Below are 115,343 nucleotides of genomic sequence, written 5' to 3' on the forward strand. Positions count from 1 at the left end.
GCTGGTTCGCGGTTCGCCGGCCCGGCGCAGTGGATCCGGTCACGGCCGCCAGGCAACCCGGTGCTCTGCCAAGTGGGCCAGCACGGCGTGATTCGCCTCCCAGCCGTCAGGAAACTTCACCAGCGTTCCCAGCTGGACCGGTTCCGTGGACGGGTAGTCGTCCAGGAGGTCGCCGACTCCTGCGCGGCAGACCACGATGCAGGCGTGGCGGTGGCGGGAGGCCAGGACGCACAGGCGGCCGGTCTCCAGGTGGAAGGCGGTGGCGTCGGGGCGGCCGGAGAGAGGGTGGAGGACGACCGTGACGTCGTACTCGCGGCCCTGGAGACGGTTGGCCGTGTCGACGGTGACGTCCGTGACGCCCAGCTCCGCGAGCGCCGAGCGGACCGCCGCCGCCTGGTCGCGGTGGGCCGTGCCGACGGCGATGCGGTCGGAGGTGAGGGGTGACGGGTCCGGGGAACGTTCCGAGACGGCGGCGCCCTCACGGTCCAGCAGGCGACGCACGACCGTCGCCACCGCCCGCACCGCCTCCGGGTCCGTGCGCGGGGTGTGCCGGGCCGGCAGCTCCAGCAGGCCCCAGCCGGATTCCGCCGCCTCGTCGATCACCCGGTCCGGGCCCGAGCCGTCGGAGGGGACGGCGAAGGCGAGGCGGCGGTCGTCGGGGCCGGTGCCGCTGCGGAACCGCGTGTAGGGGTAGAAGGCGTCCGAGACCAGCGGGGCCGCGGAGGCCGGGAGGCGCCAGGAGACCGGGAGCCGGTGCTGGGGCAGGCCCGGGTTGTGCGCCAGAAGGGTGGTGACCGCCGAGGCCGAGGGGTCGTACGACAGGCCCGCCCACTGCTCGCTGCCGACGATCGCGAACGGGTCCAGCTGGCCCGGGTCGCCCACGAACAGCGCCCGCTCGAACAGGCCGGCCACGGCCAGCAGGGAGTCCGAGCGCATCTGGTACGCCTCGTCGACGATCGCTTGCCGCCACGGCTCGTCCACCTTGACGTGCGCCCACTTCGCGGCCGTGGACAGGACGACCGGGAGGCCGGTCAGCTCGGCCGCCTTCGCCGACGTGCGGACCTGCGGCAGGTCGTCCAGTGCCTTGTCGTAGGGGTCCGTGTCGCTGCTGTGCAGCCGGCCGACCGGCAGCTCGGGGTTCTTCTCGGCGAGCCGCAGCACCAGGTCGTCCACCTGGGCGTTCGTCTGCGCGACCACCATCAACGGACGCCCGGCCTCCGCGAGTTCCAGGGCCGCGCGGACCACCAGGGTGGACTTGCCGGCGCCGGGCGGGGAGTCGACGACCACACCCCGCTCGGTGCCCCGCAGGGTGTCGTGGAGGATCGCGTCGGTGGCGCGGGCGGCAGCGGCTCCGGGGTCGAAGTCGACCGTCGTCACAGGACGTCCTCCTCGGTCACGGTGTCGGGGGCTTCCGGCACGGCCTCGCCCGGCGGGCCGCCGTGCGTCCACGGGGTCTCCTCCGGATCGGGCAGCTTCGCGCCGCCGCGCTGCTCGTGCTCGAAGAGGGTGAAGCAGACCGCGTCGCCCTTCTCCGGGACCGAACCGGGCTCGGGCTCCTTGCTCCGGCCCATCTTGTCCACGATCCGCAGGACGAGCACGCCCTCGTCCGCGGAGCCCTCGTACCCGACGAACTCCGCGGCCTGGGGCTTGCCGCCCAGCGAGCGGTAGACCTTCGCGCGCTCCGCCAGATGCGGCCGGTCGTCCGTGCGGACCGTCACCAGCGGGCGCGGGCTCGGCCGCTTGCCCTCGCTGTACGCCATGACGACATCGGTCACCTCGCCCGCGAAGGCCTCCCCGGCCAGCTGCCGCCCGGCCATCACCAGCGGGTCGTCCAGGGCCTCCTGCGCCTCCAGCCGGGCCTGCTCACGTTCGCGCGTGGCCAGCTTGTTCGCCGCCGTCACCGCGTCGTCGCGGCGTGGCTGCGGGGGCTCGCCCGCCACGACCCGGTCCCGGTGGCCGGTGAACGACCAGCGGTCCCGGGTCCACCGCTCCTCGGTATGCGCCCCCGCCGGCAGCGCCCGCAGCAGGTCCAGGCCCCGCCACACCGCGTCCCAGGTGGGTCGGGTGCGGCTCTCGACCAGGTCGCGGATCTCCCGCTCGGCCGCGGTGAGCGCGGCCAGCCGGTCGTCGGCCTCCAGGGCGTCCTCGGCGGCGGCCAGCGCACCGCGCGCGCGGTCGTAGCGCTCGATGGCCGGGGCCAGGAGCTTGTTGTCGAACGCCGGGTCGGTGGCCGGTCCGGCCGGCGGGCACAGCAGCTGGCCCTCGGCGTCGCGGGCGAGTTCGGCCCGGTGGGCGGCCTCGGCGCCGGAGCCGTCCCCGGGAGGGTCGATCCAGGCGAGCAGCGCGCCCAGGTGCTGGTCCTCCAGGCTGGACTGGCCGGTCGCCCAGTGCCGGGACAGCACGTCGGTCAGGGCCAGGAGGAGCGAGGAGCCGGGCACGCGGGCCCGCTCGCCGTAGTGGGTGAGCCAGCGGCCCAGCAGGGGGATGCGGGGCGGCGCGGGGTGGGGCGTCTCCGGGTCCTGCTCGGAGGTGCGGCGAAAGCGCATGGAGCGGCCGAGCAGCCGTACGAGGTCCAGGCCCGCGCGGCTCGGCACGATCAGCTGGGGCGCGTCCGTGCACAGCTCGACCTCGACCTTGACCCGCTTGCCGGTCTCCGGGTCGGTCTCGTTGCGCTCGGCCGCCTCGACGTCCTCCGCGTAGGAGTCGAGGTACGGCAGGACGATGTCCGCCAGCTCGGCGAGGAACGCGAAGCGCAGGTCACGGTCGCGGGGCTGGGGTACGACCAGCAGCCGGGGCGTGTCCCGGTCGGTGCCGACCAGCGCGCCGAGCGGGGCGCCGGCCTCTCCGGCGGTGGTGAGCGGCACGAACACCAGGGGGCGCTCGGACAGGTGCCGGTGGCGGACGGTCGCGGCCGGCTGGGCGCGACCGGTGCTGACGGCCTCGAGCCGGGCCAGGGTGGCGATCAGGGACACGGGGCCACCGCCCGGCCGGCCGTGGCGAGCGCCTCCGCGCGCAGGGTCGCCGCCCGGCGCAGGGCGGCCACCGCCGGGTCGTCGGGGTCGCCGCTGTCGCCGCGGGCCGCCGCGAGGACTTCCTCGACCGTGGTCAGGCCGCCCAGTTCGGCCCGCAGGGGGCGGCCGAGACGGGTCACGGCATCCGCTGCGCGGGAGCGTTCCCGGCAGTGGAAGGCCAGTTCGCAGGCCGACAGGCACTCGGGCGCGTACGTCGCCGGGACCGCCCCGACGGCCGCCGTCAGCTCCTCGGCCGGGCGGTCCGGCGCGAAGCACACGCCCTCGGGCAGGGCGTCGGCGATCTCCTCGACGCGGGTGAGCCGGGCCAGCTGGCGGGCGGTGACCGCGCGCTGCTTGCGCACGTCCACGGCGGAGGCGGTGGCCAGGTTGGAGAAGTCCTTCGGGCACACCAGCAGCACCCGGTGCCGTACCCGAGGGACCGGGACGCCTTCCTGGGTGCTGTGCCTCCGGGGTGTCTCGGTCTCCGGCTCCGCGCCGAGACGGGCCGCGACCTCCTCCAGGGCCAGCACGTACACCGCCGCCTGCCGGGCGGCCGCGCCCACCTTGGCCGGGTCGGCCGAACCGTCCAGCATGGGGAAGGACTTGATCTCCACGACGGTCCAGCTGCCGTCCGGGTGCACGACCACCGCGTCCGGCTCCAGGAACGCGAGCGAGCCCGCCACGTCCAGCGCCAGCATCGGGTGGTCGAGCAGCGTCCAGCCGCCCGCCGCCACGGCCTCGCGCAGCGCCAGCGCCGTACGGGCCGTACGCCCCTCGGGGCCGTGCGCGGACAGGTCGGGGACGGCCGCTCCGGCGGGCGGCTCGGCGCCAGGATCCAGCCGGGCGTGGACCAGCCGCAGCAGCTCGGCGCCGCCGTCCGCCTTCACCCGTGCCTCGAACGCGTTGCCCCGGGTCAGCGCGAACTGCGACTGCCCGAAGCCGGAGGGCGCGCCCAGCGCGCTCGCGAGCGCCGCCTTGTCCACTCCGGCGCCGTCCAGGATCGCCCGCCTGCGGCACCCGGGGTTCGCGGCGAGCGCCGCGAGGGCGCGCGCGTCCAGTGCCTTGGCCGGTACGTCGGGACCGCGCAGCTCAGCGAGCCGCTGCCGGAGCCTCTTCCCCTGCGTCGCGGGGGGAGCCGTCCGGTTCGGCTGCGGATGCGCGCTGCGACTCGCGCTGCCGTGGAATTCGCTCACCCGCGGAAGTCTGGCATCCGTCACTGACAATCGGGGAACCCGTGCCCGACGGGGCCGCCGGGGTACGGGGGTTGAAGCGGGCCCGCAGCAGATCCGCACCGCGCATCACGTGCGGCGCGAGCAGCAGACCCACGCCCATCACGGCCACGCCCGCGACCGCGTCCAGGAAGTAGTGGTTGGCGGTGCCCATGACGACGATCGCGGTCACCAGCGGGTAGACGACGCCGAGGACCTTGGTGAGTCGGGTTCCGCCGTACCGCCACAGCATGACCCCGCACCACAGGGCCCAGCCCACGTGCAGGCTCGGCATCGCCGCGTACTGGTTGGTCATGCCGCCCATGCCGCGCGGCGCGCTGGCCTCGCCGCCCCACCAGCCGTACGAGCTGTACTGGGCCATCGTGTCGACGAAGCCGTGGCTGTCGGCGAGCAGCCGGGGCGGGCAGGTGGGCAGCAGGGTGAAGCCGATCAGGCCTATGAACGTCGACGTCATCAGCCAGGTGCGGGCCGCCCGGTAGCGCTCGGCGCGGGTCCGGAACAGCCAGACGAGGATGACGGGCGTGACCAGGTAGTGCAGCGAGGCGTACCAGAAGTCGGCCGGTATGCCGAGCCACGCCTCGCGCGTGAACAGCCGGTTGAGCGGGTGCTCGGCGTTGAGGTACAGGGCCTTCTCGATGCGCAGGATCGCCAGGCCGTGACCGACGGCGGAGGAGACGTCCCCCCGCGCGAGGAGCCGGCCGGCCGAGTAGCAGCCGTAGACCAGCAGGATCAGGGGCAGCTCGGTCCACCACCGCAGCCGGGTTCGGGGGGCCGCCTCGGTGCCCGGTGAATCGGTCTGCGGCATCCGATGCCCTCCCCCTTCTGCTGCGCGGCGCCCGGCGGGCGACCGTGTCACTTTACGCGGTCCATATCCCGGCCATGCGGGCGCTTCAGCCCTCAAAGACGCCGGGATCTCCCGGCGGGTTGCCCCTGCCCGGGGTGAGCGATGATGGAGGGACCCCTCCCTACCTCCGGAAAGGTCTCCCATGGCACCGCGCATCCTGCTGGCCCGGCACGGACAGACGGAATGGTCGCTGTCCGGCAAGCACACCGGCAGGACCGACGTACCGCTTCTGGAGGAGGGCCGGCGCGGGGCCAAGCTGCTCGGCGAGCGGCTGCATCGCGCTCCGCTGGACGGGCTGCCGGGTGTCGAGGTGCGGACCAGTCCGCTGACACGCGCGCGCGAGACGTGCGAGCTGGCCGGGTTCGGCGAGCGGGCCGAGTCCTGGGACACGCTCATGGAGTGGGACTACGGCGCGTACGAGGGCATGACGCCCGCCGAGATCCAGGCCGTGCGGCCGGGGTGGCTGATCTGGCGGGACGGGGTCCCCGAGGGGGAGAGCATCGCCGAGGTCACCGCGCGCGCGGACGAGGTCGTTGCGTGGGCCCGATCGGCCGACCGTGACGTGCTGGTCTTCGCCCACGGGCACATCCTGCGGTCCATCGGCGCGCGGTGGCTCGGACTGCCGCTGGACTTCGCCGCGCGCATACGTCTGAACCCGACGTCGCTGTCGGTGCTGGGCTGGGCCTACGGGGAGCCGGCGATCGAGAGCTGGAACGACTTGGGGCACCTGGCGGGCTGACTGGTTGCCCGGTGCTGTTGCTGGGCGGGGGTGGGTTTCGCTCGCCCGCGCCGGCGGGGTGCCGCTGCGCCCACCCGTGCCGCCCCCAGCGGCACGACTGCCCGCAGCTGCGTGGGGACAGTCGGGCCGCTGCTGTCTGCGGCTGTGTGGCTGCGGCGCCCATGCGGTCGACGGCACAGCAACTCCCCAGGGGCGCGGGGAACTGCGCGACCGGCCCCCACCGGCCCGCGGTCGGCGACGGACCCGACAGCCCCGCCCCTACGCCCGCCCCACCCGCGGCGACGACGCATGCCGGTCCAGGAAGTCCGACACCCCCGACGCCCGCCGGTGAGGCAGCAGCACCCGCGCCGTCCCCGCCAGCATCGTCTGGATCCGGGACGACTGGACCTGGTCCAGCAGGTCGAGCACGCACATCGCCGCCTGTGCCGCCTCGTCGGGACGCCCCCCGCGGGCCAGGTCGTCGGCCAGTTCGGCGGTGTACAGGGCGATGTTGCGGGTGAAGTGGGGATCCTGGAGACCCGCCGCGCGCCGGGCATGCCGGGACGCGCGCAGCCAGTCGCCCAGCGTCGACCAACACTGCGCCTCCAGCCCCTCCAGCTCCGCCTCTCCGTAGAAGCTCATCCACTCGGGGTCGGCGTCCGAGTGGCCCCGCTCGAAGAGGGCCTGGGCCCGGGCCAGTGCCTGTTCGCAGCCGGCACGGTCGGCGAGCCCCGCCCAGCCGCCCGCCTCGCGCAGGGCGAGCAGGGACATCAGACGGGCGGAGCCCAGGGGGCGGGCGGCGCGCTGGGCCGCCTGCGCGGCGCGCACCGCCTCGCGGGGGCGGCCGGCGTCGCGGGCCAGGAACGCCGTGTTGCAGAAGGCGTGGGCCTCCAGACCGGCGTCGCCGGTCATCCGGGCGGTCGCGAGCGCCTCCGCGTAGTGCGAGCGGGCGTCGTCGAAGCGCCCGGAGTCGTGGGCCAGCCAGCCCACGGAGATGGCGAGTTCACCGGCGCCCGAGTGCAGCCGCTCGGCGGTCGTCTGCCGGGTCGCGCCGGCGTCCAGGAGTGCGTAGGCGGCGCGCAGCGGTGCTGCAGCGCGCCGGTACAGGCCGTCCGCGCCGTGCCGGTCGTCGAGCAGCCGGATGCGGCGGACGGCCTCCTCCAGGGCGGCCGCCTCGGGGATTCCGGCGCGGCGCAGCGGCCGGGCCGCCGCCACGACGTCGGTGGTGAGCCCCAACGGGCTCATGGTGGCGGCGGCGACCGTGGCGCCTCCGCCGGTCATGAATGCGCGACGCAGCACGTCGCTCTCCTCGTGGTCCAGGTGGTCGTTCTCGTACTGCTCGTTCGGGTCGTGCGGGTCCTGCGGGTCGTACCGGTCCGTCGTGTCATACGGCTCGCAGGCCCCCCGCGTCTCAGTGGTACCGAACGCCGCGGGCGCGTCCTCGGGCGTACGCGCCGCGCGTCCGCGGACGGAGGAGCGCGGCGCGAAGCCGAGGTCGGTGAGCGTGCGGCCGGGGAACATGTGCAGGAACACCCGTTCGTAGGCGTAGTTCGGGCAGCGGATCTCACCTGCCTCGACCCTGCCGACATAACGCGCGTCACAGCTCACCCGCTCGCCGATCTCGCGGGCGGCCCGCCGCACCAGTGCCGCGAACTCGGCCGGTGAGCGCCGGCCGCGCAGCTGCCGGAAGGCGGGGTTCGGCCGGGGTGGCCGTTCGGGCTGTGACGAGGTCTCGGTTGACGACGCCATGGCCGGGTCCTCTCGTGCGAACCGTCGAACCATGCCGGATCCGGGGTGGATTCGGGCTGAGTTGTCCGTGTGACATCCCGGTCCCGGCGAGCAAGAACGTACCTGCTGTGTCGGACCCGCCACGCTGTGTTTGGCTACAAATCGGATATCTCATGCACGATCTGCCATGAACTGCCATCCTTTGCGGCGCACTTGTGCCGTAGCCGTTGACGCGCTCGCGCGTTGGACTCCGTGGACTGCAAGAGGGCAGCGTGGTGGAGGCCGGCATGGAGACCAGCCAGAGCAACGAACCTTGTATGCCGGACAGACCGGTTGCGGCGCCGTCGGGGACGGCGGGCGACGCGGCATGCGACCTCGTGACGGTGCCGACCCGGCAGGGGCTGGAGGCGGTCGACATCCTGCGGCGGGGGGCCGGGGAGGCGGTGGGGCCCGTCCTGCACGACGACGGATGCGACACCCTCGGCTTCCTGGTACCGGCGGGCACCGCCGCCTGCTGGGACGTACCGGGCAGCACGTGCACCGAGACGAACGGGCAGGGGCTGCGGCTCGCCCCGCAGTCGCCGGTCGAGGGTTCGGACTGGCTGCTGCCGCCCGGCGGGGCCGACCTCGCGACCGATCCGGTGGTGCTGCGCCGTGCCCTCGGGGAGGCGGCCCGGCTGATCGAGGCGGCCGACAGCTGCCGGTGAAGCGGGCCGCCGCCGCAGCTGCGAAAATGGACCGATGGGCAGGTCCAGGAACAACCGGCGCAGGTCGGCCGCCGCCGAGGCCGTGGTGGAAACGGTCGACGGCGGGCTCGCAGAGCTCATACCCGACCCGGACCGCGCCCGCGCCTGGACGCTGCTGATCGACGGTGCGCCCCAGTCACACGTCGACCTGGACGACCCGGCGTACCTCTCCTTCGAGTACCAGCGCCGCCTCGGCCATGTCATCGACCTCGTCGCCCCGCCCGGCAGGCCGGTGCAGGCGGTGCATCTCGGCGGCGGCGCCCTGACCCTCGCCCGGTACGTCGCCGCCACCCGCCCCCGCTCCACCCAGCAGGTCGTCGAGCGGGACGCGGCCCTCGTCCAACTGGTCCGACGCGAGCTCCCGTTGGATCCGAACGCCCGGATCCGGGTCAGGTCGGCTGATGCCCGCGAGGGTCTTGCCAAGGTGCCGGACGGCTGGGCCGACCTGGTCATCGCCGATGTCTTCAGCGGTGCCCGGACCCCCGCCCACCTCACCTCCACCGAGTTCCTGGACGAGGTCCGCCGGGCCCTGAAGCCCTCCGGGGTCTACGCCGCCAACCTCGCCGACGGCCCGCCGCTCGCCCATCTGCGCGGCCAGATCGCCACCGCCGCCGCCCGCTTCCCGGAACTCGCCCTGATCGCGGACCCGGCCGTGCTGCGCGGAAAGCGCTTCGGCAACGCCATCCTGGCCGCCTCCGACCTCCCGCTCCCGCTCCCCGAACTCACCCGCCGCGCCGCCTCCGACCCGCACCCCGCCCGCGTCGAACACGGCAAGCAGCTCCTCGACTTCACCGGCGGCGCCACCCCTGTGACGGACGCGGCGGCAGTGGCCTCCCCGGCTCCGCCGCCCTCGGTGTTCCGTTAGGCGCTCAAAAGTTCAACCCTCGGGACAACAGCGGCAGATGGCGTTCGTACAGCCCCGCCAGGTCCTCCTTCCCGTCGCCCTCCACCCAGTGCCGCACCAGCGTGGTGAAGACCGCGATGATCGCGGCGGCCGCGCACCTGATCTCCAGGTCCGAGGCGTCGCGCCCGGTGCGCTCGGCGATGACCTCGGCGATGACCCGCTCGCTGCGCTCCTGTTCGGCGATGGAGCGGGCGCGGATGGCCGGGTCGGTGAAGGAGATGCGGGTGCGCAGCAGAAGGTCCTCGCGGTCCTGTCGGAGCAGCTCGCCCATGGGTCCCTTCAGGGAGTTGAGGACCGCGTCGACGATGGGCTCGTCGGCGGGGCGGTCCCTGAGGGCCTGTGCGAGGGCGGGGTCGTACTCGTCCTGGAGGACGACGTCCTCCTTGGTGGGGAAGTACCGGAAGAACGTGCTGGGCGAGACCTCCGCCGCCTCCGCGATCTGGTCGACCGTGGTGTTCTCGTACCCGTGCTCGGCGAAGAGGCGGTAGGCCTCGCGGCGGATGCGGTCGCGGGTCTGCCGCTTCTTGCGTTCGCGCAGGCCGAGGGGTGCGGCGGGGGTCTCGTGCGTCGTCATGCGACCGATTCTGCGTGCTGGGCGGCGGACCGGGCCACCGTACGGGAGCAGCGGGCCCGCTCGGGCAGGAAGAAGGCGGCCAGGACCGCGCCGAGGACGGCGATCGCCCCGCAGACGGCCAGGACGAGGGTCATGCCGTGCAGGAAGGAGGCGTGCGCGGCGACGGCGAGGCCGGTGTCGTGCAGCCTGGCTGCCACCGCGTCGGCACCGGAGACCGAGTCCCGGGCCGTGTCCGCCGCCGGCGCGGGCAGCCGCCCGGTGTGCAGCCGGGCCAGGTAGCCGTAGCTGAGCAGGCTGCCGAGGCCGGCGACGCCGAGCACCGAGCCGAGCTGCTGCACGGTCTCCAGGAGGCTGGTGCCCGTGCCGGTGTTGTCCTGCGGGAGCGCGGCCATGACCAGGCTGGTGGCGGGGACGACCGCGAGCCCGAAGCCGAGGCCGGTCAGGGCGAGCCACAGCGCGGTGAAGCCGTAGCCGTCGCCGAGGCCGGTCGTCGCGCCGAGGAACGCGCCGGCGCCGAGCACCAGCAGGCCCACGGGGATGACCGTACGGGCGCCGAGCCGCGGGACCAGCGGCTCGCTCGCGGCGGCGGCCGCCATCAGGCCGCCGATCAGGGGCAGGACGCGCAGGCCCGTACCGAAGGCGTCGTTGCCGAGGACGGACTGCAGGTACTGCGGGACGACGAACAGGATGCCCATCACCGCGAAGTTGACGAAGACGGCGATAAGCGTGCCCCACAGGAAGCGGCGGTCGGCGAACAGCTTCAGGTCGACCAGCGGGTGCGGATGCCGGCGCTCGCGGAGCACGAACCCGGTCAGCAAGGCGGCGGCGCCGATCAGCGAGGCCAGGACGGCCGGGCCGGTCCAGCCGTCCTCGGGGATGAGGATGGTGCCGTAGACGAGGGCGGTGATACCGAGGCCGCCAAGGACGGTGCCGAGGGTGTCGAAGGGCGCCCTGGCGGTGCGCTCGGCGTCACGGGGGAGCAGCCACAGGCCCGCGAGCACCGCAAGGGCGGCGACGGGCACGTTGAAGAGGAACACCGAGCCCCACCAGAAGTGGTCGAGCAGCCAGCCGCCGACGACGGGTCCGACCGGCATGCCGAGCGCGGTGGCCGCCGTCCAGACCGCGATCGCCTTGGGCAGCTCTTCCTTGGCGAAGACGCGGGGCAGGATCGCCATCGACAGCGGCATGATCGCGGCGGCGCCGAGGCCGAGGACGGACCGGGCCGCGATGACCGCCGCCGGTGCCTGGGCCAGTGTGCCGACGAGCGAGGCGAGTCCGAACAGCGAGATGCCGGACAGCAGCAGCCTCTTGTGTCCGAGACGGTCGCCGAGCAGGCCGACCGGAAGCATCGCGACGGACAGCGTGAGCAGGTATCCGCCGCCGATCCACTGCAACTGGGCGCTGTCGGCGCGCAGTTCGTTCGCGATGGTCGGCAGGGCGACATTGATGACCGTGCCGTCGAGCCCGACGATCAGCACGCTCAGGGTGAGGGCCGCGAGGACGAGCCAGCGACGGGGGGACTGGTGCAGGGACATGGGGACCTCCCATTCGGAGCAACCTGATGAGAGGCTACCGCCAAATGAGAGTTGACTGTCAATATCTAGTTGTCTTTCACTTTCGGGTCGTCAGTACGTGCCGACCTCCACATGCGGCGGCCCGTCGTGCCAGGTGCAGAACACCGACACCCGGTCCGCGCCGCTGCTGAACTCCACCCGGATCCACGTCTGCGTCTTCCACACCTGCATCGACCAGCCGGTGCCCGGGGTCGCCGAGACGAGGGTCGCGCTCGACCTGCCCAGGTCGAAGACCGCCCGGCCGCCGTCGGTGTCGTAGGCCTTGACCTGGCCGGAGGCGGTGGCGGACGGGGTCGGGGGCGCGGTGGTGCCGCCGGACGGTGTCCGGGAGGGAGTGGGGGTCGGTGATTCGGGTGGTCTGCTCTTCGACGGGGACGGCCGGGTGCTCGGCGGATCCAGCGGCTTCGAGCGCTGCGTGGTCGTGTCCGCCGCCGTGATCGGCAGGGCGCGCGGCGGGTCGTACACCGTCCCCGCCATCACCGTGTGCACGCCCCACCACGACAGCGTGACCGCCGCTCCGGTGGCGAGCAGCCACGCCAGTACGTGTACGAGTCCTCTGCGCATCGCGGGCCATACTGCCTCAGGGGTACGGCCGTGCGCACTCGTCCCGAGTTATCCACAGGCTCCGACCGGCATGGGCCGTATGGCGTACGGTGCGGCGCATGGCAAGTGTGCTCGTGGTCGAGGACGACCAGTTCGTACGCTCGGCGCTCATCCGGCATCTGACCGACGCCTCGCACACCGTGCGCAGCGTCGGTACGGCACTGGAGGCGCTGCGCGAGGTCGCCCATCTCCGTTTCGACGTGGTCATCCTGGACCTCGGACTGCCCGACCTGGACGGCTCCGAGGCCCTGAAGATGCTGCGCGGGATCACCGACGTGCCCGTCATCATCGCCACCGCGCGGGACGACGAGGCAGAGGTCGTCCGACTGCTCAACGCCGGGGCGGACGACTACCTGACCAAGCCGTTCTCGGTCGAGCACCTGTCCGCGCGGATCGCGGCCGTGCTGCGCCGGGCCCGCTCCGGCGGCGGGGAGGCCCAGCCCTCGCCCGTCATCCGGGTCGGCGGGCTGACCGTCGACCCGCTGCGCCGTCAGGCCGAACTGGACGGTGTCCGGCTCGACCTGACCCGCCGCGAGTTCGACCTGCTCGCCTTCCTCGCCGGCCGCCCCGGTGTCGTCGTGGCGCGCAAGGAGCTGCTCGCCGAGGTCTGGCAGCAGTCCTACGGCGACGACCAGACCATCGACGTCCACCTGTCCTGGCTGCGCCGGAAGTTGGGGGAGACGGCCGCCCGGCCGCGTTATCTGCACACCCTGCGGGGGGTCGGCGTGAAGCTGGAGCCGCCCGTGCTCACCGACGGGGAAGGGGAGCCGCCGCGATGAGATGGGCCCTGGTCAAGGTGTGCCTGGCGGTCACCACGATGGTCGTGGTCGCCTTCGCCGTGCCGCTCGGTCTCGTCGTCAAGGAGATGGCCCGCGACCGCGCCTTCTCCAACGCCGAGCGCGAGGCCGCCGCGGTCGCCCCCGCCCTGTCCATCACCACCGACCGGGACAAGCTGGAGCGGGTGGTGGCCTCCGCCGGAGCCGACTCCGGGGTGGCGGTGCACCTGCCCGCCGCCGACGGCCGGGCCGCGCTCGACCTCGGCCGGCAGCGCGCCGCCCACCGGGACATCGAGGCCGTACGGAAGCTGGGCCGCGCCTCCACCGCCTCGGTCACCGGCGGCTCCACGCTGCTGCAGCCGGTCGCGCTCAGCTCGACCGCGATCGCGGTCGTCGAGGTGTACGTCCCCGAGTCCGAGGTGAGCAACGGCGTCGGCACGGCCTGGGCGGTGCTCGCCGGCGTCGGCCTCGCGCTGATCGTCGGCTCGGTCGCGGTCGCCGACCGGCTCGGGGTGCGCATGGTCCGGCCCGCGCAGCGACTGGTCGAGGGGGCGCACGAGCTGGGCGAGGGCCAGCTGGGCGCCCGGGTGCCCGAGGAGGGCCCGAACGAACTGAGGCTCGCGGCCGTCGCGTTCAACTCCATGGCCGACCAGGTCGTCCAACTCCTGGCGAACGAACGCGAGCTGGCGGCCGACCTCTCGCACCGGCTGCGCACCCCGCTGACCGTGCTCCGGCTGAACGCGGCTTCCCTCGGCGGCGGTCCGGCCGCCGAGCAGACCCGGACCGCCGTCGCCCAGCTGGAGCGGGAGGTCGACGCCATCATTCGTACGGCCCGGGAGGCCAAGCCGCAGACCGCGGCGGCCGGGCCCGGCGCCGGGTGCGACGCGGCCGAAGTGGTCCGCGAGCGGATGGAGTTCTGGTCCGCGCTCGCCGAGGACGAGGGCCGCAAGTGGCGGCTGGCCGGAGTGGAGCGGCCGGTGCGCATACCCGTGGCCCGCGCCGACCTGGCGGCCGCGCTGGACGCGCTGCTCGGCAACGTCTTCCGGCACACCGCCGAGGGCACCGCCTTCGCGGTCGACGTGCACAACGGCGGGGACGCGGTGATCGTGCTGGTCTCCGACGCGGGCCCCGGCATACCCGACCCCGAGGCGGCGATGGCCCGCGGCCGCGGCTCCGGCAGCGCGGGCTCGACCGGCCTCGGCCTCGACATCGTGCGCCGGCTCGCGGAGGCCACCGGCGGCGACGTCCGTATCGGCTCCTCGGTGCTGGGCGGCACCGAGGTGCGGATCTGGTTCCAGCTGGACGGGCGCAAGCCGGGAGGCAGGGGGCACCGCGGGGCGGTGCGGAGACGCCGATCGGGCAAATTGGTCTCGACCTTTAACCGTCCCCGATCCCTTCCTTAAGCGCACCATAAGTTCCCCAACGGCCGCCCTTATCAAGCCGTTTGTCCGATTCTCGCCCGCTAGCGTGCTGCCGCACCTCACCCCCGTGAACAGCGAAGGCAGGCACGCGCATGAGCACGCACCGGCGCAGGATCAGTGGCAGGAACAAGGCGATCGGCGGCCTGGTGGCAGCGGCCGTGGTCGGTGGCGGCGCGGTCCTGCTGACCGGCACGGCGAACGCGGCCGGCGTGAACGCCGCGTACACCAAGACCAGCGACTGGTCGACGGGCTACACCGCGCAGTACGTCGTCACCAACAACAGTGGCCAGGCGGAGAAGACCTGGACGCTGGAGTTCGACCTCCCCGCGGGCGCGAAGCTCAGCTCGCTGTGGAACGGCGAGTCGAGCGTGAGCGGTCAGCACGTCACCGTGAAGCCGGCCAAGTGGGACACCGAGGGCCTCGCGCCCGGCAAGTCGGTCACCGTCGGCTTCGTGGTCAACGGCGCCGGGGATCCCACCGGTTGCCGTATCGACAACGCGAGCTGTTCCGCGGACGGCGGCGCGACCCCCGAGCCGAGCGGCCGCCCGACCCAGACCCAGTCGGCGACCCCGACCCCGACCCCCACCCAGAGCGCGACCCCGACCCAGAGCGCCACCCCCACCCAGAGTGCGACGCCCACGCCGACCGGCAGCACCGGCAGCGGCACCACCGCCTCCGCCGGTTTCGCGCCCTACGTCGACACCTCCCTCTACCCGGCCTTCGACCTGCTCGCCGCGGCCGACGCGACCGGCGTGAAGAACTTCAACCTCGCCTTCATCACCGACGGCGGCGGCTGCACCCCCAAGTGGGGCGGTGTCACGGACGTCACCAGCGACGGCGTGGCCGCGCAGATCGGCTCCCTGCGCGCCAAGGGCGGTGACGTCCGGGTCTCCTTCGGCGGCGCCTCCGGCTCGGAGCTGGCCACCACCTGCTCCTCCGCGGACGCGCTCGCCGCGGCCTACGGCAAGGTCGTCGACGCCTTCAAGCTGACCAAGGTCGACTTCGACGTCGAGGGCGGTGCGCTCCCCAACGCGGCCGCCAACACCCGCCGCGCCCAGGCCATAGCCAAGCTCCAGGCCCAGCACCCGGGCCTGGACGTCTCCTACACCCTTCCGGTGCTGCCGCAGGGCCTCACCCAGGACGGCGTGAACCTCCTGTCCGACGCCAAGTCCAACGGTGTGAAGATCGGCACCGTCAACATCATGGCGATGGACTACGGCCCCTCGTTCAGCGGCGACATGGGCGACCTGGCCGAACAGGCTGCCACCGCCACCCAGGCCCAGGTCAAGAGCGTGCTGGGGCTGTCCGACTCCGCCGCCTGGAAGGCGGTCGCGGTCACCCCGATGATCGGCGTCAACGACGTCTCCTCCGAGGTCTTCAAGGTCGACGACGCCACCCAGCTGGTGAATTTCGCCAAGTCCAAGGGCCTCGGCTGGCTCTCCATGTGGTCCGCGGCCCGCGACAAGCAGTGCGACGGCGGCGCCAAGCCCACCGCCGACGCCACGTGCAGCTCGATCACCCAGGACAAGTTCGCGTTCTCGAAGGCGTTCGGCGCCTTCAAGTGACGCGCGGGGCGCCGCGAGTTCTGCGCCAACTCGGCATGATCATGCCTATATAGTTCCGGCCCGGGTCGATCTTCGGCCCGGGCCGGCCGCCGTCCGCACAGTGACGCACGGCCCGTTCGACATGCCATCACCCGGGCCGTTGCTGCCCGGGCCGTACCACTTCGGGGGAACAATGCCGTCCATCCGCCATGCCCTGGTCGCCGCCGTCCTGGGCTGTGCCGCGCTCACCCTGACCGCCTGTCAGCCCACCGACACCACCGCCGAGGCCGACGGCACCGCGAGCCCTTCGGCCTCCGCGAGCCCCTCCGCCAAGGGCGACGCCAAGCGGGGCTGCCCGACCCTCGCCAAGGGCCACAAGTACGTCCTGGTCGAGAGCGTCTCCGGCGCCATGAACACCCTCACCACCAAGGACGCCGTGCAGCACTGCAGCTCCACCGAGGGCGCCTTCTACCAGGCGACCGGCAAGGAGCACGAGTACACCGTCGAGTCCGGAGACACCCCGATCACGGTCCTGCACGTGAAGAAGAGCGGCCCGGCGAAGATGACCGCCGCGGGCGGTGGCCTCCAGCACATCCGTGTCTGCGTCAACGGCACCGAGCAGGACACCGCCACCGCCAAGGCCGACACCAGCGACTGCTACGGCGAGAACTTCTTCGACGTGGCCGTGGGCGGCGACGGCAAGCTCACCGAGATGACCGAGCTGTTCGGCTCCTGACCGGCGAGGCGCGGCACCCCGGGGAGGGGCGCCGCGCCTCTTCCCGCTAGTGGGCCTGCACCGCCGGCAGCGCCCCCGTCCGGGCCGCCTCGCCGTACCACCGCGCACTCGACTTCGGCGTCCGCTCCAGCGTCGCGTAGTCCACGTACACCGCGCCGAACCGCTTGTCGTAGCCGTACGCCCACTCGAAGTTGTCCAGCAGGGACCACAGGTAGTAGCCGCGCACGTCCGCGCCGTCGGTCAGGGCGCGGCGGACCGCCGAGAGGTGGCCGTGCAGGTAGGCGATGCGCTCGGGGTCGTGCACCCGGCCGTCCGGGTCGGGCTTGTCGTCGTAGGCCGCGCCGTTCTCCGTCACGTACAGCGGCAGCCCCGGCGCCTCCCGCGTGTACCGCATGATCAGCTCGTGCAGGCCCGTCGGGTCGATCGTCCAGCCCATCTCGGTGCGCTCGCCCGGGGTCTGGTGGAACAGCACGTCGTCCGCGGCCGGCCAGGGGGAGTGCTCGCTGGCGCCGTGGCCGTCCGCCCGCGGGCCCCGGACCTTGTCGGGGGCCGCCGAGACCAGGGTCGGCGTGTAGTAGTTCAGGCCGAGCGCGTCCAGCGGCACGTTGATCGCGCTGACGTCGCCGTCGAGGACGTACGACCAGTCGGTGACCGAGGCGGTCGAGGAGAACAGGGTCTCGGGGTAGGCCCCGTGCAGCATCGGGCCGTGGAAGATCCCGTTGGCCAGGTCGTCGATGCGGCGGGCCGCCGCCAGGTCGGCCGGGTCCTGCGAAAGGGGCCGTACCACCGAGGAGTTGAGGCTGACGGCGATCTGGTTGCGGGCCGGCATCACCGAGCGCAGGGCCGTCGCGCCCAGGCCGTGGGCCAGGTTGAGGTGGTGGGCCGCGCGCAAGGAGGCGGCCGGATCGGTACGGCCCGGGGCGTGCACGCCGGAGCCGTAGCCCAGGAAGGCGCTGCACCAGGGCTCGTTGAGGGTGATCCAGTGCTCCACCCGGTCGCCCAGCGCCTCGCCGACCAGCTGCGCGTACTCGGCGAACCGGAGCGCGGTGTCCCGCTCCGGCCAGCCGCCCGCGTCCTCCAGCTCCTGCGGCAGGTCCCAGTGGTAGAGCGTGAGCGCCGGCTTGATCCCGGCGGCCAGCAGCTCGTCCACCAGCCGGCGGTAGAAGTCCAGGCCCACCTGGACCGCCGGCCCCCGCCCGGTCGGCTGCACCCGGGACCAGGAGACGGAGAAGCGGTACGCGTTCAGGCCCAGCTCCGCCATGAGCGCCACGTCGTCGCGGTAGCGGTGGTAGTGGTCGACGGCGATGTCACCGGTCTCGCCGCCGGCCGTCCTGCCCGGCGTATGGCTGAAGGTGTCCCAGATCGAGGGGGTGCGGCCGCCCTCCCGCACCGCCCCCTCGATCTGGTAAGCGGAGGTCGCGGCGCCCCAGAGAAAGGCGGGAGGGAAAGTCACGGACGTAACGGGTTCAGGCATGGAAGCGCTCCCATTGAGGTCGTGGAAGACCGACGAGACGAGTGGGGTGGAGAGAGGGAGGAGAGCAGGGAGGAAGAGGAAGGGGGCCGGGGCGGCGGTGGCCCGGCCCCCTCGGGGGAGGCGGGTTCAGCCCTTGATCGCGCCCTGCATGATCCCGCCCACGATCTGCTTGCCGAACAGCAGGAAGGCGATCAGCAGCGGCAGCGTGCCGAGCAGCGCACCTGCCATGATCACCGCCTGGTCCGGGACATAGCCGGTGCCGAGCGAGTTCAGGGCCACCTGCACGGTCGGGTTCTGCTGGTTCAGGGCGATGATCGGCCACAGGAAGTCGTTCCACGCGAACACGAAGGTCAGCAGGCCGAGCACGGCCATCGCGGGCCGGGCGGCCGGGAACACCACGTGCCACACGATCCGGATGCTGCTCGCCCCGTCCACCCGGGCCGCCTCGATCAGCTCCGACGGCAGCGCCTGCACCAGGTACTGCCGCATGAAGAACGTGCCGAACGCCGTCACCAGGCTCGGCAGGACCACCGTCTGCAGCTGGTTCGACCAGCCGAAGTCCGCCATCCACAGGTACAGCGGTACGACGGCCAGCTGCGGCGGGATCATCATCGTGCCGATGGTCAGCAGCAACAGCAGGCCGGAGAACCGGAACCGCAGCTTGGCGAAGGCGAAGCCGGCCAGCGTGGCGAACAGCACCGTGCTCACCGTGATCGTGCCCGCCACGATCACCGAGTTGAACATCGCCGTGCCGAGCCCCGCCTGGTCCCAGGCGGCCTGCATGTTCTTGAACAGGTTGCCGCCGAACCACAGCGGCGGCGGAGTCTGGGCGAGCCGCCGGTCGGTGCGCGAGGCCGCGATCGCCGTCCACACCAGCGGGGCCAGCGAGGCCAGCGCGAAGATCGTCAGGACGATGTACGTCACCGGGCCCGCGTGCAGCTGCTTGCCGGCGCCCATCCCCCGGCGACGCTTCATCTTCGGCGCCTTCGTCGTGGGCAGCGTCAGTTCACTGGTCGTCATTGGGACTTCCTCAGCCGTCGGGTGAGCAGCAGATTGACCGCGGCGACGATCAGCAGGATCAGGAACATCGACCAGGCGATCGCGGACGCCTTGCCGAGGTTGCCGATGATCCAGCCCTGGTCGTACATGTACAGACCGAGCGTCTGGTACTGGTGCTCGGAGCCGCCCTTGGACCCGCTGACCCCGCCGAACAGCAGGACCTCACCGAAGAGCTGGGTCGCGCCGATGGTGGAGACGACGATCGTGAACAGGATCGTGGGCCGCAGCTGCGGGATCGTCACATGCCGGAACTGCTGCCAGCGGTTGGCGCCGTCGAGCGCCGCCGACTCGTACAGATCCGTCGGGATCGCCTGCATCGCGGCCAGATAGATCAGCGCGTTGTAACCGGTCCACCGCCAGATCACGATCGTCGACACCGCGAACTGCGAACCCCAGTCGGACTCACGCCAGTTGACGGGATCGACCCCGACGAAGTGGAGGATCCAGTTGATCATGCCGCCGTCCCACGAGTACAGCAGCGTGAACACCAGGGTCGCGGCGGCCACCGAGGTGGCGTACGGGGTCAGCATCACGACCCGCCACACGGTCGAGCCGCGCAGCCTGTAGTTCAGCAGGTGGGCGAGGCCGAGCGCGGCCAGCAGCTGCGGAACCGTGGAGATCAGACCGATGGTGACCGTGTTCTTCAGGGCGTTCCAGAAGAAGTCCGAGGACAACAGGTTCTGGTAGTTGTCCAGGCCCGCCCAGGTCTGGTGGTCCAGCGTCGACAGCTGGACGTTGTGCAGCGAGTACCAGGCCGTGTAGAGCAGCGGGACCAGTGTGAAGGCCCCGAACAGGACGAAGAAGGGGGCGACGAACGCGTACGGCGACGCCTTCATGTCCCAGCGGTACAGCCGGCTGCGCCAGGAGTCGGTGCCCGCCGGCGTACCGCGACCGTGAGCGCCCCGGGCCGCGCCCGGCGGGGTGCCGGGCGCGGCCTCGGCGCTCGACGCGGGGTGCGCGAGAGCCTGCTTGGAGCTGGTCACTGGCCGAGCACGTCCTTGATCTCCTTGGACGCGGCGTCCCAGCCCTCGGCGGGGGACTTGCCCTTCTGCTCGACCTGGAGGATGCCGATGTCGCTGATCGCGTTGTCGATCGGCTTGTCCTTGGCGCCGAGGGGCTGCGCGGGGATGGTCTTCGCCGAGTCGGAGAAGATCTGGGTGATCGGCGCGCCGGAGAAGTACGCCGTGGTGTCGGCCTGCGGCTTCAGGGTCGGGTACACCGACGGGCTCGACGGGAAGCTGGCCTGCTTGGCGAAGACCTTCGCCTGCTGCTCGGGCGCGGTCAGCCACTTCGCCAGCGCGACGGCCTCCTTCTGGTGCTTGGTCGCGGTCGGCACGCCGAGGAAGGAGCCGCCCCAGTTGGAGGCCGCCGGCGCCGCCGCCACGTCCCACTTGCCCTTGCCGGAGTCACCGGACTTCTGCTCGATGTAGCCGATCATCCAGGCCGGGCAGGCGATGGAGGCGAAGGTGCCGTTGGCGAAGCCCTGGTCCCACGTCGGGTCGAACTGCTTCAGCTTCGCCGACATGTTGCTGGTCGCGACGCTCATGGCGGCGTCCCAGGACTTCTTCACGCCCTCGGACTTGTCCCAGACGGGGTTGCCGTCCTTGTCGTAGTACCGCTCGCTGGCACCGCCCACCGCCGCGTTGTAGACGGAGGAGGCCGAGTCCACGAACTTGGTGCCCTTGGGCGCCTTCTTCATGTACTGCTTGCCGACGTCGACGTACTTGCTCCAGTCGCCCTTCCACAGCTCGGCGAGCTTGGTCCGGTCGGTCGGCAGCCCCGCCTTCTGGAAGAGGTCCTTCCGGTAGCAGATGGCCATCGGCCCGATGTCGGTCCCGAGCCCGATGAGCTTGCCGTCCTTGGTGGTGGCCTGGGCGTTCTTCCAGTCCAGCCACTGCGACTTGTCGACCTCCTTGCCGAGGTCGACGAACTTGTTCCCCTGGGTCTGGACGGCCTCGGTGATGTTGCCGACCTCGATGGCCTGGATGTCGTCGGTGCCGGCGCCGGCCTGGAGGCGGGTGAGCACCTTCGGCCAGTACACGTCGGTACGGGTGGTGACGTTCTCCTTGATGTTGATGTTCGGGTGGAGCTTCATGTACTCGTCGTAGAGGCCGGCCTGCTTGTAGCCGAAGACGCCGAAGGTCCCGATGGTCAGCGTGATCTTGCCCTTGCCACTGCCGTTGCCGCCGTCCGCGTTCGACGAGCCGTCGTCCGAGTCGTTGGCGCAGCCGGCCAACAGCCCTGTGGTCAGCGCGGCGACGGCCACGAAGGCCCCCAGCCTGCGGGACCGGCGGATGCTCGTGCGCATTGCGTCCTCCTGTTGCCTGACGTGCCGACCCCCCGGCCAACTGCATGGTTGGGCCCGTTCTTACTCGCTGCGGCTCGGGCGGGGAACGTGCGGGACGTGTATGTGTCAGGTACTGTGGGAGCGCTCCCACCAGTGATGTGTTGAAGAGTCGTCGGTTCGGGGCGGGGTGTCAAGGGACCGGACGCCGAGTGATGTGTTCAGTTATCTGAGCGTTAACTGGCCTTCCCCGGAGGTCCGGTGCCGCTCGCCGCTCTGGCCAGGACTGTTAGATTCCAGCCAGCCGGATGTTGGTGCGAGGGAGGCGGAGCCCATGGCAAGCCACGGAGCGCGGGGCCGGAGCGGGGGGCGGCCCACGCTCGAGGAGGTGGCCGCCCGGGCCGGGGTCGGCCGGGGCACGGTCTCACGGGTGATCAACGGCTCGCCCCGGGTCAGTGAGGCGACCCGGGCGGCGGTCGAGGCGGCGGTCGCCGAACTCGGCTACGTGCCCAACACGGCGGCCCGCGCCCTCGCGGCCAACCGCACGGACGCCATCGCGCTGGTCGTCCCCGAGCCGGAGACCCGGTTCTTCGCGGAGCCGTACTTCTCGGACATGCTGCGCGGTGTCGGCAGCGAGCTGTCCGAGACGGAGATGCAGCTGCTGCTGATCTTCGCGGGCAGCGACCGGGAGCGGCAGCGTCTCGCGCAGTATCTGGCGGCCCACCGGGTGGACGGGGTGCTGCTGGTCTCGGTGCACGCCGACGACCCGCTGCCCGACCTGCTCGCCCAGTTGGAGATCCCGGCGGTGATCAGCGGACCGCGCTCGGCCAAGGAGACGCTCACCTCGGTGGACTCGGACAACTACGGCGGTGGCCGCTCGGCCGTGGAGCACCTGCTCTCCCGGGGCCGCCGCAGGATCGCCCACATCACCGGCCGCCTCGACGTCTACGGCGCCCAGCGTCGCGTCGACGGCTACCGCGACGCCCTGCGGGACGCGGGCCGGGAGGTGGACGAACTCCTCGTCGAGCCGGGGGACTTCACCGAGGAGGGCGGTCGGCGGGCGATGACCACGCTGCTGGAGCGCTACTCCGACCTGGACGCGGTCTTCGCCGGCTCCGACGTCATGGCGGCGGGTGCCCGCCAGGTGCTGCGCGAGGCGGGCCGCCGGATCCCGGACGACGTGGCGCTGGTCGGTTACGACGACTCGGCCATCGCCCGCCACATGGACCCGCCGCTGACCAGTGTGCGCCAGCCCATCGAGGAGATGGGCCGCGCGATGATCGACCTGCTGCTCACGGAGATAGCCGACCGTCGCCCGGCCGTGTCCCGGGGGCTGGAGCGGCGGCATGCGGTGCTGCCGACGGATCTGGTGGTGCGGGCGTCGTCGTGACGCACGTCACGGTGCGGGGCTGCCCCCCCCAGGGGGGGCAGCAGGCACCGGAAAACGAATCAGCCGGTGACCCGTCTTGCGACGGAGTCACCGGCTGATTACTCAGGGTGAGTGACGGGACTCGAACCCGCGGCATCCTGGACCACAACCAGGTGCTCTACCAGCTGAGCTACACCCACCATGACCAGTCGTTGACTTGGTGGTTTCCCCGACCGGCCGAGAAGAAGTCTACAGGGTCCGAGGGGGTGCTCGCGCACAGGTTTTCGCGGGGGCTTCCCAGACGGTCCTACTGCGCGGGCAGGACGTGCTTGGCGGCGATCGTCCTGGCGGTGTCGGAGTCCGGGCCGGGCTGCGGGACGAAGACGGCCTCGCGGTAGTAGCGCAGCTCGGCGATCGACTCGCGGATGTCGGCGAGGGCGCGGTGGTTGCCGTTCTTCTCCGGGCTGTTGAAGTACGCCCGCGGGTACCAGCGGCGGGCCAGCTCCTTGATGCTGGAGACATCCACGATCCGGTAGTGGAGGTAGTCCTCCAGGGTCGGCATGTCCCGCAGCAGGAAGCCGCGGTCGGTGCCGACGGAGTTGCCGCACAGCGGGGCCTTGCCGGGCTCCTTCACCCACTGCCGTACATACGCCAGCACCTGCTCCTCGGCGTCGGCCAGCGTCGTGCCCCCGGCCAGCTCGTCGAGGAGGCCGGACGCGGTGTGCATCTGACGCACCACCTCCGGCATCGTCTCCAGAGCCGAGTCCGGCGGACGGATGACGATGTCCACCCCCTCGCCCAGTACGTTCAGCTCGGAGTCGGTGACGAGGGCGGCCACCTCGATGAGAGCGTCGTCGGACAGCGAGAGGCCGGTCATCTCGCAGTCGATCCACACCATGCGATCGTTCATGCGACCACCCTAAAGCTGACGTCCGCTTTTGGGATGCCCCGTGTCGGTGCGGGACTCGCCGGGGGCTGCCGCCCCGGGGCCGGGACACAGCAAGACGGAGAGGGGCGGGTGTGTGCCCGCCCCCCTCTGTCTGTGTGCGCCTCGTTCAGTGGCCGGTGCGCGGCCCCGGCAGCAGGCTCACCGCGCCCGCGGTCTGGCGCCGGGTCTGCATCGGCACCGCGCTCTCCCGCTCCGGGTGCAGCACGGCGGGCGGTGCGCCCATCGGGCCGTGGCCGGGCAGGCCGACGGGTGCGCCCGTCGGGCCGGACGGGGTCATCGGCGGCTCGGTGTCACCGTGCCGCTCGCCCTGCGGCCGCCGGGCGCGGTAGGCGGCCCGGTAGGCGGCGGGGGACGAGCCGAGCTGGCGGCGGAAGTGCCCGCGCAGCGCGACCGGTGAGCGGAAGCCGCAGCGGCCCGCCACCTCGTCCACCGAGTAGTCCGACGTCTCCAACAGCCGCTGCGCCTGCAGCACCCGCTGGGTGATCAGCCACTGCAGCGGTGCGCTGCCGGTGAGCGAGCGGAACCGGCGGTCGAACGTACGGCGGCTCATGTAGGCGCGTGCCGCCAGTGTCTCCACGTCGAACTGCTCGTGGAGGTGTTCCAGCGCCCAGGCGACGACCTCGGCGAGCGGGTCGGCGCCGATCTCCTCGGGTAAAGACCTGTCGAGATAGCGCTCCTGACCGCCGCTGCGGCGCGGCGGGACCACCAGCCGGCGGGCCAGCGCGCCGGCCGCCTCGTTGCCGTGGTCGGTCCGCACGATGTGCAGACACAGGTCGATCCCCGCGGCCGTACCGGCGGAGGTCAGTACGTCTCCGTCGTCGACGAACAGTTCGCGCGGATCCACATGCACCGACGGATAGCGCTTGGCCAGCGTCGGTGCGTACATCCAGTGTGTGGTCGCCGGGCGGCCGTCCAGCAGTCCGGCCGCGGCCAGGACGAACGCCCCGGTGCACAGCCCGACGATACGGGCACCCTCCTCATGCGCACGGCGCAGCGCGTCGAGCGCTTCCTCCGGCGGCGGTGAGGTGATCGAGCGCCAGGCCGGTACGACGACCGTCCCTGCGCGTGAGATCGCCTCGAGCCCATGCGGTGCGGTGAGTTCCAGGCCCCCTGTGGTCCGCAGTGGGCCTTCCTCGCCGGCGCTCACCAGCAGTCGGTAGCGCGGCACGCCGGCGTCCTGGCGGTCGATCCCGAACACCGACAGCGGAATGGAACTCTCGAAGATGGGGCCGCCGCTGAACAGCAGCACCGCGACGATCTCCTTGCGGCGTCGCCCGGAAAGTTTCCGGGCCGCGGCTTCCGGTGCGGCAGTGGAGTCGTGGCTCATCCTGCTAAGCCCCCCTCGGTGGTCGCGGCTCCTCGGTTGTGTCGCTCCTGCACGTTTCCCCTCGGTCCTGCACGAGTCCCCCGCCGTAAGACAGTCAAGATCGAATCTACTGGCTACCGCGGTCTCACGGTGGCCGGTTAGACACGCCGCACATTGTCGACATGACAACTTGGCGTGAAGCATTCGATCACGAAGGGTTGCACTCGTGGGCCGTGCAGGGAAGTGCGCCTTGTCGCAGTGGCCAAACCGCGTAGGGTGCGCGGGTCCGCCCAGACCCTTTCCGTGCAGGTGGAACGGGGGTTGGGGGGTAGGTGGGACCCCCTCGGGGCGGTACCCAGAAGTTGGCCGAAAAGAGGCGTTCAGAGGCGCAAAAACCGGTCAGTCGACCGGTGTCTTCTGCTTGGTGTGACGTCCGCCTCTTTGCGTGGTGCAACGCTCGGACCACCGCAGCAGGACGCGGCAGGCGGCCGTGACGGCGGCGAGGCCGAGGGCGGTGCCGGCGGCGCCGGCGAGCGAGGTGCCGTACCAGAGGAGGATCACGGGTACGAGGACGCAGCTGAAGGCGGCCCAGCGGATCACGTCGCTCGTGGTGTCCGGGGCGGGGTGCGGGTCGGAGGTGGAGCGGGGTCCGGACATCTCGTACTCCCTGTGGCGGTGACTCTCCGGGTTCAACGCCTGTTCGATCGGTCGGTCACCGGCCGTCGTTCCGGGAATCCTGTGCAAACCGCCTGTACGGGGCAGCAACCATTGCGTTACGGGCGCTGCTCGTGCATGCTCCGGGGAACCCCTACGGACACCGGGGGGCTGCTTACGGAGCGTGTGCGGGATCTGGGCAGAGGAGGCGTGCCGCCGTACCCTTGGGGGTATGGGGTTGGGAAGACGAATCCCGGACACAGCTCCGCCACCCGATGTCACCCCCCACCCACAAAGGATCACAACGCCGAGACAGCCATGGCCGGTCACGAATTCTTCGAACCCGCGGACCGCAAGCGGCCCGTCGCCGATCCCACGGCGGCCGATCCCCTCGCGGCGGAAGAGTCAAGCCCTTCCTGCGACCCCGCCTTCAAGCACGGTGTGGTCGTCGGCTTCGACGGCTCGACGTCCAGCGAGCGCGCCCTCGCCTACGCCATCGGCATGGCCCACCGCTCCGGCTCGGGCCTGATCATCGTCCATGTGGCCAACCGGCTGCCCACCACGGTGTGGGCCGGCTGCGAGCCGCCCGTCTTCGTCGACGTGCCGGACCACCGCACCGAGGTGCTGGGTCTGGAACTGGCCTGCGCGGACTATCTGGCCGAGGTGCCCTGGATCCTGGTCGAGCGCGGCGGTGACATCTGCCACGAGCTCGAAGAGGTGGGGCGGGAGTACGAGGCCGACGCGATCGTGGTCGGCTCGACGCACGGCATCGTGGGCCGGATCTTCGGCTCCGTGGCCGGCCGGCTCGCCAAGCGTGCGCAGCGGCCCGTCATCGTCATTCCCTGACCTTCCGACACTCTGTCAACTCCCTTGGTACAGCGCGAAACTACTCGCGCGTAGAGGTGTTTGTGCCCTTGTGAAGGGCATATACCGGTCACCGCGCAACTGCACATGCATGAAGGGAGCCCGCCGTGGACAACGACGTCTCCGCGGGAAGCGGAAACACCACCGTGGTCGGCCGACTCGCCCTGGGTGTCACCCTGTTGGCGTTCGGGCTCGGTACCACCGGCGTGATCGACGGCGTGGGGGCATCCGACGCCGTGTCACTGGCTCATTACCTGGGCGGCGTCGCCCTCTTCCTCGTCGGTCTCCTGGCCTTCCGTGCCGGTGACAGCGCCTCCGGCACCGGCTTCGTCGCCCTCGGCGCGCTCTGGTTCACCTGGGCCGTCGCGGGTCAGATGTCGGCCAACGCGGCCGGCCTCTTCCTGCTGCTGTTCGCCCTCGTGGCGCTCACCCTGACCCTCGCGGGCGGGGACACCCTGGGTCAGGTCATGCACGGGCTGCTGTTCCTGGCGATGCTGGTGCTCGCCGTCGCGGCCTTCGCCGACAGCTCCTCTCTCGCGAAGGTCGGCGGCTGGGTGGCCGCGGTCTCCGGCGCGGTCGCCTGGTACGCGGCGACGGCAGCGCTGGCCCACTGGCCGACGGCGCTTCCCGGGCGTGCCGCCCGCCGGGGGGTGACGGCCACCGGCTGATCCGCAGCGGCACTGAAAGGACCCCCACGTGATGGGTGGCACACGTGGGGGTCCGTTCTGTTGTTCGCGCCTGTGCGGGTGAGTGGGGGTTGCTCGCGCAGTTCCCCGCGCCCCTCAGGGAGTTACTCGACCGTTACTGACTTCGCGAGGTTCCTCGGCTTGTCGATGTCTCGCCCGAGGACCTTTGCCGTGTGGTACGACAGCAGCTGGAGCGGGATGCCCATGAGGATCGGGTCCAGCTCGTCCTCGTTCTTCGGGACGACGATCGTCTCGTCGGCCTTCTCCTGGCGCTGGTGGGCCACCGCGAGGATCTTGCCGCTGCGGGCCTTGATCTCCTCCAGGGCCGCGCGGTTCTTCTCCAGGAGGTCGTCGTCGGGGACGATCGCCACCGTGGGCAGGGCGGGCTCGATGAGGGCCAGCGGGCCGTGCTTCAGCTCGGAGGCGGGGTAGGCCTCGGCGTGGATGTAGGAGACCTCCTTGAGCTTCAGGGAGGCCTCGCGGGCCACCGGGTAGCCCCGGACGCGGCCGATGAAGAGCATCGAGCGGGCGTCGGCGTACTGCTCCGCCAGCTTCCGGATCTCCTCCTCCTGCTCCAGGATCTCGGAGATCTGACCCGGCAGCCTGCGCAGGCCGTCGATGATCCGCTTGCCGTCGCGGACCGAGAGGTCACGGGTGCGGCCGAGGTGCAGGGCGAGCAGGGCGAAGGCGACCGTGGTGTTGGTGAAGCACTTCGTGGAGACCACGCAGACCTCGGGGCCGGCGTGCACGTAGATGCCGCCGTCGGCCTCGCGGGCGATCGCGGACCCGACCACGTTGACCACGCCGAGCACCCGGGCGCCCTTGCGCTTCAGCTCCTGGACGGCGGCGAGGACGTCGTACGTCTCACCGGACTGGGAGACCGCGACGTAGAGGGTGTCGGGGTCCACGACCGCGTTGCGGTAGCGGAACTCGGAAGCCGGCTCGGCGTCGGCGGGGATGCGGGCCAGCTCCTCGATCATCTGGGCGCCGATCATGCCCGCGTGGTACGAGGTGCCGCAGCCGAGGATCTTCACGCGGCGGATCTTGCGTGCCTCGCGGGCGTCCAGGTTCAGGCCGCCGAGGTGCACGGTGGAGAAGCGGTCGTCGATGCGGCCGCGCAGCACGCGGTCCACGGCCTCGGCCTGCTCGTGGATCTCCTTGTGCATGTACGTGTCGTGGCCGCCCATGTCGTAGGAGGCCGCCTCCCACTCCACGGTGGTCGGCTCGGCCGTCGTACGGGTGCCCTCGGTGGTGTAGGTGCGGAAGTCGTCGGCCTTGAGGGTGGCCATCTCGCCGTCGTCCAGCGTCACTATCTGCCGGGTGTGGGCGACCAGGGCGGCGATGTCCGATGCGACGAACATCTCCTTCTCACCGATGCCGAGGACGACCGGGGAGCCGTTGCGGGCCACCACGATGCGGTCGGAGAAGTCGGCGTGCATGACCGCGATGCCGTAGGTGCCCTCGACGACCCGGAGGGTCTCGCGGACCTTGTCCTCCAGCTTCTCGGCCTGCGAGCGGGCGATCAGGTGGACGAGCACCTCGGTGTCGGTCTCGGAGAGGAACTCGACACCGTCCGCCTCCAGCTTGCGGCGCAGGTCGGAGGCGTTGTCGATGATGCCGTTGTGCACGACGGCGACCTTCTGGTCGGCCGACATGTGCGGGTGGGCGTTGACGTCGGAGGGGGCGCCGTGGGTGGCCCAGCGGGTGTGGGCGATACCGGTGGTGCCCTTGAAACGCGCGGGGACCTTGGCCTCCAGGTCGCGCACCCGGCCCTTGGCCTTGACCATCTTCAGGCCGGCCGTCTTCGGGGAGGTGACGACGATGCCCGCGGAGTCGTAGCCGCGGTACTCCAGGCGCTGCAGGCCCTCCAGGAGCAGGGGCGCCACGTCACGCTTCCCGATGTATCCGACAATTCCGCACATATATAGGTATTCCTCAGTCCGTGGTTCCTGGCTGGTTCTCAGCCGTAGACCATGCGGCGCAGCTGCCGGAGCGTCAGCTCCGGCGGTGCGACCGCCCGGTATTTCAGGTCCGCCTCGATCCGTTCGAAGATCTCCGTGTTCTGCAGGCCCTGGACCTGCAGTTCTCGGTGGCGGCGACGGACGTAGTCCTGCGTCGTCTCGTCGAAGTAGGCGAGCACGTCCTGTATCACCCGCAGCGCCTCGCCCCGGTTCAGGGGCGTGGACCGCGTCAGATGATCGACAAGTTCCTCGTGCACCCGGTAGATCCTGGGCCACCAGCGCGAGTTTCGCAAGAATCGTGCCCGATTCCGGGCAAGCGTCTGTTGAAACTCTTATGGGGCTCTGTTCGCAAGCTGTCCATCCTGCGTCTTGTGCTGCGTCGCCCGGACCCACGAGTTTCAGACGCCATGGACATTCCTCGTATGGGAGTACCCGAGAAGCTGGCCGAGCGCATGAGCATGGCCGAGCAGCATGAGTACCTGCGCGCCAGATTCTCGCGGCGCACCATGATCAGAGGCGGTGCCGTCACTCTGGGCGCCGTCACGGGCGGCGCGTTCATACCGGGCGGCACCGCCCAGGCCGCCGTACCGACCCAGCGCACCGCCTCCGCCACCGAGGAGGTCGACGGTGCCCTCGTCGCCCCCTTCGGTCGCCACCTCGCCTTCGGTGGCGACCCGCGCACCGAGATGACCGTCTCCTGGCAGGTCCCGGTCGCCGTCAAGAACCCCTTCATCCGCATCGGCGCCAGCCCCTGGGACCTCTCCCGCAAGATCGAGGCCGAGGTCCGCAGCCTCTACACCCCGGCCGGTGTCGGCGCGAGCGGCGACCACACGCAGTACTACCTGCACGCCCAGCTCGCCCACCTGCGCCCCGGCAGGACGTACTACTACGGCGTCGGCCACGACGGCTTCGACCCGGCCGAGCGGCACCTGCTGGGCACCCTGGGCACCTTCACCACCGCCCCCGCCCGCAGCGAGCCGTTCACCTTCACCGCCTTCGGCGACCAGGGCGTCAGCTACCACGCCCTGGCCAACGACAGCCTGATCCTCGGCCAGAACCCGGCCTTCCACCTGCACGCCGGCGACATCGCCTACGGTGACCCGTCCGGCGCGGGCAAGACCACCGACACCGGGTACGACTCGCGCACCTGGGACCAGTTCCTGTACCAGACCGAGTCGGTCGCCAAGCAGATCCCGTGGATGGTCTCCTACGGAAACCACGACATGGAGGCCTGGTACTCGCCCAACGGTTACGGCGGCGAGGAAGCCCGCTGGACCCTCCCGGACAACGGCCCGGACCCGGAGAACCTCCCGGGCGTCTACTCCTTCGTCTACGGCAACACGGCGATCATCTCGCTGGACCCCAACGACATCTCCTTCGAGATCCCGGCGAACCTGGGCATTTCTGGTGGAACCCAGACCAAGTGGTTCGAGGCCCAGCTGAAGAAGTTCCGGGCCTGCGACGACATCGACTTCGTCATCGTGTTCTTCCACCACTGCGCGTACTGCACGTCCAAGGCGCACGCCTCGGAGGGGGGCGTGCGCCAGGAGTGGGTGCCGCTGTTCGACAAGTACCAGGTGGACCTGGTCATCAACGGCCACAACCACCAGTACGAGCGCACCGACGTCATCAAGGGCGGCGAGGTCACCAAGAAGCTGCCCATCGGCGGCACCGCCTACCCCGAGACCGAGGGCGTGGTCTACGTCACCGCCGGTGCGGCGGGCCGCAGCCTGTACGCCTTCACGGCCCCGGACTCCTACGAGGGGAACGAGAACGAGGTCGACTCCGTGTCCTCGTTCATCTGCCTCAAGGACGGAGCCCGGCAGCCCGAGACCGTCACCTGGTCGCGCGTCCGCTACCTGAACTACTCCTTCCTGCGCGTGGACGTCACCCCCGCGTCGAAGGGCCGCTACACCACCCTGAAGGTCCAGGGCATCGCCGAGACCGGTGACCGGATCGACCACTTCACGGTGGCGCGCCGGGCCAAGTAGGTCCACGCCCACGCCCGGAAGGCAGGGCGTGACGTCTCCGGGAGCAGGCGGTCCGCTACATGCGTCGCAGGACCGCCTGCTTGGCCAGGGCGAACTCCTCGTCCGTCAGCACTCCCGAGCGGTGCAGCTCGCCCAGCTCGCGCAGCCGCCGCAGCAGCGCGTCGTGGTCGTCCTCCGCGGGGGACGCCTTCGTGAGCCGCGGCGGCTCGGGGTGTACGTCCGTCTCGGCGGGCGGCGCCGACGGGTGCGGCAGCCGGGCCTGCACGGCGGCCGCGACCAGGGCCATCAGCGGGTCCCGCTTGAAGCCCCACAGCTCGACGGCGTTGGGGTCGTACTTCGCCGGTGCGGTGGCGGGCGCGCCGCGCACGGTGAAGCGCAGATGGCCGTTCTCCAGGCCCGCCGCAGGCTGCCACTCCACGGCCGTGATCTCGCCGAGCGGGATCGTGCGGGGCCCGGTGGCGGCCTTCGCGTCCTCCGTCTTCCAGTTCCACTCCAGCCGCACCTGCTCGCCGTCGAAGCCCGCCGTGCCGTCCCCGGCCGAGGCGGACAGCGGCACGGACGGCCCCGGCAGCAGGTACTCGGCGACCGGGTCCGGCGAAACCCCGTCCAGCAGCAGAGTGTTGCGGACCTCGTCCGCGAAGTACTCGGCGACGCCGTACCGGTCGGACTCCACGGTCAGCTGATAGGGGTCGTGCGGCTCGGCGAGCCGGCCGCCGGTGGCGTGCAGCAGCGGGTCGGCGCCGTCGCGCAGCCGCAGCCTCAGCCGCCCGGACTTCTTCCCCTGCTCGAACGAGACCCCGGCCAACGCTCCCAGCGGTACGACGAATTCACCCAGCGTGCTGCGCAGCAGACCGGTGTTCCTGTCCCGGCCCGGGGTCAGCCTGAGCGCGTCGCCGACGAAGGCCCAGGTGCCGTCCTTCTGGATGATTTCCGCCATGCGGGGATTGTTTCACCGGATCTGCGGGAGAGTGGTCTTTACCACTCGTGAAGGGAGCGCATGTGAGACCGAACCACAGCACGACTCCCCGACTCACCCGGATCCTCGGATCCCTGCTGCTTCTGGCGGCGGCAGGCGGGTTCACCGTCGGCGCGGCACCCGTCCCGAGCGCCGCCGCGGCGACCCCGCTGGACCGGGTGGTCCCCGCGCCCGCCTCGGTCAGGCCCGCCGGATCCCCGTACCGCATCACCCGCGCCACCCGGCTCCGCGTCGACGACTCGGCCGAGGTCCGCCGGATCGGCGCCTACCTCGCCGGCATCCTGCGCCCGTCCACCGGCTATCCGCTGCCGCTCACCGAACAGGGTGCCGGCGGTATCCGACTCCACCTGGCCGACGGGCCGTTCGGCGCCGAGGGCTACCGCCTCAGCAGCGGACCCCGGGGCGTCTCCCTCACCGCGCGCACCCCGGCCGGCCTCTTCCACGGGGTCCAGACCCTGCGCCAGCTGCTCCCGGCCTCGATCGAGAAGAAGACCGTCCAGTCCGGCCCCTGGCGGATCGCCGGCGGCACCATCGAGGACCGCCCGCGCTACGGCTACCGCGGCGCCATGCTGGACGTCTCCCGGCACTTCTTCACGGTCGCCCAGGTCAAGCGCTACATCGACCAGATGGCCCTCTACAAGATCAACACGCTGCATCTGCACCTCAGTGACGACCAGGGCTGGCGCATCGCCATCGACTCCTGGCCGCGCCTGGCCACCTACGGCGGCTCCACCCAGGTCGGCGGCGGCCACGGCGGCTACTTCACCAAGGCCGACTACCAGGAGATCGTCCGCTACGCCGGCTCCCGCTACCTGGAGGTCGTCCCCGAGATCGACATGCCCGGCCACACCAACGCGGCCCTCGCCTCCTACGCGCAGCTCAACTGCAACGGCACCGCACCCCCGTTGTACACCGGCACAGACGTCGGCTTCAGCTCGCTGTGCGTGCCCGAGGAGGTGACGTACACCTTCGCGGACGACGTCATCCGTGAGCTCGCCGCGCTCACCCCCGGCCGCTACCTGCACATCGGCGGCGACGAGGCGCACTCCACCAGCCATGCCGACTACGTGAAGTTCATGAACCGCGTGCAGCCGATCGTCGCCAAGTACGGCAAGACGGTCATCGGCTGGCACCAGCTGACCGGCGCCACCCCCGCCCAGGGCGCCCTCGCCCAGTACTGGGGCGTGGACGGCACCAGCGCGGCCGAGAAGGCCCAGGTGGCCAAGGCGGCCCAGAACGGCACCGGGCTGATCCTGTCCCCGGCCGACCGGCTCTACCTCGACATGAAGTACACCAGGAACACCAGGCTGGGCACGGAGTGGGCGGGCTACGTGGAGGTGAAGCGCTCCTACGACTGGAACCCGGGCGCCTACCTTCCCGGGGCACCCGCCTCGGCCGTCAAGGGCGTCGAGGCGCCGCTGTGGTCCGAGACGCTCACCAAGTCCGCCGACATCGAGTACATGGCCTTCCCGCGCCTCGCGGGAGCGGCCGAGCTGGGCTGGTCCCCGGCGGCCACCCATGACTGGGCCCGCTACCGGGTGCGCCTCGCGGCCCAGGGCCCGCGCTGGACCGCCCTCGGGATCACGTACTACAGGTCGCCCCAGGTGCCCTGGCCGGCGAGCTGAGCACAGGCCCGAGCCAAGCCCTGGGAACAGGCCGACTGGCATCCCGCAGGACCGCGCTCCGGGGTGCCCGTCGGCCCATGAGCCGTCAGAACCCGGCGATCGGGTTCCGCAGGTTCCCCACCAGCTGGAGCGCGCCCGACGGATCGGCGAGGTCCACCATCTGCCGGTTGTCGCGCAGCTGGAGCCGGTTCAGGCAGGACAGCGCGAACTCCGGCGCGAACATGTCGTACTGCGCGAACCTGTCGGCGAGTTCCGGCGCCGACTCCTGGTACTCGCGGGTGACCTCCGCGACCGTGCGCCAGAAGCCGACCTCCGCCAGGATCCCCTCGGCGGCGAGGTTCGCCGCGAGGAACCGGAAGAAGCAGTCGAAGACATCGGTGAAGATCGACAGCAGCTTCTTGTCCTCGGGCACCTCGACACGGATCCGCCGTACCTCCGGCGGCAGGATCGCGTCCGGGTCCATGACGGCGATCTCCTCGGCGATGTCCTTGTAGACCGCCCGCTCGACGACCCCGTCCCGCAGCACGAGGATCACGTTCTCGCCGTGCGGCATGAAGGCCAGGTCGTAGGCGTAGAAGCTGTGCAGCAGCGGGGTGAAGTAGGCCCGCAGGTACTGCCGCAGCCACTCGGCGGGCGCCAGGCCCGACCGTTCGATCAGCGCGCCCGCGAAGGAGGCGCCCTCGTGGTCCACGTGCAGCAGGGACGCCATGGTCGCGAGGGACTCGCCCTCCCGCAGCGACGGAACCGGGCTCTCCCGCCACAGCGCGGCCAGCATCTTGCGGTAGGGCGAGTAGCGGTCGGTGGCCTGCTCGTACTCCAGATGCCGGTAGCCGACGGCCGCCCGCTCCCGGATGATCGTGAGGCCGGTCGACTTCAGCACGCCGTCGTTCTCGACGAGCTGGGCGAGCCAGTCGTTGATCGCCGGTGTCGCCTCCATGTAGGCGGCCGAAAGCCCTCGCATGAAGCCCATGTTGAGGACGGACAGGGCCGTCTTCACATAGTGCTTGTGCGGGTCGGAGGTGTTGAAGAAGGTCCGTATGGACTGCTGGGCCAGGTACTCGTCGTCTCCCTCGCCCAGGCACACCAGGTACCGGCGGGCCACTTCGGCGGCGAAGGTGACGCTGAGCTTGTTCCACCACTGCCAGGGGTGAACGGGCATGAGCAGGTAGTCGGCGGGGTCGAGGCCCTGCTCCGTGAGCGTCCCGTGGAACCGCTCGACGGTGGCCGCCCCCAGCTCCTGCCGGACGAAGTCCTCGTACTCGATCCCGACACCCGCCGTGAAGGCCGCCCGCGAGCGGTGCGCGGCCAGCCACACCAGCCGGACGGGGCTCGCGGTCTCCGGGGCGTACGACAGGTACTCGTGGATGCCGAAGCCGAGCCGCCCATTGTTGGCGACGAAGCAGGGGTGACCCTCGGTCATCCCGGTCTCGATCGCCTGGAAGCCGCTCCGCGCCAGCTCGGCGGAGGTGACCTTCGGTTTGGTCAGCTTGTAGCAGGTCCCGGAGAGGGTGGAGGAGATCTCCTCCAGGTAGACGGGCAGGACCTCGTCGCTCAGGCCCAGTGCCTGCCGCAGCTCGACGAAGAAGTCCAGTGCTGCCAGCGGGAGTTCGGCGCCGGCGCGCCGACGGGTGATCGAGTCGGCATCGACCGCCCAGTGGTCGAGGCCGCGCCGGGTGGCCGCGAACCGGTAGGCGGTGAGCCCGTCGTCGCTGCGGACGACGTACCGGTCGCCCTCCCGCTCCGGCGTGATCAGCCGCTCATGCGCGAACTCGGCGAGCGCCTTGCGCACGAGGAGGCGGTTGGCGGTGTCCCAGCGCTCCGGGGACAGATGGGCCACGGCGTCGGGCAGGCTCATGCGGCCACCGCCTTCGCGAACTGCTCCCGTGTGCAGAAGCTCAGCAACGCCTTCTTCTCCGGCTTCCGTATCTCCCGCTCGGGCACGAACCCGACGGCCTCGTTCAGGGCGTGCACGGCCTTGTTGCGCACGTCGGGCTCGACGACGACCCGCTCCACCGCGGGGTCCTCGAAGAGGTGGGCCATGACGGCGGTGATGACGGACCGCGTGAACCCGCGCACGGGCGTGTCGGTCGCGGGCGTGAGGAAATGCATGCCGACATCGCCGGGCCGCGGCTCGTACAGGCCGACCAGCTCGCGGTGGGCGGGGTCGTACACCTCCATCAGGAAGGCGGGCACACCGTCCCGCAGACCGAGCAGGGCGTGGTGGTGCTCGTCGGCGGCGATCTCCATGTAGGTGCGCTCGACGTCCTCCAGTTTCGCGTCCTGCATCATCCAGAATGCGGCCTTGGGGTGGGTGACCCAGGAGTGCAGCAGCTCGGCGTCCTTCAGAGGGTCGAGGGGGCGGAACGTGAAGGTCATACGGCGAACTCCTGGAAGGCGATGGTCTTCTCGACCGGGTAGTACTCCGCGCCGAGCAGCTCACGGATGATGTACGAGTTCCGGTACGCGCCCATGCCCAGGTCGGGGCTGGTGACGCTGTGGGTGTGGACGCCGGCGTTCTGGAGGAAGACGCCGCGGCCCGTCACGTCGATCGCGTAGTTGCGGGCGACGTCGAAGCGGCCGTGGCCGTCGAAGCGGAGCCGGTCGCGCAGCGGGGCGAGGAAGGCCGGGGGCTCGTAGTGGTAGCCCGTGGCCAGCACCAGCCCCTCGGTGCGGATCTCGAAGTCCTTGTCCTGCTCGTCCTGGTGGAAGCCGAGGGTGTACGTTCCGTCCTCGTAACGGGCATTGGCCAGCGACGAGTTGGTGAGCAGCCGGGTGGGGACCGGGCGGTCGCCGCTTTCGACGTTCTTCCGGTAGAGCAGGTCGAAGATCGAGTCGATCAGGTCCGAGTTGATGCCCTTGAACAGGCCCTTCTGCTGCTTCTCCAGCCGGTAGCGGGTCTCCTCGGGCAGCGCGCGGAAGTAGTCGATGTAGTCCGGGGAGGTCATCTCCAGCGTCAGCTTGGTGTATTCGAGGGGGTAGAAGCGCGGGGAGCGGGTGACCCAGTTGAGGTCGTAACCGTGGACGTCGATCTCGGAGAGCAGCTCGTAGTAGATCTCCGCCGCGCTCTGGCCGCTGCCGACGACGGTGATGGACTTCTTGGCCTGGAGCTCCGCCTTGCGGTGCATGTACTGGGAGGTGTGGATGAGGTCGCCGCCCAGGCCGCGGCACGGCTGCGGAACGAAGGGGACGGTTCCCGTGCCGAGCACCAGATGCCGGGCGTGAAACGTTTCGCCGCCCTGGGTGCGGACGACGTACCGCTCGTCCTCGTACGTGACCTCGGTGACCGTGGTGCCGAAGCGGACGTTGCCGAGTCGGTTCGCCGCCCAGCGGCAGTAGTCGTCGTACTCGACGCGCAGGGGATAGAAGTTCTCGCGGATGTAGAACGGGTACAGCCTGCCCTTCTCCTTCAGGTAGTTGAGGAAGGAGTACGGCGAGGTCGGGTCGGCCAGTGTGACCAGGTCGGACATGAACGGGGTCTGCAGATGGGCACCGTCCAGGAACATGCCCGCGTGCCATTCGAAGTCGGGCTTGGAGTCCAGGAAGACTCCGTCCAGTTCGGCGATGGGGTCGGTGAGGCAGGCGAGGCCGAGGTTGAAGGGGCCGAGCCCGATCCCCACGAGGTCGTAGGTCTTGATCGGTGCTTCAGGACGCGCGGTCAAGGGACTCTCCCAGGTACTGCTCGGCGTGGCCGGCGATCAGGTCGAGGACGGCGGCGATGTCGGCCGTCGTCGTCTCGGGGTTGAGCAGGGTGAACTTCAGGTAGTGGCGGCCGCCGACCTTGGTGCCCGCGACCACGGCGTCGCCGGAGGCGAACAGGGCCTTGCGGGCGTACAGGTTGGCGCGGTCGATCTCGGCCGGGTCGGTGACGGCCGCCGGGATGTAGCGGAAGACGAGGGTGGAGAGCGAGGGCTCCACGACGACGTCGTAACGGGGGTCGGCGGCGAGCAGCCTCCAGCCCTCCTGGGCCAGCTCGCACACCTGGTCGAACAGCTCGCCGATGCCGTCGGCGCCCATCACCCGCAGCGTCATCCACAGCTTGAGGGCGTCGAAGCGGCGGGTGGTCTGCAGGGACTTGTCGACCTGGTTGGGGATGCGCTCCTGCACCATGCGGCGCGGGTTCAGGTACTCCGCGTGGTAGGTGGCGTGGCGCAGGGTGGCCGCGTCCCGGACCAGCACGGCGGAGGAACTCACCGGCTGGAAGAAGGACTTGTGGTAGTCGACGGTGACCGAGTCGGCGCGCTCGATGCCGTCGATGCGGTCCCGGTGCCGGAGCGAGGCGAGCAGACCGCAGCCGTAGGCCGCGTCCACGTGCATCCAGGCCCCGAACTGGGCGCACAGCTCCGCGATCTCCGGCAGCGGGTCGATGGAGCCGAAGTCGGTGGTGCCGGCGGTGGCGACGACGGCCATGGGGACGAGGCCGTCCTTCCTGCAGCGCTCCAGCTCGTGGGCGAGGGCGAGGGTCTGCATGCGCTTGTCGTGGTCGACGGCGACGGAGACCACGGATTCCGGGCTCAGCCCGAGCAGTTTCGCCGACTTCTGCACGCTGAAGTGGCTGACCTCGGAGGCGAAGATGCGCAGTTGGGCGAGGGAGTTGCTCTTCGCCTCCTCCCGGGCCAGCAGCAGCGCCTGGAGGTTGGACTGGGAGCCGCCGGAGGTGAACACGCCGTCGGCGGCCGGGCCGAGGCCGATGCGCCCGGCCGTCCAGTCGATCAGCTTCCGCTCGATGAGGGTGCCGCCGGCGGACTGGTCCCAGGTGTCGAGGGAGGAGTTGACGGCGGAGAGCACGGCCTCGCCGAGCACCGCCGGGATGACGACCGGGCAGTTGAGGTGGGCGAGGTAGCGGGGGTGGTGGAAGTAGACCGCGTCCCGGAGGTAGAGGTCCTCCAGCTCGTCCAGGACCGCGGCGGACTCGCCCAGTGGCCGGTCGAGGTCGATCGCGTCGATGCGGGGGGCGAGGGCGTCCACGGTGACGCCGGTGAACGGACGGTCGGTGGTGGCGAGTTTGGCCGCCACCCGCTCGACTCCTTCGGTCACGGAGCGTCGGTAGTGCTCCGCGGTGAGGCCATTGAGCAGGTGCGAGCGCATGTGGGGGTCCTCCGAGGGGACTGTCCGTGCGGGGAAGATGAACTTAGGTTAGCCTAACCTAAGTTTCACGGATCGAGGCGTGCCTGTGCCGTGACTGCCGACCCTTCAAAGGGAGTTACTCGGCGGTGCGGAGCTGTTCCTCCGTCATGCCCTGGCGCCAGTAGCCGACGAAGGTGACGTGCCGCCGGTCGAACCCGCGCTCACCGACGAAGTGCCGGCGCAGCTCCTTCACCCGCCCGGACTCGCCGGCGATCCATGCGTACGGCCGTTCGGCGGAGGGGAGTCGAGCGGCTCGTACGGCGTCGACGGCCATGGGGGAGTCGGCGTGCCGTACGAGCCACGTGATCTCCGCGTCCGCCTCGGTCGCCACGTCCTGGATGTCGCCGGCATGCGGCACCTCCAGCCAGGCGCGGGCGCGGGTGCCTGCCGGCAGGGACTCGAGGATGGCGGTGGCGGCGGGCACGGCGCTCTCGTCGCCCCAGAGGACGACGAGATCGGAGTCGGCCGGCGGCCGGAACCGGATCGCCCGGTTGTCCGCGATCGCCGGCCCGAGCAGCAGCACCCGGTCACCGGCGGCGGCCCGCGAGGCCCAGTGGGAGGCGGGCCCGGCGGGCGCGTGCAGGACGAAGTCGATGTCGATCTCGTCGGGGTCCCGGCGCAGCGCCCGCAGCGTGTACGAGCGCATCACCGCCCTTACGTCGTCGGGCAGTTCACGCCATCCCTGCCACCATCCGTCCCCCAACTCCAGCGGTACCACGGGTTCGGCCTGCCCCGGATGCGGCAGGAAGAGCGACAGGGACTGGTCACGCCCGCCGGAGTGGAAGGCGTGCAGATCGGCACCGGCGAAGGTGACCCGGACCAGAGACGGCCCGAGCCGCCTCGTCCGCACAACCTGAAGGGAGAAGAACCGGAACGGGGCGGCTACGGCCGTAGTCATGGGGGCTCCTGAGTCGACGTCAGTTTTCGGGTGTGGGGGCGTCCGACCTACCCAGGGGCGCGGGGAACTGGGCGACCAGCCACATACGGCCCGCAGTCGCCCACGATGCAACCCGCCCCCTCTCGGTGAAGCGTCTAGCTGACCTTCTCGGCCTTTTCCAGGGCCTCCGCCAGGCTCGTCAGCAGCGGTACGCACTTGTCGTACGACAGGATCGGCTCGGGCGAGCGTGCGATGACCTGACCCGCCTTCACCGCAGGCAGCTTCTTCCAGGTGGGCTTGGTGATGTCGGCCGGCTGGATCGCCGAGGAGCGGTCGTCCATCATGATGATGTCGGCCTGGTACTTGTCGACGTTCTCCCAGCTCAGCGACTCGTACCAGCCGCCGCCCTGCTTCTTGGCGCTCGCCGGGGGCTCGACGAAGTTCACGCCGAGGGCCTTGAAGTACTCCAGGTCGACGGAGAGGTCGGTGCCGGAGACGTAGAAGAGCTGGTCGCTCGCGGAACCGGCCATCACCTTGATGCCGGGCTTGGCCTTGGCCGCGGCGCGCAGCCGGGCGGCGGCGGCCTCGAACCGCTTCTTCGCGTCGATGACGGCGGCGGCCTTCATATCGGCGCCGAGCGACTCGGCCAGCTCCCACATGCGCTGCAGCGGCTGGGTGAGCCGGCGGTCGTAGACGGAGATGCCGACGCTCGGCGCCAGTTGGGCGATCTTCTTCTTGGACTCGTCCGGGACGTACCAGAGGGTGCCGGCGTCGTCGAACATCGTCGTGATGAGCACGTCGGGCGCGAGGGCCGCGTACTTCTCGATGTTGAACTGGCCCCAGGTGTTGCCGAGGACCGTCAGCTTGCTGACGTCCATGTCGCCGGCCTGGACATCGGCCTTGCCGGCGGTGGTCTTCGTCGGGCCGAAGACGCCCTTGACCCGGATGCCGTAGTCGTACAGGGCGGCGCCGACGCCGGTGAACGCGACGATGTTCGCGGGGACCTTGTCCAGCTTCACGGTCGTGCCGCGGTCGTCCTTGAAGCTCCAGGGGCCGGACTTGCCGCTCCTGGCCGCCTTCCCGGAGTCCGCGTCCTTCCCCTTGTCGTCCCCGCAGGCGGCGAGTGCCGCGCCGAGTCCGAGGGCGCCGCCCGCGACGAGCAGTCCGCGGCGAGTGAAGTGGGTGGCACGGGCATGGGACATGGGTGCGACTGCTTTCGAACGGGGCGAGGCGCCCGCCGGACAGGTTCGAAGATAGGTTAGCCTAACCTCAGTACCTGTCCAGTGGGTGGGGCGCCTCGCGCCCGGACCTGTGCGCGGCCTGTCGGCCGCCCGGAGCTGTCTCAGCCCACCAGCCCCAACTCCCGTGCGATCAGCATCCGCTGGACCTCGCTGGTGCCCTCGCCGATCTCCAGGATCTTGGAGTCGCGCCACATACGGGCCACCGGATACTCGTTCATGAAGCCGTAGCCGCCGTGGATCTGGGTGGCCTCGCGGGCGTTGTCCACGGCGACCGTGGAGGAGTACAGCTTGGCCAGGGCCGCCTCCTTCTTGAAGGGGTCGCCCGCCACCAGGCGGCTGGCCGCGTCGCGCCAGGCGAGGCGGGCCGTGTGGGCCTTCATCTCCATGTCCGCGATCTTGAACTGGATGGCCTGGTTGGCACCGATGGGCCGGCCGAACGCGTGGCGCTCCTTGGCGTACTTGACCGACTCGTCGACACAGCCCTGGGCCAGACCCGTCGCCAGGGCCGCGATGGCGATCCGGCCCTCGTCGAGGATGCGCAGGAACTGGGCGTAGCCCCGGCCCTCCTCACCGAGCAGGTTGGCGGCGGGCACCCGGACGTCCTGGAAGGACAGTTCGCGGGTGTCGGAGGCGTTCCAGCCGACCTTCGAGTAGGGGGCGGCGACCGTGAAGCCGGGGGTGCCCGACGGGACGATGATCGCCGAGATCTGCGGCTTGCCGTCCGGCTTGCGGCCGGTGACCGCCGTGACCGTCACCAACCCCGTGATGTCCGTGCCCGAGTTGGTGATGAAGCACTTCGTGCCGTTGATGACCCATTCGTTCGTGTCCGGGTCCAGGCGGGCCGTGGTGCGGGTGGCCCCGGCGTCCGAGCCGCCGTCCGGCTCCGTCAGGCCGAAAGCGCCCAGGATCTCGCCCGCGCACAGACGGGGGAGCCACTCGCGCTTCTGCTCCTCGGTGCCGAACAGGTGCAGCGGCATGGCGCCCAGCGAGACACCGGCCTCCAGGGTGATGGCCACGGACGAGTCGACCCGGGCCAGTTCCTCCAGGGCGATGCCGAGGGCCAGGTAGTCGCCGCCCATGCCGCCGTACTCCTCCGGGAACGGCAGCCCGAACAGGCCCATGCGGCCCATCTCGCGGACGATCTCGTACGGGAACTCGTGCCGCTCGTAGAAGTCGCCGATCTTCGGCGCCACGACATCGTGTGCGAACTCCTCCACCGTACGGCGGAGTTCCTCGAGCTCGGGGGAGAGGCGGTGGTCCACAGTGATCACTGCTCCTTGTGGGACAGGGCTCGGACGGTGCGGGACGGGCTGGGTCGGCCCAGGTGGGCGGCCATCCAGACGCTGGTGGCGACGAGGCGGCCGAGGTCGACTCCGGTGTCGATGCCGAGGCCCTGCAGCATCCACACGAGGTCTTCGGTGGCGAGGTTGCCGGTCGCGGACTTGGCGTAGGGGCAGCCGCCGAGACCCCCGGCGGAGGCGTCGATCGTCGTGACCCCGTGTTCCAGTGCCGCGTAGGTATTGGCCAGTGCCTGGCCGTAGGTGTCGTGGAAGTGCACGCCGATGACGTTGGTCGGCACGCCCTCCTCGTTGAGCAGGGAGAGGAGTTCGAGGACGTGGCCCGGGGTCGCGACCCCGATGGTGTCCCCGAGGCTCAGCTCGTCGCAGCCCATGTCCATCAGCGCCTTGCAGACGCGGGCCACCTGGTGGAGCGGGACCGCACCCTCCCAGGGGTCGCCGAAGCACATGGACACATAGCCGCGCACATGCACGCCGGCGTCCTTCGCCTGCCGCACCACCGGGTCGAAGACGGCCAGCGACTCGTCCACGGTCCGGTTGAGGTTGGCCTTCGCGAAGGACTCCGTGGCACTGGCGAACACCGCGATCCGGCGGGCGCCGAGCGCCAGCGCCCGGTCCAGGCCGCGCTGGTTGGGCACCAGCACGGGGAGTTCGGCACCGAGGTCGCCGACCAGCGGGTACAGCTGCTCGGCGTCGGCGAGTTGGGGCACCCACTTGGGGTGCACGAAGCTCGTCGCCTCGATGGTGGTCAGACCCGCGTCGGCGAGCCGGCGGATGAACTCCGCCTTGATCTCCGTCGGCACGGTCATCTTCTCGTTCTGCAGCCCGTCCCGCGCGCCGACCTCGTGGATCCGCACCCGCTGGGGCAGGTCCTGGGCCGGTACGACCATGGGCAGTCCGTCGGCGCTCATTCCGCCACCGCGCCTTCCTCGTCGTGTGGTGCGATCACGGCGAGCACCTGGTCCATGGCGACCGTCGCTCCCGGGGTCACGTCCAGCTCGGCGACCGTGCCGGCGTGCGGGGCGGAGACGACGTGCTCCATCTTCATCGCCTCGACCACCAACAGGCTCTGGCCCGCGGCCACTTCGTCGCCGACGGCGACCTTCACCACGGTCACCGTGCCGGGCATGGGCGCGGTCAGCGAGTCGGCGCCCGCATGCGCGGCCCCGGAGAGGGAGGCGGCCACCGGGTCGTGGTCGCGCACCTGCCAGGCGTCGCCGTCCCGGCCGATCCAGTCACCGGCCCGGTGGAAGGAGTGCCGGACGCCGTCGAGGGTGACGGCCACCCGGCCCTCGGTGACGGCGTGCGCGCCTCGCGGGGCGTACGTGACCGGGTCGGTCACGCGCAGGTCGAAGGCGGGCCGCTTCGGGGTGCCGCCGAGGCGCCAGCCGGTCGGCACCGAGAAGGGGTCGGTCCAGCCTTCGGAGCGAGGCCGCAGCTCCTCCAGCCGTACGGCCGCCGCCGCCTCGTACACCTCCTCCGGCACATCCGTGGTGACCAGCTCGTCCACCACCCGCTCGACCAGACCGGTGTCCAGCTCGCCCGACACCACGGCCGGATGGGCCAGCAGCCGCCGCAGGAAGCCCGCGTTGGTCTGCACGCCCAGCGTGACGGTCTCGGCGAGGGCGGCCCTGAGCTTGCGCAGCGCCGTCTCCCGGTCGGGGCCGTACGCGATGACCTTGGACAGCATCGGGTCGTACAGGCTGCCCACCTCGGTGCCCTCGCTGAGCCCGGAGTCGGTGCGCAGGCCGTCGCCCTGCGGCTCGTTCAGCAGCAGCACCGTGCCGCCGGACGGGAGGAACCCGCGCGCGGGGTCCTCGGCGCAGATCCGGGCCTCGACCGCGTGCCCGGTCAGCCGGACGTCCTCCTGCGCGAAGCCCAGCCGCTCCCCGGCCGCCACCCGCAGCTGCCACTCGACCAGGTCGAGCCCCGTGATCAGTTCCGTGACCGGGTGCTCCACCTGGAGGCGGGTGTTCATCTCCATGAAGTAGTACGAGGACGGGTCGCCGCCCGGGACGATGAACTCCACCGTGCCCGCGCCCCGGTACCCGCACGAGCGCGCCGCCTGCACGGCCGCCTCGCCCATCGCGGCCCGGGTCTCCTCGTCGAGGAGCACGCTCGGCGCCTCCTCGATGATCTTCTGGTGCCGGCGCTGCAGCGAGCACTCGCGCTCGCCGAGGTGGACCACGTTCCCGTGGCCGTCCGCCAGCACCTGGATCTCGATGTGCCGGGGGCGGTCGACCCACCGCTCCACCAGGAGCGTGTCGTCCCCGAAGGAGGCGCGGGCCTCGCGGCGGGCGGCCGCGATCTCCTCCTCCAGCCCGGTCACGTCCCGCACCAGGCGCATGCCCTTGCCGCCGCCGCCCGCCGAGGGCTTGAGCAGCACGGGGGTCCCGATCTCCCGGGCCGCGTCGGCCAGCTGGGCGTCGGAGAGCCCGCTGCCGCTGGAACCCGGCACGACCGGCACCCCGGCCGCCTTCACCGTCTCCTTGGCCCGGATCTTGTCGCCCATCAGGGCGATCGCGTCCGCGGGCGGGCCGATGAAGACCAGCCCCGCCTCCTCGCACGCCCGCGCGAAGCCCGCGTTCTCGGCGAGGAACCCGTACCCGGGGTGGACGGCCTGGGCGCCGGTGCGGGCGGCGGCCTCCAGCAGCCGCTCCACCGACAGATAGCTCTCGGCCGCGGGGGCCGGACCGATCCGTACCGCCGTGTCGGCCTCCCGTACGTGCCGCGCGTCCGCGTCGGCGTCGGAGAAGACCGCCACCGAGCGCACGCCCAGCGAGCGGAGCGTACGGATGACGCGTACGGCGATCTCGCCCCGGTTGGCCACCAGCACTGTGTCGAACACGGTTCCCCTCCTCACATCCGGAAGACGCCGAACTGGGGGTCACCCAGGGGCGCGTTGGCACAGGCCGTCAGGGCGAGTCCCAGCACCTGACGGGTCTCCAGCGGGTCGATCACGCCGTCGTCCCAGAGGCGGGCGGTGGCGTAGTAGGCGTTGCCCTGGTGCTCGTACTGCCGGCGGATCGGCGCCTTGAAGGCCTCTTCGTCCTCGGCCGGCCAGTCCTCGCCGCGCGCCTCCAGCTGGTCGCGCTTGACGGTGGCGAGGACGGAGGCGGCCTGCTCGCCGCCCATCACGGAGATCTTGGCGTTGGGCCACATCCACAGGAAGCGCGGGGAGTAGGCCCGGCCGCACATCGAGTAGTTGCCCGCGCCGTACGAGCCGCCGACCACGACGGTCAGCTTGGGGACCCTGGTGCACGCCACGGCGGTCACCATCTTGGCGCCGTGCTTGGCGATGCCACCCGCCTCGTAGTCCCTGCCGACCATGAAGCCGGAGATGTTCTGCAGGAACACCAGCGGGATGCCGCGCTGGTCGCACAGCTCGATGAAGTGCGCGCCCTTCTGGGCGGACTCGGAGAAGAGGATGCCGTTGTTGGCGACGATCCCGACCGGGTGGCCGTGGATCCGGGCGAAGCCGGTGACCAGCGTCTGCCCGAACTCGGCCTTGAACTCCGCGAAGCGGGAGCCGTCCACCACGCGCGCGATGATCTCGCGCACGTCGTAGGGGGTGCGGGAGTCCACCGGGACCGCGCCGTAGAGCCCGTACGGGTCCGCCTTGGGCTCAGCGACCGGCGTGACCTCCCAGGGGAGGGACTGCCGGGCGGGCAGGGTGGCGACGATGTTGCGCACGATGCGCAGGGCGTGCGCGTCGTCCTCGGCGAGGTGGTCGGTGACGCCGGAGATCCGGGAGTGGACCTCGCCGCCACCCAGCTCCTCCGCGGTGACGACCTCGCCCGTGGCCGCCTTCACCAGGGGAGGGCCGCCCAGGAAGATCGTGCCCTGGTTGCGGACGATCACGGCCTCGTCGCTCATGGCCGGGACGTACGCGCCGCCGGCCGTGCACGACCCGAGGACCGCCGCGATCTGCGGGATCCCGGCGCCGGACATCCGCGCCTGGTTGTAGAAGATCCGCCCGAAGTGCTCCCGGTCGGGGAAGACCTCGTCCTGCATGGGCAGGAAGGCACCCCCGGAGTCGACCAGGTAGAGGCAGGGAAGCCGGTTCTCCAGGGCGACCTCCTGCGCCCGCAGATGCTTCTTCACCGTCATCGGGTAGTACGTGCCGCCCTTGACGGTGGCGTCGTTGGCGACGATCACGCACTCGCGCCCGCTGACCCGCCCGATCCCGGCGATCACGCCGGCGGCCGGTGCCTGCCCGTCGTACATCCCGTCGGCCGCCAGGGGGGCCAGCTCCAGGAAGGGCGACCCGGGGTCGAGCAGTGTGTCCACCCGGTCCCTCGGCAGCAGCTTGCCGCGCGCGGTGTGCCGGGCGCGGGCCTTCTCGCCGCCGCCGAGGGCCGCGGCGCCCAGCTTGGCGCGCAGTTCGTCGACGAGTGCGAGATGGCCTTGTTCATTGGCCCGCCAGGCCTCCGACGCGGGATCTGCCGCGCTCGTCAGCTCCGGTGCCTCCTGCATCCTGCGGTCCCCTCACCCAGTGGTCGTACTGTTAATGAGCGTTAACCATTTCCTCCAGGTTAACGACCGCTAACCTCGCTGTCTAGAATTGCTTGCATGGTCACCAGAACCGACGCGCCCACCCGTCGCGAGCAGATCCTCAAGGAGGCGGCCCGGCTCTTCGCCGAGCGCGGCTTCCACGGCGTCGGCGTCGACGAGATAGGCGCCGCGGTCGGTATCAGCGGCCCCGGTCTGTACCGGCACTTCCCGGGCAAGGACGCGATGCTCGCGGAGCTGCTGGTCGGCATCAGCGGCCAGCTGCTGACCGGGGCGAAGCGGCGCCTGGCGGAGTCCGACGGCCGCACCGGCCCCGGCGCCGTCCTGGACTCGCTGATCGAGGGCCACATCGACTTCGCCCTCGACGACCGTCCGCTGATCACCCTGCACGACCGTGAGCTGGACCGCCTGCGCGACAGCGACCGCAAGCTGGTGCGGCAGCTGCAGCGGCAGTACGTGGAGCTGTGGGTCGAGGTGGTCCGCGAGGTCTACCCCGCCCTGACCGAGCCCACGGCCCGCTCGGCGGTCCACTCGGTCTTCGGCCTGCTGAACTCGACCCCCCACCTCGGCCGCGCCGGCACCCTGCCCGGCCGCGGGGCCACCGCGGAGCTGCTGCACCGGATGGCGCGGGGCGCGTTCGCGGCGGCGGGAAGCGACTGAGCCGGGTTCGACCCGCCCGCCCGGCCGCCCGCAGGCGAGCGTGACGAGCGTTACCCCCGTTCAACCCTGGACCACTCCGCCTACTCGCCGGTACGGTTATATCTGAGCAAGCGCTTAGACATGCCGAAGTACGTGGAGGTGGCGGCGTGCGCCGTACGGTGTTCAACGAGGATCACGAGGCGTTCCGGGAGACCATCCGCGCCTTCATCGAGGCCGAGGTCGTGCCCGTCTACGACGAGTGGTTCGCCGCCGGCCAGGCCCCGCGCGAGTTCTACTACAAGCTCGCCGAGCTGGGCGTCTTCGGTATCCGGGTCGACGAGGAGTACGGCGGCGCGGGCATCGACTCGTACAAGTTCGAGGCCGTCATCTACGAGGAGACCGCCCGCGCGGGTATCTCCTTCGGCGGCTCCGGCGTGCACGTGCTGCTCGGCCTGCCCTACATCAAGCTGCTCGCCACCGACGAGCAGAAGAAGCGCTACCTGCCCAAGTTCGTCTCCGGCGAGGAGATGTGGGCGATCGCGATGACCGAGCCGGGCACCGGCTCCGACCTTGCGGGCATGAAGACCACCGCCAAGCTCTCCGAGGACGGCACCCACTACGTCCTCAACGGCGCCAAGACCTTCATCACCGGTGGCGTGCACGCCGACCGCATGATCGTCTGCGCCCGCACCGCCGCGCCCACCGCCGAGGACCGCCGCCACGGCATCTCCCTCTTCGTCGTGGACACCAAGGCCGAGGGCTACTCGGTCGGCCGCAAGCTCGACAAGCTGGGCCTGAAGACCTCCGACACCGCCGAGCTGGCGTTCGTCGACGTCAAGATCCCCGTCGAGGACCTCCTCGGCGAGGAGAACAAGGGCTTCTACTACCTCGGCCACAACCTCGCCTCCGAGCGCTGGGGCATCGCCTTCGGTGCCTACGCGCAGGCCAAGGCCGCCGTCCGGTTCGCCAAGCAGTACGTCCAGGACCGCGTCGTCTTCGGCCAGCCCGTCGCCGCCTTCCAGAACACCAAGTTCGAGCTGGCCGCCTGTCAGGCCGAGGTGGACGCCGCCGAGGCCGTCGCCGACCGCGCCACGGAGGCCCTGGACGCCGGTGAGCTGACCCCTGCCGAGGCCGCCTCCGCGAAGCTCTTCTGCACCGAGGTCGCCCACCGCGTGATCGACCGCTGCCTCCAGCTGCACGGCGGCTACGGCTTCATGAACGAGTACCCGATCGCCCGCCTGTACGCGGACAACCGCGTCAACCGCATCTACGGCGGCACCAGCGAGATCATGAAGACGATCATCGCCAAGGACATGGGTCTGTAAGGTCACCGCAATCACTGGCCGGTACAACTAACGCCATGAGCCAGGCACTCCAGAACCTCCTCGAGCTGCTCGACCTGGAGCAGCTCGAGGAGGACATCTTCCGCGGCCAGTCCCGCTCCGCCGTCGTCCCGCGCGTCTTCGGCGGGCAGGTCGCGGCGCAGGCGCTGGTCGCCGCCGGGCGGACGGTCCCCGCGGACCGGCTCGCCCACTCCCTGCATGCGTATTTCCTGCGCCCGGGAGACCCCGGCGCGCCGATCGTCTACAGCGTCGACCGCATCCGCGACGGCCGGTCGTTCACGACCCGCCGCGTGGTAGCCGTCCAGCACGGCAAGCCGATCTTCCACCTCTCGGCGTCCTTCCAGACGCACGAGGAGGGCCTCGACCACCAGGCCCCCATGCCGCCCGCCCCGGACCCGGAGTCCCTGCCCACCTCCCATGAGCGGCTGCGCGGCTACGACCACCTGGACCCGGCGGTCGTGGAGAAGTTCATCGAGGCCCGCGAGGCGATCGACCTGCGCTACGTGGACGAGCCGCCGTACGGGAAGTTCGGCGTACCGCGCGAGCCGCACAGTCAGGTGTGGTTCCGGGCCAACGGCAAGCTCGACGACGACCCCCTGCTCCATGTCGTCCTCGCCACCTACGTCTCCGACATGACCCTCCTCGACGCGGTGCTGCTCGCACACGGGCGCGGCGGCTGGGCCGTCGGGGACGTCGTCGGGGCGTCCCTGGACCACGCGATGTGGTTCCACCGGCCCTTCCGCGCCGACGAATGGCTTCTGTACGACCAGGAATCGCCGTCCGCTCACGGCGGCCGGGGCCTCGGCCAGGCCCGCATCTACACTCAGGCCGGGCAGCTCGCCATCTCTGTCATCCAGGAGGGCGTGGTCCGCGTCCCACGGTGACTCGCGCAGCTGTTGAACGGGCGAACACATGCGGTGCGTAACCGAGTTGACGACCCGGACAGGGGCCGCGTTCCAGGCCGCGGGGCGGGTGCGGCCAGGGTCCGCTCCGCGGCCCGGACAGGCCATGGTCGCTCGAAGTGACGAGTGACGCATGGGGTACTAGGCTTTTCGAGTGAAAGCCGCAGCGCACGGTATGCCCGGTTGACGAGGCCCCATACCCGACGGACCTCAGCCGCGGAGCCCGATGGCGCGACCACGTACGGGTGGCCGCAGGTGTCGACATCGTTGGCATGCACCGTGCCGCTCAACACACTGCGGTGGCATCTGAAGACCGCGCCGCATCTTCCCCCCTGGTCGCGGCGTCGGCCATCACCTCGCGCCCCCTCTCCGGGAGCCGCGAGAGACGATGGAGATGGAAGGTATATCTCATGCGATCACAGCGCACGAGGCGTCTTGTCGCGATGTCCGCAGCCGGGGTGCTGCTGGCCGGCGGAGCCGCCATCGGCACGGCGGGCACCGCCTTCGCGGGCTCGTCCCACGACGACCACGGCTCCTACAGCAGCAACTGCGACGACCACGGCTGGTGGAACGACGACGGCTGCGACAACGGAGACCATGGCGGCTATGGCGGCGACCACGGCGGCTACGGCGACAACGGCGACCACGGCGGCTATGGCGACAATGGCGACCACGGCGACAATGGCGACCACGGCGGCTATGGCGACAACGGCGACCACGGTGGCAACGGTGGCGACCACGGTGGTGGTGACCACGGTGGCAACGGTGGCGACCACGGTGGAGGAGGCCACGGAGGTTACTGACCCGACGAACTGAGGGTGATGTGCGGTCCTGCCGACAGGGCCGCACATCATGCGCGGGGCGCCTGCGGGCGCCTTAGGCCAGGCCCGCCTCCGCCAGCAGATACGCCGTCATCGGGTCGTAGTGGCGCGGGCTCACCACATGGTCGTCGAGCGGCACCGCCACCTGGACGGTGCCCTCGGACTCGGCGAGGAACAGTGCGGGGTCGTTGCAGTCGGCGTACCCCACGGAGTCGACGCCGTGCTGTCCGGCGTACCCGGCCCAGCCGTGGTCGGCGACCACCAGGTCCGGCAGCGGACGCCCCTCGCGCTCGAGTCCGGTCAGGACGGCCCGCATCGGTTCACCGGAGTGCGTGTGCCACAGTGTCGCGCCGTGCTCCAGGACGGCCACGTCCGCGAACTGCATGACGTACCCCTCCTCCGTCTGCAGCCCGTCCGGGATCACCGCGATCTCGCATCCGGCGGCACGCAGCGCTGCGGCCGTGGCCCGGTGCACGTCCAGCAGGCCGCCCGGGTGGCCGGTCGCGAACAGCACCCGCTGCTGCCCGTCGGCCGCCTTGCGCAGCCGGAGCGCGAGGCGCTCCAGGGCGTCCAGGGTCAGCTCGGGGTCGATGGTGTCCTGCCCGTACCGGTATTCGGGCTCGTCGTTGACGCCCACCCGTTCGGCCATGACCGCGAGCACGTCCTGCTCGTCCGACCAGCGGTCGCCCAGCTCCAGACCGAACCAGTAGTGGCGGTCGCCGTTGGCCAGCTTGCGGTAGTGGGAGAGGTTGTTCTCGCGGGGTGTGGCGACGTCCCCCGCGATACGGGTCCTCACCAGGTGGTCGACGAGCTGGGCGCGGCTGGGTGTCCCGGATATCGGCATGCCTCCCATTGTGGGGGCAGCGGACCTGGCGCGTCCTCGTCATATCGCAGCCTGGGACGTGGCTCACTCACGCCTGGCGCAGCGCGAACCACAGCTCCATCCGTACGTCCGGGTCGTCCAGATCGACCTCGAGCAGGGCCGCGCACCGGGTGATCCGCTGTCGCACGGTGTTGCGGTGCACGTCCAGCGCCACCGCCGTACGGTCCCAACTGCCGTGCAGGGACAGCCAGGAGCGCAGGGTCTCGGAGAGCGCGGGCTGTCCGGCGAGCGGGGCGAGCAGGGCCTTGGCGTGGGCCTCGGCGTCCGCCCGGGGCACCAGGTCCTCCAGGCCGGGCCGGGCGCCGTGCCGGACCAGCGGGCTGCGGGTGGCGCGGGCTCGGGCCAGCGCGTGGGCCGCCTGGGTGTCGGCGGCCGGCCACTCCCGCGGGCCGACGGCCGCGCTGGCCCCGAGGGTCCAGCCCGGCTGCGGGACCGGCTCGCGCTCGGCGGGCACCAACACCCGTACGACGTCCGGGGCGAGGTCGACCAGCGGCGAGCCGAGCGCGGCCCCGAGCGCGGAGGCGGCCACGGCATCGGGCGCCTGGGCCTCCGGCCGGGCATGCACGACGACCCACCGCCCTTCTCCCACGAGCGGCGCCACCTCCTCCGGCGCCGAGCCGAGCAACAGCCGTACGAGCGCGGAGGACCGGGCGGCACCGGCACCGCTGTGGTGCTCGCCGGTGAGCAGGGAGAGCAGCACGGAGGCGACGGAGGCGATGGTGTGGTCCCCGGGCTCCCGGCGCGAGGTGGCCACACCGAGCACGAACCCTTCCCCGGCGCCGAGCGCGTAGGCGGCGAGGTGGGTGTCGCCGTGGGTGTCGGTGGCGGAGGTGGGGATCGGGCGGGTGGTGGTGGCCGTGGCCGGTCGGGCCGTTGCCGGGTCGGTGGCGGAGGGCGAGGGGGTGGTGCGGTCGACGGGGCGCCGGCTCGCCGATGGGCGGGAGCCCATGGGTGCGTCGGCCTCCGCCCCGCCACGCGGACGGCGGCCGGCCGGCCTGTCGGCGCCGCCGCCCGCCGGGCCGGTCGTGCCTTCGGCGGCCGGGCCATCGGTGCCGGTGCCCGCCGAACCCGTGGCCGCGCCAGGGGGCTGCACCGGCTCGCGGGCCCTCGGCGGGCGTACGACCCCGGCCAGTGCCGCCAGTGCCGCGCGGGCTCCCTGTGCCGGCTCCCGGCCCGCTGCCGCGATCTCGGTGCCGTCGGGGCCGTAGAGGATCGCGTGACCGCTCAGGCGGCCGGCCAGTTGGCGCAGGACCGAGGGGACCGGGTCGGTGCGGGAGGCGGCGGCCGCGAGGCTCTGCTGGGCCTCCGTGACCCGGCGCAGCTCGGCCAGGCGGGCCTGTGCCATCAGCTGCCAGACCGCGCGGGCCACACCCGAGAAGGTCGTCTGCGGAGGGACCTCCAGGAGCGGGAGGTCGTACGCGTCGCAGGCGGCGACCAGCGCACGCGGGACCGTGTCGTGCACGGGCGCCAGGCCGAAGCCGAGGGCGGCTCCGCCCGCGGCCACGATCCGGGACACGTAGTCGTCGAAGTAACCCCTCAAGCTCTCGACTTCGCCCGAGCAGGGGGGACCCCCGTCCGAGCCCGCCGCCTCCGGGACGTGCACCCCGGCCGTGAGCAGCAGCTCGCCGCCGAGCAGGTACGGGTAGGGGTCGGCCATCTCCGAGGTGTGCGCCCAGTGGATCACGATGTCCGGATCGGCGGGCCCCGCGATCTGGCGCAGCGCGAGATCCTCGCGGGCCAGCAGGGCCGAGAGCGGTACCGGTGGGGTCGGTGGGACGGCTGGGGTGATCGTCTCCGGCATGGTGTGCACTTCCTCCATCCCGCCCCGTTCGTATGGATGAAACGTACACTTCGCAGTCGCTTTCCGGCCACCTAGTGTCAAGTCAGCACGGCAGCCGCGGGTACGGGCGGATGTCCCCGCGATCCGCTGCCTGCACCTCCACCCCCCATGTATCTGCACGACACGCCACCGACAGTGCGCGAAGGAGGGCCTCACATGGCCGTTGACTACACAGTGATCGTCCTCTACTTGGCCGGCATGCTGGCCATGGGCTGGTGGGGCATGCGCCGCGCCAAGTCCAAGAGCGAGTTCCTGGTGGCCGGGCGCCGCCTCGGCCCCGCCATGTACTCCGGCACCATGGCCGCGATCGTCCTCGGCGGCGCCTCCACCATCGGCGGCGTCGGCCTCGGCTACCAGTACGGCCTCTCCGGCGCCTGGATGGTCTTCACCATCGGCCTCGGCCTGCTGGCCCTGTCGGTCTTCTTCTCCGCCCGCATCGCCCGCCTGAAGGTCTACACCGTCTCCGAGATGCTGGACCTGCGCTACGGCGGCCGCGCGGGCGTCATCTCCGGTGTGGTCATGTGGGCGTACACGCTGATGCTCGCCGTCACCTCGACCATCGCCTACGCCACGATCTTCGACGTGCTCTTCGACATGAACCGCACGGTCGCGATCATTCTCGGCGGCTCGATCGTCGTCGCGTACTCCACGCTCGGCGGCATGTGGTCCATCACGCTGACCGACATGGTGCAGTTCGTCGTCAAGACCATCGGTGTGCTGCTCCTGCTCCTGCCCATCGCGGTGGTCAAGGCCGGCGGCTTCTCCGAGATGAAGGCCAAGCTGCCCACGTCGTACTTCGACCCGCTGGGCATCGGCGGCGAGACGATCTTCACGTACGTGCTGATCTACACCTTCGGCATGCTGATCGGCCAGGACATCTGGCAGCGCGTGTTCACCGCCCGCAGCGACAGGACGGCGAAGTGGGGCGGCACGGTGGCCGGAACCTACTGTCTGGCCTACGCCCTCGCCGGAGCCGTCATCGGTACGGCCGCCAAGGTCCTCTACCCCAAGCTCGGCAGCCCCGACGACGCCTTCGCGACCATCGTCAAGGACGAGCTGCCCGTCGGTGTACGTGGCCTGGTGCTGGCCGCCGCCCTCGCCGCCGTGATGTCCACGTCCTCCGGTGCCCTGATCGCCTGCGCCACGGTCGCCAACAACGACATCTGGTCCCGGCTGCGCGGCGCGGTGCGCCGCGACGACGACGCGCACGACGAGGTCAAGGGCAACCGCGCCTTCATCCTGATCATGGGCGTCGCGGTGATCGGCACCGCGATCGCGCTCAACAACGTCGTCGAGGCCCTGACGGTCGCCTACAACCTCCTGGTCGGCGGCCTGCTCGTCCCGATCCTCGGCGGCCTGCTGTGGAAGCGCGGCACCGTGCAGGGGGCGCTGGCCTCCGTGATCGTCGGCGGCCTCGCCGTGATCGGCCTGATGGCGGGCTACGGCATCCTCGCCAACGAGCCCGTCTACTACGGCCTGCTCGCCTCCCTCGCCGCCTACGTCGCCGTCTCCCTGGCGACCAGGCCCACCGACGAGGCCGTCCTCACCGCCTGGCGCGAGCGCCTCGCGGGACGGTCCCCCGAACTCGTGCCCGAACCGGTCCCGGCTCACCAGTAGAGTCATATGAAAAGCAGTGCATGCGTGACAAGGCGCAAGAAAGAAGGCATTTCACCATGAGCAGCAACGAGACGCCCCGCGGCCCCGTCGACTCCTCCCGCATCCCGCGGTACGCCGGACCCGCGACCTTCGCCCGGCTGCCCCGCCTCGACGAGGTCGGCACCGCCGACGTCGCCGTCGTGGGCGTGCCGTTCGACTCCGGCGTCTCGTACCGGCCGGGCGCCCGCTTCGGCGGCAACGCCATCCGCGAGGCGTCCCGGCTCCTGCGCCCCTACAACCCGGCGCAGGACGCGTCCCCGTTCGCGCTGGCGCAGGTGGCCGACGGCGGCGACATCGCCGTCAACCCGTTCAACATCAACGAGGCCGTCGAGACCATCGAGGCCGCCGCGGACGAGCTGCTCGGCACCGGCGCCCGCCTGATGACCCTGGGTGGCGACCACACCATCGCCCTGCCCCTGCTCCGCTCGGTCGCGAAGAAGCACGGCCCGGTGGCCCTGCTCCACTTCGACGCGCACCTCGACACCTGGGACACCTACTTCGGCGCCGAGTACACCCACGGCACCCCGTTCCGCCGCGCCGTCGAGGAGGGCATCCTCGACACCTCCGCCCTCTCCCACGTCGGCACCCGCGGCCCGCTCTACGGCAAGCAGGACCTCACCGACGACGAGAAGATGGGCTTCGGCATCGTCACCTCCGCGGACATCTACCGCCGCGGCGCCGACGAGGTCGCCGACCAGCTGCGCCAGCGCATCGGCGACCGCCCGCTGTACATCTCCATCGACATCGACTGCCTGGACCCGGCCCACGCGCCCGGCACCGGCACCCCGGAGGCGGGCGGCATGACCTCCCGCGAGCTGCTGGAGATCCTGCGCGGCCTGGCGTCCTGCAACCTGGTTTCGGCGGACGTCGTCGAGGTGGCCCCCGCGTACGACCACGCGGAGATCACGTCGGTGGCGGCCTCCCACACGGCGTACGAACTGACCACCATCATGAGCCGCCAGATCGCGGCGGCCCGGAAGGACGCGTAAGCGCAGTGACTCACGACCACGACCTGGTACTCCGCCCGACGGCGGCACAGATCTCGACCGCTCTGAACCCGCCCCCCGGGCGCAATGGCGGAGACCTGGTCGTGGAAACGCTGGCCGGGCTCGGCGCGACAACGGTCTTCGGGCTGCCCGGCCAGCACGCGCTGGGCATGTTCGACGCCCTGCGCCGCTCGGCCCTGCGTTATGTGGGCCTGCGGGTGGAGAACAACGCCGGCTTCGCGGCGGACGCTTACGGCCGCATCACCGGCGAGGCGGCCCCGCTGCTGCTCTCGACCGGCCCGGGCGCGCTGACCTCACTGGCCGCGCTGCAGGAAGCCGCCGCCGCCTCCGCCCCCGTCCTGGCGATCAGCAGCCAGATCCCGACGCCGGGCCTGGGCGGCGGCCGCCACGGCTACCTGCACGAACTCCCGGACCAGGCGGCCTCGTTCCGGGGTGTGGTGAAGTCGGTCCACACGGTCCGCACCCAGTCCCAGATCCCCTCGGCCATCGCGGCGGCCTGGCAGTCGGCGCTGACGGCCCCGCACGGACCGGTGTGGGTGGAGATCCCGCAGGACGTGCTGCTCGCCGAGACCTCCCTGCCGGTGGTGACGGCGATGGACGCGACCCCGGACGACCTGGTCCCGCGCCCCGAACTGACGGCGGTGGCAGCGGACCTGCTGTCCCGTGCCGCCCGCCCGGCGATCATCGCGGGCGGCGGAGTCGTACGCTCGGACGCCTCGGGGAAGCTGAAGGCGCTGGCGGAGAAGCTGGACGCCCCTGTGGTCACCACGTTCGGCGGCAAGGGCGCCTTCCCCTGGAACCACCCCCTCTCCCTCCAGTCCTGGCTGGAGGACCGCCACACGACGGACTTCCTGGAGGACGCGGACGTCCTCCTGGTGGTCGGCTCGGGCCTCGGCGAACTCTCCTCGAACTACCACACGTTCAAGCCCCGGGGCCGGGTCGTCCAGATCGAGGCGGACCTCGGCAAGCTGGAGTCCAACCACCCGGCCCTCGGCATCCACGCGGACGCCCGCCTGGCCCTCCAGGCCCTGCTGGAGACGGTGGAGGAGCGCACGGACGAGTCGGCGCCGCAGCGCGTACGAGAGGTGCTCTCCCAGGTCACGGCCCGCATCGCGGCCCAGGAACTGACCCTGGAACAGAACGTGCTGGCGTCGGTCCGCCGCGCCCTTCCCGCCGACTCCCCGTCCTGCTGGGACATGACGATCCTGGCCTACTGGGCATGGTCGGCCTTCGACGCGCAGGGCCCGAACACCATGCACTCCGCACAGGGAGCGGGCGGCCTCGGGTATGGCTTCCCGGCGGCGCTCGGCGCGGCCGCCGCGGACCCCGGCCGCCCGGTCCTGGCGGTCTCGGGCGACGGCGGAGCCCTGTACTCGATCGCCGAGCTGGCCACGGCGAGGCAGTACAACCTCCCCGTGACCTGGCTGATCGTCGACGACGGCGGCTACGGCATCCTCCGCGAGTACATGACGGACGCCTTCGGCGAGGCAACGGCCACGGAACTGACCCGCCCCGACTACGTCGCCCTCGCCGAGTCCTTCGGCGTCCCCGGGGTCCGCACGACCCCGGAGACCCTGGAGGAGGACCTGACGAAGGCACTCGCGTCCCCCGGCCCCTCGGTCGTCGTACTCCCCGCCGTACTGCGGATGTTCGCACCGACACACCTGGGCTAGGACGCCTGCGCCTCACTCCGCGTAGATCTCTCCGGTGCCGGCGTCGAGGACCGTGTTCAGCGGGTCGCAGCCGTCGCCGTCCTTGTCGGGCTTGCAGTGGGTGTCGTCGACGGTCACGGACCACACCACGCGCCAGGGGCCCTGCCAGCCCTTGGCGCGTTCGGTCGTCAGCTCGGCGGCGTGGATCTTCAGCTTGCTGAGATCGGCACCGCTCTTCTTCCTCTCCTTGCCGACGATCTCCTCGGCCTGCTTCGCCGGGATCAGCCGGGCCGGAAGGTCCACGTGCTTGGGGCCGAAGTCGACCAGCAGCCGGGAGACGCGGCCGAAGCGGTTGATCTGCACGTCGAGGCTGCGCGGCATCGCCACCCCGCGCTCCTTGAACCGCCATGACGTGCGCCACCCGAACTCGGCTTTCCGGCCCACGGGTTGCGTCTCGTGGAAGGAGGCCGCATCGGCCCAGGGGTAGTGGGCCTTCATGTAGGAGCGGGCGATGCGGTACGCGTCCTGGGCGTCGTGTGGCGTGCCCGCGCCGGGGACCGGGAAGCTCGCCGGTGTCGGGGGCTCGGAGTCCTCGAAGCTCACGTTCAGCCGGCGTCCGCCGGGCCACATCAACTCCGCGGGGAAGGCGCCGGCGATCTGTATGGACATCCAGCCGTTGTAGCCGTCGATGCCGGGGCTGACGCGCACGTCGCCGACGTGGTACCGATCGCCGAAGGCCTCACGGACGACTCGCTCGGCGGCCTCCCGCTCGTCGCCGTGTGCGTCACGCACGCTGGAGCCGTCCACGTGGGTCGCGGTGATCGCGGTCTGGAAGACGACCGGCCCGGCCACGGCGCACACCATGGCCACGATCAACGTGGGCTTGGCCCACGAACGCCACGCGACCCGGCCTCGCACCAGCACCAGCCCGGCGGCCACGCCCAGGACGCCCCCACCGGCGTTCATCTCCACGTCGGCGCTGTCGCAGATTCCGCTCACGAACGGGGCGAGGGCCTGGGCGAGTTCGATGAGACAGGGCAGCGCGAGGACGCCGACCAGCACGGGAAGCGGACGCCGCAGCGCCAGGACACCGAACAGGCCCAGCGGGACGAACATCGCCAGGTTCCACAGACCCTGCGTGGTGTACAGCGGCTCGGTGATCTCATGGTTGATCACACACTCGGCCCGTCCCGCCTCGCCACCACGCAGCGCGAGGGTGACACCGAGGACACCGGTCAGACAGAACGCCAGTGGCAGCCACCACACTGCGTGATCCACTTCGCGACGACGGGCCACGGCCCACACGGCCAGCCCCACGACAGCGGCGACGACGGTGAGTCCGGCCAGGAACCCCATGTCGTCGCCGAAGACAGCTTCGAACAACTTGTTCTTCCCCCGTGAAGCGCCGCCGGTCTCCCCGGTGGCGCGCGCTCCGACGACCTGGTCAGGGTCTCGGGCGTCAAACTGAGCAAACTTTCGAAATCGACCCTACCTTGCGGAAGTTGACGCCGGCGCACCTGGCGGAGGGGCGGGGGGAGCGGCCGGGGGGGGGGATCTACGGCCGCGTTCCTCGGGCGACGACCGGGCGGCCACCGTCGTGCGGCAGGACGACGGTGAACCGCCAGGGGCCGTCGTCGACCTGGGCCAGGCCGACCGGCTCGGCAGCGCCGGGCGCCCGGGCGGCGACCTCCGCGCCCTCGCGCAGCGCGTCGATCTCCACGTAGTGCCGCGCAGGCTCGCGGCCGGACCGTTGATCCACAGCACGACCTTCGCGCCGGTGCGCAGCACGGAGAGCAGGTCGTCACGGGTGCTTCCCGGGGTGGCGGCCAGGACCCGGTCGTGCAGGCGTTCCTGCGCGGAAGGCTGTGAAGGACCAACGGCCGTCCGGGACATCAGCCATACGGGTCAGCGTGCCATGCCGGCCCGCGGGGGCTCGGGATCAGCAGGCGCCCGCGCCCACCCCGTCGATGCGGCCGCCGAAGTCTCCGTAGTACTGCGAGCGCCAGTCGCCGTTGAAGACGTCCCGCTTCTCGGTCGGGTCCCAGTTGATGAAGCAGGCGCGGGTGGAGGCGACGAAGGAGCCCACGTTGTCGTGGAGGTTGGGCGGCATGTCGCGGTAGCCGCTGCGGGCCGTCCACTCCCAGTAGTCCCCGCCGAAGCCCTCCCCGCTCCAGAAGCACACCGAGCCGTCGGGACAGGAGGGTGCGGCGGCCTGGGCCGCGGCGGTCTGGGTGGGCAGGAGGAGGGCGGTCAGGGCGAGAGCGGCGGCCAGGGACCAGGAGCGAAACTTCACGAGCCTCTCCAGGAAAGGGAGTTGGGACACTTCGGCGGTAGTGCCGAGCTGCCGCCATGCTCCTGTCCCGGGACCGGGACACGCCCGGGCCCAAGATCGACATCACTGGTGTGGGCGAACAAATAGAACTATTGGCACTGTACGTTTTCCGGCTCGGCCGAACGGCGGCCCCTGACCGGGGGATGGTCAGGGGCCGCCGTTCGGCTGTGGAGCCGTGCTGCTCGTGTCAGCCGACGTCCGACGGGTCCAGGCGGTAGAGCGTCGACTGGTTGCTCTGCGAGGAGGAGTTCGAGGACGCGGAGCCGGAGGACGCGGAGTTGGAGGACGACGCCTTCGATGCCGTGCTCTTGCTGTACGCGCTCTCCTTCACCGCCGTACCGTGCTTCTTCACCCACGACGTCACCTCGGAGCTGAGGCTGCTGCCCCCGCCGAACCCGCCGCCCATGCCACCGCCGCCGACCTGGACGTAGTGCAGCTCGCCCTTCTTCACCAGCTCCTTGAGCCTGGCGACGGTCATCGCGTTGTCGGTGCCGGTGAAGCCCCACATCGAGATGACCGGCACGTTGCTGCTCAGCTCGATCTGCGCGGCGCTCTGCGAGTTGGACACCGCGAGCAGCCACTTGGCTCCGTCCTGGTGCTTCTTCAGGTACGAGATCAGCTCGCTGTCGGCCCCGCCCATGCCGCCGCCGGGCCCGCCGCCCATGCCGCCGCCCGGGAAGCCGCCGCTCCCGCCGGGCGGTTCGCCCTGCCCGGTGCCGCCCTCGGCCGTGCCGCCGTTCGTGCCGGTGCCGCCCGGCGGGGTGCCGCCCGTCTGGCCGTTGCCGCCAGGAGCCTGGCCGCTCTGGCCGTTCTGCCCGCTCGGGGCGCCGGGCAGCTCACCGTTCCCGCCGCCGGGCATCATCTCGCCGCCGCCCGGGAAGCCGCCGCTCGCCCGGCCGTTCCGGCCGCTCTGCTGGGCTCCGCCCGGCAGCTCGCCGTTGCCGGGGCCGCCGTTGCCGCCCGGCCCACCGCCGAAGCCGCTCCCCGTCGACGGCCCCGCCGTCGGGTTCGTACCGCCCATGCGGCCACCGCCCGACCCCGTCGGCACCGACCAGGCGTACGCCGCCGGACCGGCCACCGCCGCGACGACCGCCGCGGCGACGGAAGCCGCGAGCAGCCGCGCCCGGTTGCCGCTCCGGAAGAGGAACAGGCCCACGATCGCCGCCGCCATGACCACACCGATCACCGGCCACAGCCAGGTGTTCCAGCCGGAGGCCCGGCGCAGCAGCACGATCGCCCAGACGGCCGTGACGCCGAGCGCGACCGGGAGCACCCACGCCCACCGCCTGTCGTCCCGGAACGCGCGCAGCAGCATCACGCCGCCGCCCCCGCACAGCGCCGCGATGCCGGGCGCGAGCGCGGTCGTGTAGTACGGGTGCATGGTGCCCTCGGCCATGCTGAAGGTCAGGAAGTGCAGCACGGTCCAGCCGCCCCACAGCACCAGCGCGGCGCGGGTGAGGTCGGTGCGCGGGGCACGGCCGCACAGGATCAGGCCGGCGACGAGTGCGACCGCCGAGAAGGGCAGCAGCCAGGAGATCTGCCCGCCGAGGATGTCGTTGAACATCCGGCCCAGGCCCGCGGAGCCGGAGAAGCCGCCGCCTCCGCCGCCCCCGCCGTTGCCCTCGCCGCCGAGGACCCGGCCGAGGCCGTTGTAGCCCATGATCAGGTTCCAGGCCGTGCCGTCCGTCGAGCCGCCGATGTAGGGGCGCTCGGAGGCCGGGACGAGGGAGACCGCCGCCGCCCACCAGAAGCTGGACACCGCCAGGGCCACACTCGCGAGCAGCAGGTTGACGATCCGCTTCACCAACGGGAGCCGGGTCGCGTACAGGTACACCGCGAAGACCGCCGGCAGCGCGATGTAGCCCTGCAGCATCTTGGTGTTGAAGGCGAGCCCGAAGCAGACCGCCGAGCCGAGCAGCGGCAGCAGGCGGCCGCCCGTCACCGCGCGCAGGGCCAGGGCCGCGCCGCCGACCATCAGCAGGACCAGCAGCGTGTCGGGGTTGTTGTCCCGGTTGATGGCCACGGTGATGGGCGTCAACGCCAGCACCAGCGCGGCCAGTGCGGCCGCCCCGTGCCCCCACACCCGCTTCACGGACGTGTGCAGGATCCAGATCGTCGCCAGCGCGGCCACGATCATCGGCGCCATCATCTGCCAGGTGCCGAAGCCGAAGAGGCGACAGGACAGCCCCATGACCATGAGGGCGAGCGGCGGTTTGTCGACGGTGAGGAAGCTGCCCGCGTCCAGCGAGCCGAAGAACCACGCCTTCCAGCTCTGCGTACCGCTGAGCACGGCCGCGCTGTAGAAGCTGTTGAGGCTGGAGCCGGAGAGGTTCCAGGAGTAGAGCACCGCCGCCAGGATCATGATCGCGATCAGGGCGGGCAGCGACCAGCGGGGCGCGGCGGCCGGAGCCGCGGCCGCGGGCGGCGGTTCGGCGGTCACGGTCGGCGGGTGGGCGAGGGGATCGGTGGCTGAGGTCACGGCCGCATCGTGCCGAGCGGGGGTGGGTGAGCGCTGTGCCCCGCCTTGCTCCCCCCTGTGAATAGGCAAAGGGCGGGTCAACCCCGAACACGTGTGCAACTATCGGTCGCCTCTGTGTGTCAACACGGGTATGAATCCCCGCACATTCAGTCGCGCCGGCGCGCTCGCAGCCGCTCTCGGCGCCGTGGTGCTCATACCGGCCGTCACCGCCGCCACCCCGGCCGCGGCGACGTCTCCCGCCGTCAGCTGCACGTCCGGCAAGGCGGGCCTCGCCACCAAGCTGCAGAAGGACATCACGACGGCACTCGCGAACCGCAAGGGCACCGTCGCGGTCGGCCTGTACGACCGCTCCACCAAGACGACCTGCACCCTGCGTGCGACCAGCGCCTACGACTCGGCCAGCACGGTCAAGGTCACCGTCCTCGCCACGCTGCTGTGGGACGCGAAGAAGCACAACCGGTACCTGACGGACACCGAGCAGTCGCTCGCCACGGCCATGATCACCCAGTCGGACAACGACGCGACCAGCAAGCTGTGGAAGCAGCTGGGTCTGACGAAGATCAAGGGCTTCCTGTCCGCCGCCGGCATGACGAAGACCACGCCCGGCACGGACGGCTACTGGGGTCTGACCCAGGAGAACGTCACCGACGAGCAGAAGCTGCTCAAGCTCGTCACCGCCAAGAACACCGTGCTGAGCGACAACTCCCGTGCCTACATCCTGAAGTTGATGGGCAAGGTCATCTCCTCGCAGCGCTGGGGCACGCCCGCCGGTGCGCCGTCCACCGTGTCCGTGCACGTCAAGAACGGCTGGCTGCAGCGCTCCACGCACGGCTGGCGGGTGCACAGCCTGGGCACCTTCAACGGCGCCGGCCACGACTACATGATCAGCGTGCTGACGCAGGACAACAGCACCATGGACTACGGCGTCACCACCATCCAGAACGTCGCCAAGGCCATCCACAAGGACCTGGTGCCGACGACGTCCAGCACCGCCCGTTACACCCCGACCAGCACGCCGAGTGAGGCGTTCGTGGCGGCGCCCCCGCAGGGCTGACGCTTCACGAGACGGTCTCCCGCCGGTCACCGGACCGTCCTACGGTGGCGCCCATGCGCCTGAGAACCGTACTCGCGACCCTCACCGCCGGCCTGGCGGCGGCCACCTGTCTGACCGCCGCCGGGCCCGCCGGTGCCGCCAACTCCACGGACGGCAACGCCTGTTCGCCGACCGTCTCCATCGACCGTTTCTCCGACGCCCTCGACAAGACGACGTACCAGGGCACTTTCGTCGGCAACTTCTCCGCGCTCGCGGTGGACCGGGACGGCTCCCTCGCCGCGCTGGAGGACCGCTCCTCCCTCTTCGGCCTGGACCCCAAGACCCTGCAGCCGACCTCGGCCGTCCACCTCGCCGACGAGAAGGGCGCCGACCTCGACTCGGAGGGGCTCGTCATCGACCGGGACGGCACCCGGCTGATCTCCTCGGAGACCGAGCCGTCCGTCCGCCGTTACTCCCGTGACGGGAAGATCCTCGACCGCCTCCCGGTCCCTCCCTCCCTCCTGGTCGCCCCGGCCGGCCGCGCCACCGCCAACCAGACCTTCGAGGGCCTGACGATGCTGCCCGGCGGCCGCACCCTGCTGGCCTCCATGGAGTACTCGATCTCGGGCGACACCACCGGCATCGTCCGCTTCCAGACCTGGACCCGCCACCACGGCGGCTTCCGGCTCGCCGCCCAGTACGCCTACCGCACCGACGCCGGCCTCGGCGTCCCGGAGGTCCAGGCCACCCCCGACGGCCGCCTCCTCGTCCTGGAGCGCGGCTTCACCCCGGGCGTCGGCAACACCGTCCGCCTCTACGAGGCCGACCTCCGCCACGCCACGGACACCAGCACCGTCGAGATCCTTACCGGCCGGCCGGACGTACAACTGATAAGGAAGACCCTCCTCGCGGACATCGCCACCTGCCCGACCCTCGGCGCCACGGCCAAGCAGCCCCAGCCGAACCCCCTCCTCGACAACATCGAGGGTATGACGATCACGGGGCGTGACCACACCGGCCGCCTGAAGGTCCTGCTGGTCAGCGACGACAACCAGAATCAGGCCCAGACGACCCGGTTCTACTGCCTGCGGGTACGTGTCTGACGTCCGCTTTCGTTTGTTGCAGAGGGATGAAATCCGTCCCTGGTGACGTTGGAGCCTTCCGGAAGAGCAGATCTCGACGGGAGGCACCGGCGTGGCAGCGCATCGGGGATGGGCACGACGGCTGGCGGGCTACGCCTGGCGGTATCCGAAGGACGTCGTCCTCGCCCTCGGATCCTCCCTGGCCGGCATGGCCGTGCTGGCCGTGGTCCCGCTGATCACCAAGGTGATCATCGACGACGTCATCGGCGACCACAGCCGCTCCATGGCCCCGTGGGCCGGCGCGCTGCTCGGCGCGGCCGTCCTCGTCTACGCCCTCACCTACATACGTCGCTACTACGGCGGCCGGCTCGCCCTCGACGTCCAGCACGACCTGCGGACCGAGATGTACGACACGATCACCCGCCTCGACGGCCGCCGCCAGGACGAGCTGTCCACGGGGCAGGTGGTCGGCCGGGCCACCAGCGACCTCCAGCTGATCCAGGGCCTGCTCTTCATGCTCCCGATGACCATCGGGAACGTCCTGCTCTTCCTGATCTCCCTGGCGATCATGGCCTGGCTGTCGCTGCCGCTGACCCTGGTCGCCCTGGCCGTGGCCCCGGCCCTCGGCTGGATCGCCCGGCGCAGCCGCAGCAAGCTCCATCCCGCCACCTGGTACGCCCAGGCCCAGGCCGCCGCCGTGGCCGGTGTGGTCGACGGCGCCGTGAGCGGCGTACGCGTGGTGAAGGGCTTCGGGCAGGAGGACCAGGAGACCGGGAAGCTGCGCGAAGTCGGCCGCCGCCTCTTCGCCGGACGCCTGCGGACCATACGCCTGAACAGCAAGTTCACCCCCGCGCTCCAGGCCGTCCCGGCCCTCGGCCAGGTGGCCATGCTGGCCCTCGGCGGCTGGCTCGCGGTCCGCGGGCACATCACCCTCGGCACCTTCGTCGCCTTCTCCACCTACCTCGCCCAGCTGGTCGGCCCGGTCCGCATGCTCGCCATGGTGCTCACCGTCGGCCAGCAGGCCCGCGCCGGCACCGAGCGCGTCCTGGAGTTGATCGACACCGAGCCGACCCTGAAGGACGGCACGAAGACCCTCCCGGCCGACGCGCCCGCCACCGTCGAGTTCGACGACGTGTCGTTCGGGTATGCGCGCGCCCCCGGCAAAACCAGCCCGGTGCTCGAAGGGCTCAGCTTCGAGATCCGGCCGGGGGAGACCCTGGCCGTCGTCGGCTCCTCCGGCTCCGGCAAGTCCACCCTCTCCCTGCTCCTGCCGCGCTTCTACGACGTCACCCACGGCGCCGTCCTGATCGGCGGGCACGACGTGCGCGAGCTGACCCTGGACTCGCTCCGCGCGGCGATCGGACTGGTCCCCGAGGATTCGTTCCTCTTCTCCGACACCGTCGGCAACAACATCGCCTACGGCCGCCCGGACGCCACTCAGGAGGAGATCGAGGCCGCTGCCCGCGCCGCCCAGGCGGACCGTTTCATCGCCGAGCTGCCCGAGGGCTACGACACCAAGGTCGGCGAGCAGGGCCTGACCCTCTCCGGCGGCCAGCGCCAGCGCGTCGCGCTCGCCCGCGCCCTGCTCACCGACCCGCGCCTGTTGGTCCTGGACGACGCGACCTCGGCCGTGGACGCCCGCGTGGAGCACGAGATCCACGAGGCGCTCAAGCACGTCATGGAGGGCCGCACCACCCTCCTCATCGCCCACCGCCGCTCCACCCTGGGCCTCGCCGACCGCATCGCCGTCCTGGACGGCGGTCGGCTCGCCGACCTCGGCACGCACGACGAACTCCAGGAGCGCTCCGCCCTCTACCGCCGTCTGCTGACCGACCCGGACGAGCTGGGCGGGGTCTCCCCGGGCCACGCCCGCCCGGCCCTGCCGCAGGAGGACATGTCCGTCCGCGAGGAGCTGGACGCCGAGTTCGACGCCGAGCGCGGGGTCACCCCGCGGCTGTGGACCGGCGACCGCGAGCCCAAGGATCCGGCGCTCTCCGGCACCCCGGCCACCCCCGAACTCCTCACCCAGGTCGAGGCGCTGCCCGCGGCCACCGACACCCCCGACATCGACGAGGCGCGCGCGGTACGCCCCGAGGAGTCGTACGGCCTGCGCCGTCTGCTCCACGGCTTCGGCGCCCCCCTTCTCGTCAGCCTGCTGCTGGTCGCCGTGGACGCGGGCGCCGGCCTGCTGCTGCCGGTGCTGATCCGGCACGGCATCGACCAGGGCGTCACGAAGGCGGCCCTCGGCGCGGTGTGGGCGGCCTCCCTGCTGGGCCTGTTCACCGTGCTGGTGCAGTGGGCCGCGCAGATCGGCGAGACCCGGATGACCGGCCGTACCGGCGAACGCGTCCTGTACTCGCTGCGCCTGAAGATCTTCGCCCAGCTCCAGCGGCTCGGCCTCGAGTACTACGAGCGCGAGCTGACCGGCCGGATCATGACGCGGATGACGACGGACGTCGACGCCCTCTCGACCTTCCTGCAGACCGGCCTGGTCACGGCGTTCGTGTCGGTCGTCACCTTCTTCGGCATCATGGGCGTCCTGCTGGTGCTCGACGTCCAGCTCGCCCTGGTCGTCTTCGCCACCCTGCCCCCGCTGATCGTCGCCACCTACTTCTTCCGCCGGGCGAGCGTGAAGGCGTACGAACTCGCCCGTGAGCGGGTGTCGTTGGTCAACGCAGACCTCCAGGAGTCGGTGGCCGGGCTCCGGATCGTGCAGGCCTTCCGGCGCGAGCGGGACGGCGGGCGGCGGTTCGCCGAGCGCAGCGACAGCTATCGCCAGGCCCGTATCCGGGGCCAGTGGCTGATATCCGTCTACTTCCCGTTCGTGCAGCTGCTGTCCTCGGTGGCCGCGGCGAGCGTCCTGATCGCGGGCGCGGGCCGCATCGAGGCGGCCACGCTCACCACCGGCGCCCTGGTCGCCTACCTCCTCTACATCGACCTGTTCTTCGCCCCGGTCCAGCAGCTCTCCCAGGTCTTCGACGGCTACCAGCAGGCCACGGTCTCTCTGGGCCGCATCCAGGAGCTGCTGCGCGAGCCGGCCTCCACGAAGTCCGCCGACGAACCCCTCGAAGTCCTCTCCCTGCGCGGCGACATCGCCTTCGAGGACGTGCACTTCGCGTACGGCGCCGCCGACGAGGCCGAGGAGGCCCTGACCGGCATCGACCTGACGATCCCGGCCGGTCAGACCGTGGCCTTCGTCGGCGAGACGGGCGCCGGCAAGTCGACGCTGGTCAAGCTGGTGGCCCGGTTCTACGACCCCACCTCCGGCCGGGTCACGGCCGACGGCACGGACCTGCGCACCCTGGACCTGACCTCGTACCGGCACCGCCTCGGTGTGGTCCCGCAGGAGGCGTACCTCTTCCCGGGCACCATCCGCGACGCCATCGCCTACGGCCGCCCGGACGCCACCGACGCCGAGGTCGAGGCGGCGGCACGGGCGGTCGGCGCGCACGAGATGATCGCCACGCTCGACGGCGGCTACCTCCACGAGGTCGCCGAGCGCGGCCGCAACCTCTCGGCGGGCCAGCGGCAGCTGATCGCGCTCGCCCGTGCCGAACTGGTCGACCCCGACGTCCTCCTCCTCGACGAGGCCACGGCCGCCCTGGACCTGGCCACCGAGGCCCAGGTCAACCAGGCCACCGACCGCCTGGCGGGCCGCCGTACGACGCTGGTGGTCGCCCACCGGCTGACCACGGCCGCCCGCGCGGACCGGGTGGTGGTCATGGACCACGGCCGGGTGGCGGAGGACGGCACCCACGACGAACTCCTCGCCCTCGGCGGTCGGTACGCCGACCTGTGGCGGACGTTCGTGGGCGAGTCCGAACCCGAGGAGCCGGTGGGAGTGACCCGCTGAGGCAGGCTGCCGGTCGACAGTTCTCCTGACGGCCGTGCAACCATCCGACACATGTCATGCGTCCGTACATCAGTACGGTCATCGGCCATGCATGACGGCGGTACGGGGAGGACAACAGTGGACAGTGGTGCGATACGCCGACGCCTGGCGATGGGCGCGGCCGTCCTGGCCGGATCCCTAGGGCTCGCGCTCGCGGTGCCAGGCACCGCCAGTGCGGCGGTGGACCGCTCCTGCGCCGGGCGCGAGGTGAGAGCCCTGCCCTTCAGCACCGGCACTGTGCACGTCTTCAAGCGCAACGGCTACGTCTGCGCCGTCACCATCGCCCGGAACCCCGGCGCCACGCGCGTGATGTCGGTCAGCGTGCAGGCCCGCGGCAACCGCCCGGTCGTGGACAAGGGCCTGTACAAGCACCGCGCGGGCCCGGTGACGGTCCACGCGGGCCAGCGCTGCGTGTGGGTGAAGGGCACGGTGGGCCGGGATTCGGTCAGCTCCGGCTGGATCCTCTGCTGACGGCCTACCGAATCCCGCACCGCTCGGCGTGCTGATTCCTGTGCTGATCGCGAACATCACCCAATCCCCCCTGGTGTGACGGCAGTTGCTCCGATAGCTTCCGGCGCACATCTGTCTCACAGGGGAGAGTGCGCATGCGCAAGGTGCTCAGATGGCTGCTGGCGCTCATGGTGTTCATAGGCACGTTGAGCACAGCGGGCGCGGCCACCGCCGCACAGTCCGAGCCCACCGACATCAAGGACCGGCTCCTGTCGATACCCGGCATGAGCCTGATCCAGGAGAAGCCGTATCCCGGCTACCGCTACTTCGTTCTGAACTACACGCAGCCGGTCGATCACCGGCACCCGGACCGCGGAACCTTCCAGCAGCGCATCACCGTGCTGCACAAGGACGTCAGCCGCCCCACGGTCTTCTACACCAGCGGCTACAACGTCTCCACGAACCCGTCCCGCCGCGAGCCCACCCAGATCGTGGACGGCAACCAGGTCTCCCTGGAGTACCGCTTCTTCACACCCTCCCGCCCCGACCCGGCCGACTGGTCCAAGCTGGACATCTGGCAGGCGGCGAGCGACCAGCACCGTGTCTACGAGGCGCTGAAGCCGATCTACTCCGCCAACTGGCTGGCCACCGGCGGCTCCAAGGGCGGCATGACGGCCACCTACTACGAGCGCTTCTACCCCCGCGACATGGACGGCGTGGTGGCCTACGTCGCCCCCAACGACGTCGTCAACAACGAGGACTCGGCCTACGACCGCTTCTTCGCCGGCGTCGGCACCAAGGAGTGCCGGGACCGGCTGAACGCGGTCCAGCGTGAGGCGCTGGTCCGCCGAGAGCCGCTGGAGGCGAAGTACGCCCAGTACGCCGCCGACAACCACTACACCTTCGACACCATCGGCGGCCTGGACAAGGCCTACGAGGCGGTCGTCCTCGACTACGTCTGGGGCTTCTGGCAGTACAGCCTGCTGAAGGACTGCGACTCCGTCCCCGCGAACGCGGCGACCGCGACGGACGACGCGATCTGGGACTCGGTCGACACCATCTCGGGCTTCTCGGCCTACACCGACCAGGGCCTCGAGCAGTACACCCCGTACTACTACCAGGCGGGCACCCAGCTGGGCGCTCCGACGATCCACTTCCCGCACGTCGAGAAGGGCCTGATCCGGTACGGCTACCAGCCGCCGCGCAACTTCGTGCCGCGCTCGATCCCGATGCGCTTCCAGCCGTTCGCGATGCGGGACGTGGACACGTGGGTCCGGCACCGCGCCCGGCACATGCTGTTCGTCTACGGCCAGAACGACCCGTGGGGGTCGGAGCGCTTCCGGCTCGGCGCGGGGGCCCGTGACTCGTACGTCTTCACGGCACCCGGGCTGAACCACGGGGCGAATGTCGCCGGGTTGGTGTCCGAGGAGAAGGCACTGGCGACGGCACGGATTCTGCAGTGGGCGGGCGTTGCGTCACCCACGGTCGAGAAGAACCCGTCGGCTGCGAAGCCGCTGGCTCGGTTTGACTCCAAGCTGGATGTGCGGGGCGTGGAGAGGGAGCCGGCGTTGCGTCCGTGACGCGCCGGTTCGACAGCTGATGACGGCGGGGTCGGCGTGGCCGACTCCGCCGTCGTGGCCAGGAGCGGGTAAGCAGATCGCGGCCCGAGCATGCCTTCTCGGAGTGCTCCGCGCTCGAAGCACTCGGTGCGATGAGATCGACCTGACGAACACACGCGGCCGGCACAGCCGGCTTCCGGCACCCCTGGCGTATGCCACAGCTCGAACTGGGCCGTACGAAGGAGGCGTCACACCGGCCGGGCGCACCCCACCGGCCGCCGCCCGCCCAGCTCGACGTAGAGCACCGTCGACGCAGGGCACGCGGACCGCTCGGTGACCGCCTTCGTGACCTCGTACTGCGGTGTCCGCCGCCCCGACCCGTCGCACGCCGTCTCCCGCACCTGACCGCCGCCCGAGTCGTACACGCAGTCGCCGGGGATCGTGCGGGGGCCGCCGCCGGCGCCCGGGTCGCCGGGGTGCGGGGGTTCGAGGTTGCGCATGCAGGCGTAGCCCCGGGGGATCGCGCCGTCGCCGTCCTCGTCGTCCTGCGGTCGCTGTTCGCTGATGTGCAGCACGAAGTCGGTGGTCGGCGGGCACAGTGGGCCGTCGGTGGTCGTGCCGTCGTAGCGGGCGGCGACCCTGGCGGCGGCCCGCTCGCTGGTGCAGGGGACCTCGGTGAAGCTGGTGGTGCCGAAGGAGCTGCACTCGCCGACCGCGAGGAACTGGGCGCCGTAGCCGGAGGGGAGGGCGGTGGCGGGCCGGGCGTTGCCCACCGGGGTGTCCGCATGGCCCTGGCAGCCGCTGAGCAGGGCGGCAAACGCGGCCGCCAGGGCGGCGAGGGCAGGGGTGGGTGGCAGGAGGCGGTACGCCACCCTTGCGGCACCCTTCCCGCGCATTGCCAACCCCCCAAGAAACCCCTGTTCAGGTATTGCCAATCCCCCAGACACCCCCCGCCCAGCGTGGCCCCGGTGCTGGGGCCACGTCAGGCGAACAGTGGGGTTTCATCCCTTTGGGTGTGTTGTGCCCGGTGTGTGACGTACGTCTAGTACGTCAGTCCGTGGCCGAGGGGGTACAGCACCTGCGTCGGATCGTCCGCCCGCTGCACCGGCACCGGGAGCCTGCCTCGTGGCTTCACCCGTCCGGCGATCACCCGTGCGGCGGCGCGCAGTTCGACATCGGTCCAGGAGTAGGTCGCCAAGTGGGCCTTGGCGGAGGGGAGCTGGGCCACGTCGTAGGGGTTGCGGATGGCGACGGCCACCACCGGGGTGCCGGTGGCGAGCAGTTGTTCGACCAGGGTCCGCTGGGTGCTGCCCGCCGTCACGTTGTACGTCCCGACGACCACCGCGTCCGCGTCCTGCGCCGCCGCCACCGCCTTGGCGATGGCCGTCGTGGAGGGCGCGGTCCCGGTGGACAGGGCGGTGGCGGTGAAGCCCAGTTCGGTGAGGGCGGTGGCCAGGACCGAGGTGGGCGGGCCGGTGGTGCCGGACGGGGAGGCAGGGTCGGCGCCGACGACCAGGATCCTGGGCTCGGTGCGGGGGTCCAGGGGGAGGGTCTCGTCCTCGTTGACCAGCAGGGTTGTGGTTCGTTCGGCGATCCGGTCCGCTGTGGCCAGGTGGGATTCCGTGCCCACCGCGCGGTCGACGCCGGACCGGGGGACGTATGCGCTGTCGAGCAGTCCGAGGCGCGCCTTCAGGCGAAGGATGCGCAGGATCGATTCGTCCAGGCGGGTCTCGGTCAGCTCGCCGTTCCGGACCGCGTTCAGCACCGCGTGCCAGGCCACGTCGATCGAGGGCGGGTTGAGCAGCTGGTCGACGCCGGCCTTCAGGGCCAGCACCGGCACCCGGTCGTCGCCGTACTTGGTGCGCACGCCCTCCATGCCGAGGGAGTCGGTGACCACGACCCCGTCGTAGCCGAGTTCGCCGCGCAGGATGCCGGTGAGGATCGGGTGGGACAGGGTGGCCGGGTCGCCGGAGTCGTCGAGGGCCGGGAACTGGATGTGGGCCGTCATGATCGAGTCGATGTCCGCGGCGATCGCCGCCCGGAAGGGGACGGCGTCCAGCTTCTCCCACAGGTCGCGGCTGTGTGTGATGACCGGGAAGCCGGTGTGGCTGTCGACGGCGGTGTCGCCGTGCCCCGGGAAGTGCTTGGCGGTCGCCGCGACCCGGGAGGTCTGATAGCCCCTCACCTCGGCCGCCACCAGGGCCGCCACCGCGTCCGGGTCGGCCCCGAAGGACCGTACGCCGATGACCGGGTTGGCCGGGTTGACGTTCACGTCGGCGTCGGGGGAGTAGTCCTGGTTGATGCCCATGGCCCGGAGTTCCGCGCCGGAGATGCGGCCGAGGGTGCGGGCGTCGGACCGGGAGCCGGCCGCGCCGATCGCCATCGCGCCCGGGAACAGCGTGGCCGGCTTGCCCACCCTGCACACGATGCCGTGCTCCTGGTCGGTGGCGATGAGCAGCGGCAGGCCGCGGGGCAGCTCCAGGGAGGCCTGCTGGATGCCGTTGGACAGGTCGGCGATCTGGTGGGGGTCGCGGGTGTTGTGGGCCCAGGTGAAGTAGATGATCCCGCCGACCCGGTACTTCTCGATCAGCTCGGCGGCCGTGCGGACGCCGATCTCCTTGAGGTTGGCGTCGATGTCGGCCTGGTCGGGGGCGGTGGCGGAGTGGCCGTAGACCCGCATCACGAAGAGCTGGCCGACCTTCTCCTCCAGGCTCATACGGGAGACGAGGGCGCGGAGTGCGCGGTCGTGCGAGGCGGCGGCGTGGGCGACGCCGGCCGGTGCGGTCAGCGCGGCGGTGAGGCCCGCGGTCGCGGCGAGGACGGTCCGTCTGGACGGTCGTGCGGTGTTTCCCGTGCTTCCCGTGCTGGTGTCGTGCACGTGCGCTCCTTCCAGAGGAGAACCGCTGAAGGAAACTTCCGAGGAGTCACCAATATCCGGGAAGTTTCTTTCCGTCAAGAGACTGCACAGTAAGCCAGGATGAGGCCGCCATCGGCGCTTGGGAGGGGGGCGCGCCGATGGCGGTGGGCTGTCGGGTGTGATGCGGCGGAGAGGGTGCGTCGGCGTTCGCGGCCTGCGGCGAGGGCCGACACCGCATCACGGACTCGTCCGGCAGCTTGCGGGTTGGACGGGTGGACGGGCCGGCGGGTTCCCGTGGCGGGCGGTCAGCGCAGTCCGTGCCGGTCGGCCCAGGCGGAGACGGCCGCCGCGATCTCGGCCGGCCGGTCCTCCGTGGCGTGGTGGCCGGCCGGGCCGCAGTGGACCGCCTCCAGGCCCGCCAGGTGGGCGGCGCACCACTCGGCCGTCTCCGGGCCGATCAGCAGGGTCGGCGAGCCCTCGAAGGTCAGCAGTAGCTTGGGCACGTCGGGGCTCTTGCCCAGCCAGGCGTCATAGGCCTCGATACGGGCCACGAGCTCGGCGGGTTCGCCGCCCAGCGGCAGCTGGCGCGCCCAGGAGAGCAGGGGGCGGCGGCTGTCGCGGGTGGGGTAGGGCGCGAGGTAGGTCTCCACCTCGGCGTCGGGCAGGGGGGTGAGGACACCGCCGGAGTAGGCCTGTCGGACGAAGAGGTTCTCGTCCAGCATCCGCTCGCCCTCGGCCGAGCGGATCGTCTCGGAGCGCTTGCGGGCCTGCGGGCTCAGCTCCTCCCATGCCATCGGCTTGACGATGGTCTCGAAGAAGGCGATGCCGCGCACCCGCTCCGGGTGCCGCGCGGCCCAGTCGAAGGCGAGCGCGCCGCCCCAGTCGTGGCCCACCAGGACCACGTCGTCCAGGCCGAGCGCGTCGAACCAGGCGTCCAGGTAGCGGGCGTGGTCGTCGAAGCGGTAGGTGAGGTCCGGCTTGCCCGAGCGGCCCATGCCGATCAGGTCGGGGGCGAGCAGACGGCCGGCGCCGATGCGGGGCAGCACGTTGCGCCAGGTGTGCGAGGAGGCGGGGTTGCCGTGCAGGAAGACGAAGGGAGTACCGCTTCCGGACTCCTCGTGGTGGATGGCCGAGTCGAGGACTGGAGTCGTGGGCATGCGAATACTGTACATAGCTATTATATCCATGGCTACTATTTGGGCTGGGCCGTCCGCGACGCGCGCAGGTCCAGCCCCTGGACATTCCGCCCATCCGCCCGTGCGACGGACCATCATGACGGCCATGCCCGCAGTCGACATCCCCGGTTCCAAGTCCATCACCGCCCGCGCGCTCTTCCTCGCGGCCGCCGCCGACGGCGTCAGCACCCTCGTACGGCCCCTGCGCTCCGACGACACCGAGGGCTTCGCCGAGGGCCTGGTCCGGCTCGGCTACCGGGTGGGCCGCACCCCGGACGCCTGGCAGGTGGACGGCCGCCCGCAGGGCCCGGCGCTCGCCGAGGCCGACGTGTACTGCCGCGACGGCGCCACCACCGCCCGCTTCCTGCCCACCCTCGCGGCCGCGGGCCACGGCACCTACCGCTTCGACGCCTCCCCGCAGATGCGCCGGCGCCCCCTCGGCCCGCTCACCCGGGCCCTGCGCGACCTGGGCGTCGACCTGCGGCACGAGGAGGCCGAGGGCCACCACCCGCTGACCGTCCGGGCGGCCGGGGTCGAGGGCGGCGAGGTCGTGCTGGACGCCGGTCAGTCCTCCCAGTACCTCACCGCGCTGCTCCTGCTCGGCCCGCTGACCCGGGGCGGCCTGCGGATCCGGGTGACCGACCTGGTCTCGGTGCCGTACGTGGAGATCACGCTGGCCATGATGCGGGCGTTCGGCGTCGAGGTGGTCCGGGACGGCCAGGTCTTCGAGGTCCCGGCCGGCGGCTACCGGGCCACCACCTACGCGATCGAGCCGGACGCCTCGACCGCGAGCTACTTCTTCGCCGCTGCGGCCGTCACCCCGGGCCGCGAGGTGACCGTGCCGGGCCTCGGCTCCGCCGCCCTCCAGGGCGACCTGCGGTTCGTCGAGGTGCTGCGGCGGATGGGCGCGGAGGTGGACGTCGCCGCGGACCGGACGACCGTACGCGGCACGGGAGTTCTGCGCGGCCTGACCGTCAACATGCGGGACATCTCCGACACCATGCCGACCCTCGCCGCGATCGCACCCTTCGCCTCCGGCCCGGTCCGCATCGAGGACGTGGCCAACACGCGGGTCAAGGAGTGCGACCGGCTGGAGGCCTGCGCGGAGAACCTGCGCCGGCTCGGCGTGGACGTGGCGACCGGTCCCGACTGGATCGAGATCCGGCCCGGCACACCCCTGCCGGACGTCGGGATCAAGTCCTACGGCGACCACCGCATCGTGATGTCCTTCGCGGTGACCGCACTGCGCACGCCCGGGCTGACGTACGACGATCCCGGCTGCGTACGGAAGACGTTCCCGGGCTTCCACGAGGCGTTCGCGGCACTGGGCGCGACCACCTGACGGGACGGTGGCCGTCCCCGCTGGACCGGAGGGGAGGGCTCGGAAATCATCGAACGCATGACCACGCGCTCGTATCTCGTCCTGCACGGCTGGCAGAACCGACGGCCCGAGGACCACTGGCAGCACTGGCTCGCCGACCGGCTCACCGCCCTGGGGCACCGGGTCACCTACCCGCAGCTGCCCGACCCGGACGACCCGGACCTCGAGGTGTGGCTCGGTGAACTGGCCCGGCACCTGGCGGAGCTGGACGACTCGGGCGAGCGGGTCGTCGTCGCGCACAGCCTTTCCGCCGTGCTGTGGCTGCACGCCGCGGCCCGGGGCATGAAGGAACAGCGGTACGCGGACCGGGTGCTGCTCGTCGCACCGCCGTCCGGGTCCGTTCTCGCCCGGTACCCGGAGGTGGCGGCCTTCGCGCCTCCCGCCCTCGACTTCGTCCTGCCCGGCCGGACCCGGCTCGTCGCGGGCGACGGCGACCCGTACTGCCCCGAGGGCGCCGGCCCCGTCTTCGGCGAGCCGCTCGGCATTCCCACCGACATCGTTCCGGGCGCCGCCCACCTCGACCTGGACGCCGGTTACGGCTCCTGGCCGGCCGTGCTCGACTGGTGCCTGGTCGGCTCGGCACCGCTCACGGCGCGTCCGGAGCAGTAGTACCGTCCGCCGACTCGGCTCCCCCGGAGCGCAGTTCCGGAGTCGTGGCCGCGACCGCCCCCACCGCCAGGACGCACATCAGGCCGCCGGTGACCAGGGCGGTCGCCCCGGAGCTCCAGCCGGCGACCAGGCCGCCCCGGACGTTGCCGAGGCTGGGGCCCGCCTGGCCGACGATCGCCTCGGCCGCCGTGACCCGGCCGAGCAGCGCGTCCGGGGTGAGCGTCTGCACGATCGTGGACCGGGAGACGACCGACGTGGCGTCCGCCGCCCCGGCCACGACGAGCAGGGCGAGGCCGATCCAGGGGTTGGCCGACAGACCGAAGGCCACCAGGGCCGCACCCCAGGTGCCGGAGGCGCACAGCATCACCGTGCCCGGCCGGCCGAGCCGGGTCAGCGAGCCGGACAGCGCCGTGGCCGCGACGCCGCCCACCGCGAGGGCCGACAGGAGCAGGCCGAGGGTGCGCGGACCGTTCCCGAACCGCTCGGCGTTGACCAGCGGGAACAGGCTCACCGGGAAGGACAGCACGGTGGCGGCGAGGTCGGTGATCAGCGCGCCCCGCACCACCCGGTGCCCGCCCAGGAACCGCAGCCCGTCCAGCACCCCGTGCAGCCCCGCCCGCGACGGCTCGCCCTCCGGTGGCAGCGCGGGCAGCCCGAAGGCGCCGTAGAAGGCGACACCGAAGCTGAGCGCGTCCAGCAGATAGCAGGCGCCGATGCCCAGCCAGCCCAGCAGCACACCGGCCAGGGCGGGGCCGAGCAGGAACATCGTCTGGCCGGTGATCTGGTTCAGGGCGAGACCGGCGGCCACCTGGTCCTTGGGCAGCAGCCGCGGCACGAAGACACCGGCCGCCGGGGCACCGAGCGCACCGAAGCCCGACTGGACGGCGACCAGCGCGAGCACCGCCGCCACCGGGACGTGCCCGGTGAAGCCCTGCACCGCCAGCAGCAGCGAGCAGACGGACTGGCCCACGGTGGCCGTCAGGAAGATCCGACGCCGGTCGGCGCGGTCCACCCGGGCCCCCGCGAACAGCCCGAACACCACCAGCGGCAACGCCTGAGCCAGCCCCACCGCACCGGTCCACGCCGTGCTGCGGGTCATGTCCCACACCTGGTACATGACCGTCACCAGGGTCATGGCCCCGCCGAGCAGCGACACGGTCCGCCCCGCCAGCAGCCGCCGGAAGACGGGCGACGTACGCAGCGGCCGCACGTCGATGAGCGAGCGGGCGAGGCTCATGAGAGGAGACGGGGGCAGGCGAGGGTGCGGGGTGCGGGCTGCGGAATCACCGGGGGAGGGTATGCGGGGGCCCTACGGCCCGGCCAGCGAATTATCCGGGCCCGGGGGCCGGCAGCACACCGCTGCCCGAAGCCGGTCCGATCCGCCGGACGGGCTAGGCAGCCTCTCCCAGCAGCCGTACGAGGTGATCCCGGCCCGCGCTCAGCAGGCCCGGAAGCGGGGCCGCCGACTCGTACCACCGCTTCTCGTACTCCCAGCACAGCCAGCCGTCCCAGCCGTGGCGGCAGAGGACGTCCACACACTCGGTGAGCGGGAGGACGCCCGCGCCGAGCGGCAGCGGGGTGGTGTCCTCGGCCGAAGCGATGTCCTTGACCTGGACGTAGCCGAGGTGCGGGGCGAGGGCCGCGTAGCTGTCCGAGGGCTGCTCGCCGCCCAGCCAGGTGTGCATCACGTCCCACAGCGCGCCCACCTGCCGGTGGCCGACCGGGCCGAGGACACGGATCGCGTCGGCGCCGGTGCGGTGCGAGTCGTGGGTCTCCAGCAGGATCCGCACACCGAGCGCGGAGGCGTCCTCGGCGGCGGAGCCCAGCCGCCGGGCGGCGACGGCGTCGGACTCCTCGCGGGGCCGGTCCGGGTCGGCGCCGGGGAAGACCCGGACGAACGGGGCGCCCAGGTCGTGCGCCAGCTGGAGGAGTTGACGGATCTCGTCCAGGACGGGGGTGTCGTCGCCGGGCGCGGCGACGCGCGCGTACCCGGCGAGGCCCAGCACCTCGACCCCGGCCCCCTTGAACAGCGCGGCCGTCTCGGCCCGCTCGGCGGCGGCGAGGCCCGGGTGCACCGGCTCCTCCGGATGGGCGCGCAGTTCGACGCCGTGATACCCGTGCGCGGTCGCGAGCGCCAGGACCTCAGGGACGGGCAGGCCGGGGACACCGAGAGTGGAGAACGCCAGCTTCATGCTCGGACCCTACTCGTCACACGCCCGATCCGTGCAGATCCAACCGCCAGTCCTGCCCCACCAGATCCTTGCCGAAGGAGCGGTGCGGCCGCTCGGCGACGAGTACGAAGCCGTGCCGCTGGTAGAGGTGCCGGGCGCTGCTGAGCACGTCGTTGGTCCACAGCACCAGGTCGCGGTAGCCGACCCCGCGCGCGAAGCCGACCACGGCCCGCACCAGCCGGTCGCCGATACCGTGCCCGCGCGCGTCGGGCTCCACCAGGAGCAGCCGCAGCCGCGCGGTGGCCGGCACGTCGTCCCGCACGCACATCACACACCCCACCGGCCGCCCGTCCAGCTCCGCGATCCACACCCGCTCCAGATGCGGGTCGTGGTCCTGGGCGAAGTCGGCGACGATCTTCGCCACCAGCCCCTCGTAGTCGGCGTTCCAGCCGTACTCGGCCGCGTACAGGGCGGCGTTGCGCTGCACGATCCAGCCGAGGTCACCGGGCAGCGGCTCCCGCAGGACGACCTCACCCGGCGTCCCCTTCTCGCCCCCGAGAATGCCCCGGATGGTCCCCATCGCCTCCGCCAGCCGTGGCCGGTCCTCCGGGGCCACGGTGTCCAGCAGCGCCCCCACCGTCTCCCGCGCCCGCTCGTCCAGCAGCGCGGCGGCCTCCTGCCCGGCCGTGGTGAGCGTGACGCTCCTGCGGCGCGGATCCGCCGCGGACGGCCCGCGCTCGATCAGACCCGCTTCCTCGAACTTGTTGAGGATGCGGCTCAGATAGCCGGCGTCCAGCGCGAGCCGGGTGCGCAGGTCGGCCGCGTCCAGATGCCGGTCGTGCGCGAGTTCGTACAGGACCCGGGACTCGGTGAGGGTGTACGGCGCGTACAGGTGACGGCCGTAGTCGAGGGCGCCGATGACGCCGGTGTAGAAGCGGTTGAAGGCGCGGACGTCCTGGACGGTCATGATCGCCCCCGGATGCTTGACTCAGTCAGAGATGCCGTTCCTCCGAGGCTAAGCCCGCGGCACCGCGCCGTCCACCGTCCACGACCGGGCATTGAGGGCCGCCGAGGGCGGGGTCGGCCGCACCCCTTCTCTTGCCGATCGGCTCAACTCGCAGCGGAAGCAGTCGTGTCCGACACGCCCGGGGACGACGAGCTGACCTGGGAGAACTCCGTGCGCGTGCCGGTCGCGGAGGCGGTGCTGATGAGCGTCGCGGCCGATGAACTGGGCCACGACGAGACGCGTGTCGATACTCCCTGGCCGGCGGTCTTGTGGTTCACGGCGGCGAAGACCGCCCCTGCCGCGGAAGCTCATCGGCGCGCACGCGCCGGACTCGGAACGGTGTCTCCCGTACCGCGACAGCGTCGACCCCCGCGGCCCGCAGCTTCCGCGCGAGCAACTCCGTCTCCGGAAGCGTCCCGCCGTACTCCCCGGCCACCACCTGCTCCACAAGGGCACGGATCTCCGTCAGCCCGACGCCGAGCCGCTCCCGAAGCACGCGCATGACGGCCGGCCTCCGCGCCGAGGCCCCCAGCCGCAAAACGGTCCGCCCGTGCTCCGTGAGCATCCGCTCCCGCATCCCGGTCGGCAGGTCCCTCCCGCACACGGTCGTCCCGCTCCCGCAGGCCGGGCACGCCGTCTCGGTGTCCCACCGCAGCGAGTCGTCGTCCAGCAGCACCTGTACGCCGTGCCACTGCGCGGTGGCACGGCAGGACGGGCAGGGCACCGGGCCCTGGAGGGACTCGACGATCACCGGCACCCTCTTCGCTCAGCCGCGCGGCACCCCGGTGGACCCCCGCACCATCAACTCCCCGCGCACCGAGGCGATCCCGCCCGGCGGCGGCTCCTCGCGGCCCATCGCGATCCGTCCCGCCCGGGCCCCCGCCTCGGACAGCGGCAGCCGCACCGTCGTGAGAGACGGCACCGCGTCGATGCTGAACGGGAGGTCGTCGAAGCCGGCCACGGACACGTCCTCGGGGATCCGCAGCCCCGAGTCGCGCAGCGCGGCACACGCGCCCAGTGCGACGGAGTCGTTCGCGGCCACGATCGCCGTCAGGGAGGGGTCCCGGCGCAGCAGCTCCAGCGTGGCCTCGTAACCGGACCGGCGGTCGTAGCGGCCGTGGACCGTCCAGCGAGGGTCGTCCGCCATGCCCGCCGCCGCCAGCGCGGCCCGGTGGCCCTCCAGGCGGTGCCGGGTGGTGGTCCGCTCCTCGGGGCCGGCGATGTAGCCGAGCCGGCGGTGGCCGAGGCCGATGAGGTGGTCGGTGAGTGCGCGGGCGCCCCCGCGGTTGTCGAAGGTCAGCGCTATGGCCTCGGTGTCCGGCGCCGGCGGCCGCCCGCACAGCACCACCCGTGTCCCGGCCTCCGCCAGCTTCCGCAGCTTCGCCGCCACCGCCGCCGCGTGCGGCGCGTTCTCCACGGCCCCGCCGGTCAGCACCACGGCCGCGGCCCGCTGCCGCTGCAGCAGGGTCAGGTAGGTCAGCTCGCGTTCGGGCGAACCGCCCGTGTTGCAGACGACCGCGAGGCGTTCGCCGCCCGCCCGGCCGCCCGGGCCCCCGATCTCGCCCTGGATCGCACTCGCCATGATCCCGAAGAAGGGGTCCGCGATGTCGTTCACGAGGATGCCGACGAGGTCGGAAGTAGCCGCGGCGAGTGCACTGGCAGGGCCGTTGAGGACGTAGTCCAGCTCGTCCACGGCCCGCAGCACCCGCTCCCGCGTGGAGGCGGCCACCGGGTAGTTCCCGTTCAGCACGCGCGACACCGTCGCGGGGGAGACCTGCGCGCGGGCCGCCACATCCGCCAAGGTCACCGTCATCTGTCGTCCTCCGGTCGCGCATCTGATCGCGCATTGGTGCTCATACGTCCACGTAGACAGGCCGCGCCCGGCCACGGTTCCGTGCGGTGTCGAGCAGACCTTAAGGCCAAGCACCCGAGTTGTTCGCCCCCTCGAACAACTCGAAGAGGACACGGTCTTGTACAGACCACAGTTCAGAGGCTAGCTTCTCTGGATAGAAAGCGCTTGCTGCACTGCGCTGGACGCTGACGACGCTGCTGATGCCGACCGGGGCGCCCGGCGCCCACGAAGGGGACTGACGTGACACGCAAGACGGTGCGTATCGCCATGAACGGCGTGACCGGGCGCATGGGCTACCGCCAGCACCTCGTCCGGTCGATCCTCGCCCTGCGCGAACAGGGCGGCCTCGACCTCGGCGACGGCACCGTGCTGTGGCCCGAGCCGATCCTGCTCGGTCGCCGCGAGCACGCCCTCAGGGAGATCGCCGACCGGCACGGCCTGGAGCACGTCTCCACCGACGTGGACGCCGTCCTCGCCGACCCGACCGTCGACATCTACTTCGACTCCCAGGTCACCTCGGCCCGCGAGGAGTCGATCAGGAAGGCGATCGCGGCCGGCAAGCACATCTACACCGAGAAGCCCACCGCCACGGGACTGGAGGGCGCCCTGGAGCTGGCCCGCCTGGCCGACGAGAAGGGCATCAGGCACGGCGTCGTCCAGGACAAGATCTTCCTCCCCGGCCTCCTCAAGCTGAAGCGCCTGATCGACGGCGGCTTCTTCGGGCGGATCCTGTCCGTGCGGGGCGAGTTCGGCTACTGGGTCTTCGAGGGCGACTGGCAGCCCGCCCAGCGCCCCTCGTGGAACTACCGTGCCGAGGACGGCGGTGGCATCGTCGTCGACATGTTCCCGCACTGGGAATACGTGCTGCACGAGCTGTTCGGCCGGGTGACCTCGGTCCAGGCCCTCGCCACCACCCACATCCCGCAGCGCTGGGACGAACACGGCAAGCCCTACGACGCGACCGCCGACGACGCCGCCTACGGCATCTTCGAGCTGGAGGGCGGCGCGATCGCCCAGATCAACTCCTCCTGGGCGGTCCGCGTCAACCGCGACGAGCTGGTGGAGTTCCAGGTGGACGGCACCGAGGGCTCGGCGGTCGCCGGCCTGCGCAACTGCCGTGCCCAGCACCGCGGTGCGACCCCCAAGCCGGTCTGGAACCCGGACATCCCCGCCACCGAGGTCTTCCGCGACCAGTGGCAGGAGGTGCCGGACAACGCCGAGTTCGACAACGGCTTCAAGGCCCAGTGGGAGCTGTTCCTGAAGCACGTCTACGCCGACGCCCCGTACCACTGGGACCTGCTGGCCGGCGCCCGCGGCGTCCAGCTCGCCGAGCTGGGCCTGAAGTCCTCGGCCGAGGGCCGCCGCATCGACGTACCGGAGATCGCGCGGTGACCATCCGACTCCCCGGCCCCGCCGGTGCCCTGCGGACGTACGAGCCCCGGACCGAACCGCTCGCGCCGACACCCGGCACCCCCTTCACCTCCCGCACGGTCTTCTCGGCGGCACACGTCGTGGCCGACCCGTTCGCGGACACCACCCCCGACTCACCCGCCGCCGTCGACTGGGACGCCACCCTCGCCTTCCGCCGCCACCTGTGGTCCCACGGGCTCGGTGTCGCCGAGGCGATGGACACCGCCCAGCGCGGGATGGGCCTGGACTGGGCGGGCGCGGCCGAGCTGATCCGCCGGTCCGCGGCGGAGGCGCACGGCGTGGGCGGCCGGATCGCCTGCGGCGTCGGCACCGACCAGATCGCCGGCGGGACCCTGGCCGAGATCCGCGCCGCCTACGAGGAGCAGCTGGCGGTCGTGGAGGAGGCGGGCGCCCAGGCCGTCCTGATGGCGTCCAGGGCACTCGCGGCCGCCGCCCGCGGCCCCGAGGACTACCTGGAGGTCTACGGCCATCTGCTCCGCCAGGCCGCCGAGCCGGTGATCCTGCACTGGCTGGGCCCGATGTTCGACCCCGCCCTGGAGGGCTACTGGGGCTCACCGGACCTCGACGCGGCCACCGAGACCTTCCTGGAGGTCATCGCCGGGCACCCGGACAAGGTCGACGGCATCAAGGTCTCGCTGCTGGACGCCCAGCGCGAGATCGACCTGCGCCGCCGCCTCCCGCGGGGCGTGTGCTGCTACACCGGTGACGACTTCAACTACCCCGAGCTGATCGCGGGCGACGAGCAGGGCTTCAGCCACGCCCTGCTCGGTGTCTTCGACCCGCTGGGCCCGCTGGCGGCCGAGGCGGTACGGGTCCTGGACACGGGGGACACGGACGGTTTCCGCGCGCTGCTCGATCCCACGGTCGACCTGTCCCGCCACCTCTTCCAGGCCCCGACCCGCTTCTACAAGACCGGCGTCGTGTTCCTGGCCTGGCTGGCGGGCCACCAGTCCCACTTCACGATGGTCGGCGGCCTCCAGTCGGCCCGCTCCCTGCCCCACTTCGCCCGCGCCTACGAACTCGCCGACGGTCTCGGCCTGTTCCCGGACCCGAAACTGGCCGAGGAACGCATGAAGAACCTGCTGTCGCTGTACGGGGTGAACCAGTGAGCACCGGACTCGAACGCCTCTCCATCAACCAGATGACGGTCAAGCAGCTGTCTCTTCCCGAACTCGTGGACGCCTGCGTGCAGTCGGGCGTGCCGGGAGTGGGGCTGTGGCGCGAGCCGGTCCGGTCGTACGGTGTGGAGGCGACCGCCAAGCTGGTCCGTGACGCGGGCCTGACGGTGACGACCCTGTGCCGGGGCGGCTTCTTCACGGCGATCGACCCGGCCGAGCGGGAGCAGGCCCTGGCCGACAACCGCCGGGCGATCGACGAGGCGGCCGCGCTCGGCACGGACACCCTCGTCCTGGTCTCGGGAGGCCTCCCCGCCGGCTCTCGCGACCTGCACGGCGCCCGCGAACGCATCGCCGACGCGCTGGCGGAGCTGGGCCCCTACGCCGAATCCCACGGCGTACGCCTCGCCATCGAACCCCTGCACCCCATGTACGCGTCGGACCGCTGCGTGGTCTCCACCCTCGCCCAGGCCCTGGACCTCGCCGAGCGCTTCCCCGCGCACCAGGTGGGCGTGACCGTGGACACGTACCACATCTGGTGGGACGACCGGGCCCCCGCCCAGATCGCCAGGGCGGGCGCGGCCGGCCGCATCCACACCTTCCAGCTCGCCGACTGGACCACCCCCCTGCCCGAGGGCGTCCTCAACGGCCGCGGCCAGATCGGCGACGGCTCGATCGACATGCGGGAGTGGAAGGGGTACGTGGAGGCGGCCGGTTACACCGGGCCGATCGAGGTCGAGCTGTTCAACGAGCGGTTGTGGACCCGGGACGGGCGGGAGGTGCTGGCGGAGACGGCGGAGCGGTTCGTGACGCATGTCGCCGGTTGAGCGCCGAGGGGCCCCCGCCCGCGTGGCAGGGGCCCGGCACGGCGATGCTCAGCTCTCGTTGTGGCAGTTGTACGGGTTGGGATCGTCGAAGTCGTGCCCGGCGAAGCAGCTCTTGAAGTCGTAGCCGTTGGGCTTGAACAGGAACGCCATGTCCTGGGTGTTGTTCCAGATGTAGTTGCCGCTGCCCCAGTACAGGTGGCCGGCGGTGTTGGTGCCCCGGCCGGTGTGCAGCTTGACCGTCTTGCCCGCGCCGATCTTGTACGACGGCAGCACATAGCGGTGCCCGGCCGTGTCCTCGACCGACCAGCCCTTCAGCTGCACCGCGGCGGAGGTGCCGTTGTGGATGTTGATCCACTCGTTGTTCAGGCTCGTGTTCGAGCGGGTGTCACTGCCCGGGCTGTCGTACTGCCAGCCGCCGAAGTGAACGGTCTTCGGATCGGTGGCGGCGTTGGCCGGAGTGGTGGCAAGGGCGCCGGCGGCCACGACGGCAGCGGCGATCAACACGGGGTACTTCTTCACGACGGTCCCTCCCTGAGCATGCAGAAACCCCTGCTCAGCGCTGCGATGCGCCAGAGCTGAGGGCGGCTGACATGGTGACACATCGCACGTGTGATCCCATGTGTCACTCCGTGCCGAACCACGCCTGCGCGAGCGAGGGCAGCGTCTCCTCGGCAGGTACGGGCAGTTCCTTCAGGTACCAGGGGAGATCGCTGTACACGTGCAGCAGCGTGTACGCGAGCAGTTGGGACGGGTCGAAGGTGTGGCCGTACGCCCCGGTCAGCCGGGCCAGCAGGGCCGGATCGGCGCGGGTGACGAACAGGCCGACGCCCACGAAGTCGTACGCACGGTCACCGATCATGGCCGGCTCGAAGTCGAAGAGCCCGGTCAGGCGCCAGCCGTCGGGATCGACGAGGAAGTGCTGCCGCATGACCTCGGTGTGCAGCAGGGAACGACGCGGGGCGCGCGGCAGGGAGACCGAGGCGAGGAAGTCCGGGATCTGCTCCAGCCAGGCGTCCGGCAGTCGTTCGGCGCGCTGCTGCGCCACGGCACCGGCGGCCTGGCGGTCCACGAAGGTGCCCCAGTCCCCGGGGCCGAGCACGTCCGCGAGGGGATCGGGGTCGAGGGAGTGCAGCACCGCCAGGGTCTCGCCGATCTCGGTGACGAGCCGCTCACGGTGGCTGCGCGGCACCCGGTCCCACGCTTCGGCCAGGTTCTCCCCACGGAGGCGGGACATCAGGACGTACCGCCAGCCGTTCTCGCAGGCGCCGAACCCGCGCACCTGCGGTGTCGGCACCGGCAGCCGGCCCTGGAGGTGGGTGAGGACACGCCCTTCGGCTTCGCCGTCCCCTGCGCAGGCTCCGGGGAACAGCTTGAGAACGTGCTCGTCACCCACGGCGTAGACGGGCTGTGAGCCGTCCGGGAAGCGGGTCAGCGGTGCGCCGGCCAGACCGAGGCGGGCGCACAGGGCCTCCGCTCCCGGGCGCATCACCGTCTCGTCGGGGACGACCGCGTCCCACTCCTCGTCCGTTTCCACCGGAGGCAGCATGACCGGACCGTAGGCCGGTGGGTCCCGGGGAGCAACGGAATTTCAGGGCCCTCGCAAGGCCGGCAAAAAAGTCTCGCGGGCCGTACAACCCTTGCCCCACCTGGTGTGTCGTACCGTGCGTCAGAACTTCTGGGGGGATTCCGGGGGGGATTCCGGGGGGTTCTGATACGGAGGGGAAAGCCGAGGGGGCGTACCCGGTCGACGGACCGGGTACGCCCCCTCGAAACTTCACGGCGTCGGTGACGTCAGGGCCTAGGACGTCAGGGACTCAGAAGAACACCCCGCATCGCAGCAGCACGTTCGCGTACGGCCGTGCCTCCCCGGTGCGCACCACCAGCCGCGCTCCGGCCGACAGCTCCTTCAGCCGCTCGTGCGGGACCAGCGTCAGGCCGGGGAAGTGCCCGTCCAGCAGTGCGGCCGCCGCCGGATTCGCGCCCCGTATTTCCTCCGCCGCCGTGGCCCCTTCCAGCACCAGCTCGGCCAGCAGCCCGTCCAGCACTTCGGCGAAGGACGGGACACCGGCGCGGAAGGCGAGGTCCACCACCCGTGGACCGTCCGGTATCGGCATGCCCGCGTCGCACACCAGGACCTCGTCGCCGTGCCCCAGTTCGGCCAGCGCACCGGACAGGTGGCGGTTGAGAATGCCCGCCTTCTTCACAGGGAGTCGACCTCCGGCGCCGTCGGGTACGACTCCTGGGCGCCCCGCTTCGTCACCGCCGCCGCACCGACCCGGGCCGCGTAGGCCGCGGCCTCGGCCAGGGCGGAGCCCGAGCCCAGCTTCCAGGCCAGCGCCGCCGTGAACGCGTCGCCCGCCCCGGTCGTGTCCACCGCGTCCACCTTCACCGAAGGCACCCGGGTCACACCGGAGGAGTCGGCCACCAGTGCTCCCTCCGCGCCCAGCGTCACCACCACCGAGCGCGGGCCCTTGGCCAGCAGCAGCCGTGCCCAGTCCTCGGGCTCCTCGCTCACGCCCAGGTCGCCGAGGAGCACCCGTGCCTCGTGCTCGTTGACGATCAGCGGATCGCAGGCGGCCAGCACCTCCGTGGGCAGCGGGCGCGGCGGGGACGGGTTCAGCACGAACCGGCTGCCCTCGGCGAGGTTCCGTACGACCTCCACGACCGTCTCCAGCGGGATCTCCAGCTGCGCCGACACCACCCGGGAGGCGAGGAGGAGGCTGACGGCGGCCCGGACGTCGGCCGGAGTCAGACGGGCGTTGGCGCCGGGGGACACCACGATGCTGTTGTCCCCGGAGGGGTCGACGGTGATGAGCGCGACACCCGTCGGGGCCCCGCCCACCAGTACGCCCACCGGGTCCACCCCGGCCGCGCGCTGCGAGTCGAGCAGCAGCCGGCCGTGGGCGTCGTCGCCGACCCGGGCCAGCAGTGCCGTACGCGCCCCGAGCCGGGCGGCCGCGACCGCCTGGTTGGCGCCCTTGCCGCCCGGGTGGACGGCGAGGTCGCCGCCGAGCACCGTCTCGCCGGCGGCCGGCCGCCGCTCGACGCCGATCACCAGGTCGGCGTTGGCCGAACCCACGACCAGGAGGTCGTAGTCGTACATGGAATTGACTCCCCTAAGAGATGGCCCGATGCGAGCCCGAGAAACGGCCCGGGGCGGGCGGTCGCCACCAACTGTGCACGACCGCCCGCCCGTTCGCCCCAGCCGCTGCCTTCGTCAGCCGCTGAAGCCTGCCACGTTGTCCTTCGTGACGACCTTCACCGGCACCTTCACCGTCGACTCGACCTTCTTGCCCTGCATCGCCTTCAGCGCGTTGTCCACGGCGATCCTGCCCAGCTGCGACGGCTGCTGCGCCACGGACGCGTAGAGCGTGCCGCCCTCGACCGCCTTGAGGCCGTCCGGGGTTCCGTCGAAGCCGACGACCTGGACCGACTTGCCGGCCTTGGAGCCCAGCGCCTTGATCGCGCCGAGGGCCATCTCGTCGTTGGCGGCGATGACGCCCTGGACGTCCGGGTGGGCCTGGAGCAGGTTCGACATCACGTCGAGGCCCTTGGTGCGGTCGAAGTCGGCGGGCTGCTGGGCCAGGACCTGGATGCCGGGGTAGGCCTTCAGGCCGTTGGCGAAGCCTTCCGCCCGCTCGCGGGCCGCGGAGGTGCCCGCCTGGCCCTGCAGGATCACGATCCTGCCCTTGCCGCCCAGCTTCTCGGCGACCGTCTTCGCGGCCAGTTCGCCGCCGGCGACGTTGTCGGAGGCCACCAGGGCGTCCACCGTGGCCTTGTTGACGCCCCGGTCGACCGCGACGACCGGGATCCGCGCCTTGTCGGCGGCCTTCACCGAGTTGCTCGCCGCGTCCGAGTCCACCGGGTTGACGATGATCGCGCCGAGGCCCGAACTGGTGAAGTTCTGCAGCTGGTTCGCCTGCTGCGAGGCGTCGTTCTGGGCGTCCGTGACGGTCAGGTCCACGCCCAGCTTCTTCGCCTCGGCCTGGGCGCCGGAGCGGATCTGCACGAAGAAGGGGTTGTTGAGGGTGGAGAGCGACAGGCCCATCTTCGGGTTCGCCGAGGACGCGGAGCCGCTGTGCAGGAAGGAGGTCGCACCGACGATCGCCACGGTGACCACGGCCGCGAGCGCGTACGTCGTCGCCTGCTTGCCCTTGCCGCCGCCCGCCCCGGTGGTCACCGAGGTCGCCCCCGCCTTGCGGCGCGCGGTGTCCAGCAGCACCGCCAGCGCGATGACGACACCGATGACGACCTGCTGCCAGAAGGCGGACACGTTCAGCAGGTTGAGGCCGTTGCGCAGGACCGCGAGGATCAGCGCGCCGATCAGCGTGCCGGACGCCTTGCCGGTGCCGCCGGCCAGCGAGGCGCCGCCGATGACGACCGCGGCGATCGCGTCCAGCTCGTAGCCGTCGGCGGCCTGCGGCTGCGCGGAGGACAGCCGGGCGGCGAGCACGATGCCCGCGGCGGCCGCGAACACACCGGACAGGGCGTAGATCGCGAGCTTCTGCTTCTTCACGCGCAGACCCGACAGGCGGGCGGCCTCCTCGTTGCCGCCGATCGCGTACATGGACCGGCCGATGTAGGTCCGGCCGAGCACGAACGCGGCGATCAGACCCATCACCACCATGACGAGCACCGGCACCGGCAGCCAGTCGCCGAGGGTGTCCCCGAGGTGGGAGACCGAGTCCGGGAAGGGGATCGGGACGCCCCCGGAGATCACCAGGGACAGACCGCGCGCCACCGACAGCATGGCGAGCGTCGCGATGAACGGTGGCAGCTTGCCGTAGGCGACGAGGAAGCCGTTGAGCAGGCCCGCGACGACGCCCGTGGCGACGGCGAGGGCGACCGCGAGGGCGACCGGCACGCCGTGCTGCGTGGCGCTCCAGGCGAGGACGGTGGCCGACAGGGCCGCCACCGAGCCGACCGACAGGTCGATGCCCGCCGACACGATCACGAAGGTCACGCCGAACGCCAGGATCGCCGTCACGGCCGCCTGGACGCCGACGTTGAGCAGGTTGTCCGTCGTCAGGAAGTCACCGGACAGCGCCGACAGGGCGATGACCAGGACGATCAGCGCGGTGAGCGCTCCGTTGTCGAGCAGGAGGCGGCGCAGGCCGCCCGGGGCGCCACCCGCGCCCGTCGTGCTCTTGAGCGTGTCAGTGGCCACCGGTGGCCTCCAGTTCGGTAGTAGGGGTGCTCACGGCGAGGGACATCACCGCGTCCTGCGTGGCCTCGTCGGCGGAGAGCTCGCCCGCGATCCGGCCCTGGGCCATGACCAGCACCCGGTCGCTCATGCCGAGCACCTCGGGCAGATCGCTGGAGATCATGAGAACGGCGGCACCCTGAGCGGTGAGTTCGTTGATGAGCTGGTAGATCTCGACCTTGGCGCCGACATCGATGCCACGCGTCGGCTCGTCGAGGATCAGCACCTTGGTGTCGGCCAGCAGCCACTTGCCGATGACGACCTTCTGCTGGTTGCCGCCGGACAGGGTCCGCACGTGCTGGCCGAGGCCCGCCATCCGCACGCCCAGCTGTCCGGCGATCCGCTCGGCGGCCGCGTGCTGCCCCTTGAGGTCGACCAGCCCGGCCCGGGTCGCCTTCCGCATGGTCACCAGGCCGAGGTTCTCCTCGACCGACGCGTCCAGCACCAGCCCCTGGCCCTTGCGGTCCTCGGGCACGAGCCCGATCCCGGCCGCCATGGCCGCGTTCACGTCGTGCCGCCGCAGCTCGGCGCCGGAGACCTTCACGGCCCCCTTGTCGTACGGATCCGCGCCGAACACGGCCCGGACGACCTCGGTACGGCCCGCTCCGACGAGGCCCGCGATGCCGACGACCTCGCCGGCGTGCACCTCGAAGCCGACGTCGTGGAAGACGCCGTCCCGGGTCAGGCCCTCGACGGTGAGCAACGCGGCGCCCTTCTCGGGCCGTTCACGCGGGTACTGCTGCTCGATGGAGCGGCCCACCATGAGCCGTACGAGTTCGTCCTCGGGCGTGGACGCGGGGACCTGCCCGACGCTCCTGCCGTCCCGGATGACGGTGACCCGGTCGCCGAGGGCGGCGATCTCCTCCAGGTGGTGGGTGATGAAGACGATCCCGACGCCGTCCTCGCGCAGCGAGCGCACGATCGCGAAGAGCTTCTCGACCTCCTCCGAGGTGAGCACGGCGGTCGGCTCGTCCATGATGAGCACGCGCGCGTCGAGGCTGAGCGCCTTGGCGATCTCGACCATCTGCAGGCGTGCGATGCCGAGTTCGCGCACCCGCGCGCGGGGGGACACGTTCACACCCACGCGCGCGAGGAGCACCTCGGCGTCGGCCTCCATCCGCCCCCGGTCGATCATCCCGAACCGGCGGGGCTGGCGGCCCAGGAAGATGTTCTCGGCGACCGTCAGATCGGGAACGAGGTTGAACTCCTGGTAAATGGTGGCGATCCCGAGGCGCTCGGAGTCCTGCGCGCCGTGGATGCGCACCTCCTCGCCGCCGGCCAGGATGCGCCCGGCGTCGGGCGTGTAGGCACCGGAGAGCATCTTGATGAGCGTGCTCTTGCCCGCGCCGTTCTCACCGAGCAGCACGTGCACCTCGCCCCGGCGCAGGTCGAAGTCGACGCCGTCCAGCGCCACCACGCCCGGGAAGGTCTTCCGTATGCCCTCGATGCGCAGCAACTCGTCCGGGTCGCTCACGACGTGCTCCTTTGCACTGGGGAGGGGGACGGCTCCTGGGGAGCCGGCTCGCCGCACGAGCGGCGTACGACGAGACGGGCGGCGAAGGTGACGGACGCGGGGGGCCGTCCCTCGATGCGGTCCACCAGGGCCCGTACGGCGGCCCGGCCCAGCTCGCCCGTGGGCTGGGCGATCGCGGTGATCGGCGGATCGGTGTGCACGAACCACGGGATGTCGTCGAACGCGGCCAGCGCGATGTCGTCCGGGACGCGCAGCCCGCGCGCGCGGATCGCGTCAAGGGCACCGAGTGCCATCAGGCTGTCCGCGGCGAAGACGACCTCGGGCGGCTCGGGCAGGTCGAGGAAGCCCTCGGTGACCCGCCGGCCGCTCTCGGCCTGGAAGTCGCCCTGGCCTATGTAGGCGTCCGGGAGGGGGATCCCGTACTCGGCCATGGCCTCCCGGAAGGCCTCGACGCGCTCGCTGCCGGTCGTGGTCGCCGCCGGTCCCGCGATGATCGCGAGGCGCCGGTGCCCGAGCCCGTACAGGTGCGCGACGAGATCCCGTACGGCCGCGCGTCCGTCGGCCCGTACGACGGGCACGTCGACCCCGGGGATCCACCGGTCCACGAAGACCATCGGCGTCCCCGCGCGCGCGGCGTCCAGCATCAGCGGGGAGCCGCCGTCCGTGGGGGAGACGAGCAGGCCGTCGATGCGGCGGTCCAGCAGGGTCCGTACGTGGTGGTCCTGCAGATCGGGCCGCTCGTCGGCGTTGCCGATGATCACGCTGTAGCCGAGGGTGCGGGCCTCCTCCTCGACGGAGCGGGCCAGCTCGGTGAAGTACGGGTTGAGTACGTCGCTGATGACCAGGCCGAGGGTGTGGGTCTGGTCGGTGCGCAGGGAACGGGCGACGGCGTTGGGGCGGTAGCCCAGCGCCTCGACGGCGGCCAGCACGCGCGTGCGTGCGTCCGCGCTGACCGACGGGTGCTCGTTCAGGACGCGCGACACCGTGGCGACGGAGACGCCCGCCGTGGCGGCGACGTCCTTGATGCTCGCCATCGCCGGCTCCACCTCCTCGTGGAATCGTTTACATCGACGTGTACGGAGGATTGGAATCGATTACACGGCGGTTAATCAAGCCCTCAACCACTTGCTGAGACCGGATCGTGATGTCAGACCCCGGCTGTAGCGTCGGATCATGTCCAATCTGGCGGTGGTCGAAGGGGTCCTGGAGCGGATCACGTACGCCAACGAGGAGAACGGCTACACGGTCGCCCGGGTCGACACCGGCCGCGGCGCCGGCGATCTCCTCACGGTGGTGGGCGCGCTGCTCGGCGCCCAGGTCGGCGAGTCCCTCCGCATGGAAGGCCGCTGGGGCTCCCACCCCCAGTACGGCAAGCAGTTCACGGTGGAGAACTACACGACGGTCCTGCCGGCCACCGTCCAGGGCATCCGCCGCTACCTCGGATCCGGCCTGGTCAAGGGCATCGGCCCGGTCTTCGCCGACCGGATCACCCAGCACTTCGGCCTGGACACCCTCCAGATCATCGAGGAGGAGCCGAAGCGGCTGATCGAGGTGCCCGGCCTCGGCCCCAAGCGGACCAAGAAGATCGCCGACGCCTGGGAGGAGCAGAAGGCGATCAAGGAGGTCATGCTCTTCCTCCAGACCGTCGAGGTCTCCACGTCCATCGCGGTGCGGATCTACAAGAAGTACGGCGACGCGTCGATCTCGGTCGTGCGGAACGAGCCGTACCGGCTGGCCGCAGACGTCTGGGGCATCGGCTTCCTCACCGCCGACAAGATCGCCCAGTCGGTCGGCATCCCGCACGACAGCCCGGAGCGGGTGAAGGCGGGCCTCCAGTACGCGCTGTCCCAGTCCACCGACCAGGGCCACTGCTTCCTGCCGGAGGAGCGGCTGATCGCGGACGCGGTCAAGCTGCTCCAGGTCGACACCGGGCTGGTCATCGAGTGCCTCGCCGAGCTGGCCGAACCGGCGGAGGAGGGCGCGGATCCCGGGGTCGTACGCGAGAAGGTGCCCGGCCCCGAAGGGGACGCGGAGCCGGTCACCGCCGTCTACCTCGTGCCCTTCCACCGCGCCGAACTCTCCCTCTCCGCCCAGCTGTTGCGCCTGCTGCGGACGCCGGAGGACCGGATGCCGGCCTTCCGGGAGGTCAACTGGGGCAAGGCGCTGGGCTGGTTGAGGTCCCGCACCGGAGCCGACCTCGCCCCCGAGCAGGAGGCCGCCGTCCGGCTCGCGCTGACCGAGAAGGTCGCCGTGCTCACCGGCGGGCCCGGCTGCGGCAAGTCCTTCACGGTCCGATCGATCGTGGAACTGGCCCGCGCCAAGCAGGCCAAGGTGCTGCTGGCCGCCCCCACCGGCCGCGCCGCCAAGCGGCTCGCCGAACTGACGGGCGCCGAGGCCTCCACGGTCCACCGGCTGCTGGAGCTGAAGCCCGGCGGCGACGCGGCCTACGACCGGGACCGCCCGCTCGACGCCGACCTGGTCGTCGTGGACGAGGCGTCCATGCTGGACCTGCTGCTCGCCAACAAGCTGGTGAAGGCGGTGCCGCCGGGGGCCCATCTGCTGTTCGTCGGTGACGTCGACCAGCTGCCCAGCGTCGGCGCCGGGGAGGTGCTGCGCGACCTGCTGGCCGAGGGCGGCCCGGTCCCGGCCGTGCGGCTCACCCGGGTCTTCCGGCAGGCCCAGCAGTCCGGGGTGGTCACCAACGCGCACCGCATCAATGCCGGCCAGCATCCGCTCACCGACGGCCTGAAGGACTTCTTCCTCTTCGTGGAGGACGACACCGAGGAGGCCGGCCGGCTCACCGTGGACGTGGCCGCCCGGCGCATTCCGGCCAGGTTCGGGCTCGACCCGCGCAGGGACGTCCAGGTGCTCGCGCCCATGCACCGCGGCCCGACCGGTGCCGGCACCCTCAACGGCCTGCTCCAGCAGGCCATCACGCCCGGCCGGCCCGACCTGCCGGAGAAGCGGTTCGGCGGCCGGGTCTTCCGCGTCGGCGACAAGGTCACCCAGATCCGCAACAATTACGAGAAGGGGAAGAACGGAGTCTTCAACGGCACCGTGGGCGTGGTCACCTCGCTCGATCCGGTCGACCAGCGGCTGACGGTGCTGACGGACGAGGACGAGGAGGTTCCGTACGAATTCGATGAACTGGACGAACTGGCACACGCGTACGCGGTGACGATCCACCGTTCACAGGGGAGTGAATATCCGGCCGTGGTGATCCCCGTCACCACGGGAGCCTGGATGATGCTGCAGCGGAACCTCCTGTACACGGCGGTGACACGGGCGAAACGACTGGTCGTCCTCGTCGGTTCACGCAAGGCGATCGGACAGGCGGTGCGCACGGTCTCGGCCGGACGGCGCTGCACGGCACTGGACTTCAGGCTTCAGGGCTCCTGACCGGCCCCTGAGCAGGGGCGGTGGCGGAGGCAGCGAGCTGCATCACAAAAAATGATCGATCAAACGAGTCGCAAAGGTCACAGAGCACTTCCAGATGCCGGTCGGAGGGGGCAGGATGAGCAGGTTGGCGGCACTGAGTGCCGCCAATAGGCCCAATGGTCGACCCCGAGTGCACTCTCCTGAGCCAAATGGGGGATGGTAGAGACAGTCAGGGCACCTCGAAGATGAGGCACTACGTCGGTGAGGGAAGACGTGAGCGACAACTCTGTAGTACTGCGGTACGGCGACGGCGAGTACACCTACCCGGTGGTCGACAGCACCGTCGGTGACAAGGGCTTCGACATCGGGAAGCTCCGCGCCCAGACCGGTCTGGTGACTCTGGACAGCGGTTACGGCAACACGGCCGCCTATAAATCCGCCATCACCTACCTGGACGGCGAGGCGGGCATCCTCCGCTACCGCGGCTACCCCATCGAGCAGCTCGCGGAACGCTCCACCTTCCTCGAGGTGGCGTACCTGCTCATCAACGGTGAGCTCCCGACCGTCGACGAGCTGAGCACGTTCAAGAACGACATCACGCGGCACACCCTGCTGCACGAGGACGTCAAGAACTTCTACAAGGGCTTCCCGCGCGACGCCCATCCGATGGCGATGCTGTCGTCGGTCGTCTCGGCGCTGTCCACCTTCTACCAGGACAGCCACAACCCGTTCGACGAGAAGCAGCGCAACCTCTCCACCATCCGCCTGCTCGCCAAGCTTCCGACGATCGCGGCGTACGCGTACAAGAAGTCGATCGGTCACCCGTTCGTCTACCCGCGCAACGACCTCGGCTACGTCGAGAACTTCCTGCGCATGACCTTCTCGGTCCCGGCGCAGGAGTACGACCTCGACCCGGTCGTCGTCGCCGCGCTCGACAAGCTGCTGATCCTGCACGCGGACCACGAGCAGAACTGTTCGACCTCCACGGTCCGCCTGGTCGGCTCCTCGCAGGCCAACATGTTCGCGTCGATCTCGGCCGGCATCTCCGCCCTGTGGGGCCCGCTGCACGGCGGCGCCAACCAGTCCGTCCTGGAGATGCTGGAGGGCATCCAGGAGAGCGGCGGTGACGTCGACGCCTTCATCCGCAAGGTGAAGAACAAGGAGGACGGCGTCCGCCTGATGGGCTTCGGCCACCGGGTCTACAAGAGCTTCGACCCGCGCGCCAAGATCATCAAGGCCGCCGCGCACGACGTCCTCTCCGCTCTCGGCAAGTCCGACGATCTGCTGGACATCGCGCTCAAGCTGGAGGAGCACGCGCTCTCCGACGACTACTTCGTCTCGCGCAACCTCTACCCGAACGTCGACTTCTACACCGGCCTGATCTACCGCGCCATGGGCTTCCCGACCGAGATGTTCACGGTCCTGTTCGCCCTCGGCCGCCTGCCGGGCTGGATCGCCCAGTGGACCGAGATGATCAAGGAGCCGGGCTCCCGCATCGGCCGCCCGCGCCAGATCTACACCGGCGTGGTCGAGCGCGACTTCGTCCCCGTCGAGGAGCGCTGACACCTGCCGGTGGGGGGCGCCGATTTGTTGGTGCCCCGCTGCTGGGCCCCGCGTTTCCCTTGATCTCGGGCGCGCCTGCCGGGTCCTGCCGGTATGGGGGGCGCTGTGGCGCTGGGTCCGCGGCCGGGGTCCGGGGGGTGTCCCCCGGGTCGGCACGGCCTCGGACGTGGTCGAGCGCGACTTCGTCCCCGTCGAGGAGCGCTGAGCGTACTGAGTGTGAGGGCCTGCCCGTCGGGCGGGCCCTGAACCAGTGGTGAGCGGGTCGCGACGCGAGCCGTCTGCGAGCAGAAAACAGAAGGCGCCCTGAGCCGTCAGTCCCCCCACGGGCCGACGACCAGGGCGCCTTCCCATGTCCCGGTGCGGATTCCCCCCACGGGATCCGGCCGGGCGCTCGGAGAGGACAGCGCCTGAATCGCTGTCTGAGCACAACGAGCAAAACCCGTCGTACTCCAGTGATGCGGTGCGATCTGCCGGGACAACGCACGCTGGGAGGGCCGCTCAAAGCTTCCCGGTGTGCGTGCCCCGGCAACGCATCTCTGAGGAAGTCCCCCAAGACATCCCCAGATGCCAGTCAGCGCCCCCCAAGACGCTGTTCTGACATCGCCAACTTAGACCTTCGAACCCCTTCGATGGTTACGTTCGCATCACTGTGATCTGCGTCTCTTGCATATGTCCCTTAGGTGCGCAAGAGCCCCGATACGGCGATCGAGGCCCAAGCGTAAGGATGATGCGCGAGCCTTGTGAAGAGCTTATGTGAGGCTCGCGCTTGACTCTAGAGGGACTCTTACTTCAGCTCCACCTAACCCCCGGTAACACTGGGATACTTCAGCGGAACCGGCGCAGTCGCAGGCTGTTGGTCACCACGAAGACCGAGGAGAAGGCCATCGCCGCCCCCGCGATCATCGGGTTCAGCAGGCCCGCGGCGGCCAGCGGCAGCGCGGCCACGTTGTAACCGAAGGCCCACACCAGGTTGCCCTTGATCGTGGCGAGGGTGCGCCGGGAGAGCCGGATGGCGTCCGCCGCCACCCTGAGGTCCCCGCGGACCAGCGTCAGGTCGCCGGCCTCGATCGCCGCGTCCGTGCCGGTGCCCATGGCGAGCCCCAGATCGGCGGTGGCGAGCGCGGCCGCGTCGTTGACGCCGTCACCGACCATCGCCACGGCGCGTCCCTCGCGCTGCAGCCGCCGTACGACGTCCACCTTCTCCTCGGGGAGCACCTCGGCGATCACCTCGTCGATGCCGACGGTGTGCGCGACCGCCTCGGCGACCGTCCGGTTGTCCCCGGTGAGCAGCACCGGCGTGAGCCCGAGGGCGCGCAGCTCGCGCACCGCCGCCGCGCTGGTCTCCTTGACTGCGTCGGCGACGGCGAGGACTCCGCGGGCCTGTCCGTCCCAGCCGACCGCGACGGCCGTACGGCCCTCCTGCTCGGCCTGTCGCCCGGCCCGGGCCAGCTCCTCCGGGAGCGCGTCGAACAGCCGCCCCACGGCCACCTCACGGCCTTCCACCTGCCCGCGTACGCCCCGCCCGGGGACGTTCTCGAAGTGCTCGACCGCGGGGAGCGTTCCGGCCCTCCCCCGCTCTCGGCTTCGCTCGAGCGGGGGGACCCCCATCTCGGCGCCCGCGGCGATCGCCCGAGCGACGGGGTGCTCGGAGGCGTGCTCCAGGGCTCCGGCGAGCCGCAGCACCTCCTTCTCGTCCTCGCCGTCGGCGACGTACACCGCCTGGAGGGTCATCCGGCCGGTGGTGACCGTGCCGGTCTTGTCCAGGACGACGGTGTCGACGCGGCGCGTGGACTCCAGCACCTCGGGTCCCTTGATGAGGATGCCGAGCTGGGCGCCGCGGCCGGTGCCGACCATCAGCGCGGTCGGCGTGGCGAGGCCGAGCGCGCAGGGGCAGGCGATGATCAGCACGGAGACGGCGGCCGTGAACGCGGCGGAGGTGTCCCCGGTGGTCGCCAGCCAGACGCCGAAGGTGCCGAGCGCGATGAGGATGACGACGGGGACGAAGACGGCGGAGATCCGGTCGGCGAGCCGCTGCACCTCGGCCTTGCCGTTCTGCGCGTCCTCGACCAGCTTCGCCATCCGGGCGAGCTGGGTGTCCGCGCCGACCCGGGTCGCCTCCACCACCAGCCGTCCGCCCGCGTTGACCGTGGCGCCGGTGACCTGGTCGCCGGGGCCGACGTCCACCGGCACCGACTCGCCGGTCAGCATGGCCGCGTCCACCGCGGAGAGGCCCTGGACGACCGTGCCGTCGGTGGCGATCTTCTCCCCGGGCCGTACGACGAACCGGTCGCCCACGGCCAGCGAGGCCACCGGTACGCGCACCTCGCGCCCGTCCCTCAGGACGGCGACGTCCTTGGCGCCCAGCTCCATCAGGGCCTTCAGGGCCGCGCCCGCGCGGCGCTTGGAGCGGGCCTCCAGATAGCGGCCGAGGAGGATCAGCGCGACGACTCCGGCGGCGACCTCGAGGTAGATGGTGGAGGCGCCGTCCATCCGCGAGACGGTGAGGCGGAACTCGTCGTGCATGCCGGTCATGCCCGCGTCGCCGAAGAACAGCGCCCACAGCGACCAGCCGAACGCGGCCAGCGTGCCGACGGAGACGAGGGTGTCCATCGTGGCGGCGCCGTGCCGGGCGTTGGTCCAGGCGGCCCGGTGGAAGGGCAGGCCGCCCCAGACGACGACCGGCGCGGCGAGCGTCAGCGAGAGCCACTGCCAGTTGTCGAACTGCAGCGCCGGGATCATGGCGAGCAGGACGACGGGGGCGGCGAGCAGCACGGAGACGAGCAGGCGGTGCCGCAGGGCGGTGAGTTCCGGGTCCTGCTCGGCGGCTTCCCGGACTTCGGGCTCGGGCTCCGGCGGAGCGGGCTCCTCGGCGGTGTAGCCGGTCTTCACGACGGTCGCGATCAGGTCGGCGACCTGGACGCCCTCGGCGTAGCTGACCTTCGCCTTCTCCGTCGCGTAGTTCACGGTGGCGCTCACGCCGTCCATGCGGTTGAGCTTCTTCTCCACCCGTGCGGCGCAGGAGGCGCAGGTCATCCCGCCGATGAGCAGCTCGACCTCGGACGTGCCGCCTATCTCGCCCGCTGTCTCGGTGATGGTGCTGGTCATGTCCGGACTCCAGACATCGGACCGGACCGTGCGGATCCAGTATCAGCTGGTCGGCACGGCCAGGTCGGTGAAAGTTTTCGGGGCTCGCGCCCGGGATTCGGGGCGGGCCCGGTCGCTCGGGTCGTGCGCTCAGGCCCTGCCGGCCAGCTCGAAGCCCGCCTCGTCCACGGCGTCGCGGACGGCCTCGTCGTCGAGCGGGGCCTCGGAGACGACGGTCACCTCACCGGTCGACGCGACGGCCTTGACCGAGCTGACGCCGGGAATCTGGGAGATCTCGCCGGAGACGGAGCCCTCGCAGTGGCCACAGCTCATGCCGGTCACCTTGTAGACAGCGGTGACGGAGCCCGAAGTGTCGGTCTGGGCGGTCATGTCGTTACTCCTCGTCGTGGCGTTTGGGGCCGGTGGGGCCCGTGAGGGAGCCCCACACTTCTCAGGTTATACCCCTAGGGGGTATTTCTCCAAGAGGTGTCCCGGTGTGCCAGTGACCGCACCCAGGCGACGCCGGGCGCGGCGACGAGCATCAGACCGCCGACCGAGAAGAGGGTGAACAGGTGCTCCTGCGCGGCGCCGGGCCGCAGGATGTACCCCTGCGCGAACAGCTCCGCTGCCAGGCCGGTGCCTGACAGCCGGGCCACCACCCAGATCGCGATGCCATGGGTGGCGTCCCACAGAGCGTGCAGCACGGCGACGCCCAGCCAGGCGCCGACGACCGGCGCGGCGAGCCGGAAGCGCCCGTTCGGGCGGCGGCGGGCGAGCAGGAAGCCGCCCGCGATCGCCGTCCACAGGCCGTGCCCGAAAGGAGCGAGCACCCCACGCAGGATCTCCGTCTCCAGCAATGCCCTGAGGTCGATGCCGTCGACGGAGACGGCCGCGTCGAACGCGTACCCGCAACTCTCCATAGCCGCGAAGCCGAAGCCGACGGCCGCGCCGAGCACGAGCCCGGCCCGCATCCCGCGGATGCCGGGCTGTCGGCGCAGCGCGAACACCAGCGCCCCGAGCTTGGCCGCCTCCTCGGTCAGGCCGACGCCGGTGAACATCCCCAGGGAGGGGCGCAGCAGGTACGACTCCGTCAGCGAGGCGCCGAGCACGCCGAGCGTGCCGCCGGCCAGGAAGCAGCCGAGGATCGCGCTGACGCCCAGGTCGCGGCCGTGCCGCTCGTACGCCCACAGCGCGAAGGCGACGGGGACCAGGAAACCGCCGAGCAGGATGAGGGTCGGCAGCGGTGCGGTGCTCTGCGTCGCGTACGTCACCAGCGCGGTCAGTGCCCACAGGGTGAGCCCGCCGCCCAGGCAGCGCTTCCACAGGCCGGCGCCGATGCGCGGGTACGGCGGCGGGGGCTGCTGGGGGCCGGGAATGCGGGCCCGGGGCATGCCGGGTGGCGGCGAGTGGGTCACGTCGTTCCCCTAGGGCTCCTGCTGGGCGATTTATCCGCACTCTAGGCAGATGTTCCCAAGGGTGCAGTCCGGGGGCCGCCGTGGGGTCACGCGCTGCCGAGCCGGTCGCCCACTAGAGGCTGCAGGTAGCGGATCAGGACGTCCTTGATCTCCTGGACGTAGGCCGCCTGCTCGGTGCCCTCGTGGCCGAGGACCAGCTCCAGGCCCGCCTTGTAGATGCCGAGGCAGACGTGGGCCGTGCGCGTGACGTCGGCCGGGTCGGCCTCCGGCAGGAGGGAGCCGAGCAGGCCCTCGATGCGGCCGATCACGGTGGCGTGCAGCTGGTCGTGCGCCTCGGCGATCCTGCCGGGTACGTCGGGGCCGTGCATCAGTGCGAAGAAGACCGGGTGCTCGGTGTTGAAGGCGATGAACCGGTCGACGGCCGTCCCGATGGCCTCCTCCAGCGGGGTGGCGGGGTCGACCGGGGCCAGAACCTGGCCGTACGTCTCCTGCATCTCATGCATGAGCCGGTCGCCCAGCTCGATCGCGAGCGCTTCCTTGTTCGGGAAGAACTGGTAGAGCGTGCCCGGCGAGACGCCCGCCTCACGGGCGATGGCGTTGGTGCTGGCGGCGGTGTAGCCGGTGGTGCAGAAGACCCGGGCGGCGGCCTGGAGGAGCTGCGCGATACGGCGCTCGCCGCGTGCCTGACGACGGCGCGGCTGCTCCTTCTCCGAGGTGTCGGACACGCGTGATCCCCAGCCCTTCAAAGGCGATTGACAAACACGAGCGGTCGCTCGCATTCTTGAGAAACGCGAGCGATCTCTCGTGTTTGTCAGTTTATGGCAATGACCGATCCATGCTGCCTGCCTGCACAGACATGGGTCAGGGTGAAGGGGACACCGCACGATGACCGAAGTCAACAAGGCGCCGCACCCCGGGGACGGACCGCCCCGTGTCGGGGGCTGGACACGTTTCGTGACCGCCCGCCCGCGCCTGTCGCTGCTGGTGGCCCTGGTCCTAACCGCGCTCGCCGTGCTGGCCGGCAGCGGTGTCGCGGACCGTCTGGGCAGCGGCGGCTGGGAGGACCCGGCCGCCGAGTCGACGTACGCGACCAAGGCGCTGGAGCGCGAGTTCCCCGACTCCCAGCCCAACCTGCTGCTCCTGGTGGACTCCGGCCGCGCCTCCGTGGACGACCCGGCGGTCGCCGCCCAGGCCCGCGACCTGACCGAGCGGCTGGCCACCGAGCAGGGCGTGACCGGCGTCGGCTCCTACTGGCAGTCGAAATCGCCCGCCCTGCGCGCCAAGGACGGTCACGAGGCGCTCATCGCCGCCCGCATCACCGGCGACGAGAACGCGATGGGCAAGACCCTGGACCGCATAGCGCCCCACTACCGGGGCACGCACGGCCCGGTCCAGGTGAAGGTCGGCGGCATCGTCGCGGTGCGGCACGAGATGCAGACGATCATCAAGGAGGACCTCACCCGCGCCGAGATGATCGCCCTGCCCATCACCCTGGTCCTGCTGGTGATGGTCTTCGGCAGTGCGATCGCGGCGCTGCTGCCGCTGGGCATCGGCATCGTCGCCATCCTCGGCACAAACGCGGTGCTGCGCGGCCTGACGTCCTTCACCGATGTCTCCGTCTTCGCGCTGAACCTCACCACGGCCCTCGGCCTCGGCCTCGCCATCGACTACGCCCTGTTCATCGTCCGCCGCTACCGCGAGGAACTCTCCACCGGAGCCGACCCGTTGACCGCCGTGGGCACGACCCTGCGCACGGCCGGCCGCACGGTCCTGTTCTCCGCCCTCACCGTCGCGGTCTCCCTGGCCGCCATGATGGTCTTCCCGCAGTACTTCCTGCGGTCCTTCGCCTACGCCGGCATCGCCGTGGTCCTGCTCGCCGCCGCGGCGGCGCTGATCCTGCTCCCGGCCGCCCTGCTCCTGCTCGGCCACCGGGTCAACGCCCTCGATCTGCGCCGCCTCTTCCGCCGCGGCCGCGAACCGAAGGCCGCCGGCACCGCCTGGGCCCGGGCCGCCACGCTGGTGATGCGTCGTGCCCCGCTCTTCGCGCTCGGCACGACCGCCCTGCTGGTGCTCCTCGGACTGCCCTTCCTGGGCGTGAAGTTCGGCACCGCCGACGACCGCCAGCTGCCCTCGGGCGCCGAGTCGCACGTGGTGCAGCAGCACATCCGGGACGGTTTCCCGGGCACCCCCGGCGGCGGTCTGGAGATCCTCGCCGAGGGCAAGGCCACCGAGACCCAGTACGCGGACTACAAGCAGCGGGTGGCCGCCCTGCCCGAGGTGGTCCGCGTCGACGGCCCGCTGGTCAAGGGCGACACGGCCTACTTCACGGTGCAGCCGAAGGGCGAGGCCGTCGACGGCGGCGCCCAGAGCCTGGTCGGTGACCTGCGCTCGCTCAAGGCCCCCTTCGACACCAAGGTGACCGGCACGGCGGCCGTCCTGGTCGACTCCAAGCACGCGATAGGCGAACGCCTGCCCTGGGCGGGCGCGTTCATCGCGATCGTCACCCTGCTGCTGGTCTTCCTGCTCACCGGCAGCGTGCTGATACCCCTGCAGGCGGTGGTGCTCAACGCCCTCAGCCTGACGGCGATGTTCGGCTCCGTGGTCTGGGTGTTCCAGGACGGCCACCTCTCCGGGGCGCTCGGCTTCACCAGCCCCGGCTCGATCGAGACCACCCTGCCCGTCCTGATGTTCTGCGTGGCCTTCGGCCTCTCCATGGACTACGGCGTGTTCCTGCTCTCCCGCATCAAGGAGGAGTACGAGCGCACCGGCGACCACAACGAGGCGGTCCGCCACGGACTGCAGCGCACCGGCGGGCTGATCACCGCGGCGGCGGTCATCCTCGCGGTGGTGATGGTCGCCATCGGCACCTCCCGGGTGACCAACACCAAGATGCTGGGCCTCGGCATCGCCCTCGCGGTGCTGATGGACGCGATGGTCGTCCGCAGCCTCCTGGTCCCGGCGATCATGCGGCTCACGGGCCGCGCCACCTGGTGGGCCCCGGCCCCCCTGCGCCGATTCCACCAGCGGTTCGGACTCAGCGAGGGTGAACCGGCCGTGCCGGCGGAGGAGGAGAAGGAGCCGGCGGGGGTGTGAGGCGGGTGGCGTCCATGGCAGGGTGAGGCGCATGAGAGCCGTGGTGTTCGAGCAGTACGGGGAGCCGGCCGAGGTGCGGGAGGTGCCGGACCCGGAGCCCGCCGAGCACGGGGTGGTGGTGCGGGTCGAGGCGACCGGGCTGTGCCGCAGCGACTGGCACGGCTGGATGGGGCACGACCCGGACATCACGCTCCCGCACGTACCGGGGCACGAACTCGCCGGTGTCGTGGAGACGGTGGGCGCCCGGGTCACCGGCTGGCGGCCCGGCGACCGGGTCACCGTGCCGTTCGTCTGCGCCTGCGGCACCTGCCCCTCCTGTGCGGCCGGTGACCAGCAGGTGTGCGAGCGCCAGACCCAGCCCGGCTTCCACCACTGGGGCTCCTTCGCCCAGTACGTGGCCCTCGACCACGCCGATGTGAACCTGGTCGCCGTCCCGGACGGGATGGCGTACGCCACGGCCGCCGCCCTCGGCTGCCGCTTCGCCACCGCCTTCCGCGCGGTGGTGCAGCAGGGCCGGGTGGCGGCGGGGGAGTGGGTCGCGGTGCACGGCTGCGGCGGGGTCGGGCTGTCGGCGGTGATGATCGCCGCGGCCTCGGGAGCGCGGGTGGTCGCCGTCGACGTGTCGCCCGGGGCCCTTGACCTGGCGCGGAAGTTCGGGGCGGCCGAATGCGTGGACGCGACCGGCGTGCCCGACACCGCGGCCGCCGTCCGGGAGCTGACCGGCGGTGGGGCCCATCTCTCCCTCGACGCCCTCGGCTCGGCCGCCACCTGCGCGGCCTCCGTCGACTCCCTGCGCCGCCGCGGCCGACACGTCCAGGTGGGCCTGCTGCCCTCACCGGACGGCACCACCCCCGTCCCGCTGGCCCGCGCCATCGCCCTGGAGCTCGAACTCCTCGGCAGCCACGGCATGGCCGCCCACGCCTATCCGGGCATGCTGGAGCTGGTCGGGTCCGGGGTGCTGCGCCCGGACCTGCTCATCACGCGCACGATCCCGCTCGACGCGGTCCCGGAGGCACTGGCTGCGATGGGGACGGCGCCTGGCGCGGGCGTGACGGTCATCGAGCCGTGGAGCTGAGCGCCGCCCACTCACGGTCCAGGATCGACATGATCACCTCGTCGGTCCACTCACCGTCCTGCCGCTGTATCTCCCGCCGGACCCCCTCGACCACGAACCCGACCTTCTCGTAGACGTGCAGGGCCCGGCGGTTGTGGGCGTAGGCACCCAACTCGATCCGGTGCAGGCCGAGTTCCCCGAAGCCGTGGCCGACGATCAGCCGGGTCGCCTCGGTGCCGATACCGCGGCCGCGGCCCCGGGAGCCGATCAGCGTGCGGAAGGTGCAGCTGCGGGCGGCCGGGTCGTACTCGTACAGGACGACCTCGCCGAGGACTTCGCCGGTCGCGGGGTCGGTGACGGCCAGGTCGAGACGGTCGGAGGCGGTGGCCCGGGAGCCGTACCAGGACCGCACCCGCTCCGGGGTCAGGTCGGTGGACGGCTCGTAGGTGAAGCGGACGACCTCGGGGTCTTCGATGATCTCCCACATGACCTCGGCGTCGGCCTCGGTGAAGGGGCGCAGGACGGTCTTGCGCCCGGTCAGGACGGGTTTGACGGAGAAGCTCATGCGGCGACTGTGCCCCACACGGCAGGTGGGGTACAGGTGATTTTCCGGAAGGCGAGATCCGGAGCCCGGGCCCGGTCCAGGAGGTCAGTCCATTCTTCGGCCCCGGTTGCCCGGCCGGGAGGCGACCCAGGCGCGGACGGTGTCGGCGTACCAGTAGGGCTTGCCGCCCTCCACGTGGTCGGGCGGAGGCAGCAGGCCGTGCTTGCGGTAGGACCGTACGGTGTCCGGCTGCACCCGGATGTGCGCCGCGATCTCCTTGTAGGACCAGAGCCCTCGGTCGGTCATGAGTTGCACCTCCCTGCGCGCGCCGCGGCGGAGGCCGGGGGGCGGCCGTCGGGGGAGCCGGGCGCTGCGCTGGCGATCACCAAGCCTGTGCCCGGTGAACGACGCAGAGTGACCGCGGGAAAGCGGCTGTTGACCTGGTGTGACCGAGAACCCGCATACCCGCGACATGTGTGACAGGAAGAGGGTGTTTGTGACACGCCCGCAGCAAAAGGCGGGCGTCGGGACGGTCGCCGGGCCGGGCCGACGCCCGCGCAGGGGAGGGCGGACCGGGACTCTTCCCTCAGAACCCCGGCAGACGAGCAGCCGCTCTCACGCCCCGCACGACCGCAGGAACGCCCGGGTCCGCCGAGCGATGGGCAGCGGAGCGTCCGGCTCGCACGGGTACATGTCCTGCTCGACGATCCCGAACAGATCCACCCCCAGCTTCTGTGCAGCCTCCAGCACCGGCCCCAGCGCAGGCACCCCGGACGGCGGCTCGCACATCACGCCCCGGGCGACCGCAGGCCCGAACGGCGTCCCCTTGGCCCGTACGTCCGCCAGGATCTCCGGATCGACCTGCTTCAGATGCAGATACCCGATCCGCTCGCCGTACGTCTCGATCAGCTTGACGCTGTCCCCGCCGCAGTAGGCGTAGTGCCCGGTGTCCAGGCACAGCGACACCAGGTCGGAGTCGGTGCCGTCGAGGAAGCGGGTGACGTTCTCCTCACTGTCGATGTGGGTGTCGGCGTGCGGGTGGACCACGATCGACAGGCCGTACCGCTCCCGCACCTCGTGTCCGAGCCGCTCGGTCAGCGAGGTGAGGTTCCGCCACTGCTCGGGGGTCAGCGTGTCGGGCTCCAGTACCTCGCCGGTCTTGTCGTCCCGCCAGAAGGACGGGATGACGACCAGGTGGCGGGCGCCCGTCGCCCGGGTGAGGGCGGCGATGTCGGAGACGTGCGACCAGGTCTTGTCCCAGACCGCCGCGCCGTGGTGCAGGCCGGTGAAGACCGTGCCGGCCGACACCTTCAGGCCGCGCCGGGCGGTCTCCTCGGTGAGCACCGCCGGGTCGGTCGGCAGATAGCCGTAGGGGCCCAGCTCGATCCACTCGTAGCCCGAGTCGGCGACCTCGTCGAGGAAGCGCCGCCAGGGGACCTGCTGCGGGTCGTCCGGGAACCAGACGCCCCAGGAGTCGGGCGCCGATCCGATCCGGATACGGGAAAGTGAGGAGGGTGACAACGACGTCATGGCCGCCAGCGTGCGGGGCGATGGAAAGCGGTGTCAAGGTCTGGTCCGAATGTCTGGACAAAACATTGACAGGGCTCGGCGGACAGGACTAGAAAGCCGGGGAGAGCCGTGACGAAGGGAAGCCGATGGCGTACGACCTGATCACCATGGGGCGGATCGGAGTGGACCTCTACCCGCTGCAAACCGGGGTCCCGCTCGCCCAGGTGTCGTCCTTCGGCAAGTTCCTCGGCGGGTCGGCGACGAACGTGGCGGTGGCCGCGGCCAGGCTCGGCCGACGGACCGCCGTGATCACCCGCACGGGCGACGACCCGTTCGGCGCCTATCTGCACGAGGCCCTGCGCGGCTTCGGCGTCGACGACCGCTGGGTCACCCCGGTGCCCGGGCTGCCCACGCCGGTCACCTTCTGCGAGGTCTTCCCGCCGGACGACTTCCCGCTGTACTTCTACCGGCAGCCCAAGGCGCCGGACCTGGAGATCGACGCCCACGACCTGGACCTGGACGCGATCCGCGAGGCGCGCATCTTCTGGGTCACCGGCACCGGCCTGAGCGAGGAGCCCAGCCGTACGGCGACCCTCGCGGCCCTCGCCCACCGCGCGAAGTCGGGAACGACGGTCTTCGACCTCGACTGGCGCCCCATGTTCTGGAGCAGTGACATCAGCGGCTCCCGCCGCGGGCCGGCGTCCGCCCGCCCCTTCTACGCCGAGGCGCTGCGCCACACCACGGTCGCCGTCGGCAACCTGGACGAGGTGGAGGTCGCCACCGGAGTGCGCGAACCCCATGCGGCGGCCCGCGCGCTGCTGGACGCCGGGGTCGAGGTAGCCGTGGTCAAGCAGGGACCCAAGGGCGTTCTCGCCGTCAACAGCAAGGGCGAGTCCGCCGAGGTCCCGCCGCTCCCCGTCAACGTCCTCAACGGACTCGGTGCCGGTGACGCCTTCGGCGGCTCCCTCTGCAACGGCCTGCTGGAAGGCTGGGACCTGGAGACGATCATGCGACACGCCAACGCGGCCGGCGCCATCGTGGCCTCCCGCCTGGAGTGCTCCTCCGCGATGCCGACCCCCGACGAGGTGGCCGCCGCGCTCGAGGCCGGAGCGGTCCTGTGAGGGCGGGCCGGGTGGCAGGCACCCACCACGAGGGCGGGGACGGCAGCCGGGCGCCGCGCGTCGACGTGGCCGAGCTGGTCCGTACCCGCACCCACCACCCCGAGGCGATCGCCGAGGCCGCGCTCCGCCGGGCCCGCCGCCCGCTGCTGAACGAGAACGGCCGGCTGATGATCGTCGCCGCCGACCACCCGGCCCGCGGCGCACTCGGTGTCGGCGACCGCAAGCTCGCCATGGCCAACCGCGCCGACCTGCTGGAACGCCTGTGCCTCGCGCTGTCCCGGCCCGGCGTCGACGGCGTCCTCGCCACCGCCGACATCCTGGACGACCTGCTCCTGCTCGGGGCCCTCGACCACAAGGTCGTCATGGGCTCCATGAACCGCGGCGGTCTGCAGGGCGCCAGCTTCGAGCTGGACGACCGCTTCACCGGGCACCGGCCCGAGGACATCCAGCGCCTCGGCTTCGACGCCGGCAAGCTGCTGCTGCGCATCGACTACGACGACCCGGGCTCCCTGACCACCCTGGAGTCCACCGCCCGCGCCGTCGACGCGATGGCCGCGCACCGGCTCCCGATCTTCGTGGAGCCGTTCATCAGCCGGCGCGGCCCCGACGGACGGCTCCGCAACGACCTGAGCGCCGAGGCGGTCACCAAGTCCATCGCCATCGCCTCGGGCCTCGGCGGCTCCTCGGCCTACACCTGGCTGAAGGTGCCGGTCACCGAGAACCCCGACGACATGGCCCGGGTCATGGAGACCTCGACCCTGCCGGCCGTGCTGCTCGGCGGCGACATCGGCGACTCGCCCGAGGAGCAGGTGGCCGCGTACGAGAAGTGGCGCGACGCGCTGCAACTGCCCACCGTGCGCGGCCTGGTGGTCGGCCGCTCGCTGCTGTACCCGGCGGACGGCGACGTGGCCGCCGCCGTGGACACCGCCGTAGGACTGCTGTGAGGGCCGCATGACCAGCACCGACCTGCACCTGCCCCGGGGTGCCACCGCGAACGCCCAGTACGCCGTCGACATCGACCCCGAGCGGGCCGGCTGGACGCACAGCAGCCTGCGCATCGTGGAGTTGTCACCGGGCGGTACACATACGTTCACCACCGGGGACAGTGAGTGGATCGTGCTTCCGCTGCACGGCGGATGTACCGTGCGAATCGCGGAAGAAGAATTTCAACTCCTGGGCCGGGAAAGCGTGTTCGCGGGGGTCTCCGACTTCGCGTACGTGCCCCGGGACTCCCAGGTCCTGATCGCCTCCGGCGCGGGAGGCCGCTTCGCCCTGGCAGGAGCGAAGTGCGAGCGACGACTCCCCGCCCGCTACGGCCCCGCGCCGGAGGTCCCCGTCGAGGAGCGAGGCAGCGGCACCTGCGCCCGCCGGGTGCGCAACTTCGCCTCTGCTGACTCCTTCGACTGCGACAAGCTGATCGGCGTAGAGGTGATCACACCCGGCGGCAACTGGTCCTCGTACCCGCCGCACAAGCACGACGAGCACCGGCCGGGCGAGGAGTCCGAGCTGGAGGAGATCTACTACTTCGAGATCGACGGACCGAACGGATTCGGCTATCAGCGCGTATTCCCCTCGCGCGAGGGCGGGACCGACGTCCTCGCCGAGGTCCGCTCCGGTGACGCCGTCCTCGTCCCCGACGGCTGGCACGGCCCGTCGATCGCCCAGCCCGGGCACGACATGTACTACCTGAACGTCATGTCCGGTCCGGGTGGGACGCGGGAGTGGCGGATCTGCTTCCACCCGGATCACAGGGAGGGTTACCGATGACGACCTCGACGACGAGGCTCACGGTCGCGCAGGCACTCGTCCGCTTCCTCGCCGCGCAGTACACGGAACGCGACGGCCGGCGGCAGCGGCTGATCGGCGCCACCTGGGGCATCTTCGGGCACGGCAACGTGGCCGGCCTCGGCCAGGCGCTGATCGAGTACGCCACTGTGCCCAGTGGGGGGACATCCTCCACACCCCCCGCCATGCCGTACCACCAGGGCCGCAACGAGCAGTCCATGGTGCACGCGGCGGTCGGCTACGCCCGCCAGTCGAACCGCCTGTCCACCCACGCCGTGACGACCTCCATCGGCCCGGGCGCGACCAACCTGGTCACCGGCGCCGCGCTGGCCACCGTCAACCACCTCCCGGTGCTGCTGCTGCCCGGCGACGTCTTCGCCACCCGCCCCGCCGACCCGGTCCTGCAGCAGCTGGAGGTGCCGTACGCGGGCGACGTGTCGGTCAACGACACCCTGCGCCCGGTGTCCAGGTACTTCGACCGGATCACCCGGCCCGAGGCCCTGATCCCGAGCGCCCTGCAGGCCATGCGGGTCCTCACCGACCCCGTGGAGACCGGTGCGGTCACCCTCGCCCTGCCGCAGGACGTGCAGGCCGAGGCATACGACTGGCCCGAGGAGTTCTTCGCCGAGCGCGTGTGGACCGTACGGCGCCCCGGCGCCGACCCGACCGAGCTGGCCGAGGCGGTCCGGGTGATCCGGGAGGCGCGCAGGCCCCTCGTCATCGCGGGCGGCGGAGTACACCACAGCCGGGCCGAGAAGGCCCTCGCGGAGTTCGCGGAGGCCACCCGGATACCGGTCGCCTCCACCCAGGCCGGCAAGGGCTCGCTGCGCCACGACCACCCGCAGGACGTCGGCGGCGTCGGCCACACCGGCAGCGCGACCGCCGACGAGCTGGCCCGCACCGCGGACCTGGTGATCGGCGTGGGCACCCGCTACACCGACTTCACCACCGCTTCCGGCACCCTCTTCGAGAACCCGGACGTGCGTTTCCTCAACCTCAACATCGCGCCCTTCGACGGCCACAAGCTGGCCGGGCTGCCGCTGGTCGCGGACGCCCGCAGCGGCCTGGGCGAGCTGACCGAGGCGCTGGTGATGCACGAGCACCGGGTCGCCGGCTCGTACGTCACCGAGTACACCGAGGACAAGGAGCGCTGGGAGCAGCGCGTCGACGCCTGCTTCGAGGCGGACGAGCCGGACATCAGGCCGACCCAGCCACAGGTCCTCGGCGCCCTGGACGCCCTGGTGGACGAGTCCGACATCATCATCAACGCGGCCGGTTCGCTCCCCGGCGACCTGCACAAGCTGTGGCGGGCGCGCTCGTACGACCAGTACCACCTGGAGTACGGCTACTCCTGCATGGGCTACGAGATCCCGGCCGCGATCGGTGTGAAGCTCGCCGCGCCCGAGCGGAACGTGTGGGCGCTGGTCGGCGACGGGACGTACCTGATGATGCCGACGGAGATCGTGACCGCGGTGCAGGAGGGCATCGCGATCAAGATCCTGCTCGTGCAGAACCACGGGTACGCCTCCATCGGGGGCCTGTCGGAGTCCGTGGGCGGCGAGCGGTTCGGCACCGCCTACCGCTTCACCTCGGACGACGGCACCTTCACCGGTGCCCCGCTGCCCGTCGACCTCGCCGCCAACGCGGCCAGCCTGGGCATGCGCGTACTGCGCGCGAAGACCGTACGGGACCTGCGCGCGGCGCTCGCCGAGGCGCGGGCCGCCGACACTGCCACATGTGTCTACGTGGAGACCGAAACGTCCGACACTGTGTCGGGCGCGCCTCCGGCGCAGGCCTGGTGGGATGTTCCTGTGGCCGAGACCGCGACCCGATCGTCCGCGGTCAAGGCACGTGAGCTGTACGAACGGCACGTCTCGACCCGACGCCGCCATCTGTAAAAGGAGTTTCTGGGCATGACGAAGATCGTCAACCACTGGATCGGCGGCAAGACCGTCGAAGGCGCGTCGGGCACGTACGGGCCGGTCACGGACCCGGCGACCGGCGCGGTCACCACCAAGGTCGCGTTCGCGTCGGTCGACGAGGTGGACGCGGCCGTCGCGGCGGCCAAGGACGCCTTCGCGACCTGGGGCCAGTCCTCGCTGGCCCAGCGCACGTCCATCCTCTTCAAGTTCCGGGCGCTGCTGGACGCCAACCGGGACGCCATCGCGGAGCTGATCACCGCCGAGCACGGCAAGGTGCACTCCGACGCCCTCGGCGAGGTCGCCCGCGGTCTGGAGATCGTCGACCTGGCCTGCGGCATCAACGTGCAGCTCAAGGGCGAGCTGTCCACGCAGGTCGCGAACCGTGTCGACGTGGCCGCGATCCGCCAGCCGCTGGGTGTCGTCGCCGGCATCACGCCGTTCAACTTCCCGGCGATGGTCCCGATGTGGATGTTCCCGATGGCCATCGCGACCGGCAACACCTTCATCCTGAAGCCGTCCGAGAAGGACCCGTCGGCGTCGATCAAGATCGCCGAGCTGCTGTCCGAGGCCGGTCTGCCCGACGGCGTCTTCAACGTCGTCCACGGCGACAAGGTGGCCGTCGACCGCCTGCTGGAGCACCCGGACGTCAAGGCCGTCTCCTTCGTCGGCTCGACCCCGATCGCCCGCTACATCCACACCACGGCCTCCGCCAACGGCAAGCGCGTCCAGGCCCTGGGCGGCGCCAAGAACCACATGCTGGTCCTGCCGGACGCCGACCTGGACGCGGCCGCCGACGCCGCCGTGTCCGCCGCGTACGGCTCCGCGGGCGAGCGCTGCATGGCCATCTCCGCCGTCGTCGCGGTCGGCTCCATCGGCGACGAGCTGGTGGAGAAGATCCGCGAGCGCGCCGAGAAGATCAAGATCGGCCCCGGCGACGACCCGGCCTCCGAGATGGGCCCGCTCATCACGAAGGTCCACCGCGACAAGGTGGCCTCCTACGTCGAGGGCGCGGCGGCCGAGGGCGCCGAGGTCGTGCTCGACGGCACCGGCTACACGGTCGAGGGCTACGAGGACGGCCACTGGATCGGCATCTCCCTGCTCGACAAGGTGCCCACGTCCGCGAAGGCCTACCAGGACGAGATCTTCGGCCCGGTGCTGTGCGTGCTGCGCGTGGACACCTACGAGGAGGGCGTGGCCCTCATCAACGCCTCGCCGTTCGGCAACGGCACCGCGATCTTCACCCGGGACGGCGGCGCCGCCCGCCGCTTCCAGATGGAGATCGAGGCCGGCATGGTCGGCGTGAACGTCCCGATCCCGGTCCCCGTCGGCTACCACTCCTTCGGTGGCTGGAAGGACTCGCTCTTCGGCGACCACCACATCTACGGCAACGACGGCACGCACTTCTACACCCGCGGCAAGGTCGTCACCACCCGCTGGCCGGACCCGTCCGAGGCCCCCGCCGGCGTCGACCTCGGTTTCCCGCGCAACCACTGAGAGTGACCTGAGGGTCACCGCAGATCCTCGCCAGACCCCCGTCAGGCCGTCCGGATACCGGACGGCCTGACATTTTTTTGACGCCCCGGCTGCGATTCTCGTTCTGGCGGGATTAAACGGATGGCGAAGGGGTTAATAGCAGATGACCTTGGAAAGCAAGGTCAGTTTCCGTCAGGGCTTGATGGATGCGCCTGTAGGGCGCTGCTGCCTGTGAAAGTGATGTCGCATAAGTCTTGTCGGAGATACGGATTTCGAAGGTAAACGGCCATTGACGCAGCGGTTTTCGTCGGGGTTCTCTATGCAACGCCGGGAGCGGACGAGACGAACGAAGACGAGCCGCCGGAGGCGATAGCGCTCCCGACCCCACCCTCAGTCGCACGAGTCGATCGGAACCGCCGCATGACCGACACGCTCCGCCCTGTCGAGACAGCCGTCATAGACGCTTCCGGGGCCCCTGACAGCCCCCAGAAGCTCAAGCGGTCCATCGGCGTCGTCGGCGGAACCCTGCTGACGCTCTCGTGCGTCACGCCCGCCTCCACGCTCTTCGTGGTCGTCCCCGACCTCTTCGGCTCCCTCGGCACCGCCACCGCCCTGACGATCGCCATCGGTTCCCTCCTCTGTATCGCCGTGGCGTTCTGCTACTCCGAGCTGGGCACCCTCATCCCCAGCGCGGGCGGCGAGTACGCGATGGTGTCGACGATGGCCGGGCGGCTCGCGGGCTGGCTCGTCTTCGTCCTGTCCCTGCTGGTCGTGATGATCGTCCCGCCGGTGATCGCGATGGGCACGGCGGACTACCTCGCCCCGATCGTGCACCTCGACCCGTCGATGACCGGCGCCGGCGTGATGCTGCTCGCCACCCTCGCGGGCCTGCTCGACCTGCGCGCCAACGCCTGGATCACCGGCATCTTCCTGGTCCTGGAGGTCGTCGCCGCCGGTGTCGTCGCCCTCCTGGGCTTCACCCACAGCCACCGCGGGGTCGGCAGCCTGGTCTCCATGCAGGTGGCGGGCGAGCACGGCCACACCGACACCGTGACGGCCATGCTGGTCGTCTCCGGGCTCGCGATCGCCCTCTTCGTGACCCAGGGCTTCTCGACCGCCGTCTACCTCTCCGAGGAGCTGGAGCACCCGCGCCGCAACGTCGCCCGCACCGTGCTCGCCACGCTCGCGATCTCCACCGTCGTCATCCTGGTCCCGGTCGCCGCGATCACCATGGGCGCCTCCGACCTCAAGGAGCTGACCGGCGGCGACATCAGCTCCATGGTCACCGCCTGGTCCAACTCCGCGGTCGGCACCTTCGTCAGCCTCTGCGTGGCCCTCGCGATCATCAACGCGGGCATCGTCATGGTCATCCAGAACTCCCGCGTCCTGTTCGCCTCCGCCCGCGACAAGGCCTGGCCCGAGCCGGTCAACAACGTCTTCTCCAAGCTCGGGCGCTTCGGCTCCCCCTGGGTCGCCACGCTCGCGGTCGGCGTCCCCGGCGCGCTGCTCTGCTTCGTCAACCTGGACACCCTGTACGGCGTGACGGGCGTCTCGGTGACCGGCATGTACCTGCTGGTCGCGGTCGCCGCCCTGCTGGCCCGCCGCGGCTCCCACAAGCACACGCCGGCCTGGCGGATGCCGCTGTGGCCCGCGATGCCGGTCCTGCTGATCGTGGTCCTCGGCTACATCCTGACCCAGCAGGAGGCGAGCTACCTGCTGTGGACCGGCGGCATCACCGCGGTCGCCACCCTCTACTGGGCCTTCTACCTCCGCCCGCGCCGGGAGACCCGCTGGCTGGTGTCGATCCCGGAGGACACGCAGGCGTAACGAACCCGCTCACACGTACCGCGTCCTCGCCGCCCGCACCGTGCCGGGCGGCGAGGACGTCGTCGTACCACGCCTGAAGTACGCCGGGGCGGACCCGTACTCCCCAAGGAGGGCCCCGGGTTCAGCCCGGCGGCCGCATCCGTTGTCGGAGGCGGACCGTACCGTTGAGGCATGGATCTTCGAAGGCCCGCGCTGCGTGGGCTGCTGAAGCGGGCCGCGACGGGGGTCCCCCCTGCTCGAACGAAG

96 protein-coding genes and 1 tRNA gene (1 of these 97 cut by a window edge) are annotated in these 115,343 nt (G+C 71.3%); 40 read left to right on the top strand and 57 right to left on the bottom strand.

Going from position 1 to position 115,343, the window contains the following annotated elements; all coding sequences use genetic code 11:
* Positions 1 to 39: 39 nt before the first annotated feature.
* From ACIF83_RS01100 to ACIF83_RS01115, 4 genes are read right to left on the bottom strand one after another with little or no spacing between them, the layout of a single operon-like run.
* Positions 40 to 1,377 carry an AAA domain-containing protein gene (locus ACIF83_RS01100; protein WP_399722631.1) on the bottom strand — a complete coding sequence of 446 codons (1,338 nt, stop codon included), beginning with the start codon at positions 1,375 to 1,377 and terminating at the stop codon, positions 40 to 42.
* On the bottom strand, positions 1,374 to 2,972 hold the full coding sequence (locus ACIF83_RS01105) for a hypothetical protein (protein WP_393464191.1): 1,599 nt from the start codon (positions 2,970 to 2,972) through the stop codon (positions 1,374 to 1,376). The genes ACIF83_RS01100 and ACIF83_RS01105 overlap by 4 nt, the downstream gene beginning before the upstream one ends.
* Complete coding sequence (locus ACIF83_RS01110; RefSeq protein ID WP_393466890.1) at positions 2,963 to 4,099, bottom strand: hypothetical protein; 1,137 nt, start codon at positions 4,097 to 4,099, stop codon at positions 2,963 to 2,965. Before ACIF83_RS01110 ends, ACIF83_RS01105 begins: the two co-directional genes overlap by 10 nt.
* Position 4,100: 1 nt before the next feature.
* Complete coding sequence (locus tag ACIF83_RS01115) at positions 4,101 to 5,045, bottom strand: phosphatase PAP2 family protein (protein ID WP_399722633.1); 945 nt, start codon at positions 5,043 to 5,045, stop codon at positions 4,101 to 4,103.
* Between the two features lie 181 nt (positions 5,046 to 5,226).
* Between ACIF83_RS01115 and ACIF83_RS01120 the strand changes: the two genes are divergently transcribed.
* Positions 5,227 to 5,823 (top strand): histidine phosphatase family protein, encoded by a 597-nt coding sequence (locus tag ACIF83_RS01120; RefSeq protein ID WP_398138956.1) that lies wholly within the window; start codon positions 5,227 to 5,229, stop codon positions 5,821 to 5,823.
* Between the two features lie 258 nt (positions 5,824 to 6,081).
* Here ACIF83_RS01120 and ACIF83_RS01125 read toward each other — a convergent pair whose 3' ends face one another.
* Entirely contained in the window at positions 6,082 to 7,551 is a 1,470-nt protein-coding gene (locus ACIF83_RS01125) for a hypothetical protein (RefSeq protein WP_398138955.1), read from the bottom strand.
* A 266-nt stretch (positions 7,552 to 7,817) separates the two neighbouring features.
* Here ACIF83_RS01125 and ACIF83_RS01130 point away from each other — a divergent pair, with 266 nt between their 5' ends.
* Positions 7,818 to 8,237: a hypothetical protein gene (locus tag ACIF83_RS01130; protein ID WP_399722635.1), complete on the top strand. Its 420-nt coding sequence runs from the start codon at positions 7,818 to 7,820 to the stop codon at positions 8,235 to 8,237.
* A gap of 34 nt (positions 8,238 to 8,271) precedes the next feature.
* A complete protein-coding gene (locus ACIF83_RS01135; RefSeq protein ID WP_393464205.1) occupies positions 8,272 to 9,141 on the top strand; it encodes a spermidine synthase in 870 nt (289 codons plus the stop codon).
* A 4-nt stretch (positions 9,142 to 9,145) separates the two neighbouring features.
* On the opposite strand, the gene ACIF83_RS01140 is transcribed toward ACIF83_RS01135, so the two are convergent.
* The 3 genes from ACIF83_RS01140 to ACIF83_RS01150 form a co-directional block, all read right to left on the bottom strand.
* Complete coding sequence (locus ACIF83_RS01140) at positions 9,146 to 9,754, bottom strand: TetR family transcriptional regulator (protein ID WP_393464207.1); 609 nt, start codon at positions 9,752 to 9,754, stop codon at positions 9,146 to 9,148.
* The gene (locus ACIF83_RS01145) at positions 9,751 to 11,289 is read right to left on the bottom strand and encodes an MFS transporter (RefSeq protein ID WP_399722637.1); all 1,539 of its coding nucleotides are present in this window, start codon (positions 11,287 to 11,289) and stop codon (positions 9,751 to 9,753) included. Before ACIF83_RS01145 ends, ACIF83_RS01140 begins: the two co-directional genes overlap by 4 nt.
* A 90-nt stretch (positions 11,290 to 11,379) precedes the next feature.
* Positions 11,380 to 11,892, bottom strand: coding sequence for a hypothetical protein (locus tag ACIF83_RS01150; protein WP_399722639.1), 513 nt, complete (start codon positions 11,890 to 11,892; stop codon positions 11,380 to 11,382).
* A gap of 98 nt (positions 11,893 to 11,990) precedes the next feature.
* Between ACIF83_RS01150 and ACIF83_RS01155 the strand changes: the two genes are divergently transcribed.
* From ACIF83_RS01155 to ACIF83_RS01170, 4 genes are all read left to right on the top strand, one after another.
* Positions 11,991 to 12,710, top strand: coding sequence for a response regulator transcription factor (locus ACIF83_RS01155; RefSeq protein ID WP_393464216.1), 720 nt, complete (start codon positions 11,991 to 11,993; stop codon positions 12,708 to 12,710).
* On the top strand, positions 12,707 to 14,110 hold the full coding sequence (locus tag ACIF83_RS01160; RefSeq protein WP_393464219.1) for a sensor histidine kinase: 1,404 nt from the start codon (positions 12,707 to 12,709) through the stop codon (positions 14,108 to 14,110). The genes ACIF83_RS01155 and ACIF83_RS01160 overlap by 4 nt, the downstream gene beginning before the upstream one ends.
* Positions 14,111 to 14,220: 110 nt before the next feature.
* On the top strand, positions 14,221 to 15,693 hold the full coding sequence (locus tag ACIF83_RS01165) for a cellulose binding domain-containing protein (RefSeq protein WP_399722641.1): 1,473 nt from the start codon (positions 14,221 to 14,223) through the stop codon (positions 15,691 to 15,693).
* A gap of 172 nt (positions 15,694 to 15,865) precedes the next feature.
* Positions 15,866 to 16,408, top strand: a complete 543-nt coding sequence (locus ACIF83_RS01170; protein WP_393464225.1) for a hypothetical protein — start codon at positions 15,866 to 15,868, stop codon at positions 16,406 to 16,408.
* A gap of 46 nt (positions 16,409 to 16,454) precedes the next feature.
* Here the strand turns inward: ACIF83_RS01170 and ACIF83_RS01175 are convergent, their stop codons facing one another.
* The 4 genes from ACIF83_RS01175 to ACIF83_RS01190 form a co-directional block, all read right to left on the bottom strand.
* The gene (locus ACIF83_RS01175) at positions 16,455 to 17,882 is read right to left on the bottom strand and encodes a GH1 family beta-glucosidase (RefSeq protein ID WP_398138950.1); all 1,428 of its coding nucleotides are present in this window, start codon (positions 17,880 to 17,882) and stop codon (positions 16,455 to 16,457) included.
* A gap of 126 nt (positions 17,883 to 18,008) precedes the next feature.
* The gene (locus tag ACIF83_RS01180; RefSeq protein WP_399722644.1) at positions 18,009 to 18,902 is read right to left on the bottom strand and encodes a carbohydrate ABC transporter permease; all 894 of its coding nucleotides are present in this window, start codon (positions 18,900 to 18,902) and stop codon (positions 18,009 to 18,011) included.
* Positions 18,899 to 19,924 (bottom strand): carbohydrate ABC transporter permease, encoded by a 1,026-nt coding sequence (locus tag ACIF83_RS01185; RefSeq protein WP_393464234.1) that lies wholly within the window; start codon positions 19,922 to 19,924, stop codon positions 18,899 to 18,901. The genes ACIF83_RS01180 and ACIF83_RS01185 overlap by 4 nt, the downstream gene beginning before the upstream one ends.
* Positions 19,921 to 21,249, bottom strand: coding sequence for an ABC transporter substrate-binding protein (locus ACIF83_RS01190; protein WP_393464237.1), 1,329 nt, complete (start codon positions 21,247 to 21,249; stop codon positions 19,921 to 19,923). Before ACIF83_RS01190 ends, ACIF83_RS01185 begins: the two co-directional genes overlap by 4 nt.
* A gap of 310 nt (positions 21,250 to 21,559) precedes the next feature.
* Between ACIF83_RS01190 and ACIF83_RS01195 the strand changes: the two genes are divergently transcribed.
* A complete protein-coding gene (locus tag ACIF83_RS01195; RefSeq protein WP_393464240.1) occupies positions 21,560 to 22,615 on the top strand; it encodes a LacI family DNA-binding transcriptional regulator in 1,056 nt (351 codons plus the stop codon).
* A 106-nt stretch (positions 22,616 to 22,721) separates the two neighbouring features.
* On the opposite strand, the gene ACIF83_RS01200 is transcribed toward ACIF83_RS01195, so the two are convergent.
* From ACIF83_RS01200 to ACIF83_RS01215, 4 genes are all read right to left on the bottom strand, one after another.
* Positions 22,722 to 22,794, bottom strand: a tRNA-His gene (locus ACIF83_RS01200).
* Between the two features lie 107 nt (positions 22,795 to 22,901).
* Positions 22,902 to 23,504 carry an oligoribonuclease gene (orn, locus tag ACIF83_RS01205; RefSeq protein ID WP_145878042.1) on the bottom strand — a complete coding sequence of 201 codons (603 nt, stop codon included), beginning with the start codon at positions 23,502 to 23,504 and terminating at the stop codon, positions 22,902 to 22,904.
* Positions 23,505 to 23,649: 145 nt separating this feature from the next.
* A complete protein-coding gene (locus ACIF83_RS01210) occupies positions 23,650 to 24,870 on the bottom strand; it encodes a helix-turn-helix domain-containing protein (RefSeq protein WP_393464243.1) in 1,221 nt (406 codons plus the stop codon).
* Between the two features lie 378 nt (positions 24,871 to 25,248).
* Positions 25,249 to 25,506: a hypothetical protein gene (locus ACIF83_RS01215; RefSeq protein ID WP_399722647.1), complete on the bottom strand. Its 258-nt coding sequence runs from the start codon at positions 25,504 to 25,506 to the stop codon at positions 25,249 to 25,251.
* 315 nt (positions 25,507 to 25,821) lie between these two features.
* On the opposite strand from ACIF83_RS01215, the gene ACIF83_RS01220 reads away from it, so the two are divergent.
* The gene (locus ACIF83_RS01220; protein ID WP_393464248.1) at positions 25,822 to 26,349 is read left to right on the top strand and encodes a universal stress protein; all 528 of its coding nucleotides are present in this window, start codon (positions 25,822 to 25,824) and stop codon (positions 26,347 to 26,349) included.
* 125 nt (positions 26,350 to 26,474) lie between these two features.
* Positions 26,475 to 27,035: a GPR1/FUN34/YaaH family transporter gene (locus ACIF83_RS01225; RefSeq protein WP_393464251.1), complete on the top strand. Its 561-nt coding sequence runs from the start codon at positions 26,475 to 26,477 to the stop codon at positions 27,033 to 27,035.
* Positions 27,036 to 27,157: 122 nt separating this feature from the next.
* Here ACIF83_RS01225 and glmS read toward each other — a convergent pair whose 3' ends face one another.
* Together glmS and ACIF83_RS01235 are read right to left on the bottom strand one after the other, a co-directional pair.
* Entirely contained in the window at positions 27,158 to 28,975 is a 1,818-nt protein-coding gene (gene glmS / locus ACIF83_RS01230) for a glutamine--fructose-6-phosphate transaminase (isomerizing) (protein ID WP_393464254.1), read from the bottom strand.
* Between the two features lie 38 nt (positions 28,976 to 29,013).
* Positions 29,014 to 29,271, bottom strand: coding sequence for a hypothetical protein (locus tag ACIF83_RS01235; RefSeq protein ID WP_145878051.1), 258 nt, complete (start codon positions 29,269 to 29,271; stop codon positions 29,014 to 29,016).
* Between the two features lie 165 nt (positions 29,272 to 29,436).
* Here ACIF83_RS01235 and ACIF83_RS01240 point away from each other — a divergent pair, with 165 nt between their 5' ends.
* Entirely contained in the window at positions 29,437 to 31,005 is a 1,569-nt protein-coding gene (locus ACIF83_RS01240) for a purple acid phosphatase family protein (protein ID WP_399722651.1), read from the top strand.
* Between the two features lie 55 nt (positions 31,006 to 31,060).
* Here the strand turns inward: ACIF83_RS01240 and ACIF83_RS01245 are convergent, their stop codons facing one another.
* A complete protein-coding gene (locus ACIF83_RS01245; RefSeq protein WP_399722653.1) occupies positions 31,061 to 31,942 on the bottom strand; it encodes a DUF4429 domain-containing protein in 882 nt (293 codons plus the stop codon).
* 62 nt (positions 31,943 to 32,004) lie between these two features.
* Here ACIF83_RS01245 and ACIF83_RS01250 point away from each other — a divergent pair, with 62 nt between their 5' ends.
* Entirely contained in the window at positions 32,005 to 33,606 is a 1,602-nt protein-coding gene (locus tag ACIF83_RS01250) for a beta-N-acetylhexosaminidase (protein WP_399722655.1), read from the top strand.
* A gap of 85 nt (positions 33,607 to 33,691) precedes the next feature.
* On the opposite strand, the gene ACIF83_RS01255 is transcribed toward ACIF83_RS01250, so the two are convergent.
* The 10 genes from ACIF83_RS01255 to ACIF83_RS01300 all read right to left on the bottom strand — a co-directional run bounded on the left by ACIF83_RS01255 (position 33,692) and on the right by ACIF83_RS01300 (position 46,622).
* Complete coding sequence (locus ACIF83_RS01255; protein WP_399722657.1) at positions 33,692 to 35,461, bottom strand: IucA/IucC family protein; 1,770 nt, start codon at positions 35,459 to 35,461, stop codon at positions 33,692 to 33,694.
* The gene (locus ACIF83_RS01260; RefSeq protein WP_399722659.1) at positions 35,458 to 35,982 is read right to left on the bottom strand and encodes a GNAT family N-acetyltransferase; all 525 of its coding nucleotides are present in this window, start codon (positions 35,980 to 35,982) and stop codon (positions 35,458 to 35,460) included. Before ACIF83_RS01260 ends, ACIF83_RS01255 begins: the two co-directional genes overlap by 4 nt.
* The gene (locus ACIF83_RS01265) at positions 35,979 to 37,265 is read right to left on the bottom strand and encodes a lysine N(6)-hydroxylase/L-ornithine N(5)-oxygenase family protein (protein WP_399722661.1); all 1,287 of its coding nucleotides are present in this window, start codon (positions 37,263 to 37,265) and stop codon (positions 35,979 to 35,981) included. Before ACIF83_RS01265 ends, ACIF83_RS01260 begins: the two co-directional genes overlap by 4 nt.
* Positions 37,249 to 38,691, bottom strand: a complete 1,443-nt coding sequence (gene desA, locus ACIF83_RS01270) for a lysine decarboxylase DesA (RefSeq protein ID WP_393464273.1) — start codon at positions 38,689 to 38,691, stop codon at positions 37,249 to 37,251. The genes ACIF83_RS01265 and desA overlap by 17 nt, the downstream gene beginning before the upstream one ends.
* 115 nt (positions 38,692 to 38,806) lie before the next feature.
* Entirely contained in the window at positions 38,807 to 39,628 is an 822-nt protein-coding gene (locus ACIF83_RS01275) for a siderophore-interacting protein (RefSeq protein WP_399722663.1), read from the bottom strand.
* Between the two features lie 134 nt (positions 39,629 to 39,762).
* Positions 39,763 to 40,809 carry an ABC transporter substrate-binding protein gene (locus ACIF83_RS01280; RefSeq protein ID WP_399722665.1) on the bottom strand — a complete coding sequence of 349 codons (1,047 nt, stop codon included), beginning with the start codon at positions 40,807 to 40,809 and terminating at the stop codon, positions 39,763 to 39,765.
* Positions 40,810 to 40,949: 140 nt separating this feature from the next.
* Positions 40,950 to 42,110, bottom strand: coding sequence for an acyl-CoA dehydrogenase family protein (locus ACIF83_RS01285; RefSeq protein ID WP_393466893.1), 1,161 nt, complete (start codon positions 42,108 to 42,110; stop codon positions 40,950 to 40,952).
* A gap of 5 nt (positions 42,111 to 42,115) precedes the next feature.
* Positions 42,116 to 43,057 (bottom strand): hydroxymethylglutaryl-CoA lyase, encoded by a 942-nt coding sequence (locus tag ACIF83_RS01290; RefSeq protein ID WP_399722667.1) that lies wholly within the window; start codon positions 43,055 to 43,057, stop codon positions 42,116 to 42,118.
* Positions 43,054 to 44,994, bottom strand: a complete 1,941-nt coding sequence (locus tag ACIF83_RS01295) for an acetyl/propionyl/methylcrotonyl-CoA carboxylase subunit alpha (RefSeq protein WP_399722669.1) — start codon at positions 44,992 to 44,994, stop codon at positions 43,054 to 43,056. The genes ACIF83_RS01290 and ACIF83_RS01295 overlap by 4 nt, the downstream gene beginning before the upstream one ends.
* A gap of 11 nt (positions 44,995 to 45,005) precedes the next feature.
* Positions 45,006 to 46,622, bottom strand: coding sequence for a carboxyl transferase domain-containing protein (locus tag ACIF83_RS01300; RefSeq protein WP_393464288.1), 1,617 nt, complete (start codon positions 46,620 to 46,622; stop codon positions 45,006 to 45,008).
* A gap of 96 nt (positions 46,623 to 46,718) precedes the next feature.
* On the opposite strand from ACIF83_RS01300, the gene ACIF83_RS01305 reads away from it, so the two are divergent.
* The 4 genes from ACIF83_RS01305 (at position 46,719) to ACIF83_RS01320 (ending at position 50,345) form a co-directional block, all read left to right on the top strand.
* Positions 46,719 to 47,318 carry a TetR/AcrR family transcriptional regulator gene (locus ACIF83_RS01305; protein WP_393464290.1) on the top strand — a complete coding sequence of 200 codons (600 nt, stop codon included), beginning with the start codon at positions 46,719 to 46,721 and terminating at the stop codon, positions 47,316 to 47,318.
* Positions 47,319 to 47,464: 146 nt separating this feature from the next.
* A complete protein-coding gene (locus ACIF83_RS01310; protein ID WP_393464293.1) occupies positions 47,465 to 48,622 on the top strand; it encodes an acyl-CoA dehydrogenase family protein in 1,158 nt (385 codons plus the stop codon).
* A 35-nt stretch (positions 48,623 to 48,657) separates the two neighbouring features.
* On the top strand, positions 48,658 to 49,524 hold the full coding sequence (gene tesB / locus ACIF83_RS01315) for an acyl-CoA thioesterase II (protein ID WP_399722671.1): 867 nt from the start codon (positions 48,658 to 48,660) through the stop codon (positions 49,522 to 49,524).
* A gap of 428 nt (positions 49,525 to 49,952) precedes the next feature.
* Positions 49,953 to 50,345 carry a hypothetical protein gene (locus tag ACIF83_RS01320; protein ID WP_399722673.1) on the top strand — a complete coding sequence of 131 codons (393 nt, stop codon included), beginning with the start codon at positions 49,953 to 49,955 and terminating at the stop codon, positions 50,343 to 50,345.
* Positions 50,346 to 50,418: 73 nt separating this feature from the next.
* On the opposite strand, the gene ACIF83_RS01325 is transcribed toward ACIF83_RS01320, so the two are convergent.
* Together ACIF83_RS01325 and ACIF83_RS01330 are read right to left on the bottom strand one after the other, a co-directional pair.
* The gene (locus ACIF83_RS01325; RefSeq protein WP_399722675.1) at positions 50,419 to 51,207 is read right to left on the bottom strand and encodes a phosphatase; all 789 of its coding nucleotides are present in this window, start codon (positions 51,205 to 51,207) and stop codon (positions 50,419 to 50,421) included.
* Between the two features lie 67 nt (positions 51,208 to 51,274).
* Positions 51,275 to 53,047: a helix-turn-helix domain-containing protein gene (locus ACIF83_RS01330; protein ID WP_399722677.1), complete on the bottom strand. Its 1,773-nt coding sequence runs from the start codon at positions 53,045 to 53,047 to the stop codon at positions 51,275 to 51,277.
* 195 nt (positions 53,048 to 53,242) lie between these two features.
* Between ACIF83_RS01330 and ACIF83_RS01335 the strand changes: the two genes are divergently transcribed.
* From ACIF83_RS01335 to ACIF83_RS01345, 3 genes are read left to right on the top strand one after another with little or no spacing between them, the layout of a single operon-like run.
* A complete protein-coding gene (locus ACIF83_RS01335) occupies positions 53,243 to 54,703 on the top strand; it encodes a sodium:solute symporter (RefSeq protein WP_399722679.1) in 1,461 nt (486 codons plus the stop codon).
* Positions 54,704 to 54,759: 56 nt separating this feature from the next.
* Complete coding sequence (speB, locus tag ACIF83_RS01340) at positions 54,760 to 55,731, top strand: agmatinase (RefSeq protein ID WP_351031056.1); 972 nt, start codon at positions 54,760 to 54,762, stop codon at positions 55,729 to 55,731.
* A 5-nt stretch (positions 55,732 to 55,736) separates the two neighbouring features.
* A complete protein-coding gene (locus ACIF83_RS01345) occupies positions 55,737 to 57,422 on the top strand; it encodes a thiamine pyrophosphate-binding protein (RefSeq protein ID WP_399722681.1) in 1,686 nt (561 codons plus the stop codon).
* A gap of 12 nt (positions 57,423 to 57,434) precedes the next feature.
* Here the strand turns inward: ACIF83_RS01345 and ACIF83_RS01350 are convergent, their stop codons facing one another.
* The 4 genes from ACIF83_RS01350 to ACIF83_RS01365 all read right to left on the bottom strand — a co-directional run bounded on the left by ACIF83_RS01350 (position 57,435) and on the right by ACIF83_RS01365 (position 62,212).
* Positions 57,435 to 58,784: a VanZ family protein gene (locus tag ACIF83_RS01350; RefSeq protein WP_399722683.1), complete on the bottom strand. Its 1,350-nt coding sequence runs from the start codon at positions 58,782 to 58,784 to the stop codon at positions 57,435 to 57,437.
* A 172-nt stretch (positions 58,785 to 58,956) separates the two neighbouring features.
* Positions 58,957 to 59,160, bottom strand: a complete 204-nt coding sequence (locus ACIF83_RS01355; protein WP_399722685.1) for a hypothetical protein — start codon at positions 59,158 to 59,160, stop codon at positions 58,957 to 58,959.
* A 180-nt stretch (positions 59,161 to 59,340) separates the two neighbouring features.
* Positions 59,341 to 59,694 (bottom strand): peptidase inhibitor family I36 protein, encoded by a 354-nt coding sequence (locus ACIF83_RS01360; protein ID WP_393464316.1) that lies wholly within the window; start codon positions 59,692 to 59,694, stop codon positions 59,341 to 59,343.
* A gap of 226 nt (positions 59,695 to 59,920) precedes the next feature.
* Positions 59,921 to 62,212, bottom strand: coding sequence for an ArnT family glycosyltransferase (locus ACIF83_RS01365; RefSeq protein WP_399722687.1), 2,292 nt, complete (start codon positions 62,210 to 62,212; stop codon positions 59,921 to 59,923).
* Between the two features lie 130 nt (positions 62,213 to 62,342).
* Here ACIF83_RS01365 and ACIF83_RS01370 point away from each other — a divergent pair, with 130 nt between their 5' ends.
* The 5 genes from ACIF83_RS01370 (at position 62,343) to ACIF83_RS01390 (ending at position 70,249) form a co-directional block, all read left to right on the top strand.
* Positions 62,343 to 63,266: a serine hydrolase gene (locus ACIF83_RS01370; RefSeq protein ID WP_399722689.1), complete on the top strand. Its 924-nt coding sequence runs from the start codon at positions 62,343 to 62,345 to the stop codon at positions 63,264 to 63,266.
* 53 nt (positions 63,267 to 63,319) lie between these two features.
* Positions 63,320 to 64,348: an esterase-like activity of phytase family protein gene (locus tag ACIF83_RS01375; protein ID WP_399722691.1), complete on the top strand. Its 1,029-nt coding sequence runs from the start codon at positions 63,320 to 63,322 to the stop codon at positions 64,346 to 64,348.
* A 91-nt stretch (positions 64,349 to 64,439) separates the two neighbouring features.
* A complete protein-coding gene (locus ACIF83_RS01380) occupies positions 64,440 to 68,180 on the top strand; it encodes an ABC transporter ATP-binding protein (RefSeq protein ID WP_393464326.1) in 3,741 nt (1,246 codons plus the stop codon).
* Positions 68,181 to 68,297: 117 nt separating this feature from the next.
* Positions 68,298 to 68,690, top strand: a complete 393-nt coding sequence (locus ACIF83_RS01385) for a hypothetical protein (protein WP_393464329.1) — start codon at positions 68,298 to 68,300, stop codon at positions 68,688 to 68,690.
* A 134-nt stretch (positions 68,691 to 68,824) separates the two neighbouring features.
* The gene (locus ACIF83_RS01390; protein WP_393464332.1) at positions 68,825 to 70,249 is read left to right on the top strand and encodes a S28 family serine protease; all 1,425 of its coding nucleotides are present in this window, start codon (positions 68,825 to 68,827) and stop codon (positions 70,247 to 70,249) included.
* Between the two features lie 227 nt (positions 70,250 to 70,476).
* Here the strand turns inward: ACIF83_RS01390 and ACIF83_RS01395 are convergent, their stop codons facing one another.
* The 3 genes from ACIF83_RS01395 to ACIF83_RS01405 all read right to left on the bottom strand — a co-directional run bounded on the left by ACIF83_RS01395 (position 70,477) and on the right by ACIF83_RS01405 (position 74,242).
* Positions 70,477 to 71,100: a hypothetical protein gene (locus tag ACIF83_RS01395; RefSeq protein ID WP_399722694.1), complete on the bottom strand. Its 624-nt coding sequence runs from the start codon at positions 71,098 to 71,100 to the stop codon at positions 70,477 to 70,479.
* Positions 71,101 to 71,270: 170 nt separating this feature from the next.
* The gene (locus ACIF83_RS01400; protein WP_399722696.1) at positions 71,271 to 73,106 is read right to left on the bottom strand and encodes a glycoside hydrolase family 3 protein; all 1,836 of its coding nucleotides are present in this window, start codon (positions 73,104 to 73,106) and stop codon (positions 71,271 to 71,273) included.
* Positions 73,107 to 73,390: 284 nt separating this feature from the next.
* Positions 73,391 to 74,242, bottom strand: a complete 852-nt coding sequence (locus tag ACIF83_RS01405; protein ID WP_398138925.1) for a haloalkane dehalogenase — start codon at positions 74,240 to 74,242, stop codon at positions 73,391 to 73,393.
* 124 nt (positions 74,243 to 74,366) lie between these two features.
* Here ACIF83_RS01405 and aroA point away from each other — a divergent pair, with 124 nt between their 5' ends.
* Complete coding sequence (gene aroA, locus ACIF83_RS01410; protein ID WP_393464344.1) at positions 74,367 to 75,602, top strand: 3-phosphoshikimate 1-carboxyvinyltransferase; 1,236 nt, start codon at positions 74,367 to 74,369, stop codon at positions 75,600 to 75,602.
* Between the two features lie 57 nt (positions 75,603 to 75,659).
* On the top strand, positions 75,660 to 76,250 hold the full coding sequence (locus ACIF83_RS01415; protein WP_398138923.1) for an alpha/beta hydrolase: 591 nt from the start codon (positions 75,660 to 75,662) through the stop codon (positions 76,248 to 76,250).
* On the opposite strand, the gene ACIF83_RS01420 is transcribed toward ACIF83_RS01415, so the two are convergent.
* The 5 genes from ACIF83_RS01420 to ACIF83_RS01440 form a co-directional block, all read right to left on the bottom strand.
* Positions 76,228 to 77,487, bottom strand: a complete 1,260-nt coding sequence (locus ACIF83_RS01420) for an MFS transporter (protein ID WP_393464350.1) — start codon at positions 77,485 to 77,487, stop codon at positions 76,228 to 76,230. The genes ACIF83_RS01415 and ACIF83_RS01420 overlap by 23 nt on opposite strands.
* Positions 77,488 to 77,641: 154 nt before the next feature.
* A complete protein-coding gene (locus ACIF83_RS01425; RefSeq protein ID WP_393464353.1) occupies positions 77,642 to 78,442 on the bottom strand; it encodes a sugar phosphate isomerase/epimerase family protein in 801 nt (266 codons plus the stop codon).
* Positions 78,443 to 78,458: 16 nt separating this feature from the next.
* On the bottom strand, positions 78,459 to 79,388 hold the full coding sequence (locus ACIF83_RS01430; protein ID WP_399722699.1) for a GNAT family N-acetyltransferase: 930 nt from the start codon (positions 79,386 to 79,388) through the stop codon (positions 78,459 to 78,461).
* 313 nt (positions 79,389 to 79,701) lie between these two features.
* Entirely contained in the window at positions 79,702 to 80,178 is a 477-nt protein-coding gene (locus ACIF83_RS01435; RefSeq protein WP_393464359.1) for a hypothetical protein, read from the bottom strand.
* Positions 80,179 to 80,193: 15 nt separating this feature from the next.
* The gene (locus ACIF83_RS01440; protein ID WP_393464362.1) at positions 80,194 to 81,240 is read right to left on the bottom strand and encodes a LacI family DNA-binding transcriptional regulator; all 1,047 of its coding nucleotides are present in this window, start codon (positions 81,238 to 81,240) and stop codon (positions 80,194 to 80,196) included.
* Positions 81,241 to 81,519: 279 nt separating this feature from the next.
* Here ACIF83_RS01440 and ACIF83_RS01445 point away from each other — a divergent pair, with 279 nt between their 5' ends.
* From ACIF83_RS01445 to ACIF83_RS01455, 3 genes are read left to right on the top strand one after another with little or no spacing between them, the layout of a single operon-like run.
* Complete coding sequence (locus ACIF83_RS01445) at positions 81,520 to 82,671, top strand: Gfo/Idh/MocA family protein (RefSeq protein ID WP_393464365.1); 1,152 nt, start codon at positions 81,520 to 81,522, stop codon at positions 82,669 to 82,671.
* Positions 82,668 to 83,819: a dihydrodipicolinate synthase family protein gene (locus ACIF83_RS01450; protein ID WP_399722702.1), complete on the top strand. Its 1,152-nt coding sequence runs from the start codon at positions 82,668 to 82,670 to the stop codon at positions 83,817 to 83,819. Before ACIF83_RS01445 ends, ACIF83_RS01450 begins: the two co-directional genes overlap by 4 nt.
* Positions 83,820 to 83,851: 32 nt before the next feature.
* Positions 83,852 to 84,652, top strand: a complete 801-nt coding sequence (locus tag ACIF83_RS01455; protein WP_399723137.1) for a sugar phosphate isomerase/epimerase family protein — start codon at positions 83,852 to 83,854, stop codon at positions 84,650 to 84,652.
* Between the two features lie 48 nt (positions 84,653 to 84,700).
* Here ACIF83_RS01455 and ACIF83_RS01460 read toward each other — a convergent pair whose 3' ends face one another.
* The 7 genes from ACIF83_RS01460 to ACIF83_RS01490 all read right to left on the bottom strand — a co-directional run bounded on the left by ACIF83_RS01460 (position 84,701) and on the right by ACIF83_RS01490 (position 92,363).
* Positions 84,701 to 85,171 carry a lamin tail domain-containing protein gene (locus tag ACIF83_RS01460; RefSeq protein WP_393464371.1) on the bottom strand — a complete coding sequence of 157 codons (471 nt, stop codon included), beginning with the start codon at positions 85,169 to 85,171 and terminating at the stop codon, positions 84,701 to 84,703.
* A gap of 103 nt (positions 85,172 to 85,274) precedes the next feature.
* Positions 85,275 to 86,198, bottom strand: a complete 924-nt coding sequence (locus ACIF83_RS01465; protein WP_393464374.1) for a phosphotransferase — start codon at positions 86,196 to 86,198, stop codon at positions 85,275 to 85,277.
* A gap of 268 nt (positions 86,199 to 86,466) precedes the next feature.
* Positions 86,467 to 86,856: a D-ribose pyranase gene (gene rbsD, locus ACIF83_RS01470; protein WP_393464377.1), complete on the bottom strand. Its 390-nt coding sequence runs from the start codon at positions 86,854 to 86,856 to the stop codon at positions 86,467 to 86,469.
* Positions 86,853 to 87,755: a ribokinase gene (locus ACIF83_RS01475; RefSeq protein WP_393464380.1), complete on the bottom strand. Its 903-nt coding sequence runs from the start codon at positions 87,753 to 87,755 to the stop codon at positions 86,853 to 86,855. The genes rbsD and ACIF83_RS01475 overlap by 4 nt, the downstream gene beginning before the upstream one ends.
* 114 nt (positions 87,756 to 87,869) lie before the next feature.
* On the bottom strand, positions 87,870 to 89,819 hold the full coding sequence (locus tag ACIF83_RS01480) for a substrate-binding domain-containing protein (protein ID WP_393464384.1): 1,950 nt from the start codon (positions 89,817 to 89,819) through the stop codon (positions 87,870 to 87,872).
* Entirely contained in the window at positions 89,809 to 91,329 is a 1,521-nt protein-coding gene (locus tag ACIF83_RS01485) for a sugar ABC transporter ATP-binding protein (protein ID WP_393464387.1), read from the bottom strand. The genes ACIF83_RS01480 and ACIF83_RS01485 overlap by 11 nt, the downstream gene beginning before the upstream one ends.
* The gene (locus tag ACIF83_RS01490; protein ID WP_399722706.1) at positions 91,326 to 92,363 is read right to left on the bottom strand and encodes a LacI family DNA-binding transcriptional regulator; all 1,038 of its coding nucleotides are present in this window, start codon (positions 92,361 to 92,363) and stop codon (positions 91,326 to 91,328) included. The genes ACIF83_RS01485 and ACIF83_RS01490 overlap by 4 nt, the downstream gene beginning before the upstream one ends.
* A 139-nt stretch (positions 92,364 to 92,502) precedes the next feature.
* Between ACIF83_RS01490 and ACIF83_RS01495 the strand changes: the two genes are divergently transcribed.
* Together ACIF83_RS01495 and ACIF83_RS01500 are read left to right on the top strand one after the other, a co-directional pair.
* Positions 92,503 to 94,728 carry an ATP-dependent RecD-like DNA helicase gene (locus tag ACIF83_RS01495; RefSeq protein ID WP_399722708.1) on the top strand — a complete coding sequence of 742 codons (2,226 nt, stop codon included), beginning with the start codon at positions 92,503 to 92,505 and terminating at the stop codon, positions 94,726 to 94,728.
* Positions 94,729 to 94,980: 252 nt separating this feature from the next.
* The gene (locus ACIF83_RS01500) at positions 94,981 to 96,270 is read left to right on the top strand and encodes a citrate synthase (protein ID WP_393464396.1); all 1,290 of its coding nucleotides are present in this window, start codon (positions 94,981 to 94,983) and stop codon (positions 96,268 to 96,270) included.
* A gap of 825 nt (positions 96,271 to 97,095) precedes the next feature.
* Here ACIF83_RS01500 and ACIF83_RS01505 read toward each other — a convergent pair.
* The 4 genes from ACIF83_RS01505 to ACIF83_RS01520 all read right to left on the bottom strand — a co-directional run bounded on the left by ACIF83_RS01505 (position 97,096) and on the right by ACIF83_RS01520 (position 101,494).
* Positions 97,096 to 99,375 carry a heavy metal translocating P-type ATPase gene (locus tag ACIF83_RS01505; protein ID WP_399722710.1) on the bottom strand — a complete coding sequence of 760 codons (2,280 nt, stop codon included), beginning with the start codon at positions 99,373 to 99,375 and terminating at the stop codon, positions 97,096 to 97,098.
* Positions 99,376 to 99,504: 129 nt separating this feature from the next.
* Positions 99,505 to 99,744 (bottom strand): heavy-metal-associated domain-containing protein, encoded by a 240-nt coding sequence (locus ACIF83_RS01510; protein ID WP_399722712.1) that lies wholly within the window; start codon positions 99,742 to 99,744, stop codon positions 99,505 to 99,507.
* A gap of 74 nt (positions 99,745 to 99,818) precedes the next feature.
* Complete coding sequence (locus ACIF83_RS01515; RefSeq protein ID WP_399722714.1) at positions 99,819 to 100,769, bottom strand: PrsW family intramembrane metalloprotease; 951 nt, start codon at positions 100,767 to 100,769, stop codon at positions 99,819 to 99,821.
* 86 nt (positions 100,770 to 100,855) lie between these two features.
* Positions 100,856 to 101,494 (bottom strand): TetR/AcrR family transcriptional regulator, encoded by a 639-nt coding sequence (locus tag ACIF83_RS01520; RefSeq protein WP_399722716.1) that lies wholly within the window; start codon positions 101,492 to 101,494, stop codon positions 100,856 to 100,858.
* Positions 101,495 to 101,654: 160 nt separating this feature from the next.
* Between ACIF83_RS01520 and ACIF83_RS01525 the strand changes: the two genes are divergently transcribed.
* Both ACIF83_RS01525 and ACIF83_RS01530 read left to right on the top strand, forming a co-directional pair.
* The gene (locus tag ACIF83_RS01525; RefSeq protein WP_399722717.1) at positions 101,655 to 103,862 is read left to right on the top strand and encodes an MMPL family transporter; all 2,208 of its coding nucleotides are present in this window, start codon (positions 101,655 to 101,657) and stop codon (positions 103,860 to 103,862) included.
* Between the two features lie 31 nt (positions 103,863 to 103,893).
* The gene (locus ACIF83_RS01530) at positions 103,894 to 104,937 is read left to right on the top strand and encodes a zinc-dependent alcohol dehydrogenase family protein (RefSeq protein WP_399722719.1); all 1,044 of its coding nucleotides are present in this window, start codon (positions 103,894 to 103,896) and stop codon (positions 104,935 to 104,937) included.
* Here ACIF83_RS01530 and ACIF83_RS01535 read toward each other — a convergent pair.
* From ACIF83_RS01535 to ACIF83_RS01545, 3 genes are all read right to left on the bottom strand, one after another.
* Positions 104,918 to 105,481, bottom strand: coding sequence for a GNAT family N-acetyltransferase (locus tag ACIF83_RS01535; protein WP_393464412.1), 564 nt, complete (start codon positions 105,479 to 105,481; stop codon positions 104,918 to 104,920). The genes ACIF83_RS01530 and ACIF83_RS01535 overlap by 20 nt on opposite strands.
* 84 nt (positions 105,482 to 105,565) lie before the next feature.
* Entirely contained in the window at positions 105,566 to 105,766 is a 201-nt protein-coding gene (locus tag ACIF83_RS01540) for a helix-turn-helix transcriptional regulator (protein ID WP_386581135.1), read from the bottom strand.
* A gap of 309 nt (positions 105,767 to 106,075) precedes the next feature.
* The gene (locus ACIF83_RS01545; RefSeq protein WP_393464415.1) at positions 106,076 to 106,990 is read right to left on the bottom strand and encodes a sugar phosphate isomerase/epimerase family protein; all 915 of its coding nucleotides are present in this window, start codon (positions 106,988 to 106,990) and stop codon (positions 106,076 to 106,078) included.
* A gap of 125 nt (positions 106,991 to 107,115) precedes the next feature.
* On the opposite strand from ACIF83_RS01545, the gene iolC reads away from it, so the two are divergent.
* The 7 genes from iolC to ACIF83_RS01580 form a co-directional block, all read left to right on the top strand.
* Entirely contained in the window at positions 107,116 to 108,090 is a 975-nt protein-coding gene (gene iolC / locus ACIF83_RS01550) for a 5-dehydro-2-deoxygluconokinase (RefSeq protein ID WP_393464418.1), read from the top strand.
* An 11-nt stretch (positions 108,091 to 108,101) separates the two neighbouring features.
* On the top strand, positions 108,102 to 109,034 hold the full coding sequence (locus ACIF83_RS01555) for a deoxyribose-phosphate aldolase (RefSeq protein ID WP_393464421.1): 933 nt from the start codon (positions 108,102 to 108,104) through the stop codon (positions 109,032 to 109,034).
* Between the two features lie 7 nt (positions 109,035 to 109,041).
* Entirely contained in the window at positions 109,042 to 109,857 is an 816-nt protein-coding gene (gene iolB, locus ACIF83_RS01560) for a 5-deoxy-glucuronate isomerase (protein WP_399722722.1), read from the top strand.
* Positions 109,854 to 111,773, top strand: coding sequence for a 3D-(3,5/4)-trihydroxycyclohexane-1,2-dione acylhydrolase (decyclizing) (gene iolD, locus ACIF83_RS01565; protein WP_393464427.1), 1,920 nt, complete (start codon positions 109,854 to 109,856; stop codon positions 111,771 to 111,773). Before iolB ends, iolD begins: the two co-directional genes overlap by 4 nt.
* 15 nt (positions 111,774 to 111,788) lie before the next feature.
* Positions 111,789 to 113,291 (top strand): CoA-acylating methylmalonate-semialdehyde dehydrogenase, encoded by a 1,503-nt coding sequence (gene mmsA / locus ACIF83_RS01570; RefSeq protein WP_393464430.1) that lies wholly within the window; start codon positions 111,789 to 111,791, stop codon positions 113,289 to 113,291.
* A 399-nt stretch (positions 113,292 to 113,690) separates the two neighbouring features.
* Positions 113,691 to 115,097, top strand: a complete 1,407-nt coding sequence (locus ACIF83_RS01575; protein ID WP_393464433.1) for an APC family permease — start codon at positions 113,691 to 113,693, stop codon at positions 115,095 to 115,097.
* A gap of 171 nt (positions 115,098 to 115,268) precedes the next feature.
* Positions 115,269 to 115,343, top strand: partial view of a CocE/NonD family hydrolase gene (locus ACIF83_RS01580; RefSeq protein ID WP_399722725.1) — the 5' portion only. Its footprint extends 2,613 nt past the window's final position; 75 of the gene's 2,688 nt are visible here — the first part of the coding sequence; its start codon is at positions 115,269 to 115,271; its stop codon lies beyond the right edge, outside the window.

This window comes from Streptomyces sp. NPDC085866 (genome assembly GCF_044541035.1).
GTDB lineage: Bacteria > Actinomycetota > Actinomycetes > Streptomycetales > Streptomycetaceae > Streptomyces.

Coding starts and splice junctions, on each gene's coding strand:
- ACIF83_RS01115 (WP_399722633.1), bottom strand. CDS start 5,045: ATGCCGCAGACCGATTCACCGGGCACCGAGGCGGCCCCCCGAACCCGG.
- ACIF83_RS01120 (WP_398138956.1), top strand. CDS start 5,227: ATGGCACCGCGCATCCTGCTGGCCCGGCACGGACAGACGGAATGGTCG.
- ACIF83_RS01125 (WP_398138955.1), bottom strand. CDS start 7,551: ATGGCGTCGTCAACCGAGACCTCGTCACAGCCCGAACGGCCACCCCGG.
- ACIF83_RS01130 (WP_399722635.1), top strand. CDS start 7,818: ATGGAGACCAGCCAGAGCAACGAACCTTGTATGCCGGACAGACCGGTT.
- ACIF83_RS01135 (WP_393464205.1), top strand. CDS start 8,272: ATGGGCAGGTCCAGGAACAACCGGCGCAGGTCGGCCGCCGCCGAGGCC.
- ACIF83_RS01140 (WP_393464207.1), bottom strand. CDS start 9,754: ATGACGACGCACGAGACCCCCGCCGCACCCCTCGGCCTGCGCGAACGC.
- ACIF83_RS01145 (WP_399722637.1), bottom strand. CDS start 11,289: ATGTCCCTGCACCAGTCCCCCCGTCGCTGGCTCGTCCTCGCGGCCCTC.
- ACIF83_RS01150 (WP_399722639.1), bottom strand. CDS start 11,892: ATGCGCAGAGGACTCGTACACGTACTGGCGTGGCTGCTCGCCACCGGA.
- ACIF83_RS01155 (WP_393464216.1), top strand. CDS start 11,991: ATGGCAAGTGTGCTCGTGGTCGAGGACGACCAGTTCGTACGCTCGGCG.
- ACIF83_RS01160 (WP_393464219.1), top strand. CDS start 12,707: ATGAGATGGGCCCTGGTCAAGGTGTGCCTGGCGGTCACCACGATGGTC.
- ACIF83_RS01165 (WP_399722641.1), top strand. CDS start 14,221: ATGAGCACGCACCGGCGCAGGATCAGTGGCAGGAACAAGGCGATCGGC.
- ACIF83_RS01170 (WP_393464225.1), top strand. CDS start 15,866: ATGCCGTCCATCCGCCATGCCCTGGTCGCCGCCGTCCTGGGCTGTGCC.
- ACIF83_RS01175 (WP_398138950.1), bottom strand. CDS start 17,882: ATGCCTGAACCCGTTACGTCCGTGACTTTCCCTCCCGCCTTTCTCTGG.
- ACIF83_RS01180 (WP_399722644.1), bottom strand. CDS start 18,902: ATGACGACCAGTGAACTGACGCTGCCCACGACGAAGGCGCCGAAGATG.
- ACIF83_RS01190 (WP_393464237.1), bottom strand. CDS start 21,249: ATGCGCACGAGCATCCGCCGGTCCCGCAGGCTGGGGGCCTTCGTGGCC.
- ACIF83_RS01195 (WP_393464240.1), top strand. CDS start 21,560: ATGGCAAGCCACGGAGCGCGGGGCCGGAGCGGGGGGCGGCCCACGCTC.
- orn (WP_145878042.1), bottom strand. CDS start 23,504: ATGAACGATCGCATGGTGTGGATCGACTGCGAGATGACCGGCCTCTCG.
- ACIF83_RS01210 (WP_393464243.1), bottom strand. CDS start 24,870: ATGAGCCACGACTCCACTGCCGCACCGGAAGCCGCGGCCCGGAAACTT.
- ACIF83_RS01215 (WP_399722647.1), bottom strand. CDS start 25,506: ATGTCCGGACCCCGCTCCACCTCCGACCCGCACCCCGCCCCGGACACC.
- ACIF83_RS01220 (WP_393464248.1), top strand. CDS start 25,822: ATGGCCGGTCACGAATTCTTCGAACCCGCGGACCGCAAGCGGCCCGTC.
- glmS (WP_393464254.1), bottom strand. CDS start 28,975: ATGTGCGGAATTGTCGGATACATCGGGAAGCGTGACGTGGCGCCCCTG.
- ACIF83_RS01240 (WP_399722651.1), top strand. CDS start 29,437: ATGGGAGTACCCGAGAAGCTGGCCGAGCGCATGAGCATGGCCGAGCAG.
- ACIF83_RS01245 (WP_399722653.1), bottom strand. CDS start 31,942: ATGGCGGAAATCATCCAGAAGGACGGCACCTGGGCCTTCGTCGGCGAC.
- ACIF83_RS01255 (WP_399722657.1), bottom strand. CDS start 35,461: ATGAGCCTGCCCGACGCCGTGGCCCATCTGTCCCCGGAGCGCTGGGAC.
- ACIF83_RS01260 (WP_399722659.1), bottom strand. CDS start 35,982: ATGACCTTCACGTTCCGCCCCCTCGACCCTCTGAAGGACGCCGAGCTG.
- desA (WP_393464273.1), bottom strand. CDS start 38,691: ATGCGCTCGCACCTGCTCAATGGCCTCACCGCGGAGCACTACCGACGC.
- ACIF83_RS01275 (WP_399722663.1), bottom strand. CDS start 39,628: ATGACTACGGCCGTAGCCGCCCCGTTCCGGTTCTTCTCCCTTCAGGTT.
- ACIF83_RS01280 (WP_399722665.1), bottom strand. CDS start 40,809: ATGTCCCATGCCCGTGCCACCCACTTCACTCGCCGCGGACTGCTCGTC.
- ACIF83_RS01290 (WP_399722667.1), bottom strand. CDS start 43,057: ATGAGCGCCGACGGACTGCCCATGGTCGTACCGGCCCAGGACCTGCCC.
- ACIF83_RS01300 (WP_393464288.1), bottom strand. CDS start 46,622: ATGCAGGAGGCACCGGAGCTGACGAGCGCGGCAGATCCCGCGTCGGAG.
- ACIF83_RS01305 (WP_393464290.1), top strand. CDS start 46,719: ATGGTCACCAGAACCGACGCGCCCACCCGTCGCGAGCAGATCCTCAAG.
- tesB (WP_399722671.1), top strand. CDS start 48,658: ATGAGCCAGGCACTCCAGAACCTCCTCGAGCTGCTCGACCTGGAGCAG.
- ACIF83_RS01320 (WP_399722673.1), top strand. CDS start 49,953: ATGCGATCACAGCGCACGAGGCGTCTTGTCGCGATGTCCGCAGCCGGG.
- ACIF83_RS01325 (WP_399722675.1), bottom strand. CDS start 51,207: ATGCCGATATCCGGGACACCCAGCCGCGCCCAGCTCGTCGACCACCTG.
- ACIF83_RS01330 (WP_399722677.1), bottom strand. CDS start 53,047: ATGCCGGAGACGATCACCCCAGCCGTCCCACCGACCCCACCGGTACCG.
- ACIF83_RS01335 (WP_399722679.1), top strand. CDS start 53,243: ATGGCCGTTGACTACACAGTGATCGTCCTCTACTTGGCCGGCATGCTG.
- speB (WP_351031056.1), top strand. CDS start 54,760: ATGAGCAGCAACGAGACGCCCCGCGGCCCCGTCGACTCCTCCCGCATC.
- ACIF83_RS01370 (WP_399722689.1), top strand. CDS start 62,343: ATGAATCCCCGCACATTCAGTCGCGCCGGCGCGCTCGCAGCCGCTCTC.
- ACIF83_RS01375 (WP_399722691.1), top strand. CDS start 63,320: ATGCGCCTGAGAACCGTACTCGCGACCCTCACCGCCGGCCTGGCGGCG.
- ACIF83_RS01390 (WP_393464332.1), top strand. CDS start 68,825: ATGCGCAAGGTGCTCAGATGGCTGCTGGCGCTCATGGTGTTCATAGGC.
- ACIF83_RS01405 (WP_398138925.1), bottom strand. CDS start 74,242: ATGCCCACGACTCCAGTCCTCGACTCGGCCATCCACCACGAGGAGTCC.
- aroA (WP_393464344.1), top strand. CDS start 74,367: ATGCCCGCAGTCGACATCCCCGGTTCCAAGTCCATCACCGCCCGCGCG.
- ACIF83_RS01415 (WP_398138923.1), top strand. CDS start 75,660: ATGACCACGCGCTCGTATCTCGTCCTGCACGGCTGGCAGAACCGACGG.
- ACIF83_RS01420 (WP_393464350.1), bottom strand. CDS start 77,487: ATGAGCCTCGCCCGCTCGCTCATCGACGTGCGGCCGCTGCGTACGTCG.
- ACIF83_RS01425 (WP_393464353.1), bottom strand. CDS start 78,442: ATGAAGCTGGCGTTCTCCACTCTCGGTGTCCCCGGCCTGCCCGTCCCT.
- ACIF83_RS01430 (WP_399722699.1), bottom strand. CDS start 79,388: ATGACCGTCCAGGACGTCCGCGCCTTCAACCGCTTCTACACCGGCGTC.
- ACIF83_RS01440 (WP_393464362.1), bottom strand. CDS start 81,240: ATGACGGTGACCTTGGCGGATGTGGCGGCCCGCGCGCAGGTCTCCCCC.
- ACIF83_RS01455 (WP_399723137.1), top strand. CDS start 83,852: ATGACGGTCAAGCAGCTGTCTCTTCCCGAACTCGTGGACGCCTGCGTG.
- ACIF83_RS01465 (WP_393464374.1), bottom strand. CDS start 86,198: ATGCTGCCTCCGGTGGAAACGGACGAGGAGTGGGACGCGGTCGTCCCC.
- ACIF83_RS01475 (WP_393464380.1), bottom strand. CDS start 87,755: ATGTACGACTACGACCTCCTGGTCGTGGGTTCGGCCAACGCCGACCTG.
- ACIF83_RS01490 (WP_399722706.1), bottom strand. CDS start 92,363: ATGGCGAGCATCAAGGACGTCGCCGCCACGGCGGGCGTCTCCGTCGCC.
- ACIF83_RS01495 (WP_399722708.1), top strand. CDS start 92,503: ATGTCCAATCTGGCGGTGGTCGAAGGGGTCCTGGAGCGGATCACGTAC.
- ACIF83_RS01505 (WP_399722710.1), bottom strand. CDS start 99,375: ATGACCAGCACCATCACCGAGACAGCGGGCGAGATAGGCGGCACGTCC.
- ACIF83_RS01510 (WP_399722712.1), bottom strand. CDS start 99,744: ATGACCGCCCAGACCGACACTTCGGGCTCCGTCACCGCTGTCTACAAG.
- ACIF83_RS01525 (WP_399722717.1), top strand. CDS start 101,655: ATGACCGAAGTCAACAAGGCGCCGCACCCCGGGGACGGACCGCCCCGT.
- ACIF83_RS01530 (WP_399722719.1), top strand. CDS start 103,894: ATGAGAGCCGTGGTGTTCGAGCAGTACGGGGAGCCGGCCGAGGTGCGG.
- ACIF83_RS01535 (WP_393464412.1), bottom strand. CDS start 105,481: ATGAGCTTCTCCGTCAAACCCGTCCTGACCGGGCGCAAGACCGTCCTG.
- ACIF83_RS01540 (WP_386581135.1), bottom strand. CDS start 105,766: ATGACCGACCGAGGGCTCTGGTCCTACAAGGAGATCGCGGCGCACATC.
- ACIF83_RS01545 (WP_393464415.1), bottom strand. CDS start 106,990: ATGACGTCGTTGTCACCCTCCTCACTTTCCCGTATCCGGATCGGATCG.
- iolC (WP_393464418.1), top strand. CDS start 107,116: ATGGCGTACGACCTGATCACCATGGGGCGGATCGGAGTGGACCTCTAC.
- iolB (WP_399722722.1), top strand. CDS start 109,042: ATGACCAGCACCGACCTGCACCTGCCCCGGGGTGCCACCGCGAACGCC.
- iolD (WP_393464427.1), top strand. CDS start 109,854: ATGACGACCTCGACGACGAGGCTCACGGTCGCGCAGGCACTCGTCCGC.
- mmsA (WP_393464430.1), top strand. CDS start 111,789: ATGACGAAGATCGTCAACCACTGGATCGGCGGCAAGACCGTCGAAGGC.
- ACIF83_RS01575 (WP_393464433.1), top strand. CDS start 113,691: ATGACCGACACGCTCCGCCCTGTCGAGACAGCCGTCATAGACGCTTCC.